At 41.9% G+C, this 113,449-nt stretch carries 71 protein-coding genes, 1 tRNA gene and 2 pseudogenes; 56 read left to right on the top strand and 18 right to left on the bottom strand.

Annotated elements, in window-relative coordinates; all coding sequences use genetic code 11:
* The 9 genes from DW981_RS15320 to DW981_RS01775 all read left to right on the top strand — a co-directional run.
* A partial coding sequence (locus tag DW981_RS15320; RefSeq protein ID WP_207663977.1) for a hypothetical protein occupies positions 1-199 on the top strand: 199 nt, incomplete at its 5' end.
* A 203-nt stretch (positions 200-402) separates the two neighbouring features.
* Positions 403-2,454 (top strand): DHH family phosphoesterase, encoded by a 2,052-nt coding sequence (locus DW981_RS01810; protein ID WP_118506565.1) that lies wholly within the window; start codon positions 403-405, stop codon positions 2,452-2,454.
* A gap of 120 nt (positions 2,455-2,574) precedes the next feature.
* On the top strand, positions 2,575-3,021 hold the full coding sequence (gene rplI, locus DW981_RS01805; RefSeq protein ID WP_022024559.1) for a 50S ribosomal protein L9: 447 nt from the start codon (positions 2,575-2,577) through the stop codon (positions 3,019-3,021).
* 22 nt (positions 3,022-3,043) lie between these two features.
* A complete protein-coding gene (dnaB, locus tag DW981_RS01800; RefSeq protein ID WP_118506564.1) occupies positions 3,044-4,387 on the top strand; it encodes a replicative DNA helicase in 1,344 nt (447 codons plus the stop codon).
* A gap of 139 nt (positions 4,388-4,526) precedes the next feature.
* Positions 4,527-5,876, top strand: a complete 1,350-nt coding sequence (locus DW981_RS01795) for a glucose-6-phosphate isomerase (protein ID WP_022024562.1) — start codon at positions 4,527-4,529, stop codon at positions 5,874-5,876.
* Positions 5,877-6,161: 285 nt separating this feature from the next.
* Positions 6,162-8,894: a PAS domain-containing hybrid sensor histidine kinase/response regulator gene (locus DW981_RS01790; RefSeq protein WP_022024563.1), complete on the top strand. Its 2,733-nt coding sequence runs from the start codon at positions 6,162-6,164 to the stop codon at positions 8,892-8,894.
* A gap of 39 nt (positions 8,895-8,933) precedes the next feature.
* Positions 8,934-9,605 carry a polysaccharide deacetylase family protein gene (locus DW981_RS01785; protein ID WP_022024564.1) on the top strand — a complete coding sequence of 224 codons (672 nt, stop codon included), beginning with the start codon at positions 8,934-8,936 and terminating at the stop codon, positions 9,603-9,605.
* A 68-nt stretch (positions 9,606-9,673) separates the two neighbouring features.
* The gene (locus DW981_RS01780; RefSeq protein ID WP_118506561.1) at positions 9,674-9,919 is read left to right on the top strand and encodes a hypothetical protein; all 246 of its coding nucleotides are present in this window, start codon (positions 9,674-9,676) and stop codon (positions 9,917-9,919) included.
* A complete protein-coding gene (locus tag DW981_RS01775) occupies positions 9,916-11,751 on the top strand; it encodes a beta-propeller domain-containing protein (protein WP_118506560.1) in 1,836 nt (611 codons plus the stop codon). Before DW981_RS01780 ends, DW981_RS01775 begins: the two co-directional genes overlap by 4 nt.
* Before the next feature lie 92 nt (positions 11,752-11,843).
* Here DW981_RS01775 and DW981_RS01770 read toward each other — a convergent pair whose 3' ends face one another.
* Positions 11,844-13,457: a CTP synthase gene (locus DW981_RS01770; RefSeq protein WP_118506559.1), complete on the bottom strand. Its 1,614-nt coding sequence runs from the start codon at positions 13,455-13,457 to the stop codon at positions 11,844-11,846.
* A 301-nt stretch (positions 13,458-13,758) separates the two neighbouring features.
* Here DW981_RS01770 and ftsH point away from each other — a divergent pair, with 301 nt between their 5' ends.
* From ftsH to DW981_RS01755, 3 genes are read left to right on the top strand one after another with little or no spacing between them, the layout of a single operon-like run.
* On the top strand, positions 13,759-15,963 hold the full coding sequence (gene ftsH, locus DW981_RS01765) for an ATP-dependent zinc metalloprotease FtsH (protein WP_182434085.1): 2,205 nt from the start codon (positions 13,759-13,761) through the stop codon (positions 15,961-15,963).
* 8 nt (positions 15,964-15,971) lie between these two features.
* Complete coding sequence (locus tag DW981_RS15865) at positions 15,972-16,439, top strand: HAD-IIB family hydrolase (protein ID WP_182434084.1); 468 nt, start codon at positions 15,972-15,974, stop codon at positions 16,437-16,439.
* A 24-nt stretch (positions 16,440-16,463) separates the two neighbouring features.
* The gene (locus tag DW981_RS01755; protein ID WP_022024602.1) at positions 16,464-17,144 is read left to right on the top strand and encodes a GTP pyrophosphokinase family protein; all 681 of its coding nucleotides are present in this window, start codon (positions 16,464-16,466) and stop codon (positions 17,142-17,144) included.
* Between the two features lie 323 nt (positions 17,145-17,467).
* Here DW981_RS01755 and DW981_RS01750 read toward each other — a convergent pair whose 3' ends face one another.
* Positions 17,468-18,031: a biotin transporter BioY gene (locus DW981_RS01750; RefSeq protein ID WP_022024254.1), complete on the bottom strand. Its 564-nt coding sequence runs from the start codon at positions 18,029-18,031 to the stop codon at positions 17,468-17,470.
* Positions 18,032-18,418: 387 nt separating this feature from the next.
* Here DW981_RS01750 and DW981_RS01745 point away from each other — a divergent pair, with 387 nt between their 5' ends.
* Positions 18,419-23,446 (top strand): bacterial Ig-like domain-containing protein, encoded by a 5,028-nt coding sequence (locus DW981_RS01745; RefSeq protein ID WP_182434083.1) that lies wholly within the window; start codon positions 18,419-18,421, stop codon positions 23,444-23,446.
* A gap of 147 nt (positions 23,447-23,593) precedes the next feature.
* Positions 23,594-24,553, top strand: coding sequence for a biotin synthase BioB (gene bioB, locus DW981_RS01740; RefSeq protein WP_022024413.1), 960 nt, complete (start codon positions 23,594-23,596; stop codon positions 24,551-24,553).
* Positions 24,554-24,669: 116 nt separating this feature from the next.
* On the opposite strand, the gene DW981_RS01735 is transcribed toward bioB, so the two are convergent.
* Positions 24,670-24,753: transfer RNA gene (locus tag DW981_RS01735), tRNA-Leu, on the bottom strand.
* A 512-nt stretch (positions 24,754-25,265) separates the two neighbouring features.
* On the opposite strand from DW981_RS01735, the gene DW981_RS01730 reads away from it, so the two are divergent.
* From DW981_RS01730 to DW981_RS01695, 8 genes are all read left to right on the top strand, one after another.
* Positions 25,266-27,557 carry a lectin like domain-containing protein gene (locus DW981_RS01730; protein WP_182434082.1) on the top strand — a complete coding sequence of 764 codons (2,292 nt, stop codon included), beginning with the start codon at positions 25,266-25,268 and terminating at the stop codon, positions 27,555-27,557.
* A 119-nt stretch (positions 27,558-27,676) separates the two neighbouring features.
* Positions 27,677-28,684: a phosphate acetyltransferase gene (gene pta / locus DW981_RS01725; protein ID WP_022024516.1), complete on the top strand. Its 1,008-nt coding sequence runs from the start codon at positions 27,677-27,679 to the stop codon at positions 28,682-28,684.
* Between the two features lie 268 nt (positions 28,685-28,952).
* Positions 28,953-29,768, top strand: coding sequence for an AraC family transcriptional regulator (locus tag DW981_RS01720; RefSeq protein WP_118506554.1), 816 nt, complete (start codon positions 28,953-28,955; stop codon positions 29,766-29,768).
* A gap of 137 nt (positions 29,769-29,905) precedes the next feature.
* Positions 29,906-33,268, top strand: a complete 3,363-nt coding sequence (locus DW981_RS01715) for a leucine-rich repeat protein (protein WP_118506553.1) — start codon at positions 29,906-29,908, stop codon at positions 33,266-33,268.
* A 14-nt stretch (positions 33,269-33,282) separates the two neighbouring features.
* The gene (locus tag DW981_RS14960; RefSeq protein ID WP_182434081.1) at positions 33,283-34,344 is read left to right on the top strand and encodes a hypothetical protein; all 1,062 of its coding nucleotides are present in this window, start codon (positions 33,283-33,285) and stop codon (positions 34,342-34,344) included.
* Between the two features lie 98 nt (positions 34,345-34,442).
* Entirely contained in the window at positions 34,443-38,489 is a 4,047-nt protein-coding gene (locus tag DW981_RS01705; protein WP_182434080.1) for a glycoside hydrolase family 2 TIM barrel-domain containing protein, read from the top strand.
* Between the two features lie 137 nt (positions 38,490-38,626).
* Positions 38,627-39,955: an MATE family efflux transporter gene (locus DW981_RS01700; protein WP_118506551.1), complete on the top strand. Its 1,329-nt coding sequence runs from the start codon at positions 38,627-38,629 to the stop codon at positions 39,953-39,955.
* A 118-nt stretch (positions 39,956-40,073) separates the two neighbouring features.
* Positions 40,074-41,255 (top strand): PucR family transcriptional regulator, encoded by a 1,182-nt coding sequence (locus tag DW981_RS01695; protein ID WP_022024510.1) that lies wholly within the window; start codon positions 40,074-40,076, stop codon positions 41,253-41,255.
* Positions 41,256-41,437: 182 nt separating this feature from the next.
* Here the strand turns inward: DW981_RS01695 and DW981_RS01690 are convergent, their stop codons facing one another.
* The gene (locus DW981_RS01690; protein ID WP_118506550.1) at positions 41,438-42,478 is read right to left on the bottom strand and encodes a histidinol-phosphate transaminase; all 1,041 of its coding nucleotides are present in this window, start codon (positions 42,476-42,478) and stop codon (positions 41,438-41,440) included.
* Between the two features lie 336 nt (positions 42,479-42,814).
* On the opposite strand from DW981_RS01690, the gene DW981_RS01685 reads away from it, so the two are divergent.
* From DW981_RS01685 to DW981_RS01680, 3 genes are all read left to right on the top strand, one after another.
* Positions 42,815-44,035, top strand: a complete 1,221-nt coding sequence (locus tag DW981_RS01685) for an MATE family efflux transporter (RefSeq protein ID WP_182434079.1) — start codon at positions 42,815-42,817, stop codon at positions 44,033-44,035.
* On the top strand, positions 44,002-44,172 hold the full coding sequence (locus DW981_RS14955) for a hypothetical protein (protein WP_182434078.1): 171 nt from the start codon (positions 44,002-44,004) through the stop codon (positions 44,170-44,172). Before DW981_RS01685 ends, DW981_RS14955 begins: the two co-directional genes overlap by 34 nt.
* A 589-nt stretch (positions 44,173-44,761) precedes the next feature.
* Complete coding sequence (locus DW981_RS01680) at positions 44,762-45,358, top strand: 50S ribosomal protein L25 (RefSeq protein ID WP_022025888.1); 597 nt, start codon at positions 44,762-44,764, stop codon at positions 45,356-45,358.
* Positions 45,359-45,459: 101 nt separating this feature from the next.
* On the opposite strand, the gene DW981_RS01675 is transcribed toward DW981_RS01680, so the two are convergent.
* Positions 45,460-46,476 carry an NAD(P)-dependent oxidoreductase gene (locus tag DW981_RS01675; RefSeq protein WP_118506548.1) on the bottom strand — a complete coding sequence of 339 codons (1,017 nt, stop codon included), beginning with the start codon at positions 46,474-46,476 and terminating at the stop codon, positions 45,460-45,462.
* A 373-nt stretch (positions 46,477-46,849) separates the two neighbouring features.
* On the opposite strand from DW981_RS01675, the gene DW981_RS14950 reads away from it, so the two are divergent.
* The 11 genes from DW981_RS14950 to DW981_RS01625 all read left to right on the top strand — a co-directional run bounded on the left by DW981_RS14950 (position 46,850) and on the right by DW981_RS01625 (position 57,999).
* Positions 46,850-47,458, top strand: a complete 609-nt coding sequence (locus DW981_RS14950; RefSeq protein ID WP_182434077.1) for an ABC transporter permease — start codon at positions 46,850-46,852, stop codon at positions 47,456-47,458.
* Entirely contained in the window at positions 47,386-47,766 is a 381-nt protein-coding gene (locus tag DW981_RS01670; RefSeq protein ID WP_182434076.1) for an ABC transporter permease, read from the top strand. The genes DW981_RS14950 and DW981_RS01670 overlap by 73 nt, the downstream gene beginning before the upstream one ends.
* A 14-nt stretch (positions 47,767-47,780) precedes the next feature.
* Positions 47,781-48,698, top strand: a complete 918-nt coding sequence (locus DW981_RS01665) for an ABC transporter permease (RefSeq protein WP_118506546.1) — start codon at positions 47,781-47,783, stop codon at positions 48,696-48,698.
* A 98-nt stretch (positions 48,699-48,796) separates the two neighbouring features.
* Positions 48,797-49,840 (top strand): ABC transporter ATP-binding protein, encoded by a 1,044-nt coding sequence (locus tag DW981_RS01660; RefSeq protein ID WP_207663978.1) that lies wholly within the window; start codon positions 48,797-48,799, stop codon positions 49,838-49,840.
* Complete coding sequence (locus DW981_RS01655; RefSeq protein ID WP_022025894.1) at positions 49,833-50,852, top strand: dipeptide ABC transporter ATP-binding protein; 1,020 nt, start codon at positions 49,833-49,835, stop codon at positions 50,850-50,852. Before DW981_RS01660 ends, DW981_RS01655 begins: the two co-directional genes overlap by 8 nt.
* 149 nt (positions 50,853-51,001) lie before the next feature.
* On the top strand, positions 51,002-52,624 hold the full coding sequence (locus tag DW981_RS01650) for a peptide ABC transporter substrate-binding protein (RefSeq protein WP_182434075.1): 1,623 nt from the start codon (positions 51,002-51,004) through the stop codon (positions 52,622-52,624).
* 45 nt (positions 52,625-52,669) lie between these two features.
* Positions 52,670-53,080 carry a hypothetical protein gene (locus DW981_RS01645; RefSeq protein ID WP_022025896.1) on the top strand — a complete coding sequence of 137 codons (411 nt, stop codon included), beginning with the start codon at positions 52,670-52,672 and terminating at the stop codon, positions 53,078-53,080.
* Positions 53,081-53,298: 218 nt separating this feature from the next.
* Positions 53,299-54,303 carry an ATP-binding cassette domain-containing protein gene (locus DW981_RS01640; RefSeq protein WP_118506544.1) on the top strand — a complete coding sequence of 335 codons (1,005 nt, stop codon included), beginning with the start codon at positions 53,299-53,301 and terminating at the stop codon, positions 54,301-54,303.
* Positions 54,290-54,955 carry a methionine ABC transporter permease gene (locus DW981_RS01635; protein WP_118506543.1) on the top strand — a complete coding sequence of 222 codons (666 nt, stop codon included), beginning with the start codon at positions 54,290-54,292 and terminating at the stop codon, positions 54,953-54,955. Before DW981_RS01640 ends, DW981_RS01635 begins: the two co-directional genes overlap by 14 nt.
* Positions 54,956-55,012: 57 nt before the next feature.
* Positions 55,013-55,846, top strand: a complete 834-nt coding sequence (locus tag DW981_RS01630; RefSeq protein ID WP_118506542.1) for a MetQ/NlpA family ABC transporter substrate-binding protein — start codon at positions 55,013-55,015, stop codon at positions 55,844-55,846.
* A 266-nt stretch (positions 55,847-56,112) separates the two neighbouring features.
* Positions 56,113-57,999, top strand: a complete 1,887-nt coding sequence (locus DW981_RS01625; protein WP_118506541.1) for a hypothetical protein — start codon at positions 56,113-56,115, stop codon at positions 57,997-57,999.
* A gap of 179 nt (positions 58,000-58,178) precedes the next feature.
* Here DW981_RS01625 and DW981_RS15490 read toward each other — a convergent pair whose 3' ends face one another.
* The 6 genes and pseudogenes from DW981_RS15490 to DW981_RS01600 all read right to left on the bottom strand — a co-directional run bounded on the left by DW981_RS15490 (position 58,179) and on the right by DW981_RS01600 (position 64,371).
* The gene (locus tag DW981_RS15490) at positions 58,179-58,802 is read right to left on the bottom strand and encodes a PilZ domain-containing protein (protein ID WP_243034633.1); all 624 of its coding nucleotides are present in this window, start codon (positions 58,800-58,802) and stop codon (positions 58,179-58,181) included.
* A 26-nt stretch (positions 58,803-58,828) separates the two neighbouring features.
* A pseudogene (locus DW981_RS15485) lies at positions 58,829-59,358 on the bottom strand (methyl-accepting chemotaxis protein).
* A gap of 980 nt (positions 59,359-60,338) precedes the next feature.
* Positions 60,339-61,238, bottom strand: coding sequence for an alpha/beta hydrolase (locus DW981_RS01615; RefSeq protein ID WP_118506540.1), 900 nt, complete (start codon positions 61,236-61,238; stop codon positions 60,339-60,341).
* Positions 61,239-61,478: 240 nt separating this feature from the next.
* On the bottom strand, positions 61,479-61,967 hold the full coding sequence (locus DW981_RS01610) for a DNA-deoxyinosine glycosylase (protein WP_118506539.1): 489 nt from the start codon (positions 61,965-61,967) through the stop codon (positions 61,479-61,481).
* Positions 61,968-62,117: 150 nt separating this feature from the next.
* Positions 62,118-63,869 (bottom strand): PH domain-containing protein, encoded by a 1,752-nt coding sequence (locus DW981_RS01605; RefSeq protein WP_118506538.1) that lies wholly within the window; start codon positions 63,867-63,869, stop codon positions 62,118-62,120.
* The gene (locus DW981_RS01600; RefSeq protein WP_243034632.1) at positions 63,859-64,371 is read right to left on the bottom strand and encodes a PH domain-containing protein; all 513 of its coding nucleotides are present in this window, start codon (positions 64,369-64,371) and stop codon (positions 63,859-63,861) included. The genes DW981_RS01605 and DW981_RS01600 overlap by 11 nt, the downstream gene beginning before the upstream one ends.
* Positions 64,372-64,741: 370 nt before the next feature.
* Between DW981_RS01600 and DW981_RS01595 the strand changes: the two genes are divergently transcribed.
* Positions 64,742-67,906, top strand: coding sequence for a CotH kinase family protein (locus DW981_RS01595; protein ID WP_118506537.1), 3,165 nt, complete (start codon positions 64,742-64,744; stop codon positions 67,904-67,906).
* 298 nt (positions 67,907-68,204) lie between these two features.
* Here DW981_RS01595 and DW981_RS01590 read toward each other — a convergent pair whose 3' ends face one another.
* Together DW981_RS01590 and DW981_RS01585 are read right to left on the bottom strand one after the other, a co-directional pair.
* The gene (locus DW981_RS01590; RefSeq protein WP_118506536.1) at positions 68,205-69,692 is read right to left on the bottom strand and encodes a DUF4362 domain-containing protein; all 1,488 of its coding nucleotides are present in this window, start codon (positions 69,690-69,692) and stop codon (positions 68,205-68,207) included.
* On the bottom strand, positions 69,689-70,249 hold the full coding sequence (locus DW981_RS01585; protein WP_182434074.1) for a sigma-70 family RNA polymerase sigma factor: 561 nt from the start codon (positions 70,247-70,249) through the stop codon (positions 69,689-69,691). Before DW981_RS01585 ends, DW981_RS01590 begins: the two co-directional genes overlap by 4 nt.
* Before the next feature lie 1,363 nt (positions 70,250-71,612).
* Between DW981_RS01585 and DW981_RS14870 the strand changes: the two genes are divergently transcribed.
* From DW981_RS14870 to DW981_RS01495, 15 genes are all read left to right on the top strand, one after another.
* Positions 71,613-74,450 carry a cellulase family glycosylhydrolase gene (locus DW981_RS14870; RefSeq protein ID WP_147352582.1) on the top strand — a complete coding sequence of 946 codons (2,838 nt, stop codon included), beginning with the start codon at positions 71,613-71,615 and terminating at the stop codon, positions 74,448-74,450.
* A 378-nt stretch (positions 74,451-74,828) separates the two neighbouring features.
* The gene (locus DW981_RS01555; RefSeq protein ID WP_118506533.1) at positions 74,829-75,806 is read left to right on the top strand and encodes a cohesin domain-containing protein; all 978 of its coding nucleotides are present in this window, start codon (positions 74,829-74,831) and stop codon (positions 75,804-75,806) included.
* Between the two features lie 29 nt (positions 75,807-75,835).
* Positions 75,836-77,506, top strand: coding sequence for an Ig-like domain-containing protein (locus tag DW981_RS14945; RefSeq protein WP_182434073.1), 1,671 nt, complete (start codon positions 75,836-75,838; stop codon positions 77,504-77,506).
* A 25-nt stretch (positions 77,507-77,531) separates the two neighbouring features.
* Positions 77,532-81,632 carry a leucine-rich repeat protein gene (locus DW981_RS01545; protein ID WP_118506532.1) on the top strand — a complete coding sequence of 1,367 codons (4,101 nt, stop codon included), beginning with the start codon at positions 77,532-77,534 and terminating at the stop codon, positions 81,630-81,632.
* A gap of 331 nt (positions 81,633-81,963) precedes the next feature.
* Positions 81,964-82,113, top strand: a complete 150-nt coding sequence (locus DW981_RS14940; RefSeq protein ID WP_182434072.1) for a hypothetical protein — start codon at positions 81,964-81,966, stop codon at positions 82,111-82,113.
* A 302-nt stretch (positions 82,114-82,415) separates the two neighbouring features.
* A complete protein-coding gene (locus DW981_RS01540; RefSeq protein WP_118506531.1) occupies positions 82,416-82,649 on the top strand; it encodes a zinc-ribbon domain-containing protein in 234 nt (77 codons plus the stop codon).
* Between the two features lie 228 nt (positions 82,650-82,877).
* Positions 82,878-83,792, top strand: coding sequence for a hypothetical protein (locus DW981_RS01535; protein ID WP_147352580.1), 915 nt, complete (start codon positions 82,878-82,880; stop codon positions 83,790-83,792).
* A 306-nt stretch (positions 83,793-84,098) separates the two neighbouring features.
* Positions 84,099-85,208: an AAA family ATPase gene (locus DW981_RS01530; RefSeq protein ID WP_118506529.1), complete on the top strand. Its 1,110-nt coding sequence runs from the start codon at positions 84,099-84,101 to the stop codon at positions 85,206-85,208.
* Positions 85,198-85,347 carry a hypothetical protein gene (locus DW981_RS15480; RefSeq protein ID WP_243034631.1) on the top strand — a complete coding sequence of 50 codons (150 nt, stop codon included), beginning with the start codon at positions 85,198-85,200 and terminating at the stop codon, positions 85,345-85,347. The genes DW981_RS01530 and DW981_RS15480 overlap by 11 nt, the downstream gene beginning before the upstream one ends.
* A gap of 662 nt (positions 85,348-86,009) precedes the next feature.
* Complete coding sequence (locus tag DW981_RS01520; RefSeq protein WP_182434071.1) at positions 86,010-90,566, top strand: InlB B-repeat-containing protein; 4,557 nt, start codon at positions 86,010-86,012, stop codon at positions 90,564-90,566.
* 23 nt (positions 90,567-90,589) lie between these two features.
* Positions 90,590-92,647: a hypothetical protein gene (locus tag DW981_RS01515; RefSeq protein WP_118506527.1), complete on the top strand. Its 2,058-nt coding sequence runs from the start codon at positions 90,590-90,592 to the stop codon at positions 92,645-92,647.
* Between the two features lie 294 nt (positions 92,648-92,941).
* Positions 92,942-94,753 (top strand): hypothetical protein, encoded by a 1,812-nt coding sequence (locus DW981_RS01510; RefSeq protein WP_118506526.1) that lies wholly within the window; start codon positions 92,942-92,944, stop codon positions 94,751-94,753.
* A gap of 363 nt (positions 94,754-95,116) precedes the next feature.
* Entirely contained in the window at positions 95,117-96,619 is a 1,503-nt protein-coding gene (locus tag DW981_RS01505) for a serine/threonine-protein kinase (protein ID WP_182434070.1), read from the top strand.
* Between the two features lie 38 nt (positions 96,620-96,657).
* On the top strand, positions 96,658-98,085 hold the full coding sequence (locus tag DW981_RS01500) for a hypothetical protein (RefSeq protein WP_118506524.1): 1,428 nt from the start codon (positions 96,658-96,660) through the stop codon (positions 98,083-98,085).
* Between the two features lie 145 nt (positions 98,086-98,230).
* A complete protein-coding gene (locus DW981_RS01495) occupies positions 98,231-100,378 on the top strand; it encodes a SulP family inorganic anion transporter (RefSeq protein ID WP_243034630.1) in 2,148 nt (715 codons plus the stop codon).
* 82 nt (positions 100,379-100,460) lie between these two features.
* On the opposite strand, the pseudogene DW981_RS01490 reads toward DW981_RS01495, so the two are convergent.
* The 5 genes and pseudogenes from DW981_RS01490 to DW981_RS01470 form a co-directional block, all read right to left on the bottom strand.
* A pseudogene (locus DW981_RS01490) lies at positions 100,461-101,149 on the bottom strand (response regulator transcription factor).
* A 12-nt stretch (positions 101,150-101,161) separates the two neighbouring features.
* Positions 101,162-102,727, bottom strand: a complete 1,566-nt coding sequence (locus tag DW981_RS01485) for a HAMP domain-containing sensor histidine kinase (RefSeq protein WP_022025431.1) — start codon at positions 102,725-102,727, stop codon at positions 101,162-101,164.
* A 41-nt stretch (positions 102,728-102,768) separates the two neighbouring features.
* Positions 102,769-103,800 carry an LCP family protein gene (locus DW981_RS01480; protein ID WP_118506523.1) on the bottom strand — a complete coding sequence of 344 codons (1,032 nt, stop codon included), beginning with the start codon at positions 103,798-103,800 and terminating at the stop codon, positions 102,769-102,771.
* 20 nt (positions 103,801-103,820) lie between these two features.
* A complete protein-coding gene (locus DW981_RS01475) occupies positions 103,821-104,114 on the bottom strand; it encodes a hypothetical protein (protein ID WP_118506522.1) in 294 nt (97 codons plus the stop codon).
* A 27-nt stretch (positions 104,115-104,141) separates the two neighbouring features.
* Positions 104,142-105,572 carry an undecaprenyl-phosphate glucose phosphotransferase gene (locus DW981_RS01470; RefSeq protein WP_118506521.1) on the bottom strand — a complete coding sequence of 477 codons (1,431 nt, stop codon included), beginning with the start codon at positions 105,570-105,572 and terminating at the stop codon, positions 104,142-104,144.
* 302 nt (positions 105,573-105,874) lie between these two features.
* Here DW981_RS01470 and DW981_RS01465 point away from each other — a divergent pair, with 302 nt between their 5' ends.
* The 4 genes from DW981_RS01465 (at position 105,875) to DW981_RS01445 (ending at position 113,104) form a co-directional block, all read left to right on the top strand.
* Positions 105,875-107,755, top strand: a complete 1,881-nt coding sequence (locus DW981_RS01465) for a trypsin-like peptidase domain-containing protein (RefSeq protein ID WP_182434069.1) — start codon at positions 105,875-105,877, stop codon at positions 107,753-107,755.
* Between the two features lie 730 nt (positions 107,756-108,485).
* Entirely contained in the window at positions 108,486-110,231 is a 1,746-nt protein-coding gene (locus DW981_RS01460) for a sulfatase-like hydrolase/transferase (protein WP_182434068.1), read from the top strand.
* A 65-nt stretch (positions 110,232-110,296) separates the two neighbouring features.
* Positions 110,297-111,895 carry a serine hydrolase domain-containing protein gene (locus tag DW981_RS01455; protein ID WP_118506519.1) on the top strand — a complete coding sequence of 533 codons (1,599 nt, stop codon included), beginning with the start codon at positions 110,297-110,299 and terminating at the stop codon, positions 111,893-111,895.
* 675 nt (positions 111,896-112,570) lie between these two features.
* On the top strand, positions 112,571-113,104 hold the full coding sequence (locus tag DW981_RS01445) for a histidine phosphatase family protein (RefSeq protein ID WP_118506517.1): 534 nt from the start codon (positions 112,571-112,573) through the stop codon (positions 113,102-113,104).
* The last annotated feature ends 345 nt before the right edge of the window (positions 113,105-113,449 follow it).

Genomic DNA, 113,449 nt, shown 5'->3' with positions numbered 1-113,449 from the left:
GACGAGCGCAAAGTCCCTTTCAAAAATGATGAATACCTTGCTTCCGGGACTTCGAGTTTCCGAAGGGCATGTAAATCAATCATCAGAGACAACAAAATTTAGAAATCACCAAAAACGAGAATGCGACAAGGCAAATACTATAGTTCTCGGATGGCAGAAATCACTCTTTGGTGACTGCAAAACGCAATATAATCATTGACATAATAAGCAATATGTGGTTCGGATAATAACTTCCGGTATGGGAAAAGTTTGGGTGATTTAATAAAAAACCGGAAAACGCCGGCTTTGGTCTTTATGGGGCAATTTGACGTATCGTGGCATATGATGGTATACTATATAAATTAGGGAAATGTTTCGTTTTGCCTAGAATGACAAGATCATTTGCGGCAAGAAAGGAGATATATGAAAAGAGGTTTCAAGCTGCGAGGTAGACTGCGGCTTCATCTTGGCTGGCCATTGTGGTTGAGCATTCTCTTATTGCCTATGGTGATGCAACTATATATTGCAGACCGTAAAGCAGGTATCATAGGAACGTGCTATTTTCTTGCATTCTTTTTATGTGCATTGATCATTCGCTACGGCGGTCACAAGAAGATGCGGCGAGATTTGATCCATTTTGCCAGCACGTATGGTCAGATGCAGATGCAGACGATGAAAGAACTCAGTGTTCCATTTGCGGTATTGAGCGAAGAGGGGCAACTGCTTTGGGGCAATGATGAGTTTGTACGCGTAGCAGTCAATAAAAAAGCAGCCAGACGCAATATTGCCAATGTATTTCCGGAGATTTCGGAGAATAGTCTTCCGGTGGACGGCGGCAGGAAAGTAATACACATACACGCTGGAGATAAATATTATCGGGCGGTACTTTCGTTAGTGTCAGATGATGGATTCAACGTGGATGATCAGATCATGCCAATGGATCAGCTGTTGGAAACAAAGCAGTTGATCGCAATGTTTCTGTATGATGAGACGGAAATGATCGAATTGGAAGAGCGGCGAGAGGAAGAGAATCTTATCGTAGGTCTTCTTTACATCGATAATTTTGATGAGATGTTAGACAGTATTGATGAAGTACGCCAGTCTCTGATGACGGCACTGATCGACCGTAAGATCAATAAAACAATGCAGGCGATCGATGCTATATGTAAAAAAATAGAAAAGGACAAATTCCTGTTTGTCTTTAAGCAGAAATATTTACAGGAATTGATGAATGATCGTTTTTCTGTTTTGGAAGAGATACGAAATATCAATATTGGAAATGAGCAGACAGCAACGATCTCGATCGGTATCGGTGTCGGTAAGGGAACATTTAACGAACGCTATGAATGGGCGCGTGCAGCTATTGATCTTGCGCTTGGACGTGGCGGTGATCAGGCGGTGATCAAAAACGGTGATCAGGAACAATTCTATGGGGGCAAACGTGTTCAGATCGAGCGCAATACCCGCGTTAAGGCTCGTGTCAAAGCGCATGCTTTGCGAGAGTTGATCGAAGGAAAAGAGCGTGTTGTCGTCATGGGGCATTCCATCGGAGACGCGGATTCGTTTGGAGCTTCGGTCGGCATTTACCGTATTGCTAAGGCATTAAACCGCAAGGCACATATTGTTGTTGATGAGGTGAATGCTTCGGTACGCCCGTTAAAAGAACGCTTTTATACAAACGATTATGATGACGATATGCTCGTAAGTGGCGAAGAGGCGGTCAGGCTTGTGGATGAGACTACGTTGTTAGTTATTGTCGATGTCAACAAGGGAGAACATACAGAGTGTCCGGAGCTTATTGAATTGGCGCAGTCTATTGTGGTGATTGATCATCACAGACAGGCCGGTGATGCGATTGCAAAAGCCGTATTGTTTTATATTGAACCATATGCATCGTCAGCGAGTGAAATGGTGGCAGAGATCTGTCAGTATATTGGCGGCGGATTGAAGCTGCGTGCAGCCGAGGCAGAAGCGTTGTATGCCGGTGTAATGATCGATACGAATTATTTCACGGACAAGACAGGTGTGCGCACGTTCGAGGCAATGGCCTATCTGAAACGGAATGGTGCTGATTCTGTGCGTATCCGCAAGATGTTTCGTGAGGATATCAATGAGTACAAAATACAAGCAGAGGCCATTCAGAATACGGAATTGTATCTGGACCACTATGCGATCACAGAAAGTGAGTCTCGTGGGGTGGAGACACCGACAGTGCTTGGTGCAAAGATTGCCAATTCCCTGTTGAATATCGAACAGGTAAAGGCATCATTTGTATTGACAAAATACAACGGCAAAGTGTATGTAAGCGCAAGGTCTATCGATGAGCTGAATGTGCAGCTAATGATGGAAAAACTCGGCGGCGGAGGTCATATTAATATGGCCGGTGCACAGATTCCGGGACTGGATGTGGAGAGTGCAAAAGCACAGATCCGTGCATTGATCGATGCAATGATCGCTAATGGAGATGCAGACTAGCCGCGATGATCGGCAATAGAAATCCGGCTTAGCTGCGAAAATTGGCAATGAGATGCGGACAGAGGCATATATAGTGGTGTTGACATTTTTGGCAAATAGACGGAAACGGGGGATAAAGACATGGAAGTAATTTTATTAGAAGATGTAAAATCATTGGGGAAAAAGGGTGAACTGGTTAAAGTTAATGAAGGATACGCAAGAAATTTCTTGTTGAAGAAAAATCTTGGTATAGAGGCTACCGCAAAGAATAAAAATGACCTGAAATTGCAGAAACAGCATGAGGCGAAGCTGGCAAAGGAAAAATTAGAGGCAGCGAAAGCATTTGCGGAGGAGATGAAAGAAAAATCGATCACCGTATCCATTAGGACCGGCTCCGGTGGAAGAAGCTTTGGGTCGGTATCGACCAAAGAATTGGCAGCTGCAGCTAAAGAGCAGCTTGGGTATGAATTGGACAAAAAGAAGATGGTGCTGCAGGATCCGATCAAAAGTCCGGGCATCTTTACACTTCCGATCAAATTGCATCCTAAGGTAACGGGCGAGTTAAAGGTAATCGTCAAAGAGGTATAATCGCACAAAAGGAGAAACGTAGATGGAAGAAGCAGTGATCAAACGGATTCCGCCGCATAATATTGAGGCGGAGAGAGCGGTGATCGGCTCGATGATCATGGACCGGGATGCCATTTTGGTATGTTCAGAGATGCTGACAGCAGAAGATTTCTATCAGGGACAATATGGCATACTTTTTGAGGCATTGCTCGATCTGTTTCGCGGTGGAATTGGTACAGATCTGATCACTCTGCAAAACAAGCTTCGTGAAAAAGAAGCTCCGCCGGAATTGTGCAGTGTCGAATATATTGGCAGTTTGCTAAATAGTGTGCCGATTTCTGCAAATGTGAAGTATTATGCCACAATTGTCAAAGAAAAAGCGATGCTTAGAAGGCTGATACAGACAGCTGAGAGGATTGCCAGTACTTGTTATATGGACAAAGAACCGTTAGAAGATATTTTGGATGCGACTGAAAAAAATATCTTTCAGGTGATGCAGCAGCGTACCGGCAGTGAGTTTGAACCGATTCGAGATGTTGTTTTGCGTACCTTAGATAGTATTGAGCAGGCGGCGAAACAGAAAGGGCATATTACCGGATTGGAGACCGGATTTCGGGATTTGGATTACAAGACAGCGGGTCTGCAAAAGTCCGATCTGATTTTGATCGCAGCACGTCCGGCTATGGGTAAGACGGCGTTTGTACTGAACCTGGCAGAATATATTGCATTGCATAGCGAGAGTACGATTGCGATGTTTAGCTTGGAAATGAGTAAGGAGCAGCTTGTGAAACGAATGCTTTCGATGAATTCTCATGTTGACTCCCAAAAGATAAGAACCGGTAATCTGGAAGACGAGGACTGGGACAGACTGGTGGGCAGTGTCCGGCGGATTGGTAATTCGCATCTTGTGATTGACGACACATCAGGAATCACGGCGACAGAGCTTCGTTCCAAATGCCGTAAGTTAAAGATCGAGCAGGGATTAGATCTGGTTATTATCGATTACCTGCAGTTGATGTCGGGCAGTGGAAAGCGCAAAGGCGAGAACAGACAGCAGGAAATTTCGGAAATCTCCCGTTCTCTCAAAGTTATGGCGCGAGAATTAAACGTTCCGGTGATCGCTTTATCACAGTTATCACGTGCAGTTGAGCAGCGTCCGGACAAGAAACCGATGCTTTCTGATCTGCGTGAGTCCGGAGCAATCGAGCAGGATGCCGATATGGTTATGTTTTTGTATCGTGACGAATATTATAACCCGGACAGCGAGGAAAAAGGTGTGGCAGAGGTCATTATCGCAAAACAGCGTAGTGGCCCGACAGGATCGGTGAAACTGGCATGGTTAGCGAACTTGACGAAGTTTGGAAATCTGGAACAGGAAAGAAATTAACACTTGATTTACAGGCAGGAATTGATTAGAATATATAAGGTTGAATACAACCAACCGGGATTCATGCTTTGTGGCTGAGGAATCCCGCAAAGGATAGACCGAGTATAGAGACTGCAACAAGGAAGGATAGGAGGAAACCATGGCAAACAAGGTTACTTTTGATTACTCTCTGACAGAGAACGTAATTTCTGCAGACGAGATCAAATCAATGGAGAAAATTACAAACGACGCAAAAGAGTTATTACTTAGCAAAGAAGGAGCAGGAAGTGATTTCTTAGGATGGATTGACCTTCCGATTGATTATGATAAGGAAGAATTCGCACGTATCCAGAAAGCTGCTGAGAAGATTCAGTCTGATTCAGAAGTGCTTTTGGTAATCGGTATCGGCGGTTCTTATTTGGGAGCAAGAGCAGCAATTGAGTTCTTGAGACATGGATTTTATAACAATGTGTCCAAAGAAATTCGTAAAACACCAGAGATTTATTACTGTGGTAACAATTTGAGCGGCACATATCTGTCACAGTTGATCGACGTGATCGGTGATCGTGACTTTTCCGTAAATATTATCAGCAAGTCCGGTACTACGACGGAGCCTGCTGTTGCATTCCGTATTTTCAAGGAAATGTTAGAGAAGAAATATGGTAAAGAGGAAGCTGCTAAGAGAATATATGCAACAACGGACAAGCAGAAAGGTGCGTTGAAGAACCTTGCTACAGAAGAAGGTTATGAGAGCTTTGTTGTACCGGATGATGTCGGAGGACGTTTCTCCGTACTTACCGCAGTTGGTTTACTTCCAATTGCTGTTAGTGGTGCAGACATTGCTAAGTTGATGGAAGGTGCAGCATCCATGCGTGAACTTTGCTTGGACAAAGATTTCGCAGACAATGATTCTATGAAGTATGCTGCGATCCGTAATATCTTATTACGCAAGGGGAAATCTGTGGAGATCCTTTGCAACTATGAGCCTGCATTCCACTATGTAGCTGAGTGGTGGAAACAGCTTTACGGAGAGAGCGAAGGTAAAGATCAGAAAGGTATTTTCCCGGCAGCAGTTGATTTGACAACAGATCTGCATTCCATGGGACAGTTCATTCAGGACGGAAGCCGTATTATGTTTGAGACAGTTATGGAATTAGAAGAGCCGACATTAGATGTAACGATTCAGGAAGAGCCGGTTGATCTTGATGGATTAAATTATTTGGCTGGCAAGAACCTTGACTTCATCAACAAGAGTGCGATGAAGGGAACACAGTTGGCACACGTTGATGGCGGTGTACCAAACTTGAGCGTAAAGGTTCCGGCACAGAATGAATATTATTTGGGTCAGTTATTCTACTTCTATGAGTTCGCCTGCGGTGTAAGTGGATATATCCTTGGTGTAAATCCATTTAACCAGCCGGGTGTTGAGAGCTATAAGAGAAATATGTTCGCATTGCTTGGTAAGCCAGGCTATGAGGCAGAGAGAGAAGAACTCTTAAAGAGACTGTAATTGACGTAAATAGAGCAATTCGAAGTTATACAACAAAGGCAAATCCCCATTTTCCTGTTATGGATCTATGATGACAGGGAAGAGGGGCTTTGCTTTTTTGATTTAGTAGGAAAATGCTGTTGCGTAGTGTGATAATGCCAAGAATTGCTATAGCAATTCTTGTAAAGCAAAGTGCTGGCTTTGCTTTTTTGATTTTCATAGAAAATTATGGGGGAATAGGTTGGCGATAACGAAAAGTACAGGTATAATAAAGAGAAGATGTCAGGGAGGAGGATAGAAACATTTATGATAGATTGGAAGGGCGAGTTGTTTGAGTGGATGCCGGGCTGTATCGGAATATTTAGACATGATGGGGAATGTCTGCGTACGGTAGCGCTCAACGCTAAAATGCGTGACATACTTGGGGTGACAGAAGAAGATGTTCAGACCAGTACTTGTAAAGAGCTGCTGCAGATACATCCGGATGATAGAGAGAACCTTTACAGCAGTTTTGACCAGGCAATTATTGATAAAAGGGATACATTAGAAATCAAGGCACGGTTTTATAGACGGAAGTTGAAACAGTATGTCTGGTTTCAGGCTAATTTTCAGTTTCAGTATCGGTCGGATGGTGAAACGATCGTTTATGCATTATATCAAGATGTGACATCACGTATGCGCATGAAAGAAAAGCTGCAGCACAACATTAAAACGATGCGGACAGCGATGGATCAGTGTGGTGTTTATTATGCTTTGTATGATATTGATGCCAATACGATCACTTATAACTCTAAAATGCAGCAAGATTTTGGAGTGCCTGCGGTAGCACAGCGAAATGCAGGAAAACCACGTAGATTGATGACCGAGTCCGGTCGGGCGGAATTGATCCGGTTGGAGCAGCTGCTTATGACGGGCAAGCAGGATTCGATCTCCCTAGAGATGGAAATACGACGTCCGATGCGAGGTGACTGGATATGGTCTAAGCAAAACTATACGGTTGCAGATCGTAATGAGCAGGGAGCACCGACGATGATCGCAGCTACGGCATTAGACATTACGAAAGAAAAGGAAGAGGAAAAGCGTTTTAGTCAGGAGAATATGTATCATCAACTCCTTTTTAATAATATGACATCGGTTATACGAATCAATATTACAGCATGGAAAGTATTAGACTATGCCGGAGAATATGTATTGATTCATGAGAGGGAGAATGATCCGTTTGGTGTTATGATCGACCATATTACCGATGAGGAGCAAAAAAAGGAATTTACCCGTATTTTTCATCGAAATAATCTGATCCACTTATTTGAAAGCGGGCAGAGGCAGGTATCCTATACCTTTCGTAGTAAACGTCTTTCGGGAAAAACGCTGTGGATGAAGATTGTTTTAGATATGACGGCACGCGAGGGGGAAGATATATATGGCTTTGTATCGCTGCAGGATGTAGATCGTAATGTCATAAAAGAACTTGTTCGTGGGCAGGTAGTTGATTCAATGATCGACTTCATCGCATATTGGAATACGGCAGCGAATGACAGTCAGATCTTTACTCGGTATGAATGTTATCAGGTAGATGCTTCGTTTGAGGGTAAGAAAAAGGTGGAGAAACTGCAAGAACAGTTGATCGATCTGGTCATTCCGGAGGAAAGAGAAATCATCAATGCGCAGATGTCGTGGGAAGTAATACATGCCCGGATCCAACACGGACTCAGTTGGGATTTTATGTATCACGCACAGGATGAGGAACTTGGTGTACGTACTAAGCGTATTTTTGCTTTCTTTTTGGAAAATGATGAGAGCGTCATTGTGATGGTGCAGAGAGATGTTACAGATATCATGTCCGAACAGGAAAAGCAAAATGCAGAGTTGCAGCGGGCATTGGAAATTGCCAATCGTGCCAGTCATGCCAGAGATGAGTTCCTGTCAAGCATGAGTCATGATCTCAGAACTCCTCTGAATGGAATTATTGGGGCGGCAGAGCTTGCGAAGCTTTTCGGAGATGAAGTTCCGGATATGGTACAGGAATATTTGGACGACATTATATCTTCCGGTCATTTTATGCTGAATCTGGTTAACGACATTTTGGATACCAACCGGTTGGCATCCGGTAAACTGGAATTGCATCTCAAGAAGATCGATATCCAGCATATCATACAGGATATGCGGCAGATATTTGGAGTTACATGTGCCGACAAAGGAATCAATCTTGTATTTGAACCGGGTGAAAATATTCATACCGTGTATGCAGATCCGGTGCGTATACAGCGAATATTTAGCAACCTGCTGTCAAATGCGATCAAGTTTACACCACCCGGTGGTACGGTATATTTTCGTGCAATAGAGCGTGAAATCATTGGCGACAAATACTTAGTGACTATTCAAGTTAAGGATACAGGAACCGGAATGAGTGAGGAATTTCAAGAGCATATGTTTGAAATCTTTGCACAGGAAGAAAATGATACCAATACCTTTAACATTGGAACGGGACTAGGGTTATCAATCGTAAAGAACCTGGTTGAACTGATGGGTGGAACAATACGATGCTCCAGTAAACTGGGTGTGGGAACAGAGTTTTTTGTAACGATGCCATTTCAGCTTGCGGAAGAAGCAGAGGAGGAACAATCGGCAGAAAAATGTGCAATACAAGAGGAATTGCTTTGGGATCATCGAATACTGCTTGTTGAAGATCATGACTTAAACGCCAAGATCGTGACCAGATTGCTGGAGAGCAAGCAAATACAGGTGGAACGGGCCAAAAACGGCAAAGAGGCGGTTGAGTTGTATGCAGCAAGTGCTCCATATAGCTATGATGCAATCCTAATGGATATACAGATGCCGGTCATGGATGGTATTGAAGCAAGTAAGAAGATACGTATGCTGGAGCGGCCGGATGCAAGATTAATCCCGATCATAGCACTGACAGCCAACGTATTTGATGTAGATGTGCAGCGCAGTAAGGCGGTAGAAATGAATGCACATCTGGTCAAACCGATCGATCCGCAGAAGCTGTTCCGGACATTGATCGCACTTTGGAAATAAATAGAGGAAAGAATAAAGCACAAGGAAGGACGGATGAGTATGTGTAAGAAAATGTTAACGTTTAGTTATGATGATGGTATTTATCAGGATGAGCGCTTGGTGGAGATATTTAATAAATATGGTATGAAAGCAACCTTTAATCTGAATACGGGAATTCAGTCTCCAGAGAGTAATTTTGAGATCGAGGGGATAAAGATCGCCCGCATGGAGCAGGAGGGACTGGCAAAATTATATGAGGGACATGAGATCGCTTTGCACGGCTTGACACATGCATCGCCCTCCGGTATCAAACCGGAAGATTATTCGCAGGAATATTTGCAGGATGCCCGTAACATTGAGAAACTATATGGAAAATATCCGGTTGGCATGGCTTACGCTTATGGTGATGTACCGGATCCGGTCGTTTCGTATTTGAAAGATATTGGTATTCGTTACGGAAGGACGGTAGAGAGTACACATAGTTTTACGTTGCCACAGGATCCGCTGAGGCTTAATGCAACCTGTCATCATAACGATGATAAGTTGTTTGAGCTGGCAGAACAGTTTTTGGCTGCAAAACCAGAGGAACCAATGTTGTTTTATGTGTGGGGACATAGCTATGAGTTTGATGTAAACAACAATTGGGAGCGAATAGAAGAATTCTGCAAAATGCTTGGTGGACGCGATGATATTTTTTATGGTACCAACGCACAATGTTTAGGATATATATAAGGCGGTTTTTGCCTCCTTTCCGGTAATATATATAGCGAAAGCAGAAAGTTTGAAGGGAGGAGAAGATTATGAGATGCGAAAATAATCTAATGGAAACCACATTAAAAAAGAATATGTCCCTGTATGAGGAGGATCAGCAGCCGGATGGAGGAAGATGGCGGAAGATCCTGCGCTATGTATTGATCGCAGTCATACTTGCAATCGTTATTCAGATGCTATATGCGGGAGTGCTCTTTTTACTTGCTTGGAGAGCGGAAGGGTCTCTTCAAACAGCGTCAAGTTATAAACAGATTGAAAAAAGTTTTAGCGTGTGATCAAAGCACAGCAAAAGGTGGTATCCCGCTATGAATTTTATGAGGATCCGTTTAAGTCAGATCCTTTGCCAATGGCATATAACTGTTCGCTGGGAAGTTTAATGCAGTCGGCAGCATCCTCTGTCAGTGAAGGGGTATTAGACAGAGAGCCGGGTTCTACGCAGGAAGATTGGCCTGAACTGGTCACACAGGATAGTACGACCAACACAGAAAATGCAGATGAGGCAGAGATGGATCAGATTCTGACGAAGGATGGTTTGATCTATGTGCTTTATTATAACGATGGCTCCTATATAAGGAGCAATGCTACGGATCAAGAGGGTGCGACGGATCAACTGTACATTCTTCGAGAGAAGAATGGTATCTGCGAGGAAGTTGGCAAAGTATCCCTTAAAATTAATGATCCATATCAGAATGCCAGTAGTGAAGATGATCTGTACGGCGATGAAAGTGCTAGCTATGAAGATGGTCTGATGTGGTGTGGAAAGAGCTTGCTATATGTGAAGAATACGAGAGCACAGACCTATGTGATACCGATCGATGTATCGGATCCTCAGAAACCACAGGCTGGCAAGATGCTTCGGCAAAACGGTCAAAATCTTTGCACACGCGTATCCGGAGAGCAGTTGATCATTGCCTCTGTGATGCAACCATATACCGATGCCGATGGTGTTATCAGCATTGAAGATCCGCAAATTAATGACAAAAAGCTGGCGGTTAAGGATGTATATTGGCAGCGGGATCTGTATCAGCCGGGGTATACGCTTGTGTGCAGTTACCGCATGGCAGATCATACGCAGTTAGAGCCGGTCGGTCATAAAGCGTTAGCAGGAACGGCGATGAAAGTATACATGTCCGGCAAAAATGTATATGTGCTTTGCCGAACCGTTGCGAAGCGGTTCGATGAGACAGAACGCACCGGAATCACCAAGTTTGTTGTGGATTCAGAGGGGACAGTGAAAGCAACAGCGACCCATATTGTCAAAGGAATTGTAGGAGAGGGATTTGCGGTTAAAGAGCAGGGTGGACATTTGTGGCTGTGTATGTCGGTGCATCATTATAAGTCAGAGTGGAAATGGAAAAAGGCAGAGGTACCTTTTAACTGGAAATTACTTGCACATTATACGGGACAGCTCAAAATGCTCTGCGGAGAAGAAGAGAGTTCCCGCAATGTCAGTGTATATGCACTGGATGATTCGCTGCAGGAGATTGGAACAAGTTCTGAAATATGCAAAGGGGAAACGGTGCAGTGTGCACGTTTCCTGAACAAGACATTATATTTGGTGGTAAATGATGACCGTAAAATGATACAGGTATCAATGGCAGCAGAAGCAGATCCACAGGTCCTCGCACAGATCAAATTAGCCGATGAGGTTCATTATCTGCATTTGTTCCCATCGGATCCATCGATGATCTTTTCACTCGGGAAGACAACAACCGGAGAACTGGATATGACGGTTTTTCAGGCAACGGAGGGATCTGACATCAAACAGGTTGCAAGTTATGGTTTGCGGCAGCATGATTCCAGCGCATTAGCAGACCATACAAAAATCTTAGTGCAGAAGACGGAGAAAGGATTTTACTTGGGATTTGCAACGTATAATGCGGAAGGCTTGCAGTATCCGCTATTGCATTATACTGCAGATGAATCTGTAACTCAGGTTCTCTGCTCAACATCCAAAGGTCGTGCAGATTATTGGTGCCGCGGACTGTTTATTGATGGCAGCTTTTATGTATTCCGCAATTCCAACCGTGATCTGCAGATGGAAAAATATGAGCATCCACAGATGGAGGCGTATGCCGACAAGGCAAAGGTGTGGTCTAATTATTAACGCAAATTTCTTTATACCATAAAAAGGAGCTGTCGCACTAAGCAATTAGTGCGTAGCCCCTTTTTGGATATATCGTCTATATAGGAAGTATATTACTGATGGCTGTCCTGATAGTTCAAAGCAGCACCGACAAATCCCTTAAACAATGGATGTGGACGGTTTGGTCTGGACTTAAATTCAGGGTGAGCCTGTGTTGCTACAAACCACGGATGTGATGGGAGCTCGCACATTTCTACGATGCGTCCGTCCGGAGACAGGCCGGAAAGCTTCATGCCGGATTTCTGTAAATCTTCGCGGTAGTAGTTATTTACTTCGTAACGGTGACGATGTCTTTCGTGAATGGTTTCCTCACCGTACAGCTCATAAGCTTTGGAATCCTTGTCCAGTACACAAGGGTAGGAACCGAGACGTAACGTGCCGCCGATATCTTCAATGCCGTCCTGTTCCGGCATTAAATGGATCACAGGATGTGTTGTCTGAGGATCCAGTTCAATACTATGCGCATCATTGAAACCACAGACGTGTCTTGCAAATTCAACGATGGCAAGCTGCATTCCCAAACAAAGACCTAAGAATGGAATACCGTGTTCTCTTGCATACCGGATCGCTGTGATCTTTCCATCGATGCCGCGGTCACCAAAGCCGCCAGGTACTAATATACCGGATACATCATGAAGGAGTTCATCAGCATTTTCTTCATTTAAGTCTTCAGATGGAATCCATTTGATCGTTACATTGCTTTTGTGCGCAAGTCCACCATGCTTGAGAGCTTCTACAACACTGATATATGCATCGTGCAGAGAAGTGTATTTGCCGACGAGAGCAACAGTAACATCTTTCTCAAGATTTTTGAGGGTATGAACCATTGTCTGCCACTCTTCCATGTCCGGTGTTTTGCAGTCTAACTTCAAGCATTTGCAGGCAACATCTGCGAGATGCTCCTTTTCCATTGCCAAAGGTGCTTCATATAGAGTTTCTACATCTAAATTCTGCATTACGTGATCGGTCGGAACATTACAAAACAGTGCGATTTTATCTTTGATGCCCGGATCGAGAGGACGTTCTGTACGGCATACGATGATGTCCGGCTGAATACCCATTCCCTGCAGCTCCTTAACGCTTGCCTGTGTTGGCTTGGTTTTCATTTCACCGGAAGCACCCAGGTATGGGATGAGTGTCACATGGATCAAGATAGCATTTTCACGTCCAACATCATGCTGAAACTGACGGATCGACTCTAAGAAAGGCTGGCTTTCGATATCGCCGACAGTGCCGCCGACCTCAATGATTGCAATCTGTGTATCTTTACAGCCATCGTTACGGTAGAAACGGCTCTTGATCTCATTTGTAATATGTGGGATAACCTGAACAGTTCCGCCGCCAAAGTCACCGCGACGTTCTTTCGAGAGAACGGACCAATATACTTTTCCGGTTGTTACGTTGGATTGTTTGGTCAGATTTTCATCAATGAAACGTTCGTAGTGGCCAAGATCCAAGTCAGTCTCTGCACCATCATCCGTAACGAACACTTCACCGTGCTGTACCGGATTCATAGTACCGGGATCGATATTGATATAAGGGTCGAATTTCTGCATGGTCACACTATAACCACGCATTTTCAAAAGTCTGCCCAGAGATGCGGCTGTAATTCCTTTGCCGAGACCGGACACAACACCACCAGTGACGAAGACATATTTGACTGCCATTTGTGTATCCTCCTTTGTGTCAGAACATTGTTGTCAATAAATAAACCAATATTTTTCTATTATACTCTATATGATTGGGTTTGTTCAATATATTTTTGCACAAAAAGGAAAGAAAATTCATGGAAAATTTCCAAGAAATACATAGAAATTTCAGACTTTCTTAATATTGTGAAATATTGCTTTTTGGGCAGACTAGACTTATAATAGAAATAGTTTACAGGATATGAGGAGGACAAATTATTTGGACAACAATATATCAAATCAAAATAGAAACCAAAATAACAGCCAAAATAACAACAATATGGGAAATAATTTTGGACGCGGACAGAATCGTAAAAGCATGGTGCTTTGTCTGCTCGTTGCACTTGGCATTTTTCTTGTGTTTTCTTTGATGAATCGTCAGGTAGAAAAGGCAAGAGATAAAGAGATCAGCTATGACCAGTTTTTGCAATTGCTGGATGATGGACAGGTTGAATCTGTGACACTCACTTCTGATCAGATCAAGATCGTTCCGAAGAAACAGTCAAATAGTCTGTATCAGATTACCTATCATACCGGTCTGATCAGTATGGATATTACATTGGTACAGCGATTAGAAAAGGCAAATGTAAAGTTCACCAAAAAGTCAGACAGTTCCAATAGTATGGTCTACATGCTGGTATCGACTGTATTGCCATTTTTACTGCTATGGGTCGGACTGATCTTTATGTCCCGTGTTATTTCTAAAAATTCCGGCGGTATTATGGGTGTTGGTAAGAGTACGGCGAAGATGTATGTTCAGAAAGAAACCGGTGTAACATTTCGCGATGTAGCCGGTCAGGAAGAGGCAATGGATTCGTTGAACGAGCTGGTCGACTTCCTGCATAATCCGAAGAAATATACGGAGATTGGTGCTAAACTGCCGAAGGGAGCATTGTTAGTCGGACCTCCGGGAACCGGTAAGACACTGCTTGCAAAGGCGGTGGCCGGCGAAGCAAAAGTTCCGTTTTTCTCTCTTTCCGGATCTGATTTCGTAGAGATGTTCGTCGGTGTAGGTGCATCGCGAGTGCGTGATCTGTTTAAGCAGGCACAGCAGATGGCACCATGTATTATTTTCATTGATGAGATCGATGCCATCGGTAAGAGCCGTGACAGTCAGTATGGAGGCAGCAACGATGAGCGCGAGCAGACGCTAAATCAGCTGTTATCCGAGATGGATGGATTTGACAGTTCGAAAGGCCTTGTCATCTTAGGCGCGACAAACCGACCGGAAGTGCTTGATAAGGCATTACTCAGACCGGGACGTTTCGATCGACGTATTATCGTAGAAAAGCCGGATCTTAAGGGCCGAGTTGATATTTTACGTGTGCATGCCAAGGATGTATTAATGGATGAGTCTGTTGACTTTGAGGAAATTGCTCTTGCGACCAGTGGAGCCGTTGGTGCGGATCTTGCTAATATGATCAATGAAGCTGCTATTATGGCTGTACGTTCCGGAAGAAGAGCAGTCAATCAGAAAGATCTGTTCGAGGCAGTGGAAGTCGTTATTGCCGGCAAGGAGAAGAAAGACCGTATTTTAGGCAAAGAGGAGAAACGGATCGTTGCATATCACGAGGTAGGGCATGCGCTAGTGACTGCACTGCAGAAAAATGCGGAGCCGGTTCAAAAGATTACGATCGTGCCACGTACGATGGGATCTCTTGGATATGTCATGCAGGTTCCGGAAGAAGAGAAATATCTGATGAGCAAAGCAGAGATACTCACTCGAATCACAACATTATTTGGAGGCAGGGCTGCGGAAGAATTAGTATTTGATTCTGTAACGACAGGAGCTTCCAATGATATTGAAAAGGCAACCTCTCTTGCCAGAGCAATGGTAACACAGTACGGTATGTCTGATAAATTTGGCTTGATCGGTTTGGAGAGTGTGCAGAACAAATATCTGGATGGCAGAACGGTGTTAAATTGTGGTGATGCAACAGAAGCAGAGATAGATCTTGAAGTTATGAAGATATTGAGTGAATGTCACCAAAAGGCTAAAGAATTGTTGGATGGCAATCGTGATGCACTGGATCAGCTCGCCGCATTTTTGATCGAGCATGAGACGATCACCGGTAAAGAATTTATGAAGATCTATCGTAAAGTACAGGGTATTGAGGAGCCGGAAGGTGACCGTTTTGACTTGCTTGTGCTGGATGTCGATGGTACGCTGCATAATTCTCATCGCGAGATTTCAGATGCAACCAAGAATGCGTTGATCGAAGCGCAGAAGCGCGGCAAGACGATCGCTATCGCATCCGGAAGATCCATTGCAGGAATTCGCCAGACAGCTTCTGCCATCTCTCTGGAAGAGTACGGTGGCTATGTGATTGCATATAATGGTACTACTGTGATCAACTGTAAAACAGGGGAATGCATTTACAATCAGACATTGCCGGCAGATCTGATCGCTCCGGTATACGAGGAGGCTGCTAAATTGCAGGTGGCTATCATGCTTACCGTGACAGTGCCAAAGAGATTATCGTAGCTGGTGGCGTGACAGACTATGTTGCAGCAGATGCGGCTGCATCTTGTGTTACGATCCGCGAGACAGATCAGTTCGTAAAAGAGCTTGGTTTTCCGATCAACAAGATCTTTGTTTCGGGAGAACCGGACAAGATGAAAGAAGTAGAACGCATTTTACAGCGAAAGTTTGGTTCAGTGCTGAATGTATTTCGCTCAGATCCATACTATGTAGAACTTTTGCCAAAATACACAGATAAAGGTGTTGCGGTTGATAAGTTAGTGAAATATATGGATATTACCAAAGAACGTGTTATGTGTGTAGGAGACAGTAACAATGATCTGCCGATGTTACGCTATGCCGGTATGGGAGTCGCAATGGGGAACGCTTCCGATCGGATCAAAGAGCAGGCAGACTATGTTACAGATAGTAACGATGATGATGGTATTGTCAAAGTTATTGAAAAATTTATGACGGAGGCACATCACGAAGAGGGATAATTTATTGGGGATGGAGGAACACGAATGAATGGTTCAGAAAAACATTATTTAGAAAGATTGCTTGATCCTGAGGATCGGGATATGATAGAGAAGGAGGAGCATTTTTCGCAGGTGATGATGATGTATTCCTGTGCGATCCGCGAGGTGCAGACCAAGCTGGAAGTGCTTAATGATGATCTTAAATCACGTTATCAGCGCAATCCGATCCACAGCATTAAGTCGCGTATCAAAAAACCGGTAAGTTTAGCTAAGAAATTACGTAAGAAAGGACTTCCCGTATCGGTGGATTCCATCAAAGGGAATATCAATGACGTTGCCGGTGTGCGTGTTATCTGTTCGTTTGTGGATGATATTTACACAATATCAGAGATGCTTACGTCACAGACGGATATCACATTGATCAGCCAAAAGGACTACATTGAGCATCCAAAGCCAAACGGATACCGCAGCTTGCATCTGATCGTAGAGATTCCGGTATTCTTTGCAGATAAGATGCGGCCGATGCGTGTGGAAGTACAGATACGAACGATCGCAATGGATTATTGGGCAAGTTTAGATCATCAGCTTAGATATAAGAAAGATGACATGGATGAGAACTACCGCAAAGAGATTGAAATGCGATTGAAGCGTTGTGCAGATATGATCACAGCAACCGATGCTGAAATGTTAGATATTCGCAAAAATATTTATGGATATCGCATTTAATGTTTTAGAGTTTCAAACTTCCCATACCTCATTATCTCACACAACCACATATTGCTTATTATGTCAAAGAATGCTAAGTGTTTTGCAGCCACAATATAGCGGCTTCTGCCGGCAGAGAACTATAGTAATTGCCTTGCCGCTTTTTCGTTTTTGGTGATTTCTAGATTTTGTTATCTCTGATGATTGATCTACATGCCCTTCGGAAACTCGAAGTCCCGGAAGCAAGGTATGGGAAGTTTTAGTGAGAGTAATTAGAAAAGGCACTGTTCCAACGTGGATCACGTTCGAACAGTGCCTTTTTGGTGTAAAAATGGACTGTAACCTTATTCTGCGCTTTGCATCACTTTGCGGAAAGCAGGAATGATCTGGGCAGCAATAACTGCTTTGACAAGATCTAAAGGAATGAATGCGACAAATCCGGATAAGAAAGCAACTTTCCAAGAAAGGCCGGCATTAACCTTCCAAAAGAGCATTCCGATGATATCGATCAATACAACGCCGACAATAGCAGCAATTGTGTATAGGATTCGATTGTATTTTTTGCCGCGGATCAGTGGAAGTACAATGGCGATCACTAAGAAAGAGAATGTGTATCCACCGAAAATATTTGTCAAATATCCAATGCCGGAACCACCGCCAATAAATACCGGAAGGCCGATAGCGCCAAGAGCCATCCACACTAATATCGTGATGAAAGATTGACTGAGTGGGAACAGCAATGCGATGACGATAATAACAAAGTTTAACAATGTAATATGAGGACTACCCGGGATCGGCAATGGGATGCTGATATAAGCAGAAATACATAAAATAGCTGCAAATAATGCCATCATTGTAATGGACTTTGTAGTAAAACCGGTTTTGTTTGTTTTTGTTTCCTGATTCATTTGTTTCCTCCAATGTAAAAGTATTATTATGACGGTTTACAACCGCACAACAAAGAGTAGTATAAAACATTTGAATGTATGTGTCAACTGAAAGAATTAAAAGTTTACTATAGCCTTGTGGGCAGGGTTGTACAGTCTTTTTTAATTAATTGGAAAATCTTTCCGCTTTTTTCAATGTAATTGAGACTGCATATTAGGTTTAGGCAGCATTATAGAAAAATGTACTATATAAAGCAAAAATTACATAAAAAGTTTGTAAGATTTTGAGAATTGAATGAATTATCTGCTTGGTAATATAATGAAAGGTGTGTCTGTGTCCGAAATACAATATGAGGTTTCTAAAGATATGGACTCACGATCAGATTCACAGAAAGGATGGGGAATGGAATGAAAAAAACAAAGCAAGTTATGGCATTGTTACTGGCACTTGTTATGGTAGTCAGTATGATGCCGTCCAATGTTCAATTCGTAGCTGCTACAGCAGCGGAAGATAAGATTGAACTTGGTGATGAGACATGGTCGGCAGATGGTCAGGCCTATACGTTTTCTGATGTAACAGTTAGTTTTAAGAGTGATCAGAAGATTTTTTGTATCTCGGTAGACAATGGAGGATACTTCAAACTTCCGAAAAAGATCGATCTTGGTAACATGAGTAGTTCGTCTGATAGGATGAATGGTTTGACCAAAAGTGGTGAGTATACGTCTAGCTTGTCCGGCGACGAAGAGCTTAGCTCTATGACTGTGATCGGAAGCGATATTACAGATGAGCAGATCAAAAACTTTTTGACGCAGGTTGTTTTTTATACGGGAACGACTGATCAGACAGTTAAGCAGATGATTTCCGTTGTCGCCAACTCCTGCAGCCTGCCGGATGGTAACTCAACGGCTATGGCAATTGATGGTAAATTACACTTTTATAAATATGTAGAGTTCCCGAGCGGAGACAACACATCGACATGGGCAACAGCCTACAAAGAGGCGAAGAAGTCTGTCTTTGAAGGATTAAAAGGTTATCTTGCAACGATCACCAGTGAGAACGAGGAGAAATATTTGTATAGCTCTCTGGGTGGCGATCTGCAAGCTTGGATCGGTGGAGCCAGAACATTGCTTCCAAGAGATGGTTACGATGGATTTGTACTGGATTCGAATGAGATTACCGATGAGGCGTTAAAACCATTGGATGATAGCAATAAGATCGTGCGTAAATGGTCTTGGTTATGCGGTCCGGAGGCAGGAACGACATTTTATGAGACGGGCGAGTCCGGTAATGTATATGGCGGTTCGGTATGTGATGGCCAGTACGCCGACTGGAATAAAAATGAGCCGAATAACAGCTATAGTGGTGGCGGTACTTCTGCATATTATCAGGAGTATGCATTAGAATATGGTTTTGAGAAGGCAAACTGGAATGATTATCATCCAAACAATGTTTCACGTTCTATGTGGGGAATCAAAGGTTACATTGTTGAGTACAGTCCATATGCTACGAGCGGTGAGAGTGGCAAAGAAGATGTTGACAACAAAATGACAACACCAAGTACGACAGAGCTTGTGGTCATTCAAAAGAGTAAACCGAGACTGAATGCAGATAATCTGGTACTTAGTAAAGAACAGGCGAACAAGCTGACAGAAGCGACAGTTAAGAATCTTGCGAATACTAAGGGAAGCTATAATGGTACAACGGCAGATGCGTCCAGCTCGAATATTACAGTGGACAGTGGTCAGCTTACAACGGTTAAGTCAGCAGAGGCGGGAACTTCTAATAAGCTGACATTCTCTTATAAATATGATACCGGTGCAGCTGATGTGGTAACGAAGGATACAACGGTTTATGTTACTGATGTTGCTAATACAGGGTCCACAAGTACTAATAATACGACAACAATCGGTGCCAATAATGTTTCCGTTACAACGGATGATCTGGCTGCCTGTGCCGATGAGGACAAAGTTGCAGAACTGATCCGTTCTAAGGCAGCACCGGTTGCAGTAAAAGATGGCAAGGCAGCAGTTTCTGCTGATATTACACAGAAGAGCAGCGAAGTAAGCAAAGCGTCGACAGCAGGTACCTATAAAGTAACATATACCTATAACGGCGTGGATACAACGATCAACGTAACGGTTACAGATTCTAATCAGGTAGCGAAAGTGACTGCTGATAATTTTGAGGTGGTAAGAGGAAGCGGAAATCTTACCGCAGCAGATGTTATCACAAAGTCAAATGCGCAGGCGAAGAACAGTTCCGGTACTGTAATCCCGGGTGCAACGATCGATGTAGATGACACTGATCTTGCAACATTGAATGATAAGATCAAAAATGGTCCGGCGGGAGATTATACGGTTAAAGTATCATCGAATGGAAAGACCTGCGATGTTACAGTAACAGTTCGTGACCGCAACGTCACAATCGATGCTAACGATTTTATTATCACGGAAGATGAACTGCTTTATGCGAATAAAGATATAATTAAGAGCAAAGCAAATGTTCGAGGTACCGATGAGGGAACCGCATTTGATTTCAATGATGCGGATGCTATGGACTCTACGGCATATAATGAACTGAAACAGGTTAAGGCCGGCGGCTCCAAGGATCTTACCTTTACCTATACCGATGCAAATGGTAAAACCACAACATCCGATCCGATCACGGCGTTTGTTGTGAAAAATAAAGAAACAAATGCAGCATCAAAAACAACAATCGGTGCGAATAATGTAACATATACGACAGATCAGTTAAAAGCATTAGGAGCAACGGAAGCAATCGCTGCGAAGATCAAGAGTGATTCCGGTGTGATCGCTGTCAAAGACGGCAGTAAAGCAGACGCATCGCAGATCACCGTGAAATCCGGATCAGCAACCATTACGAGCGAAACTCCGAAAGGAACTTATTCAGTAACTTATACTTGCAATGGTACTGATGTAGCAATCACAGTAACAGTTGTAGATTCCGGCAAAGTAACAGAAATCACCTCAGATAAGGTTGAACTGGTGGTTGGTGATGCAGCACTCACGGCAGAAGGCCTGCTTACTAAGTCAAATGCTAAAGCAAAAGACGCTTCAGGCAATGTGATACCGGATGCGAAACTTACTGTAGACAGTAAAAAGTTGGACATTATTAATAAACGTCTTATGAATGGTCCGACAGGTAACTATAGCGTGACAGTTACGACAGAAGATGGTTTTACAGCAGACATTAATGTGTCTATCCGTAAGCCGGTTGTTTCAATGACAGCAGAAGATTTCATGCTGACGAAAGAGACAGCTGCAGCACTGACAGGTGAGACTGCGGCCAAGGATTACGCTAAGGTTGGTGTAACCCGTGAGGGAACAACAGTCGCAGATCCTTTTGATAAAATAACAGCAAATCCGGATGATCTTGCAAAGATAGTGGCAGGTAACAGTGGTACTATTGGATTTAAATACGAAAACGGTAAATATGAAACCGGTTCCGTAACTGCGAAAGCAACGGTCGTTGATGTAAAATACAGCGAGACAAAGGGAACAGATCGGATTACGATCGGAGCAGATAATGTTACACTGGATTATAAGGATATCAGTTCTTTGCCAGAAGATGAGTTAAAAGACCTGATACGCAAGAATGCAGATCCGGCCGCAACAGATAATGGTGCGCTTGCTGATCCGAGTGGCATTACCGGACCGAAGTTGGTCAAAGATGGTGACGGATACAAAGCAACCTTTACCTACAAAGATGTGCCGGTTACAACGGATGTTGTGATAAGCAATGTTCCGGCACAGGGCGAGGTAAATGCATCTGATTGTATCTTCTCGTTAGATGACATTGGAAAACTTACTGCAGACGATGTGATCCGCGCTGCTTTGTCAAAATACACGGATAAAAATGGGGTTACTGACAATGGAGAGGGTGTTGTACTGACACAGGAGTCATTGGATGCGATAAACAGAATGACAGAGCCGGGAACATTACCGCTCACGTTCACAGACAAGTCAGGAACCATTGTTAAGAAAGTAACAGCAACTGTCGTTCAGAATCGTCGATATGATACATCTACAGGTAATATTACACTCGGAGCAAATGATTTCTGCATTACAGTAGAGCAGGCAAAGACGATCGTACTGAAGCAGGATCAGACCGATGTTGCCGAGATGCTAAAGAAATTAGGAAATGCGATTGCAACTGATGATGGAAAATTCATTCCATTCAAAGATGCGGCGATCACTGCGGATGCATCAGCAATTCAGGCGGCGAAGGGCAGCTATGAATTAGTATACACATACAAAGGTAAGGTGAACAAAGTAACCGTCACTGTAAAAGATGATGGCTCGGCTGATACGACCAGCAGTGAAACAACTGTACCGGATGTCAATCTGACTGCTAATGATTTCGCAGTAGCAGCAGGCACGGAATCTATTGATGAAACTGCCTTTAAGAAACTTGCAGAAGTGGTAGCAAAATATAATGATGGCTCCAGCGTAGAGAACGTGGCGATCGATGCAGAGGATCTTGCAGTGTTGAATGAGAAGATTCGTGCAAAATCGACCGATAGTGTTTTCGTTAAGGTGTATGCAACCGATAAGAAGACAGGTAAGCAATTGTCAGCAATTGTAAAAGTAACATTGCCAAAGAAGGCGGCAACACCGAAGCCAACAAAGAAACCGGGTACAACAGCAAAACCGGGAAGCGGAATTTCTGCGGATGATATTGCAAAGGAACTCGGCGTAGATAAGGCAACGGCTGAAAAGATTAAGGAGTATGCTGAGAAGACCGGAACTTCTATGGACACCCTTAGAATTACCGATACTGCTGTAAAGAAACTCAAGGATGATAAAGACATTAAGGGCTCTGACTTTAGCAGATTAAAAGCGAGAGCCAATAAGTCTTCCAAGAACAGCATTACGTTAAAATGGGTTAAGCAGAGTGGCGCTGACGGTTATTTGATCTATAGTAACCAGTGTAACCAGGGTGGTAAGAAATACCGCTATAAATTGACTAAGACCATAAAAGGTAAGAATAAGACAACGTGGACACAGAAGAAGCGCAAGAAAGGCAAATATTACAAATATATGGTTGTTGCATACAAATTATTCAACGGTCATAAAGTAACAATTGCCGCTGCACCGACAATTCATTCCGTCACCAAAGGTGGAAAACGTGGTATGGCGAAAGCGGTCAGCATTAAAAAATTGGGCAACAAGAAAAAGAGAGCTAAGATTACTTTGAAAGCAAGAAAGACTGCTAAGATCAAAGCGGTAGAGATTCGTGCGGACAAGAAGAAAAAGATTATGAAACATAGAAAACTTGCGTATGAATCCAGTAATGTGAAGGTTGCCAAGGTAACCGGATCCGGCAAGATCAAGGCAGTGAAAAAAGGAAAATGTAAGATATGGGTATATGCACAGAATGGTGTATACAAAGAAATCAAGGTCACTGTAAAATAGCGAATCATAGCACTTATCTGAGATTTATTCATGTAATGTCAGCGTGGGCGGACCAAGGATAAGTGGTTATGGAATATGCAGGAAACCTATCTGGAATAGAAGTATTTCAGATGGGTTTCCTTACTATTAAGGAGGATACAAAAGAGCATGGACGCAAAGTTACAACACCTTACAGATAAGGTATTGCAAGGTGAAGAGATTAATCGACAAGAGGCAGAGTGGTTGACGCAGATAGATATCGAAGAGTTGGCACAGGGGGCTGACCGTATCCGTCAGGAAAGACAGCAAGACGAATTTGATATGTGCAGTGTGATCAGCATAAAAGGGGGACGATGTTCCGAAGATTGTAAATTTTGTTCGCAGGCGAGTTGTTCTAAAGCGGCAGTGAAGAGTTACCCGCTTCGTGGAACCGAAGAGATCATGGAGGATGCCCAAAAGCGTAGCGCACAGGGAATCCGACATTATTGTTTGGTGGCATCCGGGCATCATCTTAGCGAACGTGAAGTAGATGCCTTGTGTGAAACAGTTCGTGTGATACGAAAGGACACTGCTCTTCGACCTTGTGTATCCGGTGGATTGATGAATAAAGATCAGTTTGTGCGATTAAAGGAAGCGGGAGTAGTACGGATCCATAATAACCTGGAAACTTCACGTACACATTTTGCTAAAGTATGTGGAAGCCATACGTATGATGACAAAATTGCGACGCTGAAAGCAGCAAAAGAGGCTGGATTATCCTTATGCAGTGGGGGCCTTTTTGGGATTGGAGAGTCTATGGCGGATCGACTGGATCTTGCCTTTACACTGCGCGAGATTGCACCGGACACAGTTCCAATCAATCTGTTAGACCCGGTAGAGGGCACACCGATGGGACATAATAAGGTATTAACGGAAGAAGAAGTTCGACGCATTATTGGTGTTTTTAAGTATATTTTACCAAATCAGATGATACGTCTGGCGGCGGGGAGAGATTACCTGGAGGATACAGGTCTTCGGTGTTTTCAATCCGGTTGCAATGCGGCGATCACGGGAGATTTGCTGACGGTCATGGGAACGTCCGTAGAAGGTGATCTGGATGCAGTGAGAGCCTTGGGGTACCGGTTGTAAGATGAATAAAAAAGCATTTTCCTATACCTAAAAACAGAGCAAAACCAGCGTTTTGCTCTGTAAGAATTGCAATACCAAAAAAAGAGAAGTCATATATGACTTCTCTTTTGATCTAATGCGGAAGAAGGGACTTGAACCCTCACGTCGTTGCCAACACTAGATCCTTAGTCTAGCCTGTCTGCCAATTCCAGCACTTCCGCATAACGAACAAAAACTATTATAGTGTTTTAATTTGCGTTTGTCAACACTTTTTTTCAAAAAAACAAATAAATATTTTCAAAATCCAAAAATTCAAACTTCCCACACCTCAATATCTCACACGATCACATATTGCTTATCATGTCGATGGGCTAATTATATTTTGCAGCCGCTATATATTGAGTCCTGCCATCAAGAAACGTAAAATAAATATGGTTACAAGAATGCAAAACGGGTCCCAAAATGAGAAGAAACATAATTTAAACAGATTTTCATGTTATAATAGAAGTATTGAGGGATAGTTTACGTGTTTGCATGATATAATGAGCACGCAGTGCTCATCTTAGGAGTTTCTTCGAAACTCCGGTATGCGCAGAAATCATGCGCAATTATTATGATATAACGAGCACGCAGTGCTCATCTTAGGAGTTTCTTTGAAACTCCGGTATGCGCAGAAATCATGCGCAATTATTATGAAATTACGAATGTGAGCAGAATGGAAGGAAGGTGGCATATGAAAAAGAAAAAAAGAATTGCGGTGTTAGTAGCAATTGCGCTTGCTGTGCCGGGGGTGGGGAATTGGGATCGCCAGGCGGCAGATGCGATGACTGCTGACACCGCACAGAGCTCTGTAGCAGATATAACCGAATCAGCCAATCAAGCAGAGCTATATCATAAAGTATACAAGGAAAATACGGCGGGCCATATTTCCTATTCGCTGCAGGATGATACAGGCAATACGTTATCTAGGTATACATCGTCTGCTGCGGCTAAGAATAAACGCTCCATGGCACTTCCAGCGAGCTATGATCCGCGTGGAACAGAGCAGGAAACGCCAATTCGCAATCAGCAGGATACAGGTGCCTGTTGGGCGTTTGGAGCATTAAAAGCGTTGGAATCTGATTGTCTGATGAAGGGGATCTTAACCAAAGATACTGCGGATCTGTCCGAAAATCACTTGGCATGGTACGCCTATCATGCCCTGGATGATACGACCAGTCCATTGTATGGTGATCATATGTCGCGTGACTATGTTTCTGATAGAGCAAGTTATAATAAAGGTGGAAATGCAGATGTTGCACAGGCTGTCTTAGCAAACAAATGGGGGGCTGTGGCAGAGAGTGAGGCTCCCTTTGATACGGCTTCTAATATGGCATCTGTCATGAAAAATGCGGCATCCTCGCTACGTACACAGTCGTTAATCCAGTTGACAGACTCCGAATGTTATGATCCATATCTGGCAAGCGATATCACATCAAGAAATGAGATCAAGGAAGCAATATTGACGCATGGGGCAATGGATGTGGCGTTGTATTATAATCCGAATCTGTCCAGTCGTTATTACAAGGAGACGAATGGTGTGTACGCCAGTTATGCTTACGACATGATGGGGATTGATCAGGCAAATCATTGTGTCACAATTGTCGGCTGGGATGATGATTTTAATAATTTCAGCAAGGATGCTCCGGAATCCGGGGCGTGGCTGATCGCAAATAGCTATGGTACCAATTACTCCAAAGATGAAAATGGGTATTTCTGGGTATCTTATTATGATCCATCACTTTGTGAATATTACACATTTGAAGGTGTTTCGGCAGATACCTACCAGACCATCTTTCAATATGATGGCAATGGTTGGAACAATTCGCTCCGTTCGCCGGAAGAAGTGAAGACCGCCAATGTGTATACAGCAGATGGATCACAGCAGTTACAGGCAGTTGCTTTTTATACAGTAAAGGAGGATCAGCCATATACAGTAGATATTTATCGTTCTGTATCAGGGAAAGATCCAACCAACGGAACGCAGATCAAAGAAGCGAGTGTGAGTGGCAACTTTGCCAAAACAGGCTATCATACGGTACAGATTCCGAAAGAGGTTCGCGTTGCAGATGGCGAGAAGTTTTCGGTGGTTATTACATATGCGACCGTGGATGATTCTGCCTGCGTTCCGCTAGAGGGACAAAATGATCCGCAGAATGGACACTGTTATAGTGCCTCAGCGGGACAGAGTTATACTTATTTCGCGGAAGATGCTAAGTGGTATGACAATACGGCGATATCTGTAGATGGTGTGCAATATGATCTGAATAATGCCTGCATCAAAGTATTTGGCAACCCTGCTGACGAACCGGTGGCAACACTAACGCCTACAGCAACACCTACGGTAGCACCTGTGGTGCTGCCGCCAACAAAACCATCGACGTCAGGCACACCGATATCGACAACAAAACCATCGACGTCAGGTGCGCCGACATCGACAGCAGCACCTTCGGATGCGACAGAACAACCGAAACGGACGGTTTCACCAAATGCCGGTGGCCGTTATCAGACCAAGATTAAGGCGAAAGCCAAATATACGATCGGAAAAGGTGAGAAGATCACTCTTCCGGTGACTGTTACCGGCGGTTCGGTGCAGGCAGCAGTTAAGTGGACCAGCTCAAATACGAAGGTTGCCAAGGTAACGAATAATGGCGTGGTTAAAGGGTGCAAAAGAGGGACGGCCAAAATCGTTATTCAGACGGTAGACGGCAAGAAAAAGACCATACGTGTCACAGTAAAAAAGGCGCCTAAGAAAATAAAGATTACCGCTCAAAAGGCAAAAATAAAAAAAGGAAAAACGTTACAGACAAGGACAATATTAAGCAAGGGGAGTGCGAGTTATAAACTGCGTTTTGTGTCATCCAATAAGAGGATAGCAACGGTAAACAGTACCGGAAAAATCAAGGCAAAAAGACGAGGGACAGTGCGTATTTATGTATACACGTATAATAATAAAAAGTCTCAAATAAAGATCAAAATTGTTTGAGAAAATCCCTTGACATCGCCCTCATAATGTTAGACAATGGGCTTGGTGAATTTAAGGAGTTATGAGAAATTCTCCCATTATAATATTATTAAGTGAAACGAAAGAATGGAGATGATGATGTGTTCGGTTTTGGACAGTTAATAGGAATCTTAAAGAAGAATCCTAAGAAGATCGTATTTACAGAGGGTGAAGATCCACGTATTTTGGAGGCATCTTCCCGATTACTTGCAAGCTATTTCCTGCACCCTATTTTGATTGGTGATGAGAAACGTATTGCGGACGCTGCAGAGGAAAGTGGATTTAACATTCGCGGTGCAGAGATCATTGATCCGGAGAAGTTTGACAAGATAGATGAAATGGTGGAGTTATATTGTGAGCTTCGTAAGAAGAAAGGTGTCACACCGGATCAGGCAAGAGAAATACTGAAGCAGGCTAACTATTTTGGAACAATGTTGGTAAAGATGGGATTTGCAGATGCACTGCTTGGTGGTGCAACATATTCAACAGCAGATACTGTTCGTCCTGCTTTGCAGTTGATCAAGACAAAACCTGGAAATAATCTGGTTTCTTCCTGTTTTATTCTTGTTCGTCCAAGTGCTACCGGTGATAATGAAGTACTTGCTATGGGCGATTGTGCGATCAATATTAATCCTACGGAAGACGATCTGGTCGAGATCGCAGGAGAAACAGCGAAATGTGCCCGTATCTTTGATGTAGATCCTAAGATAGCATTCCTTAGCTATTCCACACACGGATCCGGTAAGGGCGAGGCAGTAGATAAGATGCGAAATGCAGCACAGAAGACCAAGGAGAAGTATCCGGATCTCCCAATCGATGGAGAGCTTCAGTTTGATGCAGCAGTATCTCCTCGTGTGGCACGCACGAAGTGTCCGGAGTCTACAGTAGCCGGTCATGCGAATACCTTTATTTTCCCAGATATCAGTGCCGGAAATATCGGTTATAAGATTGCACAGCGTATGGGTAATTTTGATGCGTATGGTCCGATTTTGCTTGGACTGAATGCACCGGTTAATGATCTGTCACGTGGTTGCAATGCATCAGAGGTATATTCGATGGCAATCATCACAGCTGCGCTGGCTGACAGCGATCATGGTGAGGAAGCATAATTTAAACAAGCTTTTATGTGTATTATATGATCCATGAGTTTTGCTGAAAAAGCGTATTACAAAATGTAGTGTATCATAAATTAAAATCAAAAATCCTATTTTTCCTTTTCCATTCGTATTAGAATGGTGGCATATAATTGCCTGATAAAAGGGAAGATAGGATTTTTTTGTCGGTGCAAATATATACTAATTCATGTATAATAATGATAACTCTCAGAGAAAAATAAATGACGATGAAAGCAGATGAATAGGAGAGGAGAAGGTTATTATGTTTCATGCGAATTACCCGGTTATTGGAATACAGGAATGTTATCCGGTTTATTTGACCGGGATAGGGATATCAGATCCGGAATTTCACACGCATCGCGAGGAAGGATTAATATCTCATCAAATATTATTTACAATGTCGGGCAAAGGAAAAATAATTGTTGGTGATAAGGAATACACAGCCGGTAAAGGCAGTATTTTTTATATAGCTTCCGGTGAGTCGCATACATATTATCCGATCGATGGTGACTGGACAACATATTGGGTGGTCTTTCGTGGAGATTCTTTGGATGCTATGATGGCACGCTTAGGGTTTGGACGTTATGTTGTAAAAACGATCAATGATATTACAGAAGTCAAAAAGCTTTATGATCAGATTGCGGCTGCTGCAAGAGAACCGGGAGATGGTGCAGGACACTGCTCAATGTTAGTTTATCAATACATTTTGCTTATGCATAAATTATTAATCGTACAACAGGAAAATCGCACAGGAACAGTGGTTGATAATGCCATAGTGTTTATGGAAAAGAATTATAGAGATGATATTAGTTTGCAGACGTTGGCATCTGTTTGTGGGATATCTACCCAGCATTTTTGTCGAGTATTCCATGATAAAATTGGCATGAGGCCAATGGAGTATTTGGCAAGGAAACGTATCGGCAGTGCAAAAGTCGCATTACTGGATACCAATGCGCCGATTGCGCAGATCGGAAGACGGGTAGGGTATAAGGATGCTAATTATTTTGGAATTGTATTCAAAAAATACGAAGGGATCTCTCCGAGAGAATACAGAAATAGTCATAATCACATAGGATAAAAAGTATGTAGTAAGCACCACCTATGTACTAATATTTTAAGGGTTTGCAAAATATTTCAGATTGTAAAGAATTAAGGATGACGATTATAATACCTTGTGAGTAGTAAGTATAACAATTTATACGGAAGGAGCAAGGTATGAGAAAAAAATGGGGAAACCGAATAGGTGCCATTGTTTTGGCATGTGCACTTACGATGAGTGGCTTACCGGTGCAGTCGATCAGTACATCGACGCGGAAGGCTTATGCGGCTGCGAAGTCTGAAACGGAGAAGCAGGATGTTTCACAGCCTGAAACGAAAATGGGTAATGTTGTTTTGAATGGAAATGATATCGCCGTAAATAATGTGAATGGTCTTACCTATAAAGGCTTTGGCATGCTTAGCGGTAATTCTACCAGTGATCTGCTAATGGATTATAAGGCAGAGCAGCCAAAGGCATATGCGGAGCTTATGCAGTATTTGTTTGGCGGTAATTATCCAATCATGAATCATGTAAAATTGGAAATGGGAAATGATCGTAATACATCAACAGGACCGGAATCTTGCACAAAGAGAACAGAAAAAGAGAAGGCAAATGTGTTGCGTAATCCAGGATGGCAGTTAGCTGCTGATGCTAAGAAGATCAATCCTAAAATCAAAGTGAGTATATTGCGCTGGGAAGCTCCGGTGTGGGCAGAAACAGATGAAAAGATTTATCAATGGTACAAAGAGACAATTTTAGACGCGTATGAAAAGTACGGCTATATGGTCGATTATATTAATCCAAATATCAATGAAAAATGGGATGTGGACAGCGATGTAGCGTTTACCAAAAAGTTTGCAAAATGGATCGCGGCAGAAACCAAAGAAACGATTCCGGATGAGAAAGCACTTGCGTTGTATCATAAGATCAAATTAGTTGTTTCGGATGAAGCCGGAACAGCGTCTGATAGCGTTGTGGAGTCCATGAAATCGGACAGTGATTTTTATAATTCGGTAGATGTTGTTGGATACCATTACAGTCCATGGGATGATTCCAATGGTGGAATGAAATGGCTTGCACAGACCAAAGATAAAGAGGTATGGAATAGTGAGGCACAGGCTACATTTTCCAATTCAGCATTTCGTCCTTCTAATAATGTGAAAGATCCAACGACAGAGGGAACAGGTCTTGGAGGAACCGGCAGTGCACTGGAAATGGCGAATACATTTATCAAAGGTTTTGTACAGTCCAGAAGATCGCATGTGATCTATCAGCCGGCAATTGGATCATTTTATGAGGGAGCACAGTTTTCCTTCAAGGAATTAGTGAGCGCGCGTGATCCGTGGTCAGGCTGGATCCATTATGATGCCGGATTACTCATGCTTGCACATATAAGCAAATTTGCAGTAACCGGCTGGGAAAATGAGGATAATACAGCGGGAATCTGGCGTGCTGTACCGCAGGCAAGTAAATGTACTGCGGATGGAACGAATCCGGTAAATGGACGTAACGGCGGAGAAAATTATATGACACTGGCATCTCCTGCCAAGGACAATTTCTCGACAATGATCGTTAATGATAGTGAATATCCAATGGAATATAAGATCCAAACTGAGAATATGAAGCTTGCTGAAGATCAGAATTTGGAAATATGGGAAACACGTGCGGCAGATGATGGTGCTTTTAATGAAAATTATATGAAATGCATCGGTACAGCGAAAGCAGATGATAATGGAGTCTATACGGTAAAGGTTAAACCATATTCTGCAGTGACAGTTACTACGCTGCAAGTTGCAGACGATGAAGAGCATATGAAGGCTCTTCCTGTCGAAGGTGAAAGAGTGGTATTGGATACGGATCGTACCGGAAGTAAACAGGACGTCGAAAGTGATTATCTGTATGCAGATGATTTTGAGTATGCTGGGAAGACGGTTCCGGTGCTTGATGGCAAAGGTGGTTTTACCGGTGAGACGGAGGATTATATCCAGTCTCGTGGTGGTGATACCGGTGCAATGGCACGTTATACGCATACCATGAATGGTGCCTTTGAAGTATATAAGACGCAGTCTGGTGAACATGTACTGCGTCAGCAGACAGATATTACAGAGACCGGTGTGGGCGGCAGCTGGAATTCCGGTGCTCCGGTAACCTTGATTGGAGATTTTCGCTGGACAAATTACAAAGCCTCTGTGGATGTTTTATTTGAACGGGAAGATGTTAAAAATTATGCGGCTGTAGCAATACGAGAAATGGGTGGTTCTCATAATATTACATCTGCAAGCGGTTACACATTCAAATTATATCCGGATGGTAAATGGGAGTTGTATCGTAAAGCCAAAAAAGTTGTGACCGGTACCTGTGATGCCAAAACACAGTTTGATGCAGGAGCAAATCAGTGGAATACGATCACGCTGGAAGGAAAAGGCAATACGATTAACGCATATGTCAATTATACGCTGGTTGGCAGTTATACAGATGAACAGCCTATCACTGCAGGACGAATAGCGTTAGGAAGTTCCAATGTATATACACAGTTTGACAATCTGGAGGTCAAAAAGCTGGACGGTTATGTACCGTATTGTACGGAATTGTTAGATAATATGGAACAATATGATCTGTCCGCACAGAAAAACACAAAACTTGAATACAATGACAAATGGCTGCACACGAACGGTCAGGGAATGTATGTATATCAGCGAAGTGTGTCCAAAAATACGGACAATGGAGCAACTCTTACGTATACTTTTACCGGAACAGGATTAGAAATCTTAGGAGAGATGAAAAAGACCTGTACTGTGCAGATGACTGTCGACGGAAATCAGCAGGCGAAACAAGAAACACAAAAATCAGCTAATATGAATATGACAGTTGCAGTAACAGATCTTGCTTATGGAAAGCATGTAGTAACTGTAGAGGTATTAGATGGAACACTGGCAGTAGATATGGTTGGTATCTTAGGCGCTAAACATACACAAAAAGAACCGGATGTTCAGCCGACGAAACGTCCAAATGTTAAACCGACACAGACACCGTCCGTGCAGCCAACCGTAAAACCTACAGCTGCTCCGCAGCAAACGCCGAAAGCGGATCGTCCGAACAGCCCGAAAAGGGGAACAAAGGTCAATAAGAATATTGGAGTTTATCAAGTGACTAAGGCGGCAACAATGAAAAAAGCCGGAACTGTTAAGTTGTCCGGTTTGAATAAAAAGTACAAAAAAGCGGCTGCTTTGGTTATACCAGATAAGATCAAGATTGGAGCATATCAATATCGTGTTACGGCAATTGGAACGAAGGCGTGTCAGGGCATTAAGGCTTCCAAAGTTACTCTTGGAAAAAATGTGAAAGAGATAGGAAAGTATGCATTCCGAAAAGCGAAAAATCTCAAGACATTTGTTGTAAAAGGAAAATTAACAAAGGTGTCCAAAAATGCGTACAAAGGATGTAAACACAAAATAAAATTAAAAGGTTCAACTGCAGCAGTGCGAAGAGCGAACCTGAAAAAATTAAAGAAAAGCGGTTATAAAAAATTCAGCCGCTAAAAGGAGGAAAAAATATGAGATTACAAAAAACACACAAAATGATTTTGGCAGGTCTGCTTGCTGTAGCACTGACGATACCGGCAGCTACTGTGGTAAAGACCGTGCATGCGTCAGAAACACAGATTCCGTTTGCACAGAGTGAGGATGGAACAGTTCACGAAACCAGTTTTGATCTGGCGAGGGTATCTGACGAAGAGGAGTTAAGCAGCTATGAAAAAGACAATGGCAAGCATTGGGTCAAATTATTTTCAAAATTTGATGGAGAAAAAAATATTTTGGACGATGCACAGTTACCGGATGATACTGCGAAAGTAAAAGTAGTGTTTGACATTACAAATTATGATTTGGATAAAGCATATCCGCTTACTTGGGCAACAGGTATCGGAGGATGGGCATCTGGTAAGCCAACAGGGGTAACCATTGACCAGAGTGGTACTTATGAAGCAATACTTGATTTTGCTAGTGAGACCGATGGAATTGGAAAGACGATTTCAAGTGCTGATATTAGTGCGGCGTCTATCCAGCTTGTATTCCAACTGGGAGAGGCAAAGCAGGAAGACATCGCAAATACAAAGAAGATTCATGTAAACTTTAAGGCTTGCTATGCATATAGTGCATCCGACGAGGTGAAGGCAGCTCCGGTAGTACCAATTGTTGATGTTACACCGACTCCGGTTCCGACAACACCACAAGAAACACCTGCACCGACACCTGGGAATACAGCAACACCAACGGCAACACCTGACACCAACAGCAAAAAGGTTATTCCAATTTCTAAAAAAACAAATAAAGCAAATGTTGTAAAGAAGATCAAAGCAACGAAAAAAACAGTTGTGATCAAAAAAGGAAAAACCAAGAAAGTAACATTTAAGCTGACAACAGCACTCAAAAATACGAAAACAACAGATAAGATCAAGAGTGTAAAATTATCTGGAAAAAACAAGGCTAAAGTACTGAAGAAAACCTTAGGGAAAAAGACTTGTACGATTAAAGTAAAGGGTGTTAAGAAAGGCAAAAGTGTTCTGAAAATTAAGATTGGAAAGAAACAAGCGAAGGTAACGATCAAGGTAGTATAGTGTAACACGAAAATAGAAATAAATTGCAAACAAGCCCGGCTATTTAGTCGGGCGTTTGCAGATATATAAGATGATGTATGTCAGAATGGAGGATTAGGATGAAAAAAATATGGGGAAAGCGAATAGGCACTGGTGTACTTGCAATATCTCTGATGCTTAGCAGTTTACCGACACAATTGTCGATTGCATTACCACATAAGGCAAAGGCGGCGGATACAGAGTTTAAGAGTGAGGCATTTGATTACGGAAAACTGCCGGATTCTACGGCAGCTAAGATTACGAGAAAATCTCTTACCGGCAGAGAATGGACAGGAGAGGATAATAATTTAGATATTACTTCGGTGAATACATTGCCGGATAGTTCTAATTTGGTTCCGTATGCAGATATTGCATCTGCATATGCCGGTGCCAAAGATTATGCAAGAGACAAGTCGTCGTATTACCAGTTACTTACCGGAGAAGGACAGGACTGGGATCTGACCGTATTTGATAATCCGGCAAAAGCAGAAGCAGCCGGTGCATTTCAAAATACGAACTATAAGATGGATGCGAAAGATGGATGGAAAAAGGTTACTCTTCCGGCCAGCTGGACAAGCTATGGATTCGATCACTCAATCTATACGAATTCAGCGATGCCATTTGAAGAAAGTACAGAGTTTCCATTGGCACCAACGAAGAAAAATCCCGTGGGTCTTTATCGTAAAACTTTCACGGTGAAAGATTCTATGCTGCAAAAGAATGGAAAGGTTTATATTACTTTAGGTGGAGTAGAGTCGGCATATTATCTATATATTAATGGAAAGGAAATCGGTTATAGTGAGGATAGTTATGATCCACACACATTTGATATTACAGATGCATTGAATGATCCGGGTAAGGAGAATGTACTTGCCGTAAAGGTATATAAGTTCTGCGATGGAACATGGATGGAAGATCAAGACATGATCTATGATGGCGGAATCTTCCGCGATGTATATTTGACAAGTACACCTACAGTGCATGTACAGGACTATACATTAGCGACAGATTTGTCAGACGATTATTCTACAGCTGATCTTAAAGTGAAAATGCAGACGATCAATGATTCTGCAACAGAATCATCGAACATGGCCGCGCAGCTTAATTTGTATGATGATCAGGGAAATTTATGTGCTACAACGCAGGAAGATATTGCAGCAATCGCATCCGGTAAACAGACGGAGACGTCACTGCAGATGCAGATTACAGATCCAAAACTTTGGGACAGTGATCATCCAAACCTGTATACAATGGTATTATCTTTGTATGATAAAAGCTCCAAACTTCATTACGAAAGTGTGAGTCAAAATGTAGGATTTCGTAAATTGACTTTTACATCGACAAAAGTGACAAATGATGGAAAGTATAACAATGCAACCGACCATTATGATACCGTTAAATTAAATGGGAAACGACTTCTTATCAAAGGCGTGAATCGACATGACACCGATCCGGAAACCGGCAAATATATTTCCAAAAAGGTGTATGAAAAAGATATTATGTTGATGAAACAGAATAATATCAATGCAATCCGTACATCGCATTATCCAAATGATGATTATATGTATTATCTATGCGATAAATATGGACTGTATCTAATGTGCGAATCGAATAATGAATCGCATGCTTTGATCACAGATGAGGATGCAATAGCAACACTTGAAAAGGCTGCAATGACAAGACAGACTGCTTCGTACGAAAGATTTAAGAATACGACAAGCAACTTGTTTTGGTCTATTGGTAACGAAAGCTCTCAAGGATGGACACAAAGAGATGGTAATTATGCTAACGGCGCATTTGCACATATGGTGCAGTATTTTAAGGATCGCGACGATAGCAGAATGCTTCACTATGAAGGTATGAGTGGTGGAGACAAAGGCTCTACGGCAATTGATATGATAAGTCATATGTATTATACACCGGACAGCATTATCGGTTATGGTACAAGTAAGAGTCAAATGCCGTTCTTGCTGAATGAGTATGATCATGCAATGGGTAATGCGGTCGGCAATTTAAGCGATTATTGGGATGTTATCCGCAAATATGATAGTATGCTTGGAGGCTTTATTTGGGATTGGGTAGATCAGTCCAGAAAAGTCAAGATCGGAGAAAAAGATTGGAATTATTATAGCAGTAAAGATGCTCATCAGAGCGGTTTGAATCAGTTAGATGGATACTTCCTGGGATACGGTGGTGACTGGGGCGACACCGGTGGAGACGAAAACTTCTGCCAAAATGGTCTTGTGTCTGCAGATCGCGACCCACAGCCAGAGTTGAAGGAAGTGAAATATCAATACCAGAGCTTTTGGTTTAAATCCGATCAGGATAAGTTGACAAATAATGAATTAACGGTAAGCAACGAAAGTATTTCTGCAAAATTGTCCGAGTATGATGTGACATGGGAATTGCAGGAAAATGACCGGATCATTTCACAGGGAACACTGAATGATGAAGTTCTTCCGAAAGAGGAGAAAAAGATCACGGTTCCTTATGTGATGCCGGAACAGCTTAAGTCTGGTGCAGATTATTATCTTAATATTCATGTAAAGACAAAAGAAGATTCAGACTGGGCGAAGGCAGGTTACGAAGTTGCATATGCGCAATTCACCATTGATGCTAAAAGTACAAAAGTGGCACATACTTTGAATGGAAAGAATGTGCAGATCAAGAAGCAGAGCCATTATTTTATAGTATCCGGCAAAGACTTTCGGTTCAAATTGAATTTGGATACGGGATTACTGGAGTCCTATTATTACAAAGACCAATTGCTCATGAAGGAAGGTCCGAAACCTAATATTTCCAGAGCAAAGCTTGACAATGATTCTTCTCATTTCAAGGATATAATGAGTTATCTGACATTAGATGGCGAACCAACGGTGGGAAAGAGTGCAGATGGTAATTATATGCTTACCACGAAATGGAATTCTTCCTATCTGTTGGACAGCAAAACAAAGACTCCGGGAACGATAGAAATGAGTTATTTGATCGAAGATACTGGGGCGGTAACGGTACGTATGAAACTCGACTTTACGAAAACAAAAGTCAAGAAGTTTATTAAAGTTGGAACACGATTGTCGCTTGCGAAAGGGACAGAAAATGTCTCTTGGTATGGAAATGGTGATGATGAAAGTTACTGTGACAGACAGACTTATACGAGGGTAGGAGCATATACTTCTACGGTTAATAAGATGTTCTATCCATTTGCAAAACCTCAAGATTGTGGAAATCTGACAGGTGTGAAATGGATCCGTCTTGACAATGAAACAAATGGAATCGGAATGTTGATCTGTGGCAATGAGGATGTCAATGCATCTGCTTTACATTTCATGACAGAGCAGCTCGACAAAGCAAAACATGTCAACGAGTTAAAGCCACTTACCAAAACATTTGTCACTGTCGATGCTGCAGTCAGCGGAACAGGTAATGCGTCTTGTGGATTTGATACGTTAGATCCATACTTGGTGAAAAACAACAAAGTGTATGACTATCGTTACACATTGGTACCGGTCAGCAATACGGATGACAGCATGACTGTTGGTAAGGAGTACAGGGATCAGACATTTGATATGGATCAGGTTTCTTATGAAAAAGTTGATCCGGTGGTGACAGACGGAGAGCTTGCAGCTGATCCGGTCGATGAGGATGAAGCAATTTTGAATCCGCCGAAAGAAGATGATAACAACGGTGGAAATAATAGTGGCAGTAATACTGGAAACAATACCGGAAATAACACTGGAAATACTGGAAACAATAATACCGGTAATAACGGTGGCAGCATAAATAATGCCGGGAAAAATCCGGGCACAAAACAGACTGCTAAAGCTCCGAAGAAGGTTACAAAGATCAAAGTGAAGAAGCTGAAAAAGGCATTATCACTTCGCTGGAAGAGTCAGAAAAATGTGACCTATCGTATTGCGTACAGTACAAGCAAAAAGAAACTGTCCAAGATAAAGAACGGAAAACTCAAAGCCGTAAAGGGAACGAAGGTTATCAAGGTGACAAGCGCCAAAAAGACCATTAAGAAATTGAAAAAATCTAAGAAATACTATCTTAAGATTTGTGCTGTCAGTAAAAATGGAAAAAATATTGGCAAGTGGTCCGGTGTTATTTCAGCAAAGACGAAATAATGTTGTGAATTTCGTATCATGATACGGTAAAATTTGAGAAGATACCTTAGAAACAGATGATTTTTAGGAGTCCTTCTGTTATAATGAGTCAGGCGCTGTGAGCGTTACTCTTTATAACAGAAAGGACTCATTTTGTTATGAATGAAACATTTATGAAAGAAAAACCGGTATTTTCATTGTTGGTATCGATGGCATTTCCCATGGTGATATCGATGCTTGTCAATTCTTTATATAATATTGTGGATAGTTATTTTGTCGCTAAGATCAGTGAAGACGCGATGACGGCACTATCACTCGTATTTCCGGTACAGAATTTTATCAATGCTGCCGGTATTGGTTTTGGCGTTGGAATGAATGCGGTTATCAGTTTTTATTTGGGTGCAAAGGATTATGAAAAAGCAGATATGGCAACGACGCAGGGACTGCTTTTGTCGGCAGTGCACGGTGTGCTTTTGACCATAGTTAGTATTGAGATCATGCCGTTTTTTCTGCGTTTATTTACCGGATCAGAAGCGGTTGCAGCTTTAGGAATACAGTATTCCGATATTGCATTTTCTTTTGCTTTGGTCGTCTCGCTCAGCATGGCATTTGAGAAGATCTTTCAGGCAGTGGGGCGTATGAAAGTGACAATGATCAGTTTGCTGATCGGCTGCTGCACCAATATTGCATTAGATCCTGTCCTGATTTTTGGACTGGGATTTTTTCCGAAAATGGGGATCAGAGGTGCTGCGCTTGCTACGGGGATCGGACAGGTATTAACGCTGTGCGTTTATTTCGTAATCTGTAAAATACGGCCATTGTCGGTACATGTGAGAAGAAGTTATTTACGGCCGGATAAACATATGGTCGGAAAGTTGTACGCGATCGGCATTCCTGCGACTTTAAATATGGCGTTGTCTTCCGTGTTGATCTCTGCACTGAATGCAATTTTGGCAGTGTATTCCGAAGCCTATATTTTAGTACTTGGGATCTATTATAAGCTGCAGACATTTTTATATCTGCCGGCGAATGGCATTATCCAAGGGATGCGTCCGCTGATCGGTTATAATTACGGTGCGGGAGAACACAAGCGTGTGAAAAAGATCTTTGAACTTGTTCTTGTAATGAATGGTTTGATCATGTTAGGTGGAACGGTGATCTGCATGACGATCCCGGCAACTTTAATGGGACTGTTTACGCATACTCCGGAGACGATCCGTGTTGGAGAAACAGCACTTCGATTGATCAGTGCAGGATTTCTAACATCTGCGATCTCTGTGACAGCCTCCGGGGCATTAGAAGGATTAGGGAAAGGAATGCAATCGTTAGTAATCTCGTTGTGCCGTTATATTGTGATCATTATTCCGGCAGCGATGTTGTTGAGTTACGCAATAGGAGCGACGGGAGTATGGCATGCGTTTTGGATTGCAGAAGGATTGACGGCGATCATCTCTATGTTAGTATTTCGGCATTGCAAAGCATATTAACCCAAGGTATAATATTTTCAAAATGACACCAAGGCGGACAAAATGCGAATATGATTCGCAATGCACAGATATGCCTAATGATTGGAAGTATAAGATTGTATAGGCGTGGAGGATAGTTATGATTCAGATTAGCGAGATTTTGGAACTGTCCCTATTTAAGGACTTTAAGATAATATGTGGGGAAAAATACCTTAATAATTTAGTGAATGCGACGGTTATTTTGGAGTATGAGAGCAGCCGGATCGATTATGAAGGATATGGTTATGGATATTTTGTACTGTTATCCTATTTCTTTGCTGATTCTGATCCGGAATTGGTCAATGGGACACTCCGTACCTTGATCCAAAAGCAGGTATCCGGTATTGCAATTAAGATTCCGCCGGATCGGGAACTGCCGGAAGATATTATCAAGTTAGCGAAATTGTATCATGTACCGTTGTTTTCTTTTTATGAGCAATTTATGGAAGATCTGATCATATGTATCAATGAGTCGATGAAGACGCGTGCGCAGTATGTTATTGCAGAGGAAAAATTAAATTCTATTGTGAACGAAAAACATAAACCGTCTACCGTAGAAAAAATTGCATTGGAGATCAATCCGCACTTTCATCCGAGTATTATTACGGCCAATATTACATCGAGGGATATGTCGAACAACTTGAAGATCCATACATATTTTGACAAGTTAATGTACCGTCAGTATCGTGACACAAAAGTACACGATTATTCTTTTGTAAAGATGGGGCATGGCATTATGCTGATCTGTTCTTATCAGGAAGATAATATACCGGAGGATTATCAGAATATGCTGCATCATATTAATGATATATTGGTAGAGGCGGGTTTTTTACCTGAGTCGTATCATATTGGTATTTGTGATGAAATTTTGCCATTAGATCGCTTGAATGAGGCTATCATTAAATCAAAAAATGCAAATATCGTCGGACAGTTTTTCGAGCAGACGGATACGGCGTATTCCCAGATCGGAATTTACAAATATGTTATGTCGCTTGTAAATAATCCGATGCTATACCATGAGGTAGAGGAAAGCGTATCCATTTTGCAAAAGTATGATGCATCTCATGATGTCAATTTATTGGAAACCGTTATTTCTTATGTCAAAAATAATGGTGATTTTGCAAAGACGTCGGAGGAGTTGTTTCAGCATAGTAATACAGTGCGCTATCGCATTCGCAAAGCAGAACAGTTACTGGGACTGCCGGATTTTGCTACGGCAGAAGAGATGGCATTGATCATTCGCTGTTATTTACTGCATAATGTAATGACGTTGAACGATTGACTTAGCCGAACGGTGTGATTATATAACCATCAAAGATAAGCTGAACGGCAAAGCTTCTTTTACGAAAGAATTAAAAGCAGCTTGCAAGGTATAAAATCATATCTTGCAAGCTGCTTTTATAATGTCAATTGTTTTTAAGTTTTATTTGAGAATTTCTTTCATGATTTTTAAGAATTTTTCGTTCATTTCCGGTTTGCCAAGCTGACACGGTTCATGCCTACGTGAACACCGATCAACACATCCTGCTCTTCCAATTTGGTATAAACTTCCATTGTATCGATCGGAGCCTTAAACAGTATGAAATTAGCCTGTGAATCATAAACGCGGCAGCCAAGATCACAGAGAGCCTTAGTGACTTTCTCACGCTCCTTCGCATTGATGTCGTGTACCATAGAAATATGCTCCTGGTCCTTCGTAGCTGCAGCAGCAGTTTTCTGACCGATGAAGCTTACATTCCAGGCATTGCTGGATTTACCGAAATGATCCGTCATATCCGGACTTGTGATCACATAGCCGACGCGAAGTCCTGCCATACCGTAGATCTTAGAAAATGTTCTCATGATAATGAGTGGCTGGTCGATTTCTTCTTTGATCAGCTTCATCATACTGTAACTATTTGGGTCATCGACAAATTCCATATATGCTTCATCAATTACAGTAATGACATGCTTTGGAACCTTACGGATGAATGCTTCCAGCTTAGCAGAGTCGATGAAAGTTCCGGTTGGATTGTTAGGATTTACGACAACTAAGATCTTCGTTTTGTCAGTAATAGCTGCCAACATAGCGTCTAAGTCATAGTTCATATCATCATCCAAAGGAACAGCGACCGGAACGGCACCATAATCATTGGCAACATCACGAAATGCCTCATAACTTGGATCACCAAATACGAATTCATCACCTGGATTAATGAAAAGTTCTCCAAGCATATTGATCATTGCACTGGATCCGGGACCAACGGCGATATTTTCAAATTTAAGGCCATACAATTCGGCAAGATTCGTTTTAAGTTCTACAGAGAACCAATCCGGATACACATAAGGAGTTTTTATTGCTTCCTCTAATGCGGCCTGTGATGCCGGTCCCAAACCATAAGGACTTTCGTTATAATTGAGACGGTACACATGAGGTGGTGTAGAGCTGCTCTTCTGGCGGGCTGCTCGTAAACTTTCTGGTTTTACCTGCATTGGCTCTCTAAGTAATTCTACATATTTCTGCATAATCAACACTCCTTTTTAGTCATAAATTCTGGGTCAACGTGTTCTGTGTGAGGTCATGCTTTGATTTGCTTATGACTGCTATGCCCTGCATTCTAATACGATTAAGATAGAAAAGCAATGTAAAAATTACAAAAAAAATCCATTTTTTTTTCAATATTTACATTTTTTTGGCATTTTTTCCAAAACGTTTGACTTTTTATGAGTGCCTACTTACAATTAGCAATTATCAGAACACAAGATATATGTAGTTTCGGAATCGTTTCATAAAAATGCAGCCGAAATAACTCGTTTTGAGAAGACTCCGAGAGTACATTTCTTAAGAATGGAGGAATGAATATGCAAGAGACGACAGCACGAGTTCAGTTTGACAAAAAATATCTGATTGCATTAGTTTTGCCATTAGTTATTGAACAAGTTTTAGCAGTTACTGTAGGCATGGCTGACATGATCATGGTGTCGGGTGCCGGGGATACCGCAGTATCCGGTGTATCCCTTGTCAATACGATCAGCAATTTGTTGATCTACATATTTAATGCACTAGCAACCGGTGGCGCAGTAGTAGCGGCACAGGCGTTAGGTGCCAAGAAGAAAAAGACTGGTCAGATTGTTGCTAATCAGCTTGTACTGATCTGCCTGATCGTATCCGTTGTCATATCGGCAGTGTGTATCGTATTTGACCGTGCGATCTTAACATTAATTTATGGAAAGGTTGAGCAGGCCGTTATGGATCAGGCCGTTACTTATTTCTTTATTACGGGTTTCTCTTTTCCTTTTATTGCGGTATATGACGGTGCATCTTCTTTGCTTCGATCAATGGGAAAGGCATCAATATCCTTGTTTGTATCTGCGATTATGAATGGTTTGAATATTTTATTTAATGCAATCTTCGTATTTGGTTATAATATGGGGATCGCAGGTGTTGGATACGGTACTCTGATCTCGCGCGTGGTAGCAGGTATTGTTGTTGTATTTATTCTGCGCAATGAAAAATACGATCTTCATATCGACAAGTATTTTCGGTTTGGCTGGGACGGTCAGATTATAGGCAAAATACTAAGGATTGGTATTCCGAGTGGTATTGATAATGGTATGTTCCAGATCGGCAAACTGTTTACACAGAGCTTGATCACCAGTTACGGGACGGCGGCGATCGCAGCCAATGCGACCGGAAGTACGATCGAGCTGTTAGCCACAATTCCGGCTGCGGCAATGGGATTAGCGCTTACAACTGTTGTAGGCCAGTGTGTTGGCGCAGGCGACTATCAATCGGTGAAAGAGTATTCTTGGAAGTTAATGAAATGGGCATATGTGATGTTATGGGGATTGAATATCGTCATCATCTTTATGACACCAACGATTGCAAGCTGGTACAATCTGTCTGCAGAGGCAGATCACTTGGCTCGTATTTTGATCTGGTATCATAGTGCCTGCTGTATGGTGATGTGGCCGGCAGCGTGGACATTACCATCAATTTGCGTGCGGCAGGTGATGTCAAGTTTGTCATGGTCAGCTCCATTATCATTATGTGGGTATTTAGAATTGGTTTGGCCTATGTGATCGGTGGCTTGATGCAGCCGATGGGACTTGGTGTCTGGGGCGTTTGGATCGCCATGACGATCGACTGGTTTGCAAGATGCGTCTGCAATGCATGGCGATTAAAGAGCGGCAAATGGAAACGCGGTGCAGTTATTTAATAACGCAGACTACTATGCGCTTCATAGATTGTTTTTTATGTCAAAGAATACTACACATTTTGCAACCGGACAAAGGAATACAATAATAGTATCTTAAGAATAAAAAAATAACGGAACAGCAGTTCTTTGTTAGTTAAAAAGCACCTTTTTTGGAAGATGAATCTTTGGATTTAGTCTTTCTGGAGGGTGCTTTTTATTTGTAGAGATCATTATATGTGAAAAGTCAAATATGCAAGCCATAAATTGAAAAATGAAGAAAACAGTCAACCAGTTAGGCGAGAAAGACAAGCTGGAAATCAAAAAAGTGAGAAAACAGTCAACCAAGAGGGCGAGAAAAGCAAGCTGGAAATCAAAAAATGAAAAAAACAGTCAACCAAGAGGGAAAATGAAGTAAATTATGTTTGGCTGTGGCATGCTGTATGAGAGAATATGAGAGAATTTGCCTGGTCAGATTTGACAAATTTGAAAAAAAGTGCTAAACCATAGTTGCAACTAAAAAACATAACATGAGAAACGAAACGCCAATTTAATATCGACATTCCGCAAACTTCCCTATGTTATCGATTTGTATGAATGGAGGAACAGACAAATGACTACTTTAAAAGTACAAAGAAGAAACATGGAAACTAAGGCAAAGAAACTCAGAAGAGAGGGCTATGTGACAGGCAATCTGTTTGGCAAGGAATTTGAAGGCTCAATACCGTTGCAGATTGAAAAGGGCGAAGCTGATCGTATTCAGAGAGAGTGCATGAAAGGAAGTCAGTTGTACTTAGAGCTGGAAGGCACGACTTATGATGTATTGATCAAAGAGTTAGATTTTAATGCGCTGGATCATCAGATTTTGGAAATGGATTTTCAGGCTTTGGTCAAAGGTGAAAAAGTACATTCTGTTGCAGAGGTAATTTTGCATAATAAGGAGAAAGTTCCAGAAGGTATTTTGGAGCAGCATCTGGAGGAGATCGCATATAAAGCCACACCAGAAAATCTGGTTGAGAAGATTGAGATTGACTGCACTGGTATGCACATTGGAGATGTACTTACTGTCGGCGATCTTGCGATTGCAAAGGACGGAAAGGTTGATATTCAGACGAGTTTGGATGCACCGGTTGTAAGTGTTGTAGCAGGTCGGAATGATACTGTAGAGGATGAAGAGGAAGCTGCTGCAGAAGAGACAGCAGAAGCATAATTCATGAGCTTGTAAACGGAATAATAAGATTATTTAACAGGGGATGTGGCATTTATGCCACATCCCCTGTTAGCTGTTTCTATGCTTTGTGATAAGGGTGTTTATTTATTGATCACGGATACAGGTTCTCCGCGTAGATATGCCTTAAAATTATCAATGGCAATATCAATAGCACGCAAGCGTGACGCGCGAGTGAGCCATGCAATATGAGCTGTAATTGCAGCATTGTCCTGATGCAGCAGAGGATTGTCTCCCTTTGGAGGTTCATCCCGTATTACGTCCAAACCGGCGCCGTATACTTTGCCGGATTGCAGAGCATCGACCAAAGCTTCCTCGACGATCAAGCCACCGCGTGCTGTATTGATCAGGATCGTACCATCCTTCATCTTGGCAAAGGCATCAGCATCAAACGTATCCTCCGTGGAAGGTGTTAGTGGTGCATGAATGGAAATAACATCACTTTCCGCTAACAGCGTATCGAAATCAACCTGCTCAATAAAGTCATATTTCGGATCTGTCTTTTTGTGACGGGAGTAGCTGATCACACGCATGCCAAATCCCTGCGCCATCTTGGCAAAGGCAAAACCAATCGCTCCCAGACCAAAGATACCACACGTTTTACCGTACAATTCAATCTGCGGTGTTAATACACGGCCAAAGGTTTCATAATCTTCATTGGTGGCATGTGCCCAATCAACACGTTTGACATCTTTGGAATGAAGATCCACGTGATGACATACTTCCATAAGAAGTGCCCATGCATATTCCGCAATAGTCTGTGCACCATAGATGGTGTTGGTGATCACCATCCCCTTTTCCTTTGTCATAGGAACATCAAATTCGCCAAAACCATGACCAAGTGTTGCAACATATTTGAGATTAGGATGTTTGCTTAAGAATTCTTCATTTATATTGCTGCCGTTGACCCACACGCCGATAGCAGCGTCGGCATCTGCGATGACGGGATGAAGTTCTTCATTGCTGGGATAGCCGTCAAAATGCTTGATTACCAGCTCATCGACTTCCGGTAATTCTTTTAACAGGTTCCACTTTAAGTCCATATCTTCTTTTGTAATGTCCGGCTGAAGCACCGGCTCCGGGATAACTACAACTTTCATAATAAGCCTCCATTCCTTATATCCACTTGCATGAGCAGCGGATACATTTTCGTGAAATCCAAATGTATATTATATTGGATTGATTAACATATTAATTCAGTCAATAGCAAATCATATGGGAAAGAATAAGAGAAGTTTGTAAAAAAGTCAATCCATTTGAAAAAATTACGTAAAATTTGGAATCTGAACAAGTTTGTTTGTAAAAATTACAAAAAACGTCAGTTTTTGTTGACACCGCTTTGGATAAATGATAAAAATGTGCTTGTGTGAGAGATGCAAAGCAAAAATTTAATAGTAAGATCATAACGGCAAAGGCGCTGACAAAAAAGTCCCTTTGCCGTTTTCTTTTTGCAAAAGAAAGGAGTGGATGTATATGGTCAAATACATAATAAAGCGTGTGCTGCTCGGTATATTAACCTTATTCGTATTGATCGCGATCACATTCGCAATGACCAAGGTTATGCCGGGAAGTCCGTTACAGTCCAAAAATATATCTGGTGATGTATTGAAAAAGATGGAAGCAACTTATGGATTAGACAAACCGCCGGTAGAACAGTTCATTATATATTGTAAGAACTTGCTGCATGGCGATATGGGAACCTCTTATAAGAAGGTTGGTAAATCCGTAAATGAGATCATCGCACAGACAATGATGCCAACGTTGCAGCTTGGTATTGTAACTTTTGTATTAGTATTAGTGGTTGGTGTCAGTTCGGGAATACTGATGGCACGAGCGAAGAGTAACGCAGTAAAAGGTGTTTGGCTATCGGCATTGACCTTTGGTGTCAGTGTTCCAAACTTTATCGTAGCATTGCTTCTTCTTATTATATTCGGTGTAGAACTGAAGATGTTCCCCGTGCTTGGTCTTACAACACCAATGCATTATGTGCTTCCGGCTATCGCCAGGGATTGTATCCGATCTCAGCAGTTGCCAGACAGACACAGAATAGTTATGAAGAAGTTGTTAAGCAGGATTACATAACGATGGCAAAGGCGAAGGGAATCAGCAAACGGACATTATTGTTCCGGCACATTCTTAAAAATGCGATGCTTCCGGTCATTACCTATATGGGACCGATGATTGCATTCTTATTAACAGGTAGCGTCGTTATCGAACAGATCTACACAATACCGGGTATTGGTAAAGAATTCGTATCAGCGATCACCAACCATGATTATACGGTGGTTATGGGAATTACGATCTTTATCGGAGCGATCATTATTATATGTAACTTGTTATCCGATCTGATCTGTGCGGTTGTTGATCCTAGAGTTCGCAAAACATTGTAAAGGAGGGAACGCGTATGGATGTCATGGAAACAAAATTATTTCGTAAATTAGATGATGATGAAAAAAACGACGAGTTTATTGCTGTAGAGAGCAGAACGTTCCTTCAGTCGGTATGGCATGATTTTACCGGAAATAAGAGAGCTGTAGCCGGGGCGATCATTTTGATCATTGTTGTATTGATGGCGATTTTCGGACCGATGATGTGTAAATATTCTTATGCCGAACAGAATATGTCACTGAGAAATGCAAGTCCCAGCATGGATCATTGGTTTGGTACTGATCGAATGGGAAGAGACATTTTTGTACGAATCTTATTCGGTGCAAGGATCAGCTTAGCAGTTGGTTGTTTGGCAGCCGTGATCAATCTGATCGTCGGTACGATCTATGGTGGTATCGCAGGATATGTTGGTGGTAAGGTCGACATGGTCATGATGAGAATCGTAGATATTATTTATTCGGTACCGGCAATGCTTTACATTGTATTGATCATGTTGATCTTTGGGGCAAGCGTGATTAGTATCATGCTTGGTATATCGATCACCTGTTGGATTGATATGGCGCGTATCGTAAGGCAGCAGGTCAAGAGTTTGAAAGAACAGGAATTTACGATGGCAGCGTTTGTGTTAGGTGCAAGCCCAAGTCGTATCCTGATTAAACATTTGCTGATCAATACGATGGGACAGATCATTGTTACGGTAACTTTGATGGTGCCGCAGGCAATCTTTACCGAGGCTTGGCTGAGTTTCTTAGGTGTCGGCATTTCCGCACCGATGGCAAGCTGGGGTACTTTAGCACAGGATGCAAGACAGTTGATCATGACATATCCGATGCAGACGGTATATCCAATGATTGCAATTTGTATCACGATCTTCTCGTTCAACTTCGTTGGTGAGGGATTAGAAAAGGCGTTGGATCCTAAGAGAAAACGTTAAGCAATTTGTCTGGTGTCCTATATGTTGGACAGTATATAACGTGTCCGAGATTTTGGACAGCATTGGACGGCGAAGAAAAACGAGAGAAAGGCATGGTGATGGATATGAGTTTGTTAGAGATCAGAGGATTAGAGACAGAGTTTCAGACAGAGCAGGGCGTAGTAAAGGCACTGCGGGGAATAGATTATACCGTTGACAAAGGAGAAGTCCTTGGAATCGTAGGAGAGTCCGGTTCAGGTAAGAGTGTGGGAATGCTTTCACTGATGGGACTACTGGCACCGAATGGTACCGTAACCGCCGGAGAAATGATCTTCGACGGAGAAGACATTTCTCCGGTTAAGTATAAGACAAAGAAAGAGAAAAAAGAATATGAAAAGAAGATGAACGCGATTCGGGGCAACGATATCAGCATGATCTTTCAGGATCCTATGTCATACTTAAATCCGATCGTAACGATCGAAAAGCAGATGACAGAGGGGATACGGGCACATGATAAATGCAGCAAGCAGGAAGCTAGAGAGCGTGCCATAGAACTGATGAAAATGGTAGGTATTCCGGCACCGGAATCCAGATTGAAACAGTATCCGTTTGAGTTTTCCGGTGGTATGAGACAGCGTATTATTATTGCGATCGCACTGGTCTGTAATCCGAAGCTGATCGTGGCGGATGAGCCGACCACAGCATTGGACGTAACCGTGCAGGCGCAGATTTTGGATCTGCTTCGCAAGATTACCGAGGAAAGTGATGCCGGTGTTATTATCATAACACATGATCTTGGCGTAGTTGCTTCCTTATGTGACCGTATCAGTATTATGTATGGTGGTAATATTATGGAAGAAGGAACGACGGATGAAATCTTTTATGATCCAAAACATCCTTATACAAAAGGCCTGTTAAATAGTATTGCTAATTCCAATGCAGATCATAGAGAACCACTTAAGCCAATTCCCGGTACACCGCCGGATCTGTTAAAACTTGGTGATCAGTGTCCGTTTGCTTCCCGATGCAGCGAGGCAATGGAAATCTGTACAAAGGCAACACCGCTTGTGACAGAATTTGGCGAGACACATAAATGCAAATGCTGGCTTCACTGCAAGGAGCGCTGGCAGGAAGTGATGAAGGGAGAGGATGCACATGAGTAACGAACCAACACCATTATTAGAGGTAAAAAATTTAACGAAGCACTTTCCCGCAGCACACGGCCAAAAAGTACATGCGGTGAATGGAGTTTCTTTTAAGCTGGAACGTGGCGAGACACTCGGTATTGTCGGAGAATCCGGCTGCGGTAAAAGTTCCATGGGACGTACGATCCTAAAGGTACATGAACCAACGAGTGGTCAGATTATTTTTGATGGAGTTGACATTACCGGGCTTAGTAACCGTAAAATGTTTCCTTATCGCAAAAAGATGCAGATGATCTTTCAGGATCCTTATGCATCCTTAAATCCAAGATTTACCGTTGGAGAGATTATTGAAGAGCCAATGATCATTCACAATATGGGTACCGCACACGAACGTAAAGTTATCGTACAGGAGTTGATCGAGACAGTTGGATTAAAACCGGATCACATCAGACGATATCCACATGAGTTTTCCGGTGGACAGAGACAGCGTATCGGTATTGCCAGAACATTAGCACTTCGTCCGGAGTTTATCGTTTGTGATGAGCCGATCTCAGCGTTGGATGTATCAATTCAGGCACAGGTTATCAACTTGCTTGAAAAGCTGCAGCGTGAAAAAGGATTTAGCTATCTTTTCATTGCCCATGATCTGGAAATGGTACATCATATCAGCCATAAAATCGGTGTTATGTATTTGGGAAATATGGTAGAGCTTGGATCATCCGATGATGTTTACAAGAAACCATTGCATCCGTATACGAGAGCACTTATTTCTGCAGCACCGATTGCTGATCCAAAGATGGCCAAAGAAAAGAAACGAATCATCCTGGAGGGCGAGGTACCAAGTCCGATCAATCCGCCAAAAGGATGTCCGTTTGCGGGAAGATGTAAGTACGCAACCGAGGAATGTAAGTCCAAAAAACCGGACACATATATGTATGATAACAGACAGGTTGCCTGCAACTTATATTCGCCAAAAAATTTGGCACAGTATAAGGCAGTTGGCAAAACTGTTGAACAAATTATTGCTTAAAAGATCTTTAAGGATCTTTTAGATATAATGAGTATGTTTTAGAAACATCGCTCATGCATCAGATAGTGCGAAGTGCATTGTCTGCGAATGGATTAGGGTAAATGGGAATGCAACTGACACAATGTTTGAGACACAAGGAGGGAACGCTTATGAGAAAGACAAAGAAAATTATGGCGGCACTACTTACAGCGGCAATGGTGATAGGGAGTCTTACCGGCTGTGGTGGAGGAAACAGTGCAACAAGTACCAATGACAAAGGAGAAATTGCGGAACTGATCAATGCGGTACAGCCGGAAAGTGGTGAGTATGACCCTGCAGGAGCTGCTGCTTACGAGTACTTCAGCGTACAGACGAACTGTTACGAAGGTTTTGTAAACTACGATAAGGAAGGCAAGATCGTACCTGCGGCAGCAGATCATTGGGATGTCAATGATGATGCGACAGAGTATACTTTCTATATTAGAGACGATGAGAAGTGGTCCGATGGATCGGATGTTACAAGTGCTGACTTCGAAAATACGATGAAGAGAGCACTTGAGCCGGACAATGGTTCTTGGTACGTTGACTTCTTGTTCGTTGTTAAGAATGCAGAGAAGTGCTTTAATGGAAAATGCGACTTCAAAGATGTCGGCATCGAGTGTATCGACGACAAGACGATTAAGTTTACATTAGAAGAGCCATGTTCTTACTTCTTAGATCTTTGTAAACTGCCTACCTATATGCCATCTAATTGCAAATATGCAACAGATGATAATAAGGATTGGGATATGAATCCGGAACAGAACTTAGGTAATGGACCATATCATTTGTCTGAGCATGTGGACGGAGATCACGTATCTTTTGAGAAGAATAAATATTACCGTGATGCAAAGAGCACCAATGTATTAAAGATTACGGATAAGTTTATGGATGACGATCAGGCAAAAGCATCGGCATATCAGACAGGTGAGATCAACATCCTGCAGGGTGCACCTAGTGAGATCGCAGAATCTTATGAAGGCAAAGATGACTTGTCGATCCGAGAGGTTCCACAGACAAACTATATCTTATTCAATATTAATGAAAAACCATTTGATGATGTTAAAGTACGTCAGGCATTTTCACTGGCATTGAATCGTAAAGATATTGCAGCAGTCGTTGGTACGGCTTGCGAGCCGGGTACCAGTTTCGTTGGCAAGAATTACAAGAGCAAAGCCGATGGCAAGAAATGGGGCGAAGCACAGGGAGATCTGTTAGATGAAGATCTCGCAAAGGCAAAAGAGCTTTTGGCAGAGGCCGGTTACAAAGATGGCAAGGACCTTCCAACGATCACATATACTTATCCGGCAATGAGTTATGAGGCAAACGTAGCACAGGTATTGCAGGCACAGTGGAAGAAACTGGGAGTAGATGTAAAATTAGAGGCAATGGAATATGAAGTATACGTTGATGAGCGTCGTAACGGTAAGCTGCAGATGGCAAGAATGCAGTGGTACGCTGATTACAATGATCCGACCAGCTGGCTGAAGATGTACCAGACCGGCAATGCACAGAATGATGTGAAGTGGAGCAATGCGAAGTATGATAAACTGATTCAGGAATCTGACAAGAACCTAGATGAGGCAAGCCGTCAGAAACAGTTGATGGAAGCAGAAAAGATTTTAGTATCCGAAGATACGGTTATCTGCCCATTATTCAGCCCATCCAATCAGGACTTGATCGACCCATCTCTGACAGGTTATTATACAGATGGTCTCGCTTATACTTTTTTCTATAAGACAACGAAGAAATAAGCCATCTCTTACAGAGATGAATCCCAGATAAAGGAGGGGAGTGTAATGACAACAGAGAAAGTAAATGATCTAGAACTGGTAAAGTTATCTGATTATTTTACGCCCGGCAAGTTTCGTACCATACCGGGTACCGCAATGACAGATCGTGGTGGTATTACCGAGATGCAGGCTGTGTTTAATATCAATACAGACTTTGCAAAGCGTTTGACCTTTCAGTTTTCTACCATGTTAGTGATCTATGGATTTGGCATATTGAATGATAAGCTGATCGAGATCAACAAGAGTAAGTACGTAGGATATAAGGAAGAGAATGTGTTGAAACGTATTACCTTTAATGACTGTGGGGAGCGGTTTGTCATGGTGTTGGAGCTGAGCGATGCACCGGATAAACTGCTGGCAGTAACAGCAGATGATGTGGAATATTTATTGAACAATTGTCTGCATCCGGCAACTTGATAACGAACTGTAATGGTATTTGAACATGGAGCCTGCACGCGAATGAATTCGTGTGCAGGCTCTTATTTGTTCAAGTCTCTGATGTAAGGTATGGGAAGTTTGAGTAAAAAAAATGAAAAAAGTTCTTGACAAATGGATGTGACTGCTATATTATAACATACAATTCATATATAAATGATATGAAAACAAGGAAAAGAATCGTAGGAGGTGATACTTCCATGGATGCATTGATCACGGTTGAGGGTGTGGAGAAAGATTTTGGTAATCAAGTCAAAGCACTCGACCAGATTAATTTGGAAATTGCAAGTGGAGATATTTATGGAATTATCGGTATGTCCGGTGCGGGTAAGAGTACATTAGTACGATGTCTTAATTACTTAGAGAAACCTACCGCCGGTGTTGTCAAGATTCATGGCAAAGATTTATCGACTTTGAAAGGCAGACAGCTTCGCAAAGAGAGACAGAAGATTGCAATGATCTTTCAGCATTTTAATCTGTTGATGCAGAAGAATGTGTTGGACAATATTTGCTTTCCACTTGTGATCGCCGGAGTAAGCAAGAAACAGGCAAAGAAGAGAGCTGTGGAATTGCTTCAGATCGTGGGACTTGCTGATAAAGCAAAAGCATATCCGGGACAATTGTCCGGTGGACAGAAGCAGCGTGTGGCAATTGCCAGAGCATTAGCGAATAATCCGGATATCCTGCTTTGCGACGAGGCAACGAGTGCTTTGGATCCGCAGACGACACAGTCTATCTTGGAATTGTTGCAGCAGATCAACCATGATTACGGTATCACGATCGTGCTGATCACCCATGAAATGTCCGTGGTACAAAAGATATGTAATAAAGTTGCAATCTTAGAAAAGGGACATTTGGTGGAGACGGGAAGTGTTTCCAAGATATTTGCCAATCCGGAATCTGCGGCCGCTAAGAAGATGATTTTTGGTGAAGATACCAGTGTTCCAAAGATGGAAGGAAAGCATCTGGTGCGAATCGTCTTTAGCGAAAATTCATCGTTTGAACCGGTTATCGGTAATATGATCCTTCGATACAAGACACCGGTTAATATATTGCATGCCGATACCAAGGATATCAACGGCATTGCAACCGGAGAAATGATCTTGCAGTTGCCGGAGGATGAAGATATTGCAAAGCAGATGATCACATATTTACGTGATTGTAAGCTGACGGTAAAGGAGGTGGAAGCAGATGTTTCACTTTGATGCAGTTGTTCAGGAGATGATCATTAATGGTATTTGGGAAACGCTGTACATGACCTTAGCGTCAACCTTTATGGGATATGTGCTTGGACTTCCACTGGGAATCGCTCTTGCGGTTACCGACAAAACCGGAATCAGACCACAGCCGGTTGTATATCGTGTGCTGGATGTGATTTCGAATGTACTGCGAAGTATACCGTTTATTATTTTGTTGATATTAGTGATTCCGCTTACCAGATTTATCGTGGGGCAGTCTTATGGCTCTTCGGCTACAGTCGTACCACTGGTTATTGCTGCCGCTCCTTTTATTGGACGTATGGTGGAATCATCGCTCAAGGAAGTAGATCATGGCGTGATCGAGGCTGCTCAGAGCATGGGCGCCGGCATCTTTACGATCATTTGGAAAGTATTGCTCGTAGAAGCAAGAACATCCTTGATCGTCGGTGTGACGATCGCACTTGGCACAATCCTTGGATACTCCGCAATGGCAGGCGCTGTCGGAGGCGGCGGTCTGGGAAATATCGCAATTCGGTATGGTTATTATCGTTATCAGCCGGATATCATGATCGTAACGATCGTTATTTTGATTGTCCTCGTTCAAATTTTGCAGGGAATTGGAATGTTGATCTCTGCAAAGCTTGATCGAAGAAAATAAATACCAGCTTTCGTATTGAAAGATTGGAACACAAAAAGAATTGGAGGAAATTTAATTATGAAGAAGAAAGTAGTAGCATTGACATTAGCGTTGACATTGGCAGCAGGTTTGGTAACAGGCTGCGGTAATGCAAAGAAAGACGATAACAAAGCAGACAGCAAAACAATTACAGTAGCTGCATCACAGACACCACATTCTGAGATCTTGGCAGAGGCAGCTAAGACCTTAAAGAAACAGGGATATGATCTGAAAGTTACAGTATTTGATGATTATGTACAGCCAAATAACGTAGTAGAGAGTGGAGAATTTGATGCCAACTATGTAGAACATAAGCCATACATGGAGCAGTTTAACAAAGAGAATGGTACTCATATCGTTGATGCCGGCGATATTCACTATGAGCCATTTGGAATTTACGGTGGAACTAAGACAAAGCTCGAAGATGTTGCAGAGGGTGATACCATTGCAATTCCAAACGATACAACAAACGAAGCGAGAGCATTATTACTTTTGCAGGATAATGGTTTATTGACTCTTAAAGACGGTGCAAGCCTGACAGCAACCATCAACGACATTAAAGACAATCCTAAGAAATTAAAATTCCAGGAGCTTGAAGCAGCACAGGTATCCAAAGTAAAAGATGAGGTTGCTTATGTAGTATTAAACGGTAACTATGCATTAGAGGCAGGATACAGCGTTGGCAAAGATGCTTTAGCATATGAGAAGTCCGATTCTGAGGCTGCTAAGACTTATGTAAATATCATTGGTGTCAAGGAAGGTAATGAAAACAGCGATGCGATCAAAGCTTTGGTAAAGGTATTAAAATCTGATGAGATTAAGAAGTTTATCGAAGACAAATATGATGGAGCAGTTATCCCATTTGCGGGCTAATCAGATCCTCTAAAAACTCATAAGAAATTGTTAATAAGGAAATAGTCTTTTGCCTGTTTTGTGCAGGCAAAAGGCTATTTTTTTGGAAAGTTATCTGACATGGCAGTATCCTACGAGATGCTTTGTCGCAAGAATAACGAGTATGTCCAAATTCTTAAGAATTATTAAGATCGCCCCAAGGTCGTTGACGCAAGCAGAAATGTATGGTGTACTGGAAATGTAACAAAGAAATTTAGTGCTATGATGGTAGAATGGGAGGAGATCTTATGAATAAACTAAAAACAATATTGGCATGTATGATAATTACATTGGGAATTTTGTATCTACCGGAAATTCATGCAAATGCATCAACAGTAACTATAGATGAAGCAACATTTCCAGATTCATGTGTACGCAAATTTGCACAAGAACAAGACGTCAATAAAGATGGTGTTTTGTCTGATGAAGAAAGAAATATAGTTGATTATGCATTATGGGATTGGTATACGGCAGCTGCATATGGGGTAGATGGAAGCCATTTAATAGATTTTACAGGAATGCAGAATTTCCGAAAAATCACCAAAGTTCGACTGCAATTGGGCTGTAAGGTCAATGGAAAGGAAATATATTGGAATTATAAAGCATCTAATTTATTCCAATGTTTTCCTCATGTAAAGCAATTGTCGATTGTTTCTTTTGGAACTAAATCAATTGAACTTAGTGGAGAATCTAATACATTAGAAGCGTTGGATATTTCTTTTGAAAATGAAATATTAAAAACTGGAGAAGTAGTATGCAAAATGTATGCGCCAAACATTAAAGAAATAGATATCACTGGAAATATCTCGACAAAAAGTTATTCTTTAGGAAAATGTTTTCCGAAGGCGAAGTACATTTATTTGTATGATACAAATGTTGGAAAATCTGGTACGTTAGATGGCTTTCAAGACATTGAAACGTTATTCATTAGTGGTAAAAAGGTAACAGACATGAATTTATCCTTTTTGTCGGGAATAACAATACATCGATTGGAAATTGAAAAAACTAAAATTAGTAAATTGGATATGGCACCTCTTCGCAAAACAAAATTGAATGTGTTAGATATTGACAATTGTCCGATCAAAAAATTAATGTTATCACCTTTGAAGAATACCGGGATTGTTAGTTTGTCAATATCAAATTGTTATATTACATCTTTGAATTTGAAAGAAGTATCCAACAAAACACTGACCACACTTTCTATCATTAATTGTCCGTTGAAGAAACTGGATGTTAGCCCATTGAAAAATACATTAGAAACGTTATATGTGGGAGACAGACAGCAGTTTTACACGAAATATCGGGAAGTCTATAAAAAGACAAAATTTACTACACTTGATTTATCGATGATGAAAAAGTTAAAAGCGGTATATGGAAGTGGCGCTGGTTCTATTAAGACAGTGCGGCTTAAAAATCCCAAAAAACATGTAAGAGTTAAAACTTTGCAGGAATTACATTTATATGGGACTAAAATAAAGTCTATAGATGTATCAGGATTGACAAAATTAAAAAAACTTTATGTTGGTAATTGTACGACCAAGTGTAATATCAACAAGTGTACAAAGCTTGAAGAACTTGGTATTATAAATCGCGGAACGACAGATTTATCACTCAAGAGTAAAAGCTTGAAACACCTGCAGTACCGAGGCGGTAAAGTGAAAAAATTGTCAGTCAAAAAATGTCCTAAGTTATATGCAGTTACGATAAGGGGAACCAAGGCGAAATCTTTAGATTTTAAGGGCAATAAAAATCTGCTCTATTTATCGATTTATAATAGTAATATTGGTAAAGTGGTTTATCCGAAAGTAAAAAAAGCGGACTGGAGATATGAGTATAAAATACAAGATAAACGCTTTAGCTCTGACCCAATAACAAATGCTGAAGAAAGTGGGATTTTTACTTATGAGCATTACTTAGGTGGATACAATATAAATCAAGTAAAGACTGTGGATATATCTGCGTGGAAACGGTTGAGCAGCGCAATGAAGAAACGGCAATTGGCCAATGGTTATAAATTTGTCATGAAACAATATACGCCGCGCCGGATTATTATTAACAAGAAGTTACGCAGTTCTGACAAAAAGTGGATACGTGCAGTAGCAAAGAAGATTAAAGCAAAAGTAATTATGTGGTAAGTATGAAGAAGCTTAAACTTACCAATTGCAAAAAATTACGAAGACTGGATCTTACACCATTTGATTTGAAACCATTGGATATCAAGGGATCAACAAGGCGGATATTGTCTTGTTGATCCCTTTTTGGTTATTTGCGCATTATTATATCTAACGTGTTTATCATTAGCGCCGGATAGCACTTATTCCGCACTGACAACTTGTGATATGTCATCAGCCTGTTCTGCTAATAACTGTTTGACGTAATCGCGAATGAAGAAATCGTCCTCCGGCATTTGACAGCCGACAATATACATCCCTTCGTTATTCGAGCATCGGATGACATGTCCGGTCAATTCATTATGATTTGGCAGATCAAAATCATGGATCGTAACATGGATGTCTGCCCCCTTGTGATCTGTAAAGAATGGATCCTTCGTCAGAAAAGCAAATCCATTGGCGCTGATGTTATCCATTGTGGCATCGATTGGTAGTGGTGCGATGCCGTCTGCGGACGTATTAGCAATAGTGATGCTGCAGGTGTTGGAAAGATCTGCACGAGGATATTTGCGGCGGTTATTGATCTTAGGTCGGGACTCGATAATGATCTGCGAGTCTTTCGTGATCAGTGCACGTTTCCAATGGTACAATACATTGCCGACGGTTACCTGTAATTCGCACTCTGTCGTTTTAGTGATTGGTGGGAAATTGTCCAAGGAAACAGTCAGTGTATTTTCGGTGCGTTCTACTATATCGCCATGATAATTTGAAGAATCCTCCAAAGTCACTGTGAATTTCATGCCCGGCTGTAAGTCCTCAACGCCCATAAAACCACCAATACCAAGCTCACACATCAAAGATTCAACGACCGTTCGATCGAATTGATATTATTGGCGGATTCATCATATTTGCTCAGCATACGATGACTGATCTCGTTGGAATCGGAAATGTGTTTTGACATTTTCGTCATGATCGAGGATACCTGATCCATGTTGTCGACTAATTGGATATTGGATTGTTCCACATCTTTCATTGCCGTATCAATGATCTGAATATTCTCTTCCAATTGTGCGGTATCTTCGGATATTTTGGAAATGCTGGCACCAGCGGTTGTTACCTTGTCGAGAGTCATGCGGATCAATGATAACGTTTCTTCCATCGTGTGCATCATCTTGGTAGAGGTTTCTTCCAGATGCATCAAAGACTGACTGATCTTGCTGGAGGAAGCTTTTGTACCGGTGCTGAGGGTACGGATCTGTTCTGCGACAACGGCAAATCCTTACCGGCTTCTCCGGCGCGGGCGGCCTCGATCGATGCGTTTAATGCCAATAGGTTAGTTTGGCTGGAAATATCCTCGATCGTTCCGGTTTCCTCTTTTACCATCGCAAAATCGTTTTTGAAGTCTTGTAAAGTCATTTCGATTTCCTGTGATAGTGCAGCCATATTGTTCGTTGTGTCAATGAGACTGTCAAGATCTTTGGAACTTACTTCGGTGTGCTTGCCGGAAGTGGCAGTCAGCAGAACCATTTTCTCAATCAAATAAGCAACATGATTGACCTGAGCCTTGATCTTGGCGGTCATTTCATTGGAAGAAGCCGTTGTGTCTGTCAGGTGAAGATTATTTTCTTCGACTTGCTGCATGCTTCGTGCAACGATTCCGGCTCCGTGTGTGTTCTCTGAAGCAAGTTCTCGAACGACCGTGACGCCATCCATAATGGAGTTACTTGCCTGTTTCACCTGTTCTACTGTTGTAATAACACGGGTTAGATCCGCTTTGATGCTGTCTGTCATGGCACCATCAGACTCATTCAGGTGCTTGATGGACATGACATAGCAGATATAACATAAAATAATACAGGATAATTGTAATTGATAGTCTTTTACATTTGTAGCCGAATTAAACCCGTTCATGTAACGATATACAGCACTGCCGATAATAATGATGGAATTCGCAATGCCGCAATTTATCATGAAACGCCTGTTTTTGTAGAGAACCAGCAGGCTCGTCACCGGCAGGATATAAGTAAAGGCGATGGGAGAAGCGGTGGTACTTACAACAAAAGTATAAAAGATACCATAGCCGATCACCAGATCATACTTATAAATATCCGTTGTAAACCCTTTGACACGTAGTAATATCTCGCCAAGGATGATCGGCAGCCAGCACAGGATCAAAAAGATGATATAATAATCTGCTTTTTGAAGGCCGTTAGCAACGTCACTGCCGTAATTAGCCGATAATAATAGCGCAAAGATCAGCCATATCTTGCGTGCTTTGCGGTTCGCCTTTTCCTTAAAAATGTTTTCGTCATAATTCATAATCGTTAACCTCATAGTTCTTTCATATATTGTTATTTTGCGATTCACTGCTCATGTATTTCGGCAAAATACTCTGCAATTGCCTGAATCGTCTGCGTGCTTTCCGGCAGGAAAGGTTCAAATACACTAAAAGCGTGTGTAAGTTGTTTGTTTTTTGGAAAGTCAAGCAGGCGGTGTGGCATATTGTATTTTGTCAATGCCTTCTCAAACTTCGTGGTGTAATGATGTAAATTATCGTTCTTACTTGTTACCAGCAGACAAGGCGGCAGTGCTTGTACTAATTTCTGATAGGTTGGATTCACATACGGCGCAAAATCACTTTGTTTATAATCCGTGCCATATAAATATTTTGGTAAAGACAAGCCAATCTGGTCAAAGCGGTTGGTGTAAAACATACCGCTGATCAGCCCCAGTGCCTGAAGTGGTGCAGGGCATACAGACACTTGCGCGGCAGCAGCCATTTCGGCGTTGTTCTGCATGGCAGCACAGTAGGTTAATAACATGGCTCCCCCGCTGTCTCCGACACCATAGATCTCGTCAGTTTTACCATAATAAAGATTACCGTAGTCTTGAACATACCGCAGCGCCTGAAAGAAATCCGTGCACTGATGATAGAAGGTATATTCCGGGACGAGACGGTATTCGATGCTAAACACGACATAGCCAAGTTTGCATAATCTGGCACAAAAGTAACGGTTGAACTCTTTGCATCCCATGATCAGGCCGCCGCCATGCACATTGAAAATGATCGGAAGCTCTTTGTCCGGCGATTCAGAAGGTCGAAATACATCCAATCGGTGTGCTTCGTTCTGATCGTTCACATATTCGATATCAAGATACATGTCCACGCCGTCGGGGATGGAAAAACGCTTACGGCGATCCGGCAATGTTTTCATGAAATCTGTTCGCTGCTGCATGAATGCAGTTTCAATATAATTACTCATATGTATTATGTATCCTTTTCAAAATGTTCTAGCTATTATAATAAACCAGATTGCCGTCACAATCAATAGAACCGTCAAAAGTGCCAAAGAAATTGTAAAAAAGAATGCAAGAAAAGTGTAAGCCAATATGCTTGTATACATGTAGTAATAGCAATGATGAATATTTTCGATGGCAGATATTTGCTGCATCAGAAAGGGGTATGGGATGGAATAAATCGAAACAGTGAATAAAAAGTTAGATTAGTTTAGAATACGGTTCCAAGTATTTAGTAACTGTGTAAAAGAGCAAGCTGCATTAGCGGGGCTGGTCGATGGTAGTAGTGCGATTGGCAGCCCCGTATTATCATACACATATTTTTGGTATAGGTCGTATGCTTTGCGTCCATTGGCATAGACAGCGGTTATGGAGGAGCGGGTTATGATCTTAGGAATATCATTGGGGATCACATTCCGAATAGAACTGTCACTAGACCCTTTGATATCGCACTCGGCGATCACGTCCCAGAGTGCGATATGGTGTCTGTGCAATAGAGCCTTTTTGTCCGCGATACTTTCCGGGACAGGCTCATTGCATAATTCAGCGATCACTTTCCAAAAGCGGTTGCGCGGATGCCCGTAATAAAATTGCTGTTCTCTTGATTTTACCGATGGAAAGGATCCTAAGATCAATACGGTAGAATCTGCATCGTATACAGGGGCAAATTCATGTACAACGTGAGTATATTCCAAGGCGAACCTCTCCTTTCTGTATCCACGGCTTTTAATTTTCTATTCTAACTTCGTATTTCTCAACTACTATCCAGCCATATATTGCTTATTACTGACATAATAAGCAATATGTAGGCTGTCAGTAAGGTTTGGTATGTGAAGTTAGCGTTACTATGATTTTTTTCTGCGGTTGCAGCTATCTTCCAAGAAGAGCTGTACGATAGGATCAATCTGTTCCTTTGCAAAGCATGGAATGCCGGTAAAGCTATTCATCGCTCCGGCGAGGATATAGACGATCCCGTGCTGGAGATGCAGCAGGCGTTCTACCGGAGTCTGCTGCAATTCTATATATTGTATTTTGTGATAATCAATAAATTGTGTAGAGGAAGCAAACATTCCGTTTGTTATTGCAATGTAATTCTCACGAAGCTGCAATTTGTTGGCTTTGTAAGTGCCATAACAGCCGATCAGATATATCAACATTGCTAGCACGAAAGAGCCGATACAGCCCAGGACTGCCGGTAGACCGGTTACGCCAAAGACTGTAATCATAAGAGTCCACCCAATTGCTAAAAATACAAGCAGTTTGGCAGAATCGATGATCTTTTTCCACCAGATCGCTTTCGGTGGACGGATCGGTGCAGTATCACTTTCGGTGAAATAAGCATCGAATTCCGGAAGCAGACGATGCAGTAATTCAGGTAAGTGTTTCTCTGGGATAGAGAGCAGTAAACGCGTGTTTTCTTCTTTTTCATCGCCCATACCGATATTTATAATATCGACAAAGCATCGCTTTGAAATACGGCTAAATACCGGACGCTGTACGATGATCGAACTGATGCGTTTGATTGGAATTTCATAGCTGGTGCGTTTGAACAGACCAAATTCCATATGCAGATGATCCGGCATACGTTTGATCCGGAAGCTGTAATAGCGGAAGAAATCACCGATCAGACTACGCAGTGCTGCATAGACAAAGGAGCCAATGACAACGATTCCACCTAATGCAGTTGGGATCATTTGGATCAAGGAACCGATGCTGTGATTGCCGAAAACAACCATTTTTAAGAAAAAAGCAATAATGGCGATCAGAGCGGCAAGGCATACGAGCAGACTTATAATAGAAGCACTGTAAACACAGTGGGTAAGCACTTGCTTGGTATTGTAAGCTACTTCGGATAATACCTGTCTGCTGTTTGGAGCAGCATTTGCTGAGGTTACTTGTCCGTTATCTGGGACAGAAGAAACAGTACTCATCTGCCCACTATTTTGGACGGAAGTGGCTCTGCTTATCTGATCGTTATTTGGGACAGAAGTAGGATCACTTATCTGACCGTCGTTTTGGACGGAAGTAGGATCGCTCGTCTGACCGTTATTTGGGACAGAAGCAGCAGCCCCTGCGGTTCCATCAAGCTGTTCGTTGGCAGCTATAGTTTGCGTATGTTTGGCAGCGGTTGCCCCCGCTAAGAGTCTCTCTCTAAGTGCCTCGGCTTTGTCTTTGCGAAGCAAAATGGTGACGTCTGTAGTATCGGCGGTACTTCGGCTTTCGGTATCGATCTTAACCGTACTGGTGCCGAGAATGCGTTCCAATAGATTACGCTCGATGTTGATATTGGAAATATTGCGCAGGCCAATCGTATTTACAGAACGAAAAATGGTATTTTTCGTAATCGTGATACTGGTTTCATCTACCGTGATCCAAGTCTTATACCAAACAATGGTGTTAACTGCCAGTCGAAATAGTATCACAGCAAGGATTACTAATATGACGATAAGCAGTGTGGTGCTATCAGAATTTTTGATATCGCCCAGTATTTCGTCAAGATCATCCAGGGAGGATATTAAAAATGTGATAATAATGACACCGAATACACCAAGCTGCTCTAACATTAGAGACGGGTGATTTCGAAACTTATTGTCCATTAGCACGTTCCTCCTCTACGATTTCGTTAATGCGCTGTTTCAAGCTGTCAGCAATATGTTCTGCTTTATCTTTTTCAAGAAATTTGATCGTTACGTCTCCGCCGGCAGTAGTGATTTCAACTTTGGCAAGGCCAAACAGGCGGTCAAGCGGACCGGAAGAAATTTCGATTTTATGAAGGCGGCTGATCGGCACGATCGTATGTGTTAAGAAGAGGTAGCCTTCCTTGATCTGTACTTCTTCATCGGTCAATCCGTAAGCATAACGCTGGTAGCGAAAAAGTGGGGATACGATCGTTTCAATGATCTCGAGTATCATAATAATGGCACAGATGATAGTAACCCATCCAATGACTGTTTTATTGGAAGTGAAAGCTTCAGTTCTGGTAAAGAAGACAATGACTCCCAGAACGGCGGCAATGACCACACAAACGATAGAGGTGACCAAATACATGCAGTATAATGCTTTTTTGTTTAACTTTTCTAATTTCATAAAAATTTTCAATCCTTTCTCTTGCTCTCTGTAAATGCTTTTCCGTGATACGCCCTCCCTTAACGCGTATTATCTCAAGTATAGCAGAACAAGAGATGCATGACAATTTTTGAAATGACAAATGCGTTGCAATTTGACAAAAATTTGATAAAATTGTGGCAAAAATATGTCATTGTAATAAAAATGTCATTTATTAGAATTTGGGGTTGTGTTACAATGTAAACGTAGGGAAAATGGTGCTAACATGTTTTGTCGCCTGATGGGTGACGCTGGTTTACGAAGGGGGAAGAGTCCTATTCAAAATAACCGGCATAGGATATCAGCACTGCATTATGTACTCTCAGAATCTTGAGTGTATATTATTAAGAAATGGAGGAAGCATATGGAGAAATTTAAGAAGCGTCACAAACAATTGACAAGCTTAGTACTTTCTGCAGCCATGATTTTTAGCTTGGTTCCGGGTACGGTAGGAGCAAAAGCTGAAACCCGCGTAGAAAAGCAAGTCAATCAGACAGCAGAGAGGGACACAAATAAGAAATCGGTTTCGAAAACAGCGTTGAAAACGATATCAGCGGATTTTAAGGCACAGAAGTTTGCAGAACTGTATGAGGAGGGGGGGCTTTCTTGTACAACAGAGGGGATTACATTTGACACTGAAACAGCAGCCGATAACTTGTTACTCACCGGTAAGAATAAGGTGGTATCCGGAGCGGCTATTACATTAAAGAACACATTGGATTTTGGCACAGACAAGGTGCAGCGTATCCAGATCGATGCATTGGCTAAGAAAGCGACAAAGACCTATATGGAAGTGTATTTGGATGATGCTGTTACACCAACTGTGAGAGTGCGAATTCCAAATCAGCCAAAGACAGACAATTGGACAAGGACCAAAGTTTACAGCTATGAATTTGCAGAGAATGAGAAACTGACCGGTAAACATACGGTACGTGTTCAGCTTCAGGATGAGACAACGGCAGCAGACAAAAAGACAAGCGTGCTGCTGCGTTCTATCCAGTTCGTGCAGGAAAGTATTCCGACCGTATCTTTTGATATTGATGAGTCTTTGGGAAGCATTAGCGAGATGAACGGTGATAGTTCACATAATACGGAATGCTATGGCAAGATGAATATCGATGTACCGGAAGGCTATGCAGCAGAGTATGGCAAGGATCCGGAGGCAGCAGCGAAGAAGACGGCTGGCAGCTACGATATGGAATATATACGCGGCCGTGGCAATTCAACTTGGACTGTCCCAAAGAAACCATATAAGATCAAGCTGGATAAGAAAGCGGATCTGTTTGGCATGGGTAAAAATAAGCATTGGGTATTGATAGCAAATTATTATGATAATAGTTTGGTACGTAATCGCCTGACCTATTATTTGGGACGTAAGCTTGGCATGGAATATACACCGGAATGTGTACCGGTTGACGTCATTATGAATCATGAGTATTTGGGCAGTTATTTGCTGTGCGAACAGATTCGTCTGGATGAGAATCGTGTGGATGAAAATAATCTTGAAAAGGCAGATAAAGGTGCCGATGTCAGCGGTGGTTATCTGTTATCCATGGAACCAAACGAAGAGACAGACAACGTGATCAAAACAACGTATAATTCGTATTTGATCGAATCTCCGGAAACGGGAGCGTGTCAGTCACAGGCAAAGGCTTATATCGAGAATTACATGAAGAAGACAGAGGATGCAATTTATGGAGATGACTTCAAAAATGAGGATGGAACATCGTATCAAGACTTAATGGATGTGAAGTCAGCAATTGCCTATTATTGGATGCAGGAGGTCTCTATGAATGGAGATGCATTTATTTCCACGAGCACCTATCTGTACAAAAAACAGGACACAGCGGATGCCAAGGGTAAGCTATATTGGGGACCGTTGTGGGACTTTGATTATGTAGCCTGGTCTTCCAATGACTATAGCGAAGAGGAAGATTCCTATAGCGGATTTGTTACTCAGAGAACATGGTTTAACCGCTTGATGGAAGATCCGGAGTTTGCACAGCAGGTAAAAGAGTATTGGGTAACGCTAGCAGGAGCATTGGAGGATGCCATTGCTGACGGTGGAATTTTGGACCGGTATGCACAGGAACTTGCGGTATCCGCAGATAACAATTTCAATAAATGGGGATTTAACGATTTTAGTGACGACGGGTATGACGATAACTATAACAGCGCAACAGGAAAGTTGAGCTATGCACAGGAAATTCAGCGTTTGAAAACTTGGATCGCAGATCGTGTTGATTGGATTGATAATAATCTGGATACTATTGCACCAAAGCCGGTTACACTGACTTACATGGTGGATGGTGAAGTTTACAAGAAAGTCACCACAACATCGACAAAGGAAAACGATATTCCGAGCGCACCAACCAAAGAGGGATATATTTTTACCGGTTGGTACTATGATAAAGATGATTTCAGTGTCAGACAGCAAAAGGGAGACATCTTTACAGAGGATACCACTCTAACAGCACAGTGGGAAGATGAGAGTAAGTTAGTAAAGCCAACTAAGATTGCGTTGGAGCGGTCAGAGATTTATGTACCGGAGTGGCATGATTTCCATATTAACTATGGTGTAGCACCGTATAATGCCAACACAGCGAATGTTACGTTGACGAGTTCAGACAATACTGTTGTGCGGTTACAAGAATCAGATTATGAAGATTCTGATTATATAGAGTCAGACTCACGTGATTGGATGGCAGTCAAAGCAGGAACGGCAACGATTACCATTTCTGCAGGAAATGGTGTCTCTGCCAAGTTGGTTGTCCATGTTATTCCGATTTCAGAATATTTTGAGAATGAGGAAGCATACACTGCGAAAGATTTCACTTTGGATCAAAATGATATTGTACTGAAAGTGGGACAGGAGAAGAAATTGAACCTGAAACCGGATCGAAACGAAGTCTATGCATCCTTTTACTGGACATCCAGTGACGATGATATCGTTGAGCTTCTCGGCGGTGGTCTGATCCATGCGAAAAAAGCAGGTACAGCTTATATTTTGGTAACTATGAATGGAATGGACAAAGCAAAGGTATGCCGCGTGGTTGTTCAGGATGGCACAGCCGTGAAACCAACGCCAGCGCCGACAAAGACGCCGGGGAAGGTAGTTCCATTGCCGCAGGAGAAGACAGAAATTATCCAAGTGGGAAATGTTCGTTATAAGCAATTATCCGCAAATACTGTCAAGATGACCGGTATCAAAAAGGATGTCAAGAAAGTGACCGTTCCTGCAACGATCAAATACAAGGGTAAAACCTACAAGGTAACAGAAGTTGCATCAGGAGCTTTGCGTGGCAAGAAGAAACTGCAGACCGTTGTTATCGGTAAGAATGTTACAAAGATTGGCGCCAACGCCTTTAGCAAGTGTAAGAAGCTGAAAAAAGTACAGATCACTTCGAAGAAACTTAAGAAAGTTACGAAGAAGTCCTTTGCTGGTATTGCGAAAAAGGTTGTGATCAAGGTGCCAAAGAGCAAGAAAAAAGCGTATAAGAAATGGCTTAAAAGTAAGAAGGTAGCATAGTGAATTTGTGATATGATGAGCCTCAGAGAAAAACAAGCGGCTGCGAAGCAGACATTTGTTTTTCTGGGCTCGTTAACGAGCAAGTAAGTTTGTGAAACAAACGGAAAAGCTTTGAAAGAGCGAATTTGCGAGTTTGATAAAAAGCACCCTCTGGGGACGGATCGTTGGATTTACGTCCGCTCAGAGGGTGCTTTTCTTTTCTGACGCTATATTTGCGGTGTATTGTAGACGTCCTTTCTGCTTATGTTGCTGCATAGTGAGGTACAGGTGCCTTTTCTGCCTATGTTGTATTTTGTATTTATTGTTTGCTGCTATTCAGAGTGATGCTGCAATTGTTATCGGCGGGACCAAATTCATAAGTAATAAGCTGGTTGTCCTCCTTGTTCTGTACTGTTTTGCGTACAGTAGTTGTGCGTATGAAGCGACTGGTATTACCGCCGGCATATGCATCGCGGCTCGTATCTTCGTAGATATACAGGACGCCATCCTTATTTAGAATATAATCATAAATCGCATCACCTTCTACCGTAAACTGCACGATCACTAATGCCTGCTTATAGGAAAGCTGCTTTTTTTTACATTTTTGAAAACGTGAAACAAATTCGTTCAATATCGCAGTCGCAGTTTGTGCTTGCTTGGCAGAACTGTTTATGGTTGGAATCATAAGAACCTGTTTTTTGGCAGCAGCGTTCGCCGATGAGTATGATGCCGGGTACGATGCAAGTCGTTTTTGAATGGCAGCTTCGTTGGTTGAATACCATTTGGCATCCATTTTTGGTGTGGCAAAGGCTGTATCCGTGGACAGTAATTTTGCACGGTATTTATAATTCTTGTCGCAAGTGATCTGTATAGCCTGTGTTCCGAGCAGCTCGTTGCCTTTGTATAAGCGCACGGTTAAACGGCTTTTGCCGGGTTTGAAAGACTTCGGTGCCCAGTAAATAATGTCACCGGGTTTGCAGGAAAGTTTTTTCGCTTCTCTTGTCATGGTCAGGCTGCCTTCGGATGAATTCTTGCCCCAAAGCTGTATGCTGCCATGTGAATCGGCTGCAACTTCAATGCGGATGTTTTCGGCAGAAGAAGACAATTCAAATGAAAATGGCATAGCCGGAACGGAACTCATGTAAGGAGAATATTCACCAAGAAGGCATGGATTTTCCGCTTTCAAGGTGACTTTCTTGTAATCCTCTAAAGGTTCCGACTGTGATTGCTGCGCATCTTCTGCGTCAGAGTTCCCAGGCTGTATTTCAGCATTGCTTTTCGAACAAGAGTTTTCTGTAGGAGTTTCTGTGTCGCCTTTTGAACGGGATTTCTTAGCTGTACCCTCATCATCAGTTTCGTCCGATGGCGCTTTTGTAGGGCTGCTATAGCAACCGTATTCCTTGCTGCCTTCGTTTTCTTTTGCGTAGGCGATCACCTGCAGACCTAGAGAGGAGGCTAGATTTGCTATGGAGTTCGAATTGTCCTCCATCTCGTTTGTATCTGCCCCGGAAGCATTACTATTGTCTGGATTTGGAGATGTGTTGGTAAATGCATAATCTGATGAATTTGTTGCGTTTGGATCACCATTATTTGGAGACGTATAATGATGTGCTAACAGGCATAGACCGATACCAATACCTACCATTGCAGCAGCGGGAAACATTTGTGGACGCAACAATTTTGCGCCTCGATGCTTTGTAAGTGGTAAGTTTTGTGGTGCTGCCTGTGCGATCATCTCATCCGGCAGCTCGCCAATTGCCTGCAATAACAGTTCTGATTTGCGATTATGGTCTTGCTCTCTCATCATACCCAGATCCCTCCTTCTTCTAAAACGCTTTTTAATTCCTTTCGCATGCGTGAAAGGATAGAGCGTATACTGGTTTCTTTCATTTGCATCATATATGCGATTTCGGCAGTATCTAACATATAAAAGTAACGCTGTAAAAAAATGATTCGTTTCTTTTTCGGTGAGCGTTCCAAAAACTGTTGGATCACGGTTTTTAGATGCTCTATGTTAATCTTTTCCTCAATTTCGTTAGAACCGGAAATACATTCTTCCAATTCTTCAAGACTAGCCTCCAAGTGCCCCCCTCCTCGTTTCGCGGCATTGTGCTGACGGTATTTGTCCAATGCAAGATTGCGGGCGATTTTTGCCAGATATCCTGCTAAATGCTTGGGCTTGCCGGGTGGAATAGAATTCCATACTTTGAGCCAAACATCATTGACACATTCCTTAGCATCTTCTTCATCAATGATGATACGTCGCGTGATCTGCATAAGATATGTACTATATTTATCTTGTAAGTGTGCAAGTGCAGGCTCCTGCCGTTCCCAAAGAAGCGCTACAATATCGTTGTCTTCCATGATTCCCTCCTTTTTGTCAGTGTTGTAAATCCCATCTATCATACCATGAATAGGGAAGATTCTCTATCGTGGTACGATGCGCAGAAATCTGCGTTTATGGATGGTTTTTATGAGTTGCTCAAACTTCGCACATCAAAAATTATCATGTTGTCACAGATTGCTTATTATGTCAGAATACTAAGTATTTTGCAGCCACAACATAGCGATTTCTGCCGGCAGAGAACTATAGTAATTGCTTTGCCGCAATTACGTTTTAGGTGATTTCTAGATTTTGTTGTCTCTGATGATTGATTTACATGCCTTTCGGAAGCTCGAAGTCCCGTAAGAAAGGTATTCATCATTTTTGAAAGGGACTTTGCGCTCGTCGTTACTTATGTCTCGTATTTCAGAGACATTAAGTAACGTGACGTAGCGCATCGTAGCGAAAGCGTCCCGTCCAAAAATGGATGATACCTTGCTAAAACGGGACATCTCAGACATTCCTTCAGGCATGTATTCATCAGAGACTTAACAAAATAAGAAATCACTCAAAAACTCTGCGTTCTGCGGCAATTATCTTAGTTCACTGCCGGCAGAACAAGTCAGCTTGTTGGCTGCAAAGTAGCTATTATTTTTGTGACATAATAAGCAATCTGTGACCTGGCAGTAGATTTGGATGTGCGAAGTTTGAGCTGGTTACATTTAAATAGACGCAAGGAAATGTTATTTGTTGCAAAGGAACGTCATTTTCTGCAATAAATTTATTTGGATTGATGAGAGATTTTTTGGTATCTATTTGGACTAGAGAGATTTTTTGATATCTTTTTGGAGGGGGATTGAATACTGTCATGGAGAAAGCCGATACAAAATAACTGGAAAATTGAAAATTAAGAATCCAGTCACCGAAGTAGGAGGAAAAAGCAAGCTGGAATGTCGGAAATGGAGAATCCAATCACCGGAATAGGTGAGGAAGGCAAGCTGAAATGTCGAAAATAGAAAAAAAAGTCAACTAATTGGGCAGGAAAGGCAAGCTGGAATCCTCAAAATCATCAAAACAGTCAACCAAAGCAAGAAAAAGACAAGCTGGAATTCCCAAAACTAAAATTCCAGCCATTTATCTACTCGTATGCCTATATATACAACATAATAAGTGGATTTTATATTAATTTTACTCTGCAAGAGAATATATTAACGTCATGATTTATAGGAGAAAAAAAGGCAAAAATATAAGAAAAGTATATCCACTTAGATTGCTTTGTAGTATAATAAAGGAAGTATATAGGAACGTGATGTGCATGAAGAATTTATCGTATTTGTTGTACGGGGGAGAGCGTATGTTCGTGGGAAAAGAATCTAATAATCAACAGAAAGGTATGGTGAAAACATGCGAAAACAAAAGAGAATATGGGCGTACTTGCTAAGTGCGGCGATGGTTGTAACATCATTTACAATGTCTAGCGCAACAGGAAAGGCAGAAGGAACAACAGAAAAAGGTAAGATCGTCAGCGTGACGGACAGAACCTCGACAAAGAAAGCGGCGAGCGCAACAGAAAAAGGTAAGATCGCCAGCGTGACAAACAAAGTTTCGACAAAGAAGACGGCGGGGACAGAATCCTTCCAAGATCTAAACAGACAACAGATCACGGAGGCGATGGGTGTTGGATATAATTTAGGAAACTCCCTGGAAGCAAATAGCGGAGGAACTCCAAACGAGACAGCATGGGGGAATCCGGTTTTAACCAAAGAATTTGTTTTGGCAGCAAAGGCAGCAGGATTTCAATCAATTCGAATTCCGGTATCTTATTTGAGTAAAATTGATGATAACAATGGATACAAAATTGATTCTGCATGGCTGGATCATGTACAGGAAGTAGTAGACTATTGTGTACAGAACAATATGTATGCAATCGTTAATATGCATGGAGACGGTTACACAACGGTAAGCGGTAGCTGGCTGCTCTGCGCAAGCAGCGATCAGACTAAGATCAAAGCTAAGTACAAGGCATGTTGGGAGCAAATTGCTGATCGTTTCAAAAATTATGATGAACATTTGATTTTTGAGTCAATGAACGAAGAATTTGACGGAACCTATGGTACTCCAAATAAGACAGCGTATAACAATATCAATGATTATAATCAGATTTTTGTGGATACGGTTCGTCAAACCGGTGGCAACAACGATCGCAGATGGCTGTTGATACCTGGTTGGAATACAAACATTAATTATACGGCAGACAATTATGGTTTTGTGCTGCCAACGGATCAGTATTTATCGTCTGATATTGCATCCGGCGAAAAAAGAATTATGGTTTCTGTGCACTACTACGATCCATGGGATTTTTGTGGTACAGAATCAGCCGATAAAACACAGTGGGGCAGCGAGGCAACAAACCAATCCAAAGTACCGACTTGGGGCGATGAAAGTTATATGGCTTCGCAGTTTAAGAAAATGAATGATAAATTCGTATCACAGGGATATGGCGTTATCATTGGCGAGTTTGGAGCCATCAACAAAGCAAACTATGATAGTCGGAATAAGGCATGTCGAGCCGATTATTATCAGAAAGTATGTTATTATGCAAAACAGTACGAACTGGTGCCTGTTGCATGGGATAATGGATTCGATGGTGACTATGGTTTTTGTCTGATAAATCGGTATTCTTGTCAGGTAACGCATCAAGACATTATTGATGCAATGATGGAGATCTATCGTGCATCTTCCACGGCAACCGGGATAGCTTTGGATCAGCAGGAAATCACGATTCATGTTGGGGATGCGGGAACACAACTTAATGCAACCTTAACACCATCTGACAGCAAAGATGTTATTAAATGGACATCCGATGATGAGAAAGTAGCCACAGTAAATTCCAATGGTTTGGTCACAGCAGTGGGTGCAGGTACTTGCACAATTACGGCAGCGATTGCGGCCGGATGTCAGGCAACGTGCAAAGTGACCGTGCCAAAACCTTCCTATATACGGACAAAGCTGTATATGTTAGATACATCCGGCTGGACGACGATCGCTAGTGAACAAAGTGTAGATATTTCAATGAAAGACGAAGAATTCACGTTATCAGTTAAGCCGACAGACACGCAGCTTAAAAATATCGGTTCGTTATATATCAAAGATATACAGGCGGCCGAAGCGGCAGGTTCAGCACTTAGCTATGCAGTTATTACGCTGAAATCAATAACAGTAAATGGGAAACAGTACACGATCAAAGACGACACGTATACATATGATAGCAGTTTGGAATCGGCAGCATCCGATGGACTGTCAAATAATGTGTTTGATTTTGCTTTTATTAATATTTGGGCAGATGTCATGACACATATTCAGGATGTGTCGGTAGAAAGACAGAAAAAAGCTTCCTTTAATAACGCTTCGTATCAGGGAACTAATACGGTGGAACTTACCTTTGCTGTTAGCGGTGCAAAGGTAAATGGGGCGGTAGAGCCAAGTACAAAACCGAGTGCAAAACCGAGTGCAACGCCAAGTGTGAGCCCAAGCACAGAGCCAAGTGCAAAACCGAGTGCAACGCCAAGCGTGAGTCCAAGCACAGAGCCAAGTGCAAAACCAAGTGCAAAACCAAGCGTGAGACCAAGCACAAAACCAAGTGTGAATCCAAGCGCAGGTCCGAGTGCGACGCCATCGCATCAGCTGGGAAAACCAAGTGTAACGGCGAAAGGATTTGTTGTGTATGCTAAAGTTAAGGGAGCAGGTAAAATTGCAGTAGGTTCTCGCTATAAACTTGCTGCTAAGAAAAAAATGAAACTTACTGTTCAGTGGGTTCCGAGAAATGCTGCAAGTCAAAAACTAACGTTTAAGAGCAGCCGACCATCCATCGTGAAAGTAACGGCAAATGGTACTGTAAAAGCAGGCAAAAAAGCAGGCAAGGCAGTCATTACGATTACGACAGCCAATGGATTAAGCAAAAAAGTTCGTATCCAAGTCATGAAAAAGCCCGTCAAGAAACTTACCGTTAAGGCAGGAAAGCGTAACCTTAAGAAAGGCAAAAAACTGAAATTAAAGGTAAAAGCAAAACCGGGCAAAAAGCTGGCATCCACGCAGTATTGCTGGAAATCTTCCAATAAGAAAATAGCTGCAGTATCTGCAAAGGGTGTAGTTAAGGCCAAGAAAAAAGGTACTGTGAAGATTACAGTTTATGCAACCGATGGCAGTGGCAAAAAGAAGAGCGTCAAGATCAAGGTAAAATAGGGATATCGAGGAATTAAAGAAAGATAAGTGTTGTGGGATATAGAGGAGACTGCCGATTGGCGGTCTCTTTTATAGTACGGATGTTTATAGAAAGCGAGCTGAAGAATTGTAAGGTTAAGACGGCGGGGCAAAAATATATTTTTTTTGCGAAAAAGTTTCACAAAGTTCACATGTGAAAATTGTGCAAATTATACAATTCACCCGGTGTAATGTAGAATGAACATGATCAGCATAAAAATAAGATGCAGAAATAGAGCGGATTTAATCAAATTGAGGTCTATGAAAGATATTGAAAAAATTGGAAATTTCAATGGTAAACGATAGGGTATGATAGGAACGTTAAAAATATAAAATTTAAGCTGGGAGTGATTATTACAGATGAAATTTAATAAAAAAATTGTATGGACAAGTGTTATAGCTGTGGCATTGGCATTAGGAGGCATCTATATAGCGAGCCGACAAAATGCTATTACGCATGTAATTGGAGATAATAATTTTGAGGGGTCAGAGAAAGAATGGTGCGATTCGCTATTGGATAAGTTGGTGGTTATTGATAAGAAGAATTGTCAGATTGGTAAACAAAAAATATCACAGTATTCCCTGACAAAGAAAAAACATTATGCAGAAAAAGATTGCGTTAGAGTGGTTGGTTACGCCACGGATGACAATCGTGAGCTGATGCTTCATCTTTCGGATGGAAATCGCATTGTGGTTGGAAAATCTGATAAAAAGCAAAAAAGTAGTCAACGTACACATAAGGTTACATTTATGGATTACGACAATAATGTGTTAAAAACAGAAATTGTATTACAAAATAAAAATGCAACACCCCCAATAGTAAAGGAAAGAAAGAACTATCGTTTTGATAAATGGAATAAATCTTATGAACATATAAAATCTGATTTACAGATAAAAGCACTTTATAAAGAAGACAATACGGTAACTAGGATAACAGTTGCAAATGTTAAAGTGCAGCCAGGACAAACTAATGTGAAGGTACCGGTAAAAATAGCAAACAACACTGGAATTTTGGGAATGACTTGGTCTGTATATTATGATGACAGCCGGCTGAAATTGAAAGATATTAAAAATGGAAAGGCTTTCAAAGATATTTTGACATTAACAAAAGCAGGAAAATTAAAGAATGGCTGTAAATGTATGTGGGATGGACAGCAGATTGAAGACTATCAAATTCAGGATGGAGAGATAGCAGAGTTGTTATTTGACATTCCTAAGTCAACGACTTCGGGAGTGTATCAAATAAAAATAAAATATGAGGAAGGAGATGTGATAGATAAAAATTTATTGCCCGTGTCACCATTAATCGCAAATGGAAAAATAACAATTACACATTAATGGTCAAAAATACAGAAGGAGGGATAGTGATGAAACTTGATTATGTTTCAAAGATGAAAAAGCATCTGGCAATTGGTCTGATCATGTGTTTGACTGTGTTAAGTATTGCACCAAATGCAGATGCAAAACAGACAAAGAAACCAAAAAAAATATATTTGTCTGTGAAAACCAAAAAGATGTTTGTTGGGCAAAAGTATAAGTTAAAAGTAAAGAAAGTAAAGCCCAATAAAGCAACCAAAAAAGTGAAATGGAAATCTAGCAATAAACGTATTGCGACAGTTAGCAATTCAGGTGTTGTTAAGGCAAAAAGAGCTGGTACAGTAAAAATCACTGCTATTTCCAAGAAAAACAAAAAAGCAAAGGCTTCTTGCCGCATCGTTGTGCAGCCAATAAAGAAGCGACCGACAGCAACGAAGAAGCCGATTGTGACAAAACAACCAAGTGTTACAGAAGCTCCTAAAGCTTCTACACAACCGGTTCCGACAAATGCGCCAACAATAACACCGTCTCCAGAGCCAACCGGACCGGCAGTTAAGGCAGCAATAGGATATGCTGGAAAGAATTGGAAAGATTATAGATTTGGTTATCAAGATGGTGCAGTTTATATTACAGAGGATGGAACATATACTGCAACATATACTGTGCAAAATGCAGACACAGATATTGCGGTATTGACGGTTGATACCAACATGAAATATAACGATGTTAAAGATAAAATGTTTGGTTTCGTTACAGAAGTTAAGATTAATGATCGTTCTCTCGAATTGGGTGAAGGGTGGTTTGATAGTGATGAAAATGGGTATTATCGTTTTGCGTTAAGGAATCCATATGACTATGTTGATGATGCATCTGAAACACTTGGTACACAGAAAATACCTGTGAATAAAGGTGATGTAATATCAGTTTCCTTTTGTTTTGAGGGACTAAAATACATACAGTTACCTTCGTCTTCTGGACAACCTGAACCAACAAAGAACCCAGGGGCAACAACAATACCAACAGTGCCACCAAGTAGTAAACCGACAGTGCAGCCTACGGTAGCACCAAGTACTAAGCCAAGTAGTGAGCCTACGGCAAGTCCTACAGGACCGTTCAAGGTGAAGTTTGTGGATTATGACAATACAGTCCTGAAAGAAGAAACTGTGGAGGCTGGGAAAGCTGCAGTTGCACCAAATGTTCCAAAGAGAATAGGTTATAATTTCCAATCATGGGATAAGGCATATGATAACGTGACAGAGGATTTGCTTGTCACAGCAACGTATGAGAAGGATATGACTTCGGCAATTATTGTCGGAGATGTAAAGACATCTCCAGGTGCGAAAACAGTACAAGTACCGGTGTATATTAATAGCAATCCTGGAATTTTGGGCATGACTTTGGGGATAGATTATAACGACAAAATTCTGACGTTAACAGATGCCTCAAATGGAGATGCACTTAAAGATGCATTAGTTATGACAAAGGCAAATATCCTAAAAAATAATTGCAAATTTACGTGGGATGGTGAATCAATCACCCAAGATAATGTAAAAGACGGTGTAATGCTGTTATTGACCTTTGATGTTTCGGAAGAAGCTGCAGAAGGAGAGTATGACATTGGATTTTATTATAATTCCGGTGATATTGTAAATGGCGATTTAATGCCAATTGATCTGGAATTACGCAATGGAACAATAACTATAGTAAAAGACGCATCTTAACATTAGATGTGAGAAAGGAGCATTTATGAAAATAGAAAAAAAAATTATTGTCAGTGTGCTTGCTGCTGCTATGATTGTGACCGGTTGTCCGTCGCATTATGTAAAGGCAGACACAGCTAAAAAACAGGTTACACTTTCTGTGCAAAGTCAGACAGCGAAGCCTGGTGCAACAGTAGATGTTACTGTTGATGTAAAAGATAATCCGGGAATATTAGGAGCAGCTGTTAGTTTGAAATATGATGAGGGTCTGACGCTTACTGATGCAACTGCAGGAGATGCGTTCTCTTCTCTAGTATTGACAAAACCGGGAAAAATACAGTCTCCATGTAAATTCGTATGGGATGGACAGGAAATAACAGCGGATGACATCAAAGATGGCACCATCTTAAAACTTTCTTTTAAGGTGAGCGACACTGCAAAATCAGGAGAAAGCTATAAGATTAGTGTATCTTGTGACGCTGGAGATATGGTTGATGCAGATTTGAATGCTGTAGATGTAAAAACAGAAGATGGCGAAATTGGAATTTCTGCATTTACACCAGGTGACCTTAATGAGGACAACAAAATTAATTCTACAGATGTCATTATGATGAGAAGACAGATAGCAGGTGGATATGAGCAGACTATTAACGAGAAAGCTTGTGATGTCAATGAGGATGGAAGAATTAACTCAGCAGATGTCATTCTTGTGCGTCGATATATTGCAGGTGGATATGGCGTGAATCTTGGTACGACAACGGAGAAACACACCCATACCATGAAGGCAGTTGAGGCAAAGGAAGCTACTTGTACTGAAAAGGGTAATCAGGCTTATTATTACTGCACCTCTTGTGGTAAATATTATAGCGACGAAAAAGGTCTTAATAATATCAAATTGGAAGATACTGTAATTCCAGCTAAGGGACATGTTTCCGTGGTAGATGCTGCAGTAGCTGCCACTTCAGAAAGTACAGGACTTACCGAAGGCTCACATTGTGGTGAGTGTGGCGCAGTGTTAGTAAAACAGGAAGTTGTTCCACCATTGGAGAATTCGGAGAATTCTATTACGTATCATCTGTATGAGGATGATGCATATTTGCAGAAGCAGGAAATTGAAAATACAAACCCGAATACATATAGCTCTGAAACTGGTTTAACATTGAAGAATATTAGTTGTGAAGGCTATATTTTCGAAGGCTGGTATGATGGAGAAGGCTCTAATGCCAAGCAGATAAAACAGATTGCTGCAGGCGAAACGGGTAATATTGATCTGTATGCGCATTGGACAGCAAGAGAGTATACGATTACTTTTGATTCACCATTGGCAAAAGTGGATAGCATTAAATACAAGGTAAATGAGGGTGCGACATTGACAAATCCTGAGTGGTTTGGCTATACATTTATGGGATGGACCGATGAGAAAGATAATCTTGTTGATAAGATTCCATTGGGTAAAACCGGAAACATTACCTTACATGCAAACTGGACCAGTAAGAGAAATCAGACAAGACCGGTAAAACAGTTAGGCGAGCCAATGATTGTCGAGGATGAAAAAGAGGGGCAGTATTTGTTCGCTTATGAAATTGGTCAGATGGAAAATGTTCCATTGTATACAATTAAAGATTTTGGTAATACAAGTGGTCTCACTGTATCTGAAACGATCACATCAAGTGGAACGGTTACAGAGGCGACATCTAAATCAATTGTTAATGCGATTGCAAATTCAACAACGCGTACAACTGCGTGGTCTTTATCGAAAAATTGGAATAATAGTTTAACTTTGATGCAGAGTCATACTGATGAAAGTGGAAAAGAAGTGGTCGATGCCAGCAGTTCTGTAGCAAGTGCAAGTTTAGTTACACTTAATAGCGTAGAAGATGGAGGTAGTACAGACCATACTGTAACGGATAAAAATGGTGTAACTTCTAAGCTTGGTTTTAAGGCAGGATTAGAAGTCAATGGAGAATATTCCAAGAAAAAAACTGCCAATTTGGGCATTGATGGTGGAAGTGTTGGAGGCGAGAAAGGTTTTAAAATTGGTGGAAAAGTTTATGGAGAAGTAAATGGAGAAAGGACAAAGAACGAAGAACATACAGACACTACGACGGATAGTCGTTATTGGGGAAGCAAAGATAGTGTAGAACAAAGTATGTCAGCGAGCAAAAGTTCGTCACATTCTCAGATGCTTAGCAGTAAGGTGAGTGATACCTATGGATACAACAAAACGTATTCAGAGGGGGGATCAGAAGCGTTATCTACATCAGACAGTAGCACGTCGTCTGAATCAAATCAATATTCATCGGCTTTGTCCTATTCGACGCAAAAGACGGAAACGACTTCTAAGACGTATTCGAATGCGGATGCTCCAGAGGGATATTACAGAATGGTATGTGCTGGAACCATTCATGTCTTTGCAGTTGTAGGATATGATATTGCGTCTAGTTCCTATTATGTATATACATATGGTGTACAGGATGATGACACATACGATTTCATTGACTATTCGAAGCAGACACATAACTTTAATGATTATGAAAATGGAATTTTACCATTTGAAGTTCCGTTTGAAGTAAATCAGTATATTGATAATGCATTGGTTAGATCCAAGGGGCTTGTTTATGATAGTGAAACAGGTACGGTTGTAGATTACACTGGTGAAGGAACTAATGTGTATATTCCAGACTATATTTCTACCGACAACGGTGACGGAACAACATCCGTTGTTAAGATCGTTGGTATCGAAAAAGATGCTTTTGCCGGAAATGATAAGCTTAAGTCAATCAAACTTAGCAAGCATATTACGGAAATACCAGATCAAGCTTTCGAAGGATGTTCATCACTTACTTCTGTCAAGGCAGAGGGACTACAAACTATTGGCGATAAAGCGTTTAGTGGATGTAGCAGTTTGGATGATTTTACGGTAACTACAAACATTAAGAAGCTTGGCAAAAATGCATTTACCGGAGCAGGAAAAGTTACAGTAAATGCCAAGAATAGTGATATTGCCAATGCGGCAATTACCTCAGGAGCTACCAAGTTAATTGTTAATCTGGCTGATATGGAAGATACGTTAGCAAATAAGACATATGATATAACAAAGTCAACAGATTATTTTGAATTAAATGGTGGCAATAAAGCATATAAAGGACTTAAAATTTCTTCCGATGCTAAAGAAACTACACTGAACGGTTTTGTATTTGAGGACAATAAATCAGCTCCGGTCGTATGTTCTTCTGCAAAACTGAATTTGGCAAGAATATCTGCTAAGACAAATGGATTTGCCATGATATTGTCTGCTGATAAGACAGATATTTCGTTATATGGTACGATTAAGTTGGAATCGACAAGTTCTAACGTTGTATTGTCCAAGGATGTGTCCTTGACGAGATTGAATGCTAATATTGTTGGTAAATTAGTATTGACAGGTGACTATATGATCTACGGTAAAGTGGAAGGCGATTCTTTGCTGAACTTTACAAGTGGAAAACTTGTGACAATTAATGAGGACAGTTACAATAAGTTAAAGTATGGTTCTATGGATTGGGTATTGGAATCAGAAGTTCCAGATAATGCTACAATCGTTGGCGAAAAGTGGACGTATGATTACACAACAAAAATTACGTCTAGCAATAGCTCAGTAGCAGGTTATACCTTATATGATTCTTCTTGGGTATGGGGACCATATGGAGGCTGGAGCGGCTGGTCAGATGGTAATATTAGTGGCAGTGATTCTAGAAAGGTTGAGACGCGGTCTGTTCCTAATGGATATGCCACGCAGTATAATTACATTAGATATTTATCTGCAGATGGAAGAACATCCGGACCTTGTTCTGGTGTGTGGGGTGGAAAGTCTTGCACCAATTATCAGGAACGAGGTTGGGGAGCTCAGCTTGCCTGTGTAGGTAATCAGTATTCAAAACAAATTGGAGGTTATTTCAATTTATACGGAAGTGCTCCATGTTGGTATGGAGAATCTACAAGACAAGTGGTATCCTCCTATAAAACACAGTATCGTTATGCAGACCGTTCTAAAGTATACACATATTATCTGAAGAAGGTCGAAAGCAAAGAGTCTACTACAAAGGTAGAGGCATCTGACAGTATTAGTAATGTTAAGAGATGGGTTCAGTATGTAGTAGCAGAATAATATGCTGAAATGCCTAACTGTACATAAGTTATGATAGCATTTGGCAAGTAGTAGCAAGAGAGGATCGTTATTTTAGCGATCCTCTTTTTTTGAAAAAAACTTTCACAAAAATTATGAGTGAAAATTATGCATAATTTACAAATCGTCGAGTGGCGGTCGAAGAAAAAATATTTTTTGTAGTGATAGAAACCTAGAATAAATCAGATAAAATCGATCATTGTAGTGATTATAAAAGGAATGAAAAAAACGGAGAAATATTTGAACATAGATGGTGTATGCTTAGCGTGAGGTAAGTAAAAAAGTTGCATGAAGAGGGAAGGAGTAAGATACCATGGGAAAAAGTAATCTTATTAAAATTGCAGCATTGTTGTTAGTAATGGCATTGGCGATCATTGCTTTAATTCCAGAACAAAGTACGGATAATAATTTATCAGGGAAACAGAAAACACAACAGATATTGACGGATGATGCTGGGAAATAGATGCTAGAAGACATATTAAAATGACCGTTTCGCTTAGATTTTGCGAAACGGTCATTTTAAATATATGGAGAAGATTGAAAAAAATTATTGTTATTTTTAACGAAGTTAATTCTAATAATTGTCGAATACGCACAATGTTTGCATAAATAACCGTTCAAAAAGTGTGTTTTAGATTGAATTTATCATGCTTTAGGGAAATTGCGAAAATGAAAATAACGGAAAAGAGAATAGAACAACCCTCGGTTACAATTACCACCTGTAGAAGCTTATAATAACGACATAGTTAAATTGGAGGTAGAAAAATGGCAAAATTTTGTACAAAATGTGGAAAGCAATGCGATGATCAGACAACTTATTGTCCAAGCTGTGGAACGGTATTGCAAATGTCTGATGAAGCTAAAAAGAAATTTATCATGAAGCAGATCATATCGGGAGTAATTTGGATTTTTGTAATGGGATTAATCTTGTTGTTTTTGGATATTACAAATCAGCTTGATGGAATTGTGAAAGCCATTCAATATGTTTTGCACGGATAAAAAAATCTTTTTCAAATCAATTTGCGGATGAAGACAATTCGCAAATTGATTTGAATGTATCATATTGTGATAATCAGATGGCGATTTTGAGAGGACAAGACGCTACTGAGTTTGAACAGGAGGAATTATAATGACTAACAAATAAAACGCATATTTGCAATAGTATTAATCTGTACATTAATGATCGGATGCAGCTCTCGTGCTGCTATGAACGCCGAGGCAAAGAGTGTGAACAAATTTACACTTAGGGTGGGACAGAAGGATATATTGAGAATCAATAATTGTAAGAAGAAAACAAAGTGGAAAATAACATCGGGGAAACGTGTTATAAAAATTGTAAAACGCAAGAAAACCAGCATTGTGATCAAAGCACGTAGAAAAGGTGTAGCTAGGATAACGGTTAAGGCGGGTAAACAGAGATGGTACGCCAAAATAGTTGTAAAGGCGAAGAAAAAATCAAAGAAAAAAACAAGTGCCGGAAGAACCAGTACGAAAAAAACTCCGACAACGAAAAAAAATACATCGACAGCATCTACTGTTGAAACGAAAATAAAGAACAGTATTAGTCTTAAGGTTAGTCGCTTAAAAGACGGAAATATTTTGTTCGCAATATATAATGGATCGAATTATTTTATTCCATCTATGGATGTAACCTGCAACATATATGATGATAGAGGCAGATTATTAAACGATATTACAATTAATGCGAAATATTTGGGTGCGAAGCGTACTTGGTATACGGCAACTTGTGAAGGACCTTTTGATTTAACGGATTATAACCGTGAAAGTCTTGTTCCGTCAAAGACAAAGATTACGAAAATAACACTAGATCTTGATGATGACTGTACAAGTATGGCAAAATATGTTAGCGGAAAGATTTCTTTTATAAGGGACAACGGGAACTTGGAAATGGAAAGCACGTTTACAAATAGTTCCACAAGCAAAACTGCTCAGTGTTATTGGACGGTATTGTATAAAGATGCCAATGGTAATGTTGTTGCTATCCACGAGAGTTATTTACCGGAGAGAATAAATCCGAATGATAGTGAAACGATTGTCAGAGACGCACCGGAGAATTATTACACAGATGATCAAATAGACTTTAAGAGCGGTACAGTCTATTGGTATGCGGGGCATGAATAAGCTGAAAATATAATTTAACAATTGAAAATAAAAGTGATTGCCGAACAACAGCATTGTCTATAGAAATATAGATCGTGCTGTTGTTTTTATTTGAGAGGAGGTCATCAAGCAACTACAGTCGTGGATCATAGCAAGCCTCATCGTGGAGACCGGCGCCCCCTCTTCTGTGCAAAATCGCGAAATGGAAGACTGTGGGATTGATATTCGAAACAAAAATTCGACATTGCCGCAAAAAAAATACGGATAGACTTGAACTTTTTTGCAGACAATTATATAATAAAGAAAAAGAAATGGAAGGTGATTATCATGTTAAAGAAATTTAGTGTCGAAAATTTCAAAGGATTTAAGGATAAAATCACATTAGATATAGGAACACCCAGTAATTACAGCTTTAATTCTGAAATAATAGAGAATGGCTGCATAACGAAGGGAATTATATATGGTATCAACAGTTGTGGAAAGTCGAATCTTGGTTTGGCTATCTTTGATATCATTACTCATCTGACTGAAAAGCAAAAACTCCTGGGAAGCTATGATTTTTATCTGAATATGAGTGGAAGGAAATCTTTTGCGGAGTTTGAGTACACATTCGTATTCGCCGGACATGAAGTTGTATATAAGTACAGTAAAATGGATGTGAATTCCTTAAAGAGTGAAAGTTTGTCCATTGATGGAAAAGAAGTCATTTTCTTTGACTTCCTGACAAGAGATGGATTTACTTTGCTTGAGGGATCAGATACTTTGAATGCATCAATAAGAAATGAAAGCCCGATCTCGAGAGTGAAATATGTAAATAGTAATTCAATTCTTTCAGATAATGTTCAGAATCAGGTATTTAAGAAGTTTATTGATTTTGTCGAGAGAATGCTTTTATTCTATTCACTTGATAGCCGTGGATATGAAGGTTTTATGAACGGATCAGAGAGTATTGCAGAAGGAATTGTTAATAGTGGCAAAGTTAAGGATTTCCAAGAATTCTTAAAAGAAAATGGTATCGATTATGAATTATATGGATGCGAGGTCGATGGAAGAAAGGCTATATATTGTCATTTCGACAATAAAGATGCTGACTTCTTCAAGATTGCTTCAACAGGAACTAGATCCCTTGCATTATTCTATTACTGGTATATCCGTATGGAAAAAGCATCATTTGTTTTCATTGATGAGTTTGATGCATTTTACCATTATGAATTATCAGAGTCAGTTCAGAAGAGACTTAGAAGAATTAGCGATGTGCAGGTATTTACAACTACACACAACACAAACCTTATGAGCAATGATTTACTCAGGCCAGATTGCTATTTCCTTCTTGAGAATAATAGCATAAATGCAATTTCAGAGCTGACAGAAAAGGAGCTTCGTCAGGCTCATAATCTTCAGAAAATGTATAAGGCAGGTGCGTTTAATGGCAGATAAGGACTATAAGGCATTTATAGTTGAAGGAGAAGCCAGAGAACCACAGGTTATTGATAATATTTCAAAGGTGTTCTTTAAGCATGGAAATTTAAAAATTATTACGCTTCCGGCCGGAGAAAATATCTATATTTTTCAATGAAAATATCATGCCTGTTAGGAAATGCAGAAGTTATTTCTTATGAACAGTATTTAGATGAAGCAAATCCACATGATATCTTTATGTGTGAACAGGCTTTAGCAGGCAATAATAAAGTGTTTATTATCAGTGCTTTTCCGGAATTTCTTGTGGATTATTTTGGAATGAAACTTTGGAGAACATGTGTGAAGCATGCAAAGAATCAATTGGATATTTGTAATTGTAGAGAAAGCAGGTGACAGATCATGAATGCACTGGAGTTACAGTTTTGCGATATTCAAGGAAGATTATTCGAACTTTCCGTAGATAGAAATTTAGACAGCGCACGTTTTATTAAGATATTTATAAACAGGCACCGGTGGCAATCATGAAACGTAATTATCTGATGTTTCACACAATGGCACCGGAGCTTGCAATTGAAGATCTAAAGGAAATTTATCGTCAAAAATAATGGAACCCCCTATACTTTTCACACCCTATTTTGACATTCACGCCACGTGGGCACCCCCTCCCTCCAAAGATGATATAATTTCTACATGGGGAACTCAACTTTCCAGCCGGTAAATGTGATAGGAATGCGGTGTGGCAGGTTGAAGAAAGTATAGTAATGTATGAGGTTTTGTTTTGCAACAGACAATGGAAACAATAGAAGAAGGAGGGAACCTATGAATTTACACAAGGTTATGAAGCGTGTGATCTGCTGTGTGCTGACGTTGGGAATGGTCTTTTCGTCAACATCCTTTGAGGGAATCACGATCAAGGCAGCATCAGTAGACTCACAGTCTGTGGTAAGGGAAGGAGAATACACGACAGGTGTTTTTTCAGGATGCTACGGTATTGATCAGTTGTTTGACTATATCATGAGTACCGGTAGACTGAATGCACTGCCATATGATGCATCGTGGGGTAGTGCTAATGATTCCGAGGGTCAGCAGCTGACAACGGAAATTATGAAGGAACGTTATTTTGTTCTCAAGTATTCCGGTGACGAGGATTATCCGATCGCACTGTGTTTGTACGATGAGAATGGTACACCGGTCGTTGTAGATCAATCGGATCGCTTGCTCGAGGGATCTCGTATCGGACTTGAGAAAAATGTCACACTGACGGCCACTGCTAAGAAGTATATGAAGGAAACGTATGCCGATGGTGTGGAAGGTGTTATGGCACTTTGCAAGGTCGGAAAAGCGGATTCTAACGGAATGTATTTTATAAGCAAAAATAAATTTGGTTATTACCTGAGCGGCAATCAGGGGCGTGGTATTGGAGAGAAGATTGCATGGGAATCGACTGCGAAGAAGGCAACCGTGAAAGAGCTTGCTGCAATGACGGATTATTCGTCACACCAGTTGACTGCCGGTGAGTTTGCAGTCATGTATCAGGCAAATGGTGAAGCGGTTACGGATATGCCGGAAGATCAGGTCAAACAGGGAGGACAGCCGTTGACGTTGTCTTCAAAAGTGCCGAAGAGAAGTGGATATACTTTTACCGGATGGAATACACGGGCAGACGGAAGCGGCACCACATATGCAGCCGGTGGTACGTATACTTCCAATCGAACTGCGACCATGTATGCAACGTGGGATCGCCATTATGAGTCTGGTCTGTTTAAGGTAAAGTTAAGCAGCAATCAGTTTTTTGATAATGTAACGTCAGCAAATAAGATCAATGGTTATCCATATGATGCTTCTTGGGGAACGGCCAACGCCTCAAGGGGACATCAGTATTCGGAGAAGCAGGTAAAGGATCGTTATTTTATATTCCGTTATAGCGGAGATGACAGATATCCGTTTGCACTGTTTATGTATGAGAAAAATGATAAGCCGGTTGTTGCCGGTTCGTCTAAGAATCTGCCGGACAAATCTTTAGTCGGTACAGCAGATAATGTATGCTCGACCGCTAAGGGCAAAAAATATATGAATAGAGTATATGAAGATGGTATTAAGGGCTTGCTGTGCATGGGTAAAGTTACGAAATATGATGAGAATGGAATCCAGTTTGTAAGCTCGAATGGATTTGGCTATTATATGTCTTGCAACAGAGGATATAAAAAGGGCGACTACATTGCTTGGGAGAAGCCGGTAACAAACGGTATCACGCCGGAGGTTATGGATGCGGTCGATACGTTTTCGGATAAAGCAATGGCAGATGGCGAGTATGCATTGAATTATAATGTGAACACTACGGATAAGGTGATAGAATCGCCGAATACGCAGTGTAAAGAGGATACTTATAATTCGGTGCTTACGGTGGAAGAGCCGAAGAGAACAGGATATGAGTTCATAGGTTGGAATACCAAGAAGGACGGTACCGGTGATATGTATGAGGCCGGTTCCCGTTATGAGGGTGAAAAGACCTTAACGATGTATGCTACTTGGGAAAAGAAAAAGAAGACCCCGCTTTCTGTGGAGGAAAATGGAGAACCTATATCAAAAATTTATAGACTTTCCAATCGAACGGCGATTGCCAAAGCAGTAAAAAATGCAGATGATGCGGATACCTTTTACAATGAGCTGAATCAGGCTACGATGGTACGTCATTTGGATATTAAGGGCGGTGCATCGGAAGATGATGTATTTACGGCGGTATCTTCAAAAGAAGATATCTTAGATTGTTCGGTAGAGGGGACGAAGCTTACGTTGATCGGCAAAAATGAAGGCTTTTCCTATGTGACGATCACGGATGAGACCACAGAACAGATTTACCGTCTGAGTGTTTATGTGACAACCTTAAAGGATGCGCTTTATATTATCAGACCTGTCACGGCTGACAGCTACAAGTCCTATTTGGCGGACAATGACAAAGCAAGCTATGCAGCAAAGGCAGAGGTTAAGAAGAACGTTAAATGGACACAGATGAATACTTCCAATCAAACGGTGAAACAGTTATCCAACGGAGATGCTGTGGTATGGAAGCTGGGAACAAGTTATCGTGATGTCGGAGTAACTTGTGGCGTGTGCAAGTCCGAAGTACCGTTAGAGGATTTGAAGAGTGGTGAGAGTGATGGCTCTTATCCGATCAATATATATCCGGTATCGTCCACTTACAAACAAAATGTGACGTTAAAAGGATATGGACATGATGATGAGGATATTGATATTACAGTTCGATCCTTTATCGTGGATCTGGATGGAAACGTGATCGCTTCCGCCAACAAAACAGAAGCGAAGAAATTGTCCAGAAGTTCAGAGACGATCACATTAGAGTATGAGGATGTGCAGGAACTGAAGGACGCCGATGTGTTAGTGGAAGTCACGGCAAAGGATGATGCCTATGCGGCACAGCTTGTGCGTTATCCATTGTATCGAGACGGATATCAGGAAAATACCGGAACGTCCATATGGCTGCAGCCTTGCTATGGAACGAATGACTGCGTATTAACATCCAGAGATCAAAATTATGAGTTTGTTCGCGATCTTACGCTTTATAAAGGATATGATAAGAAAGTGATCGTATACTCTCAGGTTTCACAGAAACATACGGTTTCCATGTTTATTAATGACAAGGAGATCCCTAGCGTTTCTGAGAGCGTGGCATCCGTCGATGGTATGAAATATGAGTGGAAGCAAACAGAATTTGCGATCAACACCAAAAACGCAGCAGTAGGTAAGTTTACGCCGCAGTATCAGATCAAAGCAGCGAGTGGAGAGGTGCTTGCAGATCAGCCGGCAGACTATACCGTATGTAATATTTCAGAGATTGGTAAGCCGGCGAAGCCGACAGAGGTAAACTTCTGTGGAACGATCGAGACGCCGCAGATATCAGCCGGAGAGGTCATTAACCGTAAGTTATCCTTTAATATTCCGAAGGTATTGCCAATGAAGATCGCATACCAGGATACCGACAATCCGCTGAAGAAAACCTTTATGGTTGCCATTGGTACAGCGGGACTCGATGAAAATAATGTTGTATCGGTAGTGACAGAGACGATCAATGATCTGCGTGACAATAAAGTGTCCAAGACGCTGTCCGGATATGCATTTGGTACGGCAGACTATATTGATGGCAAATGGATCTTGACCTATACCGGTGGTGGTATTGCCGGAACACTGGGTTATGAATTTGGTTTTAATAACAATACGATGGTTGGCATCATCCCGATCTATTATGGCATCAAAGTGGGATGTACTGTCAGTGTCGATGCGCTGCTCAGTGGCCAGAATCCATATCATGATAAGTTCGTTGGTATGAATTTCCAGACGAATAATCTGACGGTTACCAGTGAATATAATTTTGTATCAGACATTCTCGTAGGCGTAGAGGGTTATGTATGTGCCAGTGGAGGAATTGGTTTTGATGGTAAGATTGTAAAGATCAAGTTTGGTCCGGTTGGACGGTTGTCTATCGGATATGACAATCGTATCGTTACATTCAGTGATCTTAAGAAGACCAAAGCCTATTATGGTGGCTGTTTGAATTTTACCGGAAGCATCTCCTTAGATTTTGAGTACAAAGGATTATTTATTCGGTATCACAAACAAATATGCGGAACCGGCTTCAGTAAGATACGAACGTATCAGGATTGGGACAAATTCCCGGCAGGGCGACCAAATCCGTTGGACTTTGCAAATATGAGTAATGAGACTACCGGTAAGGTGGTACGGTATTCTTCGAAGAAGAAGGGCGCAGATTGGACACAGTATATCAATCCGGATGTGCCGCCGGTGCTTGCAGCCAATGGCAACAGTATGGCACTCACCTATTCAGATACGCTTGAGGATCTTGTAAGTATCAATCCTGCGGTTAGCACAAAAGAAAGCGGAGAATGGACGAAACCGGAAGTACTTACTTCATGGAGAACAGAAGGCAAATCGGAAACGGTTAATTCAGTAGATTATGCTTCTGATGGCAGCTTAAAGGTATTAGCCTTTGATTCTGCCGTGTATGATTCTGACATTAATTCGGATGGAAACGTTGACAGCAAAGAATTAAACGCTACGTTTAACTCCTCCGAGATCCATGTATATGTTAATGGAAAGCATACGACGCTTACTGCAAATAATGTGGCCGATATGGCACCGGAAGTAGCAGTAAACAACGGAAAAGCAATTGTAGTATGGCAGAGTGACACCTATAATCTTGCGGATACGGATGCAGAAACACTTCAAAAAGATATGATGGGAGAAAAGAAGATCTGTTATAGTTACTATGATGGAACAGATTGGAGTGCACCGGCTTATTTGGAACGTGGCGAGATTAAGGGAGCCAGGCGTATGATGTAGCACTGTCTGACGATGGTACGGCGATGGTATTGGCAACCATGGGCAGCAGTGAAGAGGTGCAGGAGAGAGAGCTTTATTCATATATTGTGAAGGATGGAGCCCAGAAGAGTGTAAACCGAATTACCTGTAATGATGCGGGAGAGACGCAGCCACGTGTGAAATATGTAACGAACGACGGTGGTATGTTCTTAGCAGCATGGAAGCAGTCGGAATACAAAAAAGGTGAACTTACAGATTCGTATTTGGCATTACAGGGGTATCAAAAAGATGGCAGTGCTAATGCAGTTTCTATGAAAGACTCCGGAGAAGTTACGGAGAATTTTGATTTTGCCAAAGGTGGAGATACGATCAGTGACACTGCTGTGTATTGGCAGTCGGCAGGCGATGACTCTAAGATGCATACGTATGTGAAATACTTGAATGCAAAGACGGGTACACTGTCGATGCAGTACGAGATTACTGGTACGGCGTCTGCTAATGAGATGTTGGTAGGAGGCAGTGTGGTAGTAGATGGTGACCGTTTTACAACAGTTTCATGTGCGCAGACATCAACACAGTCTGAGACGACGAAAGATACCGATCTGACGCAGACAAAGGACGAGGAGCAGCCGGCAAGACTGATCACCGGTACGAAGACCATTCAGAATGAGTTATCAGAGGTATCGGCAGATACTTTTGGACAGAACGTGGAGCAGAATAGTACGATCAATGTGACACTGTCCTTTGCGAATGCCGGACGGAAGGCTATGGATTCTGTCACAGTGAAACAGTCAGGTACAACGGTTGCGGATGCGCTTCCAATTCATTTGGAGAGTGGAGAGCGTGGTCAGGTGAGCTTTAGTTACACACTTGGCAATACCTTGCAAAATGAGACTTTTGAGGTTGCAGCAGACAATGGAGCAACTGCGAAGGCACAGTTAACGCTGCTTGGTACGGATATGGTACTTGGTAATCCGGAAGTGGTAGAGAATCTGCAAGGTGGAGAGCGTATTGTACAGGTCGTTATCAGCAATGCCGGTACAAAGGCGTTGACAGAGGATGATACGATCCGTGTTGCCTTGACATCTGTCGATAAGAAAGCAGTGACTGTGAAGCCGACAACTGCCGGTGCATCATTTGATGAGGATAAGAAGTTGATCGTTATTAGTGGTAAAGATGCTATGGAAGCGATCAACCGTGGTGAATATGTGTTACAGTTTAACTACACACCGAAATTTACCAGTGAAGCCAAGAATGTATCAATATCGTTGCAGGCAACAGCATACAATGGCAGTGCTGCAGCAGAGGAACTGAATCTGATCGATAATACGGCAGCCTTTAGTATTGTAAAACCTTCGAAGCAGTATGACAGACCATTGACGTTTACTTCAGTCATTGAAGATGGAAAGCTTAAAGCATTGGATGTATATAATCGTTACGAGAAGAAGGTTGCAAGAACCATTATCGTATCCAATGGTATCGAGACGAAAAAGATCAATGTCACGTTGGGAGCAGAGGAGGGCAAGACGTATGATGTTGGAATGGATGCAACGCCTGATGTTTCCTATGAGATGGAAGGTGATGATCCGGTTGTCATTCCGACACCGGAGCCGGAAGATGATCCAAATGTGACCCCATCTCCTAGTGGCGAGCCGACACAGAATCCGGTTGCAACTGTTAAGCCGACGAAGAGACCGGTTGTTAAGCCGACGAAGAGACCGGTGCCAACACAGACTGTCAAACCAACACATACGCCGCTGGTGAGACCGACTGTAAAACCAAGTGATAAGCCGAAAAAGGCGGCACCAAAGATTGTCGTTGGCAAAGCGAGATTCTTATCGGTTAAGAACAAGGCTTCCAAGAAGTTAGTCATTTCCATGAAAGTAGTTGCCAGAGCGAATGGATACTGCGTGCAGTATAGCACGAACAAAAAGTTCAAAAAGGCTAAAACGAAACTGACGAAGAAGAGAAAACTGACGATCAAGAAGCTGAAGAAAAAGAAGACCTATTATATTCGTGTACGCGCTTACCGATTAGATGAAAAGGGAAAGAAGATATTTGGTCCATACAGTAAAACGAAGAAGATAAAGATCAAGAAATAAGAGAGTTATCTTGTTTGTCCTGTGTTCCGCACAGGAACAATGATCCTGTGCGGACAATACTTATAAACCCTCTTTCTAAAAAGCATAGTCAATTCGAGAGATCGAAAAGACTATGCTTTTTTGCTTTAATAGGAAATTGCTGTTGTGTAGTGTGATAAAAGCGCTGGCTTTGCTTTTTTGCTTCTTGTATCGGCTGGCGATTATCGGTATAATAAAAGGAGTTTAATCTGAACGGATGGAAATATCCTGTAGATTTTTATGGTGAATGAGTAGAATTATGGTAAGGGGAGCATTATGAAAATAAGACAAAGGCGAATTGCGTGTATTGTGGTACTGGCATTATTGTGTTCGATGCCAGGTTTTTCAAATAGCATGATCCAAAAAGCGGCGGCTGAGGAAAATGAGACAGTGTGTGGTACGCCAAATTATGAAGCGACAAAGCAGTTCCAGGGGAAAGACGATGACTTTCGTGTAGGGATCAGTTATGTGTCAGAGAATTGGGATGAGGTGATCTTTGCAGATTTTACAACTACAGATGTGATGCAGATCACAAAAGAGGGAGATTATACCATTTCTTACACGACAGCATTGGATGATGGAATGAAGATGATCTGGCTGGATACCAATCTGTATTCGGGAAGCAAGATGAAAGTAGACGTTACCGGTATGACGATCACATCTGCGGACGGTACACAGAAGAACGAGTATTCTTTTTCTAATGGAAAACTGTTGCACCCGGGAAGTTTATGGGGATATCGTGATTCGGATGAAGAAAAAAATTACGCAGCAACGATTCTAAATCCGTATTTGGCATATCATTATTATGTTGCTGATTATTGCAACAATTATCGAGAAGAGTATACGTCATATGGTTTTAATGAATGGGATATGATCGATCTGTTCAGCGAAAAGATACTGACGTTAGGCGCCGGCTCTGTCATCGAGGTGGCGTTTACGGTATCCGACGTTTCAAAGAATACCAATACGAATGGAAATGGAAATGCGAATGGGAACGCGCACGAGAAGCCAACGGCAACGCCGGCACCGTATATCGATCACGAGCTTTGGGCGCAGAAAGGCATACACGCCTATGTATCCTACCAGATGGATTCGACTTGGGATTATCGCAGTAGTTTTACCAAAGACACCTACCTATCCAGTTATTCATATATTCGAGCAAATGGTAAGGAAGTGGATGCGGCAACGACAACCGTGAAAGATGTGTTTATTAACCGGGATGGTGAGTATACGGTTGGCATTAGTGGAATTAATTTAAGCGCGTCTCAAAAGTATAATATACTGCAGATCGCAACGGATCTGTCTGTGAAGACAGAGAAAAATGGGACAGGAATCTATTCCGGAGTTAACATTTCTAATGTCTCTCTGAAAGTAGATGGTGTGACGGTAGAACAAGGACTTACTCCGGTTTTATTGGAAAACGAGGACGCTGCCTGTTATGCATTGACATGTTGCTGGGAAACTTGCGGACCGTTATATGCGGCTGCCAGATATGGCAATATTGCGGTACCGATGGACAGCATAGAGATCACGTTTACGATCACCGGTCTCAAGGCGGCGCTCAATGATCTGAAAAACGGAACATATCGGGATCCGATGACGGGTAAAAAGGTAGCCAATGATACGATCACGCAAGAGGACATTGATGCTTCAACGGGGATAATTCCGATTGCAACGGTCAAACCAACGATCAGACCAACCGTGAAACCACGTGCGACAGCGAAATCAAAACCAAAGAAAAATGCAATATCCAAAAAGATGACGGCATCCAGACAAAAGGCTGCCAATAATATGATACGTCCAAAGATCAAAGCAGGTGCAGGACGGGTCGGTGTGATCCGTTATATTTCGCTGCGATTGTGTAAATACAAGGGCACAAATGTTATAATTTATTACCGCATGAAAAAAAGAGGTTGGAAGAGACTGCCGTTAACATCCAGTTCGATCCGAAAAAATCGCCGTCGTTTTCGTATACGCTGCAGCAGTCGCAGACAAACATATTATTTTCGGGTGAAGACCTATCGAAAAGTGCGAGGAAAAAAAGTAAAAAGTGTGTATTCTAATGTTGCGAAAGTGTCGATACGATGAAGAATGAAAAAAACGGAAAAATTTTAATGGGTATCAAGTTTGTGATATAATGAGCCTCAGAGAAAAACAAGCGGCTGCGAAGCAGACATTTGTTTTTCTGGGCTCATTAACGAGCAAATAAGCTTGTGTAACAAGCGAATAAGCTCTGAAGGAGCGGATTTGCGAGTTTAATAAAAAGGCTAATTGATGTATGATATAATAACTCCAAAATCCAGATGCTTCGCATCTGTCGTGCATTGCACTTTATGATTTTGTCGTTCACAAATTCTGCGCAAGTGAACAAGCTCCCTTGCGTTGCGAATTTGTGATATACTATTCTTAAAAATGTAAGCATAAGTAATGAATAACAAGGATGGACAGCGTATGACAACAGAACGAATGACATACTGCATGGGGTGCATGAAAGCCTTTCCCAAGGGAAAAGACAAAAGATCAACTTGTCCACTGTGTGGGTTTTCTCTGGAAAGTTATGATAGAGCACCACGTTGCATTCGTCTGGGGAGTATATTAAAAGAACGATATTTGATAGGCAGAGTTCTCGGTGAGGGGAGCTTTGGAATTACATATATTGGCAGGGATATGCTTCTCGACCAGATTGTAGCGATTAAAGAATATTTTCCGATCAATCATGTGAGCAGAGATATGTTGGAAGAGGAAAGTGATACGGGAAACACGGTATATGTGTATGCCGGGGACGAGGACGAAAGTTACAAGAATGGTCTGGAAAAATTTTATAATGAGGCAAAGATCTTAGCAAAGTTTCACGGCATCGCCGGCGTGGTTTCTGTTATTAATTTCTTTTATGCGAATGGAACAGCTTATTTGGTTATGGAATATGTAGACGGGATCACGCTAAAAGAATATATCAAAGAGCACGGTCCGATTGCCGGAGAGCGTGTACTCCAAATGATACATCCGGTGATCAAAGCATTATCTGCGATCCATAAGACAGGGATCATTCATAGAGATATCAGCCCGGATAATATATTAGTCAATCAAAAGGAAGAGTTAGTCTTAATTGATTTTGGGTCAGCCAGAGCAGAACGTCAGACTATGACACAGAGCATGACGGTGTTATTTAAGCGCGGATATACGCCGGAGGAGCAGTATCGCGGCAGAGGTAATTGGGGAGCTTGGTCTGACGTGTATTCTTTGTGTGCGACAATGTATTTTATGTTGACAGGGATCGTGCCAAACGAGTCGATTGAGCGAATGATCCATGATGACATCAAGCTGTTGCGGGATATGCCACATATTCGGTTGTCTGCGACAGAAGAGGATGCGATCATGCGAGGCATGGCGGTCAAAGCAAATCGCAGATTTCAAAGCATGGAATCATTAGAAGCGGCACTGTATGAATCGAGAGGCTGGGTGCAGCGAGTGGTATTGTATTTTCAGCACAAGAGCAAACGCGTACTGTTGGCAGGGGGCGCAGTGGTGTTGGCAGGAGTGTTAGCTGTCTGTGCGCTTTTGACAACGGGCGGCAAATTGTCAGCCATTGGATCACCTGTGGCGTCAGGCAGACCAGGCATGACAGAATCAAAGACTGCTTCCGGACAGGCGATTAGTACCGATCATGCGGATGAGACGAATGCGAAAGCTTCCGCAGGGGCACAGAAGAACAATCCCGCAACATCGACAGTGGGGGATCCGCAACAGACAGCGGATGCAAAGCAGACAGTGACGCCAAAGAAAACGGCAAAGCCAAAGCGCACCACGAAACCAAAAAAGTCAGCGAAACCGAAGCGGACTGTTAAGCCAAAAAGCACTGCAAGATCCAAGGAAGCAGTATCTCCACAGAGAACTGTAACAGCGACGAAGAAACCTTCCAAGTCTAAGAAAAAGTTTGTTGGTGTCATTCCTTAATGAATAAAGACAGTAAGAAGAAATGGAGAACGTACGGCATGAATACAACAAGACGCGATGAATCAAAAAAGAAATTTTATGCGGAAGTAAAAGATATCCTGAAGAAAAAGCACCGGGAGAGTAGTTGGTATATGATGGAACTCATGGGTGTGGAGGGGAAGGAAGAAGCAGACCGTAAAAAGGCATTCCGCATTATGATGAATAAGCTGACCGAACCATATCCGGCTTCCAGACCAACAATGCGCCGGTGGTTTGGGATCAATGGTATGGCTACGCCAAATCGAGCTCAGGCATACATGATCAGCTTTTGTTTGGGATTTAGTGTGCAGCGGTTGAATCATTTTCTGCAGGAAGGAATTGGTCAGCCGGCGGCACAGTATAATGATTACAGAGAAGTTATCTTTTTATATTGTTTGGATCATCATTATTCTTATGAACAGGCACTTAAGATGATCGATGGCTATGAGAAATCGTTCCAAACGCAGACGCAATTAATACATACGCATAGTACGAATCAGCTCATGCAGGAGTTTGCCTATCATAAAAACAGCAGCAAAGAGGCATTCATGAAGTGGATGCGGGAAAACAGCCAATTTTTCAAGGGATATAGTCTGACAACTCTAGACTATCTGAATACTTACAAATATATGATAATAGACGTGATCAGAGAGGATGCAAAACGCAGCCTGGATAATCTGATCCGCGAGACAGATTTTGCAACATGGATCAGGATGAAATGTTCTGCGGAATCTGAAAAGGAGTATCAGTTGATCGAGAAATATATCGCCGGAGCCAGACGCAAGAAAAAAGATGTAAATAATGATGTATTGGAAATGCTTCACGAATTGAATCATATGGTCAATTCTAAGAAGGCGTATAATTCTACGATCATTGAACTGTTTTCAAATGAGGTAAAGCAATCACCCCTGCCGGAATTAACGTCCAAACATTTGTCGGATATGCTAAATACTCCTTTACAGAAAGAGCGGGAAATACGCACCAATATTGCGCTGAATGTACTTTCCGATATGGAGTCAAAGGAGGCTTGCCCGGAATGGATCGGTCGATTTATTGCAGATTACACGAAGGATAGTTATTATGCGGAGACGGTCTTGGAGGCTAAGGTCTGGGTCGAGAAATTCAGCAAAGAACATCATCGAAGATGCCAGCTCATTCAGCGCGAGGATTTTCTGCCGATGATACTGTATGTTGCACAAAAGCAATATCAAAGTTCGATCGAGCAAAAAGAGAGCAGATATGAGCAGGGAGAAGCTCTAGATGTTTTTCGTGACATGGTCAACAGCACATTTGCAGCATGTGGTATGCGTAAATGGAATCCAATGTATGAGTTGGATGCATTGCTGGCAGCCTGCTATCAGGAAGATGAGATGTTTTATTTTGGCGAATTATGTGATGCGGTAAATATGGCGCAGGAACAGGTTTTGACGGCAGGTCATGCGATGTAGTAAATCCGTAGGAATAGATTTTGCCTGCAGATCGTCAAAAAATGTGGTAAAATGATAGACAAGTGAGCATGTCAGACAACGGATACCTTTTGCTGCGGCCTTGATGCGGTTGCTGACAAAGACGTCTGAGATGGGAGGATTGTTTATGCGTTTATTTACTACATTACATAATTATAAAAAGAATTATTTGGCAAAGGATTTGATCGCGGGCGTTGTAATGGCGGCAGTGTCTATTCCGATCGCCATGGGATATGCGGAAGTATCGGGCCTTCCGGCCGTTTATGGGCTGTATGGTTCGGTACTTCCGATTCTTTTATTTGCCTGCTTTTCGACATCGCCACAGTTTATCTTTGGCGTGGATGCCGCACCGGCAGCAATTGTTGGCGCCAGTGTGAGCTCCCTTGGAATTGCATTTGGATCTGCGGAAGCGATTGATTATATTTCCATGATCGCCTTATGCACCGGATTGTGGTTGTTGCTGTTTTATGTATTGAAAGCCGGAAAGATGGTAGATTTTATATCGACACCGGTCATGGGTGGTTTTGTCAGTGGCATTGCTGTGACGATCATTTTGATGCAAATACCAAAGGTACTTGGTGCTTCCTCCGGAACAGGGGAGCTTCCGGAACTATTGCACCATTTATGGAAAACTATGCATCACGTGAATGGGATGTCAGTAGTATTGGGGTGTGCTTCTTTGCTGATCATTGTAATAAGCCGTAAAATAGCGCCGAAGTTTCCGATGGTCGTTGTTGTGATGGTGGCGGGTGTGCTTTTGACGAAATATGCTTCCTTAGGGCAATATGGCGTGCGTATGCTTGCAGATGTAAAAAACGGTCTCCCGTCATTTCATCTGCCGGATCTGGGCGGAGTAAACATGACGCAGGCCGTCGGAAGAGGACTTATCGTGGCAGTGGTGGTGATGGCAGAAACGCTGCTTTCTGAAAATAACTTTGCTTTTCAAAATGGATATAAGATCAAAGACAATCGTGAAATCTTGGCATGTGCTGTCGGAAATTTTGGTGCAGCCGTTGTTGGATGCTGTCCGGTCAACGGGAGTATTTCACGTACTTCCATGAATGACCAGTATGGCGGCAAAACGCAGTTAGTTTCGATCACAGCGAGTTTGACAATGGTATGTGTGTTGCTGTTTGGTACCGGATTTATAGGGTATTTGCCGGTGCCGGTGCTTACCGCTATCGTGATATCAGCCTTGATGAAAGTGGTGGAATTTGATCTGGCGGTGAGATTATTCCGCGTGAGTCGGATTGAATTTTATATTTATATGGCAGCTTTCTTTGGTGTACTGATGCTTGGAACAATTTACGGCGTTATCATTGGTATTATCTTATCTTTTGTAGAAGTCATTCTGCGTGAAACAGATCCTCCACGCTGCTTTTTGGGGATTATTCCGGGGCGGGATGGATTTTATGACCGCGCCAAAAATCGTTTTGCGTATCCGATCGATCATGTTGTTATGTATCAGTTCAGTGAGAGTTTATTTTTTGCAAATGTCAAAATTTTTGTGGATGATATTGAGCAAAGTATTACGGATGACACAAAGGTGGTCATTGTCGATGCCGGAGCTGTCACAAATATTGATATTACAGCGGCGGATCGGTTGGAACAGCTTGCAGACAGTCTGCAGGGCAGAGGCATTGCATTTTATATGACAGAGCATCACGAGGGGATCAACGCTAAGTTGCGAAAGCTTGGTAAAGGGCAGATGATCCAAAAAGGATATGTGCGCAGAACAATTACGGCTGCTTTACATGATGCAGGTATTAGGGAGCCTTATCCGGTAACTTCAATGCCGGAGCAGAAACGACAGTTTATTATGAATATTCCGGCAGAAGCAGAAAATACTTTGGAAGAATTTGCGTGGGCATTTGGAGAAGATACGGTTAATGAGATTGAGCGGCGTGTGCATATTGTGTTGGAACATATCCATCAGATGCCGGATCTCGAGCAGTTGGCTGAGCAGGGAATTGAGGAGTTGATGGAAACATGGCATACGCTTGGTGCGATCGATGAGGATGAATTCCTGCGTCGTATGGAACTTCATATGGACGAATTACCGGAGCATATGACAGAAGAACATAATCGCAGAGTTGTGCTGGAATTGATCGAAAAACGTCGTCGTCATATTGCCAGACAGCTGCAACAGGATAATCCTGAGATTTTAGAGAAATTGAAGGCTAGCCGTGTGAAGTTGGAAAAGCGTCTGGAAAAACAACAGCCGGAGGCCGCAAAACGGCTGCGCCGGCTGGAAGAAAAACTGCATCATAAATAAAACAATGGTTTAGAGACGGAACTGCGATCCAATCCCTGAAATGCAATTAGAGATGCAAATAATATCTAATATACGAAAGGGATCAGAGGCGGAAACGATATCCGACGCCCCAGATCGTTTCAATATATTTTGGCTTTGAGGTGTTTTCTTCGATCTTTTCGCGTATTTTTTTGATGTGTACGGTAACAGTTGCAATGTCACCGACAGATTCCATTTCCCAAATCTTCTTAAAGAGTTCTTCTTTGGAGTAAACATGGTTTGGATGTTCTGCCAAAAAGGTGAGGAGATCAAACTCTTTGGTGGTAAATGTTTTCTCTTCACCGGCAAGAATGACGCGGCGGGCTGTTTTATCAATAACCAGATCGCGGATCTCAATGACTTCATTTGTCTCCTGCCCGGCAGAGGTGAGCCGTTTGTAGCGGGACAGGTGCGCTTTGACGCGAGCTACCAGTTCGCTTGGACTGAACGGTTTGGTCATGTAATCATCAGCCCCCAGACCTAAACCGCGAATCTTATCAATGTCTTCCTTTTTGGCGGAAACCATAATGATCGGTGTGTTTTTCTTTTCACGGATCAGCTTACAGATCTCGAAACCATCCATGCCGGGTAACATCAGATCCAGTAAGATCAGGTCGAAATCTTCATCGATAGCTCTGGCAGCACCCTCACTGCCTCATGTTCGATCTCTACATGAAATTCGCTTAATTCTAAATAATCTTTTTCTAATTCTGCAATGGCAGTGTCATCTTCAATGATCAAAATATTGCTCATGAATGTACCTCCTTAGGATAAATCAGTGTTTTTTGCTTTTTTCAGGGTAAATATAATGCTCGTTCCAACGCCTTCTACACTTTCAGCCCACACTTTACCGCCGTGTGCAGAAATGATCTGCTCGACGATGGAGAGTCCCAGACCGCTTCCACCTGTTGATGAAGTTCTAGAGGCATCGGCGCGGTAAAATTGTTGGAATATATATGGTAAACTGGCTGCGGCAATGCCGGGGCCTTCATCCTCAATGTGGATCCGTATAAATTCGTCTGGTGGCAATGCCGGCTCAATCTCGGAACCGTCCTTATTGAGCTGTCGATACAATGGCGGCTGCTCCGGTTTAGAGGGTTCTTCGGTGATAATAACGTGCAGGGTAGACGGTGAATGATCCATATATTTTTCAGCATTATTCACGATGTTAAAGATCACTCGTTTTAATTTCTCGGGATCTGCCATCACCTTGGTGTCTGGCGGCGTAGAGTTAAACATGGACAATGTCATGCCGTAACTCTGCAGATCAAGGGAAAGATCTTCCATACAATCCGTAAAGTAATCGGACAGATTGATTGGAATGAGATCATAGTGAAGTCTGCTCTGTTCCATTTTGGCAAATAGAGAAAGTTCTTCGACCAAATAGGTCATATCGTTTGCTTTGGCATAAATAGTATGCAGATATTTGTGCTGCATTTCCTCGGTGCCCGCTATGCCGTCCAACAGTCCTTCGGAATACCCTTTGATCGCTGTTAATGGCGTCTTTAGATCATGAGATACGTTGTTTAGCATTTCACGGGTGGCGTCCTCGTAATGAATACGTTCATCCATCATAGATTTTAAGCGAATACGCATTTCCTCGAATTCCTGACATAATTCACCAATTTCATCCGACGATATCGGATGGATCGGGTAATCCAGATTACCGGCACCAATTTGAATCGTGGCAATGCGCAGTATGCTGATCGGATATGCGATACTTCGATAGAGCCAGATCACGAGGAGCAGCGCGGTGATCAAAATAATCGCTAAGAAAGAGTAGATCAGATCAAATATCGCTTTTTTCCAATGAGGTGCCAGAGATGCTAAATTGGTCACCAAAAAGAGCTGTCCCTGTGTTCCGTTGGAGAAGTAAAAGTCTTTTTTCTTAGTTACCATTGAAGCACCTTGATCCATATATACAATGTTGTCGGTACCTTTTTCATATTTAATAAAGCCTGGGAGCGTTTCCATTCTTTTGTGCTGCTTAGAATTGCCGGTGAATGTTACTTTACCGTCTATTTTCAAAATAAGGAACGAGTCGCGGCTTGCCAAATGGTCATTTGCTTTCTGGAGATAATCAGTATCGTAAAAGCGATCCGGATTCTGGTCTGCCGTCTGCACTAGGGCAACATAGTCGTTCATCGTTACATTAAAGATGATCGTGATCGGATTGAGAGATAATTCGTAGTCCGAAGATTCAATATCGTAGTTGCTTTTGAGAAATGTTGTCTGTCGTTCCATCACGAAGTGTACGCAAAGTACGCTCATGCCAAATGGAAATAAGATCATGATCAAAAAGGCAATAATAAGTTTGGTACGAATCTTCATAGTCAATCCCCCACAGTGGTCATGAAACCACTATCGTAAAGCTAATTGCTGGTTTCTTTGCTGATCGTGTGTACAAGTTTGCTTGGCTCGTAATTGTCGGTTCCAAACAGTTCTTTGTGCAGTTTCTTTACATTGGATACGAGTGTCGTTGGGAAGTCATAATATATACCGTCCCGCCCGCGGTGACAGCTTAATTTGTACGGAAATCCCTGTTGATCGCCAATCTCATAAAAAGGCAGGTACTTCATGAGTGACAGGATGTCCGATGTCGATAGGCTGGTGTATATCTGCGGAAAGATCTTATTCATGGCAGAGATCAGCGCAGTAGGACTCGATTTTTTTGCCTTGGCAAAAATAGCCTGAAGGACGGTTCGCTGTCGTTCTGCACGGGTGAAATCGCCACCCTTTGTATAGCGTACGCGGCAGTAGCCGGTAGCCTGTACGCCGGTCACTGTCTGTTTGCCGGGATGCTTGATCTTGGTATATTTTTGACCATTGATCTTTGCAACGTCGTGACCATAGGCGTTTACCCATTTTAACTCTTCTTTTTTGATCGTGAGTTCAACACCGCCCAATTCGTCAATAACATTCGTTAAAGCACTAAAGTTTACCGTGACAAAATCTTTAATATTCAGATCAAAGTTTTTGTTGAGTGTATTGACGGCAAGATCAGGACCGCCATACGCATAAGCGTGGTTGATCTTAGTGCAGCCATGATCATGGATTTTTACATAAGTGTCCCTATAAATGGACACTAACTTGACGTCGTGTGTTTTATTATTAATGCTTGCTACGATAATGGAATCACTTCGTGTATTCTTTCTTAGGTCGTTGGCACGGGAATCCACGCCGAACAGGGCAATATTGGTGTAATTCTTGATATTTGCATCCTGTTCCCCGCAAAGTGTCACATCTGATAGCGGATGATTTTCAATCGTATTCAGTGATTTTACCAAATAAACAAATATGCCGCCGACACATAAAGCAACGATCAGTAAAAGGCATAGTAAAAAACGGCGGATCGGATGGCGGCGTTTCTTATTACGTCTACCTGCTGCACCAACAGAGCGCATATCTCGTCTGCGGCTGTCTGTTACATTGCCGGAGCGTGCGTTATGACTGCGGCTGCCGATGAAACTGCCGGACCGTGCGCTATGACTTCGGCTGCCGGTTGAGTTGCCCGATCTCGTAGTTTGTCTGCGCTTTGCGTTGGTACTGATCTTTTTGTCGAACCAGTCTGACGAGCTCGTCTGACCGGCTCGCTGTAATCTTCATCCTCATAATATCCCGCGCTGCGGCGTGTTGCATAGTCAGCGTTGCGTCTGCGGCGCACTGCCTCCTGCGTACGCTCATTGCGGCGACGGTAATCTTCATAATCCTTTGCCATACCTCTATCAAACCCTTCCTCTTGTTATTAATAGGCATTTTTGTTGGTGTTGCGTCCAAAGAATGTTAAAAACAGTATTTTAAAATCCAACAAAAGTGTCCAGTTTTCTACATAATATAAATCGCATTCAATACGTTTGGTAATGGATGTGTCCCCGCGGTATCCGTTTACCTGTGCCCAGCCGGTCATACCCGGGCGAACCTGATGCTTGATCATATAACGCGGGATCTCTTCCTTAAATTTATTGACAAAATATGGTCTTTCCGGTCGAGGACCAACGAGACTCATATCACCCTTCAGCACGTTAAAGATCTGTGGAAGCTCATCCAAATTGGTCTTACGCATAAATTTACCAATGCTGGTAACACGAGGATCATTGGCTGTTGTCCAAGCCTTTTTCTCAGCAGACTCTTCCTGCACACGCATAGAACGGAACTTGTACATGGCAAATTCACGGTTGTGCAGTCCGACACGTACCTGCTTAAAAATAAGCGGTCCCGGTGAGGTGATCTTGATGATAAGAGACAACAGTAACATTGGAATGGCAAATATGATCAGAGCCACAACGCCGCCAAACAGATCAACGATACGCTTGATCGCATTGTTAAAGGAGGAACTAAGCGGCACATGACGCACATGAATGACAGGGATGCCATCCAGATCCTCTGTATATGGTTTTGTCGGGATGATATGATTATAATCCGGGATAAATTTTGTATGGATTCCCGATTTTTCACAGGTTGCCACAATCTTTTCCAGTTTGAAAAACTCCTGGATGCGAAGTGTGATAGCAATCTCATCGTACTTGTTGGTAGCAAGCAGATCGGCAAGTTGTCTGGTGTTGCCGATCACGTCCACATTTCGGTAAGATTCCCCGACCGGTTTGTTATCGTCCAAAATACCGTGTACATAATAGCCCCATTCCGGGTGAGCACGAAGACGGTCGATATAGCCCTCTGCCATACGGCTGTATCCAACTAATAGGATGTGTTTCAGGTTTTTGCCGCGTTTGCGCAACAGCTTCAATATGCTCATTACGATCAGACGGAAAATGTAATCTGCAGTCAGGTTGATCATAATAAACATGGTCAAAAACAGACGGGCGTAATCAGTCTGTTTGATAAAGTACAAAATTGCTGTACCATATACGATACCAAACAGGTTTGCCTTGATCAGGCAGTAAAGCTCATGACGTTTGCTGTTGGTTCGCTTTGGATCATATAAGCCGCAGAAACGGTATATAATGATAAAACATGGGATCAAAAATACCAATGTGTTGAGATATTGATCCAGCCGCAAATAATATCCGATGGGCGGACTGATAATGTGGTGACGGATCAACGGACTCCAAAGCTCGTTAAAACGCAGTTCGTAAGACAGCAGGAATGCTGCTGCAATAATAAGGGCATCTATTATAATATGAAATAAATTCAATAATCGTTGATTTTCTCGTATCAATGTAATATAAACCTCCCGCTTTTATTAATCTATCAGCTACCACAGTATTATAGTATTTTCTTCCATTATTCGCAATATCCAACTGGGATTTAACTTTTTCTTAAAGAAGTTTTCACAATAAGAACACAAATCACTGGTAGACTTACAGTCAGAAACTAAGAACAGCACATGAGATTCTTAGTTGTAAATGGTTAGAGCGTATGAGATACATTCGACAATCTGACCGACGAAAAATGTACACTCGGAGTGACTCGTTTTGAGAAGATACCGAGAGGACGTAAAATAGAAATGGAGGGTTAGATATGGAAGAGAACAAAAGAACAGATTCAGGATACACAGGTGAGTACGGTAATCCGGTGGAGCACAACGATGCACCACAGGTAGAAACAGAAAATGCGGCGGCTTACAGTGAGACAGCGCAGTCTGCTTCTGAGCAGGGCGCAAGCGCACAGGCAGAGCAGAGCAGTACTTACAGCTACTCATACAAGAATGGAGAGGGCACAAGCACACACTCCGGAGATTATTATGGCGGTGGAGCTGCACAGCCAAATAATGAATCTGCGCAGCAAAGCGGAGCCGGTCCACAGCAAATGAATGGTTACGGTTCACAGATGAACGGTGGTCCACAGCAGATGAACGGCGGTCCACAGATGAATTTCAGACAGCCGAACCAAAAACCACCGAAAGCAAAGAAATCAAAACAGCCGGGCAGCGTAAGTACCGGAAAGAAAATTGCATTTTGCATTGCATGTGCCGTTATCTTTGGTGTTGTTTCCGGAATATGTTTCCAAGGCGTTCGCTATGTAACGAATCGCTTCCTGCCTACGACAACATCATCTACCACGAAATTGCAGTCAACAACAGACGGTAAGAGTGCGAGCACAGCACAGAGCACCTCTTCTCCTTCGACTACGCAGACAGGATCCACAGACGTTTCCGGTATCGCGGAGCAGACTATGCCGGCAATCGTTGCTATCACAAGCACTTCACAGGGTGCGAACTATTATGACTTGTTTGGACAGCAGTATCAGGGACAGGATACGACCAGTGCCGGTTCCGGATTTATTGTAGGACAGAATGATAAAGAATTGCTGATCGCAACCAACAATCATGTTATAGACGGTGCAAAGACAATTTCTGTACAGTTTATTGATGAGCAGATTTACGAGGCAACGGTAAAAGGAACAGACAGCAGCAATGATCTGGCTGTTATCGCAGTACAGACATCTAAGATCAAAGAGAGCACAATGAACAAGATCCGCGTAGCTGATCTTGGCGATTCGAGCAAGATTAAAGTTGGTGAGATGGCAGTTGCTATCGGTAACGCACTTGGTTATGGTCAGTCGGTAACGGTTGGTTATATTAGTGCAAAAGATCGTGAAATTTCAGAATCTGAGAGTGGCAGCTCCAGTTCTTCCTCCTCTAATACGATCAAGGCAATTCAGACCGATGCAGCTATCAATCCTGGTAACAGTGGTGGTGCTTTGATCAATATGCAGGGGCAGGTTATCGGTATTAATTCTGCTAAGATCGCAGCTTCTGAAGTAGAAGGTGTTGGATATGCGATCCCGATTTCCGTCGCAAAACCGATCATTGAGGATCTGATGAATAAAGAAAACCTCAAAGATAGTGAAAAAGGCTATTTAGGAATCAGCGGAAGAACGGTTTCTGACGAGATGGCAGCCTACAATATGCCAAATGGTGTTTATGTTGCAGAAGTATCTAAGAATGGTGCGGCAGACAAAGCAGGCATCCAGAAAGGCGACATCATTACATCCATTAATAATATGGAAGTCCGTTCTATCGAAAGTCTGCAGGAAAAAGCCAATAGCTACAAAAAGGGAACTCAGGTAGAGATCATTTTGCAGAGAAGTGATTCTGGAACGTATAAAGAAAAGAAGGTGAAAGTTACACTGCAAGGTTCCAGTTCATTAAACGGTTTAAGTTCCGGCAAATCGTCCAACAATGACAGTCAGAGCGGCAATTCCGGCAACAACAGCCAGAATGGTAACAACGGTCAGAACGGCAGCAATGGCAACAGCGGTCAGAATGGCAGCAATGGTAACATCGGCAACAACGGCAACAACAGCCAGAATGGCAACAATGGTAACAACGGAAGTTCCGGCAGCGACAGCGGATCCGGCAACGATTGGTTCGGATTTGGAGATTTGTTTGGTAACTAATAGATACATGATAGAAAGACTCTAATAAGAAACTCAAACTTTGCACATCCAAAGCTGCTGTTCGATCACATATTGCTTGTTATGTCAGTAATAAATATGATATTTTGCAGCCGACAAGCTAACTTGTTCTGCCGTCAGCGAACTAAGATAATTGCCGCAGAACGCAGAGTTTTTGTGTGATTTCTTATTTTGTTAAGTCTCTGATGAATACATGCCTGAAGGAATGTCTGAGATGTCCCGGTTTAGCAAGGTATCATCGATTTTTGGACGGGACGCTTTCGCTACGATGCGCTACGTCACGTTACTTAATGTCTCTGAAACACGAGACATAAGTAACGACGAGCGCAAAGTCCCTTTCAAAAATGATGATTACCTTGCTTCCGGGACGTCGAGTTCTCCGTAAGGCATGTAAATCAAGCATCAGAGACAACAAAATTTAGAAATCACCTAAAACAAAAATGCGGTAAGGCAATTACTATAGTGCTCTGACGGCAGAAATCGCTATGTTGTGGCTGCAAAATACTTAGTATTCTTTGACATAACAAGCAATATGTATCGACAAGATGATTTTGGATGTGCGAAGCTTGAGCAAGAAATAAATGGGCCTGCCGTATTGACGGCGGGTCTTTTGCGTTGCATAATAACGCTATTGTTATTTTCTGAAGAATGCGGTTTTAGCATGTTTTTGTTAACGAATCGTTTTTTGGAATTCGTGGAATGGGGGAATGTTATGCTGAAAAAATGGTATGCAAAAGTTATTTTTTTCATACTATATAGTTTTGCATCGTATTGTATGATGCAGTTATTTCTTGATGCGAATCCTTTCACAATAGGAGTAAACGGGATTGCACGCAATATGTTTTTGTTCATGATCTATTATGGCGTGCTGCTTTGTTTCTTTCGCAAAATGCGCCCTGCATTATTGTTTGGTGGAATATTGATGATCCTTATTGGAGGGATCAATTATCTCGTAGTGCAATTTCGTGGCTATGGAATCATATTTATGGATTTTTACGCTATTTCTACGGCGATGACAGTGGCGGGGCGGTATACCGTTAAGATCATACCGTGCCTGATCGCGGCGACAGCGGTAGCGGTGTTGCAGATTGTTGCAGTGTGTGGGCTGCTTTCGAAGGAAACTGCTTGGAAACTGCGTGGTTCTTTGATCGGATTGATCGTATGTGTCGGGATGACAGTGGGGATGTTTGGCTCAGGACTTTTGATGGATGGTGTTAGTTCGGTATATTGGGATCATCAGATCGGTATGCAAAAATATGGCTACTTTGTTTATTTCCTTGCCAATGCACAGGTACATACGGTATCGGAGCCGGAAGGGTATAGTAAGGCGGCTGCTCAGAAGATATTGCAGCAATATGAAAAACAGGCAGTTTCCACGGGGCAGGAGCAGTCGCCCAACCTGATCATGATTATGAACGAAGCCTTTAGTGATCTGCGTGTATGGGGAGATTTTCAGACAAACCAAGCCGTGATGCCGTTTTGGGACAGCTTGCAGCAAAATACGGTAAAAGGGTTTGCACAGTCATCCGTTTATGGCGGTTATACAGCGAACTCGGAGTTTGAATTTTTGACCGGCTGTACGAAAGCATTTTTGCCGGGAAATCCCTATTTGGAATACATACATACCAAAACGCCGTCCCTATTATGGGACATGAAAAACAGGCAGGGGTCGTTCATTTATGCGATGCACCCGTATAATGCATCCGGTTATAATCGAAATCGTGTCTATCCGTTGATCGGGGTGGATTCTTTTGTGACGAAAGAAGAGTTTGTGGGAGCAAAGAAGGTGCGTGGTTTGATTTCGGATGAAGCAGATTATGACAAGATGATTGATCTTTATGAGCAGCAAAAAGGGGATAAGCCGTTTGTTATGTTTAATGTGACAATGCAAAATCACAATCCCTATACCAAGAAAAGTTCTTTCAAGGAACCGATCAAGGTCACATCTTTTCAGGCGGATCCGGAGGTAGAGCAGTATTTGTCCCTGATTCACGAATCGGATGCGGCATTGCAAAAATTAATTGCATATTATGAGAAACAGCCGGAGCAGGCAGTGATCGTTTTCTTTGGAGATCATCAGCCTCATTTGCCGGACTCCTTTTATTTCCAAATGACAGGAAAGATTCCTGCCGGTTTTACCAAAGAAGAGGCACTCAAAAAATACGAGATACCGTTTCTTATTTGGGCGAATTATGATATTACGGAAAAAGAAATTGATCATATATCGCTGAACTATTTGTCGACAGAAATGGCTGCAGATACCGGGCAGAGCATGAGTGCTTATCAATGTTTCTTACAGGCGATGCAACAGGAAATTTCTTCCTTGTCTGATAATGGCTGTTATGATGCAGAGGGGCGGTATTACACGTTGGAGGAAGCACCGGAATCCATGCAGCAATGGATCCGGGAATACAAGATCCTGCAATATTATATGTTGTTTGACGGTCAGGAGAGTTAGCTACTTTACGAACGCCATATTTTTCGATATAATACGTCTTATGTAATGCGATAAGGAGGAACAGCATGAGAAGATTTTATACAGTAATGACTGCAGTGGCGCTTACCGTAGCGACCGTGTTTTCCGGAGTGAGTACGGTACAGGCAGGCGGATATCATGAATATGATGTTGAAAAGTATGTCATGAACCAGTTATCTGCGGCAAGTGTGCCAGGGGTCAGCGTATCGATCGTCAGCGATCAAAAAGAAATTTACAGCGCTACGTTCGGTGTGGATGGCAAGACACAGTCTGATTATGTGTTAGGTAATCTGACACAGTCTATGACAGCGTTAGGTGTGTTGAGTCTGGCAGAAGATGGTGAGATCAAGTTAGAGGATGATATTACGACGTATTTGCCAAAATACAGTGCGCTGAAGGGTGTTACGATCGAAAAATTGCTTCATCAGACCACGGGGATCAAAAAAGAAACGATGTTAGACCAGGTGAAGGCCGAGGGCAAAGAAGGCATTTATCAGAATGCATATGTGAATTATTCCATTTTGGGTGAATTGATTGAAAGTGTTTCCGGTGAGACTTACGAAGAATATTTGACGGAAAATATATTGGATGCTTGCGGTATGACATCCACTTACAGCTTGCGCCAAAATCCGGAAATGCAGGAGGAAATGTCACCCGCATATAAAAATTATTTTGGTTATCCGGTTGCAGCCAAGTATCAATACAATGCATCGGATCAGTGGGCAACGGTATCTTCGGGGTATATGATCTCTGACGTAAAGGACATGGGCAAATATTTGCAGATGTATCTGAAGGAAGGCGGGGATGTCGTAAATCCGGAAGATATTGCAGGGGTATTACAAAATACCGTGCCGGTTATTAACAAGAGTAAAGAAGATAGTTTGTATGGAACTGAAGAAGCCTATGGTATGGGCTGGATGGCAACCCGGTACAAAGGCACGGATCTGTATTATCAGTCGGGTGTTTTGGAAAATCAAATGACAATGATGGCATTGATACCGGACAAAAAAATCGGTTTTGTCATGTTGTTTAATGGCGGCGATTACTTGGTCGGCAAACAGTTGATGGAAAAAATCTGCGTTGGTGTAACGGATATCCTTTTGGGAGAGAAAGCAGCGAACATTCCGTCAAATAGTTATCTGCTTCAGCATGGACTCATTGATCTGCTCCTTTTGATCATATTGGTGGGTTGCAGTCTGCCGATCTTTATGACCGGGATTTGGAGAAAACGTGCGGCAGCAGGTTTTCATGCGGCTCGTTTGGTCAAGGATATTTTTATCCAGATCGTATTACCTACGGCAGTGCTTGTTGTTGTGCAGAAGAAAATATTCCCATGGAAGTTGTTGTACCGTATTGTACCGGATGTGGTGATCGTAGCGGTCATTGCGATTGCACTTCTTTATATCGGTGGTTTGCTTAAACTTCTTCGCAGTGTCGCAATGGTGGTTCGATACAAGCTGGATCCGGAAGGATTTCACGCATCCTTAACAGTACAGGATGGGGAAGAGGTTCAAGCCGGTGAATTGATGGAATTAGTGCTTGACACACCGGACAAGTCGGAAGAAACTGAAGCCGAGGTGGAAGCTGCGGCAGCGCAAACGCAGCAGGAAGCTGCATCACAAACATCGGAATCCGAACAAAAATAATTTATGGTATTAAAAATGTGCTTGCAGTAATCTGTGGCATTCGTTGGGGGCAAAATATTTTTGCCCCCAATTTTAAGATTTTTAACTCAAACTTCGCACATCCAAAATTATCATGTTGTCACATATTGCTTATTATGTCAAAGAATACTATGTATTTTGCAGCCACAACATAGCTATTTCTGCCAGCAGAGAACTATAGTAATTGCCTTGCCGCATTTTCGTTTTTGTTGATTTCTAAATTTTGTTGTCTCTGATGTTTGATCTACATGCCCTTCGGGAACTTAAAAGTCCCGGAAGCAAGGTAATCATCATTTTTGAAAGGGACTTTGCGCTCGTCGTTACTTATGTCTCGTATTTCAGAGACATTAAGTAACGTGACGTAGCGCAGTGTAGCGAAAGCGTCCCGTCCAAAAATGGATGATACCTTGCTAATCCGGGACATCTCAGACACTCCTTCGGGCATGTATTCATCAGAGACATAACAAAATAAGAAATCAAACAAAAACTCTGCGCTCTGCGGCAATTATCTTAGTTCGCTGCCGGCAGAACAAGTTATCTTGTCGACTGCAAAATATCATATTTATTGCTGACATAATAAGCAATATGTGACCGAACAGCGGCTTTGGATGTGCGAAGTTTGAGTTTTTAAAAGTAGTAGGAAAGGATAAGATAAGGATGAAAAAAATATATTTTACACGTCATGGACAGACAATTTGGAATGTAGAAAATAAAATATGTGGTGCGACGGACATTGCATTGACAGAGCTGGGACATGAGCAGGCAATGGAACTGGGACGTAAGATTAGAGAACAAGGATTGAAGATAGATGAGATCCGTTATTCTCCGTTAATGCGTGCGGCAGACACCGCACATCATATTGCAGAGGCTACAGGAATCCCATGTGTGGAGGAACCAAGGCTCAAAGAACAGAACTTTGGTAAATACGAATCTACTGCTAGAAATGGCGCAGAGTTTAAGGTCGCTAAGAGAGAGTTTATCAATCATTATGAGGGTGGCGAATCCATGCTGCAGCTCGCACAGAGAGTATATAATTTACTGGACGAATTATTGAAGGATGATAAAACGTATCTGCTAGTTGCGCATAACGGTATAGCCCGCGTTGTGCAGTCCTATTTTGTGGACATGACGAATGACGAATACGCAGCATTTGGTATTGATAATTGTCAAGTGCTGGAATATGAAATTTAATGTCAAATTCTTAAAAACTCAAACTTCCCATACCAGAAGATTTTACAAGCCCATATAATAGGCAATATATGGCAGATATGGATGACAGTAGCATTTGGTATGGGAAATGCAAGATAATATGATATTCATTTACTATGTTATTGAAGTAGGGGGAGGGGTGAATTGAATTAGTTGACTGGAATTAGAATTCTTGGAAATTCAGCTTGCGTTTCTTGGGTAGTTAGACAATATGTAACGACCTCCACTTTGTAACTTCGTGGATTTACCTGTATACTAATGATTGTCAAAAGCAAATAGTAACAGGGATTACCGCATACAAAGGGAGGTCATCAAATGAATTATAAC

Origin of the sequence: Clostridium sp. AM49-4BH (genome assembly GCF_003478335.1) — a bacterium.
Taxonomy (GTDB): Bacteria; Bacillota; Clostridia; order Lachnospirales; family Lachnospiraceae; genus Butyribacter.
This window is presented reverse-complemented; position numbering and strand designations above follow the sequence as displayed.

What these genes read in the sequence shown, in the direction of transcription:
- DW981_RS01585 (WP_182434074.1), bottom strand. Translation starts at nt 70,249, where the DNA reads ATGGAAGACAACGATATTGTAGCGCTTCTTTGGGAACGGCAGGAGCCT.
- DW981_RS01635 (WP_118506543.1), top strand. Translation starts at nt 54,290, where the DNA reads ATGTTTCACTTTGATGCAGTTGTTCAGGAGATGATCATTAATGGTATT.
- DW981_RS01810 (WP_118506565.1), top strand. Translation starts at nt 403, where the DNA reads ATGAAAAGAGGTTTCAAGCTGCGAGGTAGACTGCGGCTTCATCTTGGC.
- DW981_RS01495 (WP_243034630.1), top strand. Translation starts at nt 98,231, where the DNA reads ATGCGTTTATTTACTACATTACATAATTATAAAAAGAATTATTTGGCA.
- DW981_RS01720 (WP_118506554.1), top strand. Translation starts at nt 28,953, where the DNA reads ATGTTTCATGCGAATTACCCGGTTATTGGAATACAGGAATGTTATCCG.
- DW981_RS01715 (WP_118506553.1), top strand. Translation starts at nt 29,906, where the DNA reads ATGAGAAAAAAATGGGGAAACCGAATAGGTGCCATTGTTTTGGCATGT.
- DW981_RS01645 (WP_022025896.1), top strand. Translation starts at nt 52,670, where the DNA reads ATGACAACAGAGAAAGTAAATGATCTAGAACTGGTAAAGTTATCTGAT.
- DW981_RS01505 (WP_182434070.1), top strand. Translation starts at nt 95,117, where the DNA reads ATGACAACAGAACGAATGACATACTGCATGGGGTGCATGAAAGCCTTT.
- DW981_RS01485 (WP_022025431.1), bottom strand. Translation starts at nt 102,727, where the DNA reads ATGAAGATTCGTACCAAACTTATTATTGCCTTTTTGATCATGATCTTA.
- DW981_RS01555 (WP_118506533.1), top strand. Translation starts at nt 74,829, where the DNA reads ATGAAATTTAATAAAAAAATTGTATGGACAAGTGTTATAGCTGTGGCA.
- DW981_RS15480 (WP_243034631.1), top strand. Translation starts at nt 85,198, where the DNA reads ATGGCAGATAAGGACTATAAGGCATTTATAGTTGAAGGAGAAGCCAGA.
- DW981_RS01500 (WP_118506524.1), top strand. Translation starts at nt 96,658, where the DNA reads ATGAATACAACAAGACGCGATGAATCAAAAAAGAAATTTTATGCGGAA.
- DW981_RS01705 (WP_182434080.1), top strand. Translation starts at nt 34,443, where the DNA reads ATGAAAAAAATATGGGGAAAGCGAATAGGCACTGGTGTACTTGCAATA.
- DW981_RS14960 (WP_182434081.1), top strand. Translation starts at nt 33,283, where the DNA reads ATGAGATTACAAAAAACACACAAAATGATTTTGGCAGGTCTGCTTGCT.
- DW981_RS01465 (WP_182434069.1), top strand. Translation starts at nt 105,875, where the DNA reads ATGGAAGAGAACAAAAGAACAGATTCAGGATACACAGGTGAGTACGGT.
- DW981_RS01730 (WP_182434082.1), top strand. Translation starts at nt 25,266, where the DNA reads ATGAAAAAGAAAAAAAGAATTGCGGTGTTAGTAGCAATTGCGCTTGCT.
- DW981_RS01455 (WP_118506519.1), top strand. Translation starts at nt 110,297, where the DNA reads ATGAGAAGATTTTATACAGTAATGACTGCAGTGGCGCTTACCGTAGCG.
- DW981_RS01695 (WP_022024510.1), top strand. Translation starts at nt 40,074, where the DNA reads ATGATTCAGATTAGCGAGATTTTGGAACTGTCCCTATTTAAGGACTTT.
- DW981_RS14950 (WP_182434077.1), top strand. Translation starts at nt 46,850, where the DNA reads ATGGTCAAATACATAATAAAGCGTGTGCTGCTCGGTATATTAACCTTA.
- DW981_RS01700 (WP_118506551.1), top strand. Translation starts at nt 38,627, where the DNA reads ATGAATGAAACATTTATGAAAGAAAAACCGGTATTTTCATTGTTGGTA.
- DW981_RS01510 (WP_118506526.1), top strand. Translation starts at nt 92,942, where the DNA reads ATGAAAATAAGACAAAGGCGAATTGCGTGTATTGTGGTACTGGCATTA.
- DW981_RS01790 (WP_022024563.1), top strand. Translation starts at nt 6,162, where the DNA reads ATGATAGATTGGAAGGGCGAGTTGTTTGAGTGGATGCCGGGCTGTATC.
- rplI (WP_022024559.1), top strand. Translation starts at nt 2,575, where the DNA reads ATGGAAGTAATTTTATTAGAAGATGTAAAATCATTGGGGAAAAAGGGT.
- DW981_RS01475 (WP_118506522.1), bottom strand. Translation starts at nt 104,114, where the DNA reads ATGGCAAAGGATTATGAAGATTACCGTCGCCGCAATGAGCGTACGCAG.
- DW981_RS01530 (WP_118506529.1), top strand. Translation starts at nt 84,099, where the DNA reads ATGTTAAAGAAATTTAGTGTCGAAAATTTCAAAGGATTTAAGGATAAA.
- DW981_RS01625 (WP_118506541.1), top strand. Translation starts at nt 56,113, where the DNA reads ATGAATAAACTAAAAACAATATTGGCATGTATGATAATTACATTGGGA.
- DW981_RS01795 (WP_022024562.1), top strand. Translation starts at nt 4,527, where the DNA reads ATGGCAAACAAGGTTACTTTTGATTACTCTCTGACAGAGAACGTAATT.
- DW981_RS01685 (WP_182434079.1), top strand. Translation starts at nt 42,815, where the DNA reads ATGCAAGAGACGACAGCACGAGTTCAGTTTGACAAAAAATATCTGATT.
- DW981_RS14870 (WP_147352582.1), top strand. Translation starts at nt 71,613, where the DNA reads ATGCGAAAACAAAAGAGAATATGGGCGTACTTGCTAAGTGCGGCGATG.
- DW981_RS14955 (WP_182434078.1), top strand. Translation starts at nt 44,002, where the DNA reads ATGTGGGTATTTAGAATTGGTTTGGCCTATGTGATCGGTGGCTTGATG.
- DW981_RS01665 (WP_118506546.1), top strand. Translation starts at nt 47,781, where the DNA reads ATGGATGTCATGGAAACAAAATTATTTCGTAAATTAGATGATGATGAA.
- DW981_RS01615 (WP_118506540.1), bottom strand. Translation starts at nt 61,238, where the DNA reads ATGAGTAATTATATTGAAACTGCATTCATGCAGCAGCGAACAGATTTC.
- DW981_RS01605 (WP_118506538.1), bottom strand. Translation starts at nt 63,869, where the DNA reads ATGGACAATAAGTTTCGAAATCACCCGTCTCTAATGTTAGAGCAGCTT.
- DW981_RS14945 (WP_182434073.1), top strand. Translation starts at nt 75,836, where the DNA reads ATGAAACTTGATTATGTTTCAAAGATGAAAAAGCATCTGGCAATTGGT.
- DW981_RS01750 (WP_022024254.1), bottom strand. Translation starts at nt 18,031, where the DNA reads ATGAATCAGGAAACAAAAACAAACAAAACCGGTTTTACTACAAAGTCC.
- DW981_RS01755 (WP_022024602.1), top strand. Translation starts at nt 16,464, where the DNA reads ATGAATGGTTCAGAAAAACATTATTTAGAAAGATTGCTTGATCCTGAG.
- DW981_RS01655 (WP_022025894.1), top strand. Translation starts at nt 49,833, where the DNA reads ATGAGTAACGAACCAACACCATTATTAGAGGTAAAAAATTTAACGAAG.
- DW981_RS01640 (WP_118506544.1), top strand. Translation starts at nt 53,299, where the DNA reads ATGGATGCATTGATCACGGTTGAGGGTGTGGAGAAAGATTTTGGTAAT.
- DW981_RS01630 (WP_118506542.1), top strand. Translation starts at nt 55,013, where the DNA reads ATGAAGAAGAAAGTAGTAGCATTGACATTAGCGTTGACATTGGCAGCA.
- DW981_RS01480 (WP_118506523.1), bottom strand. Translation starts at nt 103,800, where the DNA reads ATGCGCTCTGTTGGTGCAGCAGGTAGACGTAATAAGAAACGCCGCCAT.
- DW981_RS01460 (WP_182434068.1), top strand. Translation starts at nt 108,486, where the DNA reads ATGCTGAAAAAATGGTATGCAAAAGTTATTTTTTTCATACTATATAGT.
- DW981_RS01515 (WP_118506527.1), top strand. Translation starts at nt 90,590, where the DNA reads ATGGTATTGGCAACCATGGGCAGCAGTGAAGAGGTGCAGGAGAGAGAG.
- DW981_RS01520 (WP_182434071.1), top strand. Translation starts at nt 86,010, where the DNA reads ATGAATTTACACAAGGTTATGAAGCGTGTGATCTGCTGTGTGCTGACG.
- DW981_RS01675 (WP_118506548.1), bottom strand. Translation starts at nt 46,476, where the DNA reads ATGAAAGTTGTAGTTATCCCGGAGCCGGTGCTTCAGCCGGACATTACA.
- DW981_RS01690 (WP_118506550.1), bottom strand. Translation starts at nt 42,478, where the DNA reads ATGCAGAAATATGTAGAATTACTTAGAGAGCCAATGCAGGTAAAACCA.
- dnaB (WP_118506564.1), top strand. Translation starts at nt 3,044, where the DNA reads ATGGAAGAAGCAGTGATCAAACGGATTCCGCCGCATAATATTGAGGCG.
- DW981_RS01780 (WP_118506561.1), top strand. Translation starts at nt 9,674, where the DNA reads ATGAGATGCGAAAATAATCTAATGGAAACCACATTAAAAAAGAATATG.
- bioB (WP_022024413.1), top strand. Translation starts at nt 23,594, where the DNA reads ATGGACGCAAAGTTACAACACCTTACAGATAAGGTATTGCAAGGTGAA.
- DW981_RS01650 (WP_182434075.1), top strand. Translation starts at nt 51,002, where the DNA reads ATGAGAAAGACAAAGAAAATTATGGCGGCACTACTTACAGCGGCAATG.
- DW981_RS01545 (WP_118506532.1), top strand. Translation starts at nt 77,532, where the DNA reads ATGAAAATAGAAAAAAAAATTATTGTCAGTGTGCTTGCTGCTGCTATG.
- ftsH (WP_182434085.1), top strand. Translation starts at nt 13,759, where the DNA reads ATGGGAAATAATTTTGGACGCGGACAGAATCGTAAAAGCATGGTGCTT.
- DW981_RS01680 (WP_022025888.1), top strand. Translation starts at nt 44,762, where the DNA reads ATGACTACTTTAAAAGTACAAAGAAGAAACATGGAAACTAAGGCAAAG.
- DW981_RS01445 (WP_118506517.1), top strand. Translation starts at nt 112,571, where the DNA reads ATGAAAAAAATATATTTTACACGTCATGGACAGACAATTTGGAATGTA.
- DW981_RS01770 (WP_118506559.1), bottom strand. Translation starts at nt 13,457, where the DNA reads ATGGCAGTCAAATATGTCTTCGTCACTGGTGGTGTTGTGTCCGGTCTC.
- DW981_RS01595 (WP_118506537.1), top strand. Translation starts at nt 64,742, where the DNA reads ATGGAGAAATTTAAGAAGCGTCACAAACAATTGACAAGCTTAGTACTT.
- DW981_RS01590 (WP_118506536.1), bottom strand. Translation starts at nt 69,692, where the DNA reads ATGATGAGAGAGCAAGACCATAATCGCAAATCAGAACTGTTATTGCAG.
- DW981_RS01660 (WP_207663978.1), top strand. Translation starts at nt 48,797, where the DNA reads ATGGATATGAGTTTGTTAGAGATCAGAGGATTAGAGACAGAGTTTCAG.
- DW981_RS01540 (WP_118506531.1), top strand. Translation starts at nt 82,416, where the DNA reads ATGGCAAAATTTTGTACAAAATGTGGAAAGCAATGCGATGATCAGACA.
- DW981_RS01745 (WP_182434083.1), top strand. Translation starts at nt 18,419, where the DNA reads ATGAAAAAAACAAAGCAAGTTATGGCATTGTTACTGGCACTTGTTATG.
- DW981_RS01785 (WP_022024564.1), top strand. Translation starts at nt 8,934, where the DNA reads ATGTGTAAGAAAATGTTAACGTTTAGTTATGATGATGGTATTTATCAG.
- DW981_RS14940 (WP_182434072.1), top strand. Translation starts at nt 81,964, where the DNA reads ATGGGAAAAAGTAATCTTATTAAAATTGCAGCATTGTTGTTAGTAATG.
- DW981_RS15490 (WP_243034633.1), bottom strand. Translation starts at nt 58,802, where the DNA reads ATGGGCGTTGAGGACTTACAGCCGGGCATGAAATTCACAGTGACTTTG.